The 89,954-nt window shown below is 63.9% G+C and carries 96 protein-coding genes and 2 tRNA genes; 56 read left to right on the top strand and 42 right to left on the bottom strand.

Going from position 1 to position 89,954, the window contains the following annotated elements; translation table 11 throughout:
• Nucleotides 1–33 precede the first annotated feature (33 nt).
• The 4 genes from A7A77_RS13735 to hemE all read right to left on the bottom strand — a co-directional run bounded on the left by A7A77_RS13735 (nucleotide 34) and on the right by hemE (nucleotide 3,440).
• Complete coding sequence (locus A7A77_RS13735; RefSeq protein ID WP_066559404.1) at nucleotides 34–426, bottom strand: BLUF domain-containing protein; 393 nt, start codon at nucleotides 424–426, stop codon at nucleotides 34–36.
• A gap of 16 nt (nucleotides 427–442) precedes the next feature.
• Nucleotides 443–1,696 carry a transcription termination factor Rho gene (rho, locus tag A7A77_RS13730; protein WP_066559401.1) on the bottom strand — a complete coding sequence of 418 codons (1,254 nt, stop codon included), beginning with the start codon at nucleotides 1,694–1,696 and terminating at the stop codon, nucleotides 443–445.
• Nucleotides 1,697–1,905: 209 nt separating this feature from the next.
• Nucleotides 1,906–2,358 (bottom strand): CopD family protein, encoded by a 453-nt coding sequence (locus A7A77_RS13725; protein WP_066559399.1) that lies wholly within the window; start codon nucleotides 2,356–2,358, stop codon nucleotides 1,906–1,908.
• A 56-nt stretch (nucleotides 2,359–2,414) separates the two neighbouring features.
• Nucleotides 2,415–3,440 carry a uroporphyrinogen decarboxylase gene (gene hemE, locus A7A77_RS13720; RefSeq protein WP_066559397.1) on the bottom strand — a complete coding sequence of 342 codons (1,026 nt, stop codon included), beginning with the start codon at nucleotides 3,438–3,440 and terminating at the stop codon, nucleotides 2,415–2,417.
• A 317-nt stretch (nucleotides 3,441–3,757) separates the two neighbouring features.
• Between hemE and A7A77_RS13715 the strand changes: the two genes are divergently transcribed.
• Genes A7A77_RS13715 through coaE form a run of 4 tightly spaced genes read left to right on the top strand, consistent with a single transcriptional unit; the run spans nucleotide 3,758 to nucleotide 6,637 of the window.
• Nucleotides 3,758–4,591 carry a pyruvate, water dikinase regulatory protein gene (locus A7A77_RS13715; RefSeq protein WP_066559394.1) on the top strand — a complete coding sequence of 278 codons (834 nt, stop codon included), beginning with the start codon at nucleotides 3,758–3,760 and terminating at the stop codon, nucleotides 4,589–4,591.
• The gene (locus A7A77_RS13710; protein ID WP_066559391.1) at nucleotides 4,588–5,172 is read left to right on the top strand and encodes a Maf family protein; all 585 of its coding nucleotides are present in this window, start codon (nucleotides 4,588–4,590) and stop codon (nucleotides 5,170–5,172) included. The genes A7A77_RS13715 and A7A77_RS13710 overlap by 4 nt, the downstream gene beginning before the upstream one ends.
• The gene (aroE, locus tag A7A77_RS13705) at nucleotides 5,169–6,029 is read left to right on the top strand and encodes a shikimate dehydrogenase (protein ID WP_066559382.1); all 861 of its coding nucleotides are present in this window, start codon (nucleotides 5,169–5,171) and stop codon (nucleotides 6,027–6,029) included. The genes A7A77_RS13710 and aroE overlap by 4 nt, the downstream gene beginning before the upstream one ends.
• Entirely contained in the window at nucleotides 6,026–6,637 is a 612-nt protein-coding gene (gene coaE / locus A7A77_RS13700; RefSeq protein ID WP_066559380.1) for a dephospho-CoA kinase, read from the top strand. Before aroE ends, coaE begins: the two co-directional genes overlap by 4 nt.
• 58 nt (nucleotides 6,638–6,695) lie before the next feature.
• Here the strand turns inward: coaE and clpA are convergent, their stop codons facing one another.
• Both clpA and A7A77_RS18335 read right to left on the bottom strand, forming a co-directional pair.
• Nucleotides 6,696–9,080: an ATP-dependent Clp protease ATP-binding subunit ClpA gene (gene clpA / locus A7A77_RS13695; protein ID WP_066559378.1), complete on the bottom strand. Its 2,385-nt coding sequence runs from the start codon at nucleotides 9,078–9,080 to the stop codon at nucleotides 6,696–6,698.
• Between the two features lie 186 nt (nucleotides 9,081–9,266).
• Nucleotides 9,267–9,482 (bottom strand): DUF1192 domain-containing protein, encoded by a 216-nt coding sequence (locus A7A77_RS18335; RefSeq protein WP_066559482.1) that lies wholly within the window; start codon nucleotides 9,480–9,482, stop codon nucleotides 9,267–9,269.
• Between the two features lie 132 nt (nucleotides 9,483–9,614).
• Here A7A77_RS18335 and A7A77_RS13685 point away from each other — a divergent pair, with 132 nt between their 5' ends.
• From A7A77_RS13685 to A7A77_RS13675, 3 genes are all read left to right on the top strand, one after another.
• Nucleotides 9,615–10,592, top strand: a complete 978-nt coding sequence (locus A7A77_RS13685; protein ID WP_066559374.1) for an NAD(P)H-quinone oxidoreductase — start codon at nucleotides 9,615–9,617, stop codon at nucleotides 10,590–10,592.
• Nucleotides 10,593–10,780: 188 nt separating this feature from the next.
• Complete coding sequence (locus tag A7A77_RS13680) at nucleotides 10,781–11,458, top strand: DUF1013 domain-containing protein (RefSeq protein WP_066559371.1); 678 nt, start codon at nucleotides 10,781–10,783, stop codon at nucleotides 11,456–11,458.
• A 145-nt stretch (nucleotides 11,459–11,603) separates the two neighbouring features.
• Nucleotides 11,604–13,313, top strand: a complete 1,710-nt coding sequence (locus A7A77_RS13675) for a long-chain-fatty-acid--CoA ligase (RefSeq protein ID WP_245638487.1) — start codon at nucleotides 11,604–11,606, stop codon at nucleotides 13,311–13,313.
• Between the two features lie 44 nt (nucleotides 13,314–13,357).
• On the opposite strand, the gene A7A77_RS13670 is transcribed toward A7A77_RS13675, so the two are convergent.
• A complete protein-coding gene (locus A7A77_RS13670) occupies nucleotides 13,358–13,726 on the bottom strand; it encodes a bactofilin family protein (protein ID WP_066559363.1) in 369 nt (122 codons plus the stop codon).
• Nucleotides 13,727–13,730: 4 nt separating this feature from the next.
• Nucleotides 13,731–14,912: a M23 family metallopeptidase gene (locus tag A7A77_RS13665; protein WP_245638486.1), complete on the bottom strand. Its 1,182-nt coding sequence runs from the start codon at nucleotides 14,910–14,912 to the stop codon at nucleotides 13,731–13,733.
• Nucleotides 14,913–15,262: 350 nt separating this feature from the next.
• Between A7A77_RS13665 and A7A77_RS13660 the strand changes: the two genes are divergently transcribed.
• The 9 genes from A7A77_RS13660 to A7A77_RS13620 all read left to right on the top strand — a co-directional run bounded on the left by A7A77_RS13660 (nucleotide 15,263) and on the right by A7A77_RS13620 (nucleotide 22,578).
• A complete protein-coding gene (locus A7A77_RS13660) occupies nucleotides 15,263–16,567 on the top strand; it encodes a glutamate-5-semialdehyde dehydrogenase (protein WP_082836139.1) in 1,305 nt (434 codons plus the stop codon).
• Nucleotides 16,568–16,588: 21 nt separating this feature from the next.
• On the top strand, nucleotides 16,589–17,239 hold the full coding sequence (locus A7A77_RS13655; RefSeq protein ID WP_066559359.1) for a nicotinate-nucleotide adenylyltransferase: 651 nt from the start codon (nucleotides 16,589–16,591) through the stop codon (nucleotides 17,237–17,239).
• Nucleotides 17,240–17,378: 139 nt separating this feature from the next.
• On the top strand, nucleotides 17,379–17,789 hold the full coding sequence (rsfS, locus tag A7A77_RS13650; RefSeq protein WP_066559356.1) for a ribosome silencing factor: 411 nt from the start codon (nucleotides 17,379–17,381) through the stop codon (nucleotides 17,787–17,789).
• Nucleotides 17,790–17,872: 83 nt separating this feature from the next.
• On the top strand, nucleotides 17,873–18,295 hold the full coding sequence (locus tag A7A77_RS13645; RefSeq protein WP_066559353.1) for a 23S rRNA (pseudouridine(1915)-N(3))-methyltransferase RlmH: 423 nt from the start codon (nucleotides 17,873–17,875) through the stop codon (nucleotides 18,293–18,295).
• 2 nt (nucleotides 18,296–18,297) lie between these two features.
• Nucleotides 18,298–19,428: a murein hydrolase activator EnvC family protein gene (locus A7A77_RS13640; protein WP_066559349.1), complete on the top strand. Its 1,131-nt coding sequence runs from the start codon at nucleotides 18,298–18,300 to the stop codon at nucleotides 19,426–19,428.
• 107 nt (nucleotides 19,429–19,535) lie between these two features.
• Complete coding sequence (locus A7A77_RS13635; protein ID WP_082836138.1) at nucleotides 19,536–20,879, top strand: S41 family peptidase; 1,344 nt, start codon at nucleotides 19,536–19,538, stop codon at nucleotides 20,877–20,879.
• A 25-nt stretch (nucleotides 20,880–20,904) separates the two neighbouring features.
• Nucleotides 20,905–21,393: a disulfide bond formation protein B gene (locus A7A77_RS13630; protein WP_066559346.1), complete on the top strand. Its 489-nt coding sequence runs from the start codon at nucleotides 20,905–20,907 to the stop codon at nucleotides 21,391–21,393.
• 3 nt (nucleotides 21,394–21,396) lie between these two features.
• Nucleotides 21,397–21,927, top strand: a complete 531-nt coding sequence (locus tag A7A77_RS13625; protein ID WP_066559343.1) for a demethoxyubiquinone hydroxylase family protein — start codon at nucleotides 21,397–21,399, stop codon at nucleotides 21,925–21,927.
• A gap of 90 nt (nucleotides 21,928–22,017) precedes the next feature.
• Nucleotides 22,018–22,578 (top strand): hypothetical protein, encoded by a 561-nt coding sequence (locus tag A7A77_RS13620; RefSeq protein WP_066559334.1) that lies wholly within the window; start codon nucleotides 22,018–22,020, stop codon nucleotides 22,576–22,578.
• A 70-nt stretch (nucleotides 22,579–22,648) separates the two neighbouring features.
• On the opposite strand, the gene fabI is transcribed toward A7A77_RS13620, so the two are convergent.
• Genes fabI through A7A77_RS13605 form a run of 3 tightly spaced genes read right to left on the bottom strand, consistent with a single transcriptional unit; the run spans nucleotide 22,649 to nucleotide 25,418 of the window.
• Complete coding sequence (fabI, locus tag A7A77_RS13615; RefSeq protein WP_066559330.1) at nucleotides 22,649–23,473, bottom strand: enoyl-ACP reductase FabI; 825 nt, start codon at nucleotides 23,471–23,473, stop codon at nucleotides 22,649–22,651.
• A gap of 9 nt (nucleotides 23,474–23,482) precedes the next feature.
• Nucleotides 23,483–24,415: a YihY/virulence factor BrkB family protein gene (locus A7A77_RS13610; protein WP_066559324.1), complete on the bottom strand. Its 933-nt coding sequence runs from the start codon at nucleotides 24,413–24,415 to the stop codon at nucleotides 23,483–23,485.
• A gap of 37 nt (nucleotides 24,416–24,452) precedes the next feature.
• Entirely contained in the window at nucleotides 24,453–25,418 is a 966-nt protein-coding gene (locus A7A77_RS13605; protein ID WP_066559321.1) for a DnaJ C-terminal domain-containing protein, read from the bottom strand.
• A gap of 128 nt (nucleotides 25,419–25,546) precedes the next feature.
• Here A7A77_RS13605 and pdxH point away from each other — a divergent pair, with 128 nt between their 5' ends.
• From pdxH to A7A77_RS13590, 3 genes are read left to right on the top strand one after another with little or no spacing between them, the layout of a single operon-like run.
• Nucleotides 25,547–26,173: a pyridoxamine 5'-phosphate oxidase gene (pdxH, locus tag A7A77_RS13600; protein WP_066559312.1), complete on the top strand. Its 627-nt coding sequence runs from the start codon at nucleotides 25,547–25,549 to the stop codon at nucleotides 26,171–26,173.
• Complete coding sequence (locus tag A7A77_RS13595) at nucleotides 26,170–27,183, top strand: cation diffusion facilitator family transporter (RefSeq protein WP_281180029.1); 1,014 nt, start codon at nucleotides 26,170–26,172, stop codon at nucleotides 27,181–27,183. Before pdxH ends, A7A77_RS13595 begins: the two co-directional genes overlap by 4 nt.
• Before the next feature lie 3 nt (nucleotides 27,184–27,186).
• Nucleotides 27,187–27,981, top strand: a complete 795-nt coding sequence (locus tag A7A77_RS13590) for a PhzF family phenazine biosynthesis protein (RefSeq protein ID WP_066559309.1) — start codon at nucleotides 27,187–27,189, stop codon at nucleotides 27,979–27,981.
• On the opposite strand, the gene A7A77_RS13585 is transcribed toward A7A77_RS13590, so the two are convergent.
• Complete coding sequence (locus A7A77_RS13585) at nucleotides 27,975–29,114, bottom strand: serine hydrolase domain-containing protein (protein ID WP_066559446.1); 1,140 nt, start codon at nucleotides 29,112–29,114, stop codon at nucleotides 27,975–27,977. The genes A7A77_RS13590 and A7A77_RS13585 overlap by 7 nt on opposite strands.
• A 52-nt stretch (nucleotides 29,115–29,166) precedes the next feature.
• On the opposite strand from A7A77_RS13585, the gene A7A77_RS13580 reads away from it, so the two are divergent.
• Nucleotides 29,167–29,532, top strand: a complete 366-nt coding sequence (locus tag A7A77_RS13580) for a hypothetical protein (RefSeq protein WP_082836136.1) — start codon at nucleotides 29,167–29,169, stop codon at nucleotides 29,530–29,532.
• Here A7A77_RS13580 and A7A77_RS13575 read toward each other — a convergent pair.
• Both A7A77_RS13575 and mnmA read right to left on the bottom strand, forming a co-directional pair.
• Nucleotides 29,520–30,605 (bottom strand): hypothetical protein, encoded by a 1,086-nt coding sequence (locus A7A77_RS13575; RefSeq protein WP_066559303.1) that lies wholly within the window; start codon nucleotides 30,603–30,605, stop codon nucleotides 29,520–29,522. The genes A7A77_RS13580 and A7A77_RS13575 overlap by 13 nt on opposite strands.
• Nucleotides 30,578–31,750, bottom strand: coding sequence for a tRNA 2-thiouridine(34) synthase MnmA (mnmA, locus tag A7A77_RS13570; RefSeq protein WP_066559301.1), 1,173 nt, complete (start codon nucleotides 31,748–31,750; stop codon nucleotides 30,578–30,580). The genes A7A77_RS13575 and mnmA overlap by 28 nt, the downstream gene beginning before the upstream one ends.
• A gap of 133 nt (nucleotides 31,751–31,883) precedes the next feature.
• Here mnmA and A7A77_RS13565 point away from each other — a divergent pair, with 133 nt between their 5' ends.
• The 9 genes from A7A77_RS13565 (at nucleotide 31,884) to A7A77_RS13515 (ending at nucleotide 43,594) form a co-directional block, all read left to right on the top strand.
• Nucleotides 31,884–32,327: a hypothetical protein gene (locus A7A77_RS13565; protein ID WP_156500575.1), complete on the top strand. Its 444-nt coding sequence runs from the start codon at nucleotides 31,884–31,886 to the stop codon at nucleotides 32,325–32,327.
• A 13-nt stretch (nucleotides 32,328–32,340) separates the two neighbouring features.
• Entirely contained in the window at nucleotides 32,341–32,640 is a 300-nt protein-coding gene (gene sciP / locus A7A77_RS13560) for a CtrA inhibitor SciP (protein ID WP_066559296.1), read from the top strand.
• A gap of 117 nt (nucleotides 32,641–32,757) precedes the next feature.
• Nucleotides 32,758–33,015, top strand: coding sequence for a GlsB/YeaQ/YmgE family stress response membrane protein (locus A7A77_RS13555; RefSeq protein ID WP_066559293.1), 258 nt, complete (start codon nucleotides 32,758–32,760; stop codon nucleotides 33,013–33,015).
• A 207-nt stretch (nucleotides 33,016–33,222) separates the two neighbouring features.
• Nucleotides 33,223–34,446 (top strand): efflux RND transporter periplasmic adaptor subunit, encoded by a 1,224-nt coding sequence (locus A7A77_RS13550; RefSeq protein ID WP_066559290.1) that lies wholly within the window; start codon nucleotides 33,223–33,225, stop codon nucleotides 34,444–34,446.
• Between the two features lie 13 nt (nucleotides 34,447–34,459).
• Nucleotides 34,460–37,900: an efflux RND transporter permease subunit gene (locus A7A77_RS13545; RefSeq protein WP_066559285.1), complete on the top strand. Its 3,441-nt coding sequence runs from the start codon at nucleotides 34,460–34,462 to the stop codon at nucleotides 37,898–37,900.
• A 92-nt stretch (nucleotides 37,901–37,992) separates the two neighbouring features.
• The gene (locus A7A77_RS13540) at nucleotides 37,993–39,204 is read left to right on the top strand and encodes a DUF445 domain-containing protein (RefSeq protein WP_066559444.1); all 1,212 of its coding nucleotides are present in this window, start codon (nucleotides 37,993–37,995) and stop codon (nucleotides 39,202–39,204) included.
• 112 nt (nucleotides 39,205–39,316) lie between these two features.
• Nucleotides 39,317–40,084, top strand: coding sequence for a sigma factor (locus A7A77_RS13535; RefSeq protein WP_066559283.1), 768 nt, complete (start codon nucleotides 39,317–39,319; stop codon nucleotides 40,082–40,084).
• A gap of 1,836 nt (nucleotides 40,085–41,920) precedes the next feature.
• A complete protein-coding gene (locus A7A77_RS13520) occupies nucleotides 41,921–42,472 on the top strand; it encodes a recombinase family protein (RefSeq protein ID WP_066559271.1) in 552 nt (183 codons plus the stop codon).
• A gap of 252 nt (nucleotides 42,473–42,724) precedes the next feature.
• The gene (locus A7A77_RS13515; protein WP_172799913.1) at nucleotides 42,725–43,594 is read left to right on the top strand and encodes a ParB/RepB/Spo0J family partition protein; all 870 of its coding nucleotides are present in this window, start codon (nucleotides 42,725–42,727) and stop codon (nucleotides 43,592–43,594) included.
• A 715-nt stretch (nucleotides 43,595–44,309) separates the two neighbouring features.
• On the opposite strand, the gene A7A77_RS13500 is transcribed toward A7A77_RS13515, so the two are convergent.
• Both A7A77_RS13500 and A7A77_RS13495 read right to left on the bottom strand, forming a co-directional pair.
• Nucleotides 44,310–46,148 carry a site-specific integrase gene (locus A7A77_RS13500; RefSeq protein ID WP_066559262.1) on the bottom strand — a complete coding sequence of 613 codons (1,839 nt, stop codon included), beginning with the start codon at nucleotides 46,146–46,148 and terminating at the stop codon, nucleotides 44,310–44,312.
• A 98-nt stretch (nucleotides 46,149–46,246) separates the two neighbouring features.
• A tRNA-Gln gene (locus A7A77_RS13495) sits at nucleotides 46,247–46,320 on the bottom strand.
• Nucleotides 46,321–46,512: 192 nt separating this feature from the next.
• Here A7A77_RS13495 and A7A77_RS13490 point away from each other — a divergent pair.
• Entirely contained in the window at nucleotides 46,513–47,751 is a 1,239-nt protein-coding gene (locus A7A77_RS13490; RefSeq protein ID WP_066559260.1) for a Ppx/GppA phosphatase family protein, read from the top strand.
• Between the two features lie 10 nt (nucleotides 47,752–47,761).
• Entirely contained in the window at nucleotides 47,762–48,436 is a 675-nt protein-coding gene (locus A7A77_RS13485; protein ID WP_066559258.1) for an RlmE family RNA methyltransferase, read from the top strand.
• Between the two features lie 10 nt (nucleotides 48,437–48,446).
• On the opposite strand, the gene A7A77_RS13480 is transcribed toward A7A77_RS13485, so the two are convergent.
• Nucleotides 48,447–48,926, bottom strand: a complete 480-nt coding sequence (locus tag A7A77_RS13480) for a hypothetical protein (RefSeq protein ID WP_066559432.1) — start codon at nucleotides 48,924–48,926, stop codon at nucleotides 48,447–48,449.
• Between the two features lie 113 nt (nucleotides 48,927–49,039).
• Between A7A77_RS13480 and A7A77_RS13475 the strand changes: the two genes are divergently transcribed.
• On the top strand, nucleotides 49,040–49,624 hold the full coding sequence (locus A7A77_RS13475) for a hypothetical protein (RefSeq protein ID WP_066559255.1): 585 nt from the start codon (nucleotides 49,040–49,042) through the stop codon (nucleotides 49,622–49,624).
• 86 nt (nucleotides 49,625–49,710) lie between these two features.
• Here the strand turns inward: A7A77_RS13475 and rpsI are convergent, their stop codons facing one another.
• The 4 genes from rpsI to A7A77_RS13455 all read right to left on the bottom strand — a co-directional run bounded on the left by rpsI (nucleotide 49,711) and on the right by A7A77_RS13455 (nucleotide 52,276).
• On the bottom strand, nucleotides 49,711–50,214 hold the full coding sequence (gene rpsI, locus A7A77_RS13470; RefSeq protein ID WP_066559247.1) for a 30S ribosomal protein S9: 504 nt from the start codon (nucleotides 50,212–50,214) through the stop codon (nucleotides 49,711–49,713).
• Nucleotides 50,214–50,693, bottom strand: coding sequence for a 50S ribosomal protein L13 (gene rplM, locus A7A77_RS13465; protein ID WP_066559243.1), 480 nt, complete (start codon nucleotides 50,691–50,693; stop codon nucleotides 50,214–50,216). The genes rpsI and rplM overlap by 1 nt, the downstream gene beginning before the upstream one ends.
• A 133-nt stretch (nucleotides 50,694–50,826) precedes the next feature.
• Nucleotides 50,827–51,159, bottom strand: coding sequence for a divalent-cation tolerance protein CutA (gene cutA / locus A7A77_RS13460; protein ID WP_066559241.1), 333 nt, complete (start codon nucleotides 51,157–51,159; stop codon nucleotides 50,827–50,829).
• A 10-nt stretch (nucleotides 51,160–51,169) separates the two neighbouring features.
• Nucleotides 51,170–52,276 (bottom strand): COX15/CtaA family protein, encoded by a 1,107-nt coding sequence (locus A7A77_RS13455; protein WP_082836134.1) that lies wholly within the window; start codon nucleotides 52,274–52,276, stop codon nucleotides 51,170–51,172.
• Between the two features lie 125 nt (nucleotides 52,277–52,401).
• Here A7A77_RS13455 and A7A77_RS13450 point away from each other — a divergent pair, with 125 nt between their 5' ends.
• The 7 genes from A7A77_RS13450 to A7A77_RS13420 all read left to right on the top strand — a co-directional run bounded on the left by A7A77_RS13450 (nucleotide 52,402) and on the right by A7A77_RS13420 (nucleotide 56,566).
• Nucleotides 52,402–52,758 (top strand): MerC domain-containing protein, encoded by a 357-nt coding sequence (locus A7A77_RS13450; protein WP_245638485.1) that lies wholly within the window; start codon nucleotides 52,402–52,404, stop codon nucleotides 52,756–52,758.
• 56 nt (nucleotides 52,759–52,814) lie between these two features.
• On the top strand, nucleotides 52,815–53,810 hold the full coding sequence (gene thiS / locus A7A77_RS13445; RefSeq protein WP_082836142.1) for a sulfur carrier protein ThiS: 996 nt from the start codon (nucleotides 52,815–52,817) through the stop codon (nucleotides 53,808–53,810).
• Nucleotides 53,811–53,814: 4 nt separating this feature from the next.
• On the top strand, nucleotides 53,815–54,486 hold the full coding sequence (locus A7A77_RS13440; RefSeq protein WP_066559236.1) for a hypothetical protein: 672 nt from the start codon (nucleotides 53,815–53,817) through the stop codon (nucleotides 54,484–54,486).
• Nucleotides 54,487–54,615: 129 nt separating this feature from the next.
• Nucleotides 54,616–55,152 carry a hypothetical protein gene (locus tag A7A77_RS13435; RefSeq protein ID WP_066559233.1) on the top strand — a complete coding sequence of 179 codons (537 nt, stop codon included), beginning with the start codon at nucleotides 54,616–54,618 and terminating at the stop codon, nucleotides 55,150–55,152.
• Entirely contained in the window at nucleotides 55,149–55,658 is a 510-nt protein-coding gene (locus A7A77_RS13430; protein WP_066559230.1) for a hypothetical protein, read from the top strand. The genes A7A77_RS13435 and A7A77_RS13430 overlap by 4 nt, the downstream gene beginning before the upstream one ends.
• 112 nt (nucleotides 55,659–55,770) lie before the next feature.
• Nucleotides 55,771–56,187, top strand: a complete 417-nt coding sequence (locus tag A7A77_RS13425) for a hypothetical protein (RefSeq protein WP_066559226.1) — start codon at nucleotides 55,771–55,773, stop codon at nucleotides 56,185–56,187.
• A 13-nt stretch (nucleotides 56,188–56,200) separates the two neighbouring features.
• Nucleotides 56,201–56,566 carry a hypothetical protein gene (locus A7A77_RS13420; protein WP_066559223.1) on the top strand — a complete coding sequence of 122 codons (366 nt, stop codon included), beginning with the start codon at nucleotides 56,201–56,203 and terminating at the stop codon, nucleotides 56,564–56,566.
• A gap of 266 nt (nucleotides 56,567–56,832) precedes the next feature.
• On the opposite strand, the gene A7A77_RS13415 is transcribed toward A7A77_RS13420, so the two are convergent.
• The 3 genes from A7A77_RS13415 to A7A77_RS13405 all read right to left on the bottom strand — a co-directional run bounded on the left by A7A77_RS13415 (nucleotide 56,833) and on the right by A7A77_RS13405 (nucleotide 61,579).
• Nucleotides 56,833–58,686: an AMP-dependent synthetase/ligase gene (locus tag A7A77_RS13415; RefSeq protein ID WP_082836133.1), complete on the bottom strand. Its 1,854-nt coding sequence runs from the start codon at nucleotides 58,684–58,686 to the stop codon at nucleotides 56,833–56,835.
• 84 nt (nucleotides 58,687–58,770) lie between these two features.
• Nucleotides 58,771–60,528, bottom strand: coding sequence for a gamma-glutamyltransferase family protein (locus A7A77_RS13410; RefSeq protein WP_066559417.1), 1,758 nt, complete (start codon nucleotides 60,526–60,528; stop codon nucleotides 58,771–58,773).
• A gap of 10 nt (nucleotides 60,529–60,538) precedes the next feature.
• On the bottom strand, nucleotides 60,539–61,579 hold the full coding sequence (locus A7A77_RS13405) for a quinone-dependent dihydroorotate dehydrogenase (RefSeq protein WP_066559219.1): 1,041 nt from the start codon (nucleotides 61,577–61,579) through the stop codon (nucleotides 60,539–60,541).
• A 185-nt stretch (nucleotides 61,580–61,764) separates the two neighbouring features.
• Between A7A77_RS13405 and A7A77_RS13400 the strand changes: the two genes are divergently transcribed.
• From A7A77_RS13400 to A7A77_RS13355, 10 genes are all read left to right on the top strand, one after another.
• Nucleotides 61,765–62,205, top strand: coding sequence for an SUF system Fe-S cluster assembly regulator (locus tag A7A77_RS13400; RefSeq protein ID WP_066559210.1), 441 nt, complete (start codon nucleotides 61,765–61,767; stop codon nucleotides 62,203–62,205).
• Nucleotides 62,202–63,716: a Fe-S cluster assembly protein SufB gene (gene sufB, locus A7A77_RS13395; protein ID WP_066559205.1), complete on the top strand. Its 1,515-nt coding sequence runs from the start codon at nucleotides 62,202–62,204 to the stop codon at nucleotides 63,714–63,716. Before A7A77_RS13400 ends, sufB begins: the two co-directional genes overlap by 4 nt.
• Before the next feature lie 136 nt (nucleotides 63,717–63,852).
• Nucleotides 63,853–64,113, top strand: a complete 261-nt coding sequence (locus A7A77_RS13390; RefSeq protein ID WP_066559199.1) for a hypothetical protein — start codon at nucleotides 63,853–63,855, stop codon at nucleotides 64,111–64,113.
• 1 nt (nucleotide 64,114) lies between these two features.
• On the top strand, nucleotides 64,115–64,645 hold the full coding sequence (locus tag A7A77_RS13385; RefSeq protein ID WP_066559196.1) for an endonuclease domain-containing protein: 531 nt from the start codon (nucleotides 64,115–64,117) through the stop codon (nucleotides 64,643–64,645).
• A 4-nt stretch (nucleotides 64,646–64,649) separates the two neighbouring features.
• Complete coding sequence (gene sufC / locus A7A77_RS13380; RefSeq protein ID WP_066559193.1) at nucleotides 64,650–65,390, top strand: Fe-S cluster assembly ATPase SufC; 741 nt, start codon at nucleotides 64,650–64,652, stop codon at nucleotides 65,388–65,390.
• A complete protein-coding gene (locus A7A77_RS13375) occupies nucleotides 65,387–66,133 on the top strand; it encodes a SufD family Fe-S cluster assembly protein (protein ID WP_066559190.1) in 747 nt (248 codons plus the stop codon). The genes sufC and A7A77_RS13375 overlap by 4 nt, the downstream gene beginning before the upstream one ends.
• Nucleotides 66,134–66,186: 53 nt before the next feature.
• Nucleotides 66,187–67,356, top strand: a complete 1,170-nt coding sequence (locus tag A7A77_RS13370; RefSeq protein WP_066559188.1) for a cysteine desulfurase — start codon at nucleotides 66,187–66,189, stop codon at nucleotides 67,354–67,356.
• Entirely contained in the window at nucleotides 67,353–67,838 is a 486-nt protein-coding gene (locus A7A77_RS13365) for an SUF system Fe-S cluster assembly protein (protein ID WP_066559185.1), read from the top strand. The genes A7A77_RS13370 and A7A77_RS13365 overlap by 4 nt, the downstream gene beginning before the upstream one ends.
• 20 nt (nucleotides 67,839–67,858) lie before the next feature.
• Nucleotides 67,859–68,347, top strand: a complete 489-nt coding sequence (locus A7A77_RS13360) for a GNAT family N-acetyltransferase (protein WP_066559183.1) — start codon at nucleotides 67,859–67,861, stop codon at nucleotides 68,345–68,347.
• Nucleotides 68,344–68,703, top strand: a complete 360-nt coding sequence (locus A7A77_RS13355) for a HesB/IscA family protein (RefSeq protein WP_066559179.1) — start codon at nucleotides 68,344–68,346, stop codon at nucleotides 68,701–68,703. The genes A7A77_RS13360 and A7A77_RS13355 overlap by 4 nt, the downstream gene beginning before the upstream one ends.
• Nucleotides 68,704–68,842: 139 nt before the next feature.
• On the opposite strand, the gene A7A77_RS13350 is transcribed toward A7A77_RS13355, so the two are convergent.
• The 3 genes from A7A77_RS13350 to A7A77_RS13340 form a co-directional block, all read right to left on the bottom strand.
• A complete protein-coding gene (locus A7A77_RS13350) occupies nucleotides 68,843–69,796 on the bottom strand; it encodes a hypothetical protein (RefSeq protein WP_066559176.1) in 954 nt (317 codons plus the stop codon).
• A gap of 74 nt (nucleotides 69,797–69,870) precedes the next feature.
• Nucleotides 69,871–70,281 (bottom strand): hypothetical protein, encoded by a 411-nt coding sequence (locus A7A77_RS13345; protein ID WP_066559173.1) that lies wholly within the window; start codon nucleotides 70,279–70,281, stop codon nucleotides 69,871–69,873.
• Nucleotides 70,274–71,002: an EI24 domain-containing protein gene (locus A7A77_RS13340; protein ID WP_082836131.1), complete on the bottom strand. Its 729-nt coding sequence runs from the start codon at nucleotides 71,000–71,002 to the stop codon at nucleotides 70,274–70,276. The genes A7A77_RS13345 and A7A77_RS13340 overlap by 8 nt, the downstream gene beginning before the upstream one ends.
• Before the next feature lie 98 nt (nucleotides 71,003–71,100).
• Between A7A77_RS13340 and A7A77_RS13335 the strand changes: the two genes are divergently transcribed.
• On the top strand, nucleotides 71,101–72,096 hold the full coding sequence (locus A7A77_RS13335) for an adenosine kinase (protein WP_066559171.1): 996 nt from the start codon (nucleotides 71,101–71,103) through the stop codon (nucleotides 72,094–72,096).
• Between the two features lie 551 nt (nucleotides 72,097–72,647).
• On the opposite strand, the gene purD is transcribed toward A7A77_RS13335, so the two are convergent.
• Nucleotides 72,648–73,949 carry a phosphoribosylamine--glycine ligase gene (gene purD, locus A7A77_RS13330; RefSeq protein WP_066559169.1) on the bottom strand — a complete coding sequence of 434 codons (1,302 nt, stop codon included), beginning with the start codon at nucleotides 73,947–73,949 and terminating at the stop codon, nucleotides 72,648–72,650.
• Here purD and xseA point away from each other — a divergent pair.
• Genes xseA through A7A77_RS13310 form a run of 4 tightly spaced genes read left to right on the top strand, consistent with a single transcriptional unit; the run spans nucleotide 73,949 to nucleotide 77,572 of the window.
• Nucleotides 73,949–75,409, top strand: coding sequence for an exodeoxyribonuclease VII large subunit (xseA, locus tag A7A77_RS13325; protein ID WP_066559168.1), 1,461 nt, complete (start codon nucleotides 73,949–73,951; stop codon nucleotides 75,407–75,409). The genes purD and xseA overlap by 1 nt on opposite strands.
• 26 nt (nucleotides 75,410–75,435) lie before the next feature.
• The gene (locus tag A7A77_RS13320) at nucleotides 75,436–75,636 is read left to right on the top strand and encodes a DUF2093 domain-containing protein (protein ID WP_066559166.1); all 201 of its coding nucleotides are present in this window, start codon (nucleotides 75,436–75,438) and stop codon (nucleotides 75,634–75,636) included.
• A complete protein-coding gene (locus tag A7A77_RS13315; protein WP_066559164.1) occupies nucleotides 75,633–76,568 on the top strand; it encodes a M23 family metallopeptidase in 936 nt (311 codons plus the stop codon). Before A7A77_RS13320 ends, A7A77_RS13315 begins: the two co-directional genes overlap by 4 nt.
• A complete protein-coding gene (locus A7A77_RS13310) occupies nucleotides 76,568–77,572 on the top strand; it encodes an esterase-like activity of phytase family protein (protein WP_066559163.1) in 1,005 nt (334 codons plus the stop codon). The genes A7A77_RS13315 and A7A77_RS13310 overlap by 1 nt, the downstream gene beginning before the upstream one ends.
• 40 nt (nucleotides 77,573–77,612) lie before the next feature.
• Here the strand turns inward: A7A77_RS13310 and rpmB are convergent, their stop codons facing one another.
• Nucleotides 77,613–77,900 (bottom strand): 50S ribosomal protein L28, encoded by a 288-nt coding sequence (rpmB, locus tag A7A77_RS13305; protein WP_066559151.1) that lies wholly within the window; start codon nucleotides 77,898–77,900, stop codon nucleotides 77,613–77,615.
• Between the two features lie 168 nt (nucleotides 77,901–78,068).
• Here rpmB and A7A77_RS13300 point away from each other — a divergent pair, with 168 nt between their 5' ends.
• The gene (locus A7A77_RS13300; protein WP_066559149.1) at nucleotides 78,069–78,536 is read left to right on the top strand and encodes a nucleoside deaminase; all 468 of its coding nucleotides are present in this window, start codon (nucleotides 78,069–78,071) and stop codon (nucleotides 78,534–78,536) included.
• A gap of 9 nt (nucleotides 78,537–78,545) precedes the next feature.
• Here the strand turns inward: A7A77_RS13300 and nadC are convergent, their stop codons facing one another.
• The 13 genes from nadC to A7A77_RS13235 form a co-directional block, all read right to left on the bottom strand.
• Nucleotides 78,546–79,403, bottom strand: a complete 858-nt coding sequence (gene nadC, locus A7A77_RS13295; RefSeq protein WP_066559147.1) for a carboxylating nicotinate-nucleotide diphosphorylase — start codon at nucleotides 79,401–79,403, stop codon at nucleotides 78,546–78,548.
• A gap of 133 nt (nucleotides 79,404–79,536) precedes the next feature.
• Complete coding sequence (locus A7A77_RS13290; RefSeq protein ID WP_066559140.1) at nucleotides 79,537–80,016, bottom strand: outer membrane protein; 480 nt, start codon at nucleotides 80,014–80,016, stop codon at nucleotides 79,537–79,539.
• A gap of 220 nt (nucleotides 80,017–80,236) precedes the next feature.
• Entirely contained in the window at nucleotides 80,237–81,034 is a 798-nt protein-coding gene (locus A7A77_RS13285) for a LytR/AlgR family response regulator transcription factor (protein ID WP_066559129.1), read from the bottom strand.
• A 26-nt stretch (nucleotides 81,035–81,060) separates the two neighbouring features.
• Nucleotides 81,061–82,305, bottom strand: a complete 1,245-nt coding sequence (locus A7A77_RS13280; RefSeq protein WP_082836130.1) for a sensor histidine kinase — start codon at nucleotides 82,303–82,305, stop codon at nucleotides 81,061–81,063.
• 95 nt (nucleotides 82,306–82,400) lie between these two features.
• On the bottom strand, nucleotides 82,401–83,390 hold the full coding sequence (locus tag A7A77_RS13275) for a hypothetical protein (protein WP_066559120.1): 990 nt from the start codon (nucleotides 83,388–83,390) through the stop codon (nucleotides 82,401–82,403).
• Entirely contained in the window at nucleotides 83,390–84,166 is a 777-nt protein-coding gene (locus A7A77_RS13270) for a DsbA family protein (protein ID WP_066559118.1), read from the bottom strand. Before A7A77_RS13270 ends, A7A77_RS13275 begins: the two co-directional genes overlap by 1 nt.
• A gap of 10 nt (nucleotides 84,167–84,176) precedes the next feature.
• Nucleotides 84,177–85,547 carry a M48 family metalloprotease gene (locus A7A77_RS13265; RefSeq protein ID WP_066559410.1) on the bottom strand — a complete coding sequence of 457 codons (1,371 nt, stop codon included), beginning with the start codon at nucleotides 85,545–85,547 and terminating at the stop codon, nucleotides 84,177–84,179.
• 96 nt (nucleotides 85,548–85,643) lie between these two features.
• Nucleotides 85,644–86,531 (bottom strand): PAS domain-containing protein, encoded by an 888-nt coding sequence (locus A7A77_RS13260; RefSeq protein WP_066559116.1) that lies wholly within the window; start codon nucleotides 86,529–86,531, stop codon nucleotides 85,644–85,646.
• A gap of 104 nt (nucleotides 86,532–86,635) precedes the next feature.
• Nucleotides 86,636–87,511: an HpcH/HpaI aldolase/citrate lyase family protein gene (locus A7A77_RS13255; RefSeq protein WP_281180027.1), complete on the bottom strand. Its 876-nt coding sequence runs from the start codon at nucleotides 87,509–87,511 to the stop codon at nucleotides 86,636–86,638.
• Between the two features lie 11 nt (nucleotides 87,512–87,522).
• Nucleotides 87,523–87,963 (bottom strand): DUF2141 domain-containing protein, encoded by a 441-nt coding sequence (locus A7A77_RS13250; RefSeq protein WP_066559407.1) that lies wholly within the window; start codon nucleotides 87,961–87,963, stop codon nucleotides 87,523–87,525.
• Nucleotides 87,960–88,712 carry a sterol desaturase family protein gene (locus A7A77_RS13245; protein WP_066559108.1) on the bottom strand — a complete coding sequence of 251 codons (753 nt, stop codon included), beginning with the start codon at nucleotides 88,710–88,712 and terminating at the stop codon, nucleotides 87,960–87,962. Before A7A77_RS13245 ends, A7A77_RS13250 begins: the two co-directional genes overlap by 4 nt.
• Before the next feature lie 62 nt (nucleotides 88,713–88,774).
• Nucleotides 88,775–89,293, bottom strand: coding sequence for an MmcB family DNA repair protein (locus A7A77_RS13240; RefSeq protein WP_066559105.1), 519 nt, complete (start codon nucleotides 89,291–89,293; stop codon nucleotides 88,775–88,777).
• Between the two features lie 73 nt (nucleotides 89,294–89,366).
• Nucleotides 89,367–89,744, bottom strand: a complete 378-nt coding sequence (locus tag A7A77_RS13235; RefSeq protein ID WP_066559103.1) for a hypothetical protein — start codon at nucleotides 89,742–89,744, stop codon at nucleotides 89,367–89,369.
• 120 nt (nucleotides 89,745–89,864) lie between these two features.
• On the opposite strand from A7A77_RS13235, the gene A7A77_RS13230 reads away from it, so the two are divergent.
• A tRNA-Arg gene (locus A7A77_RS13230) sits at nucleotides 89,865–89,941 on the top strand.
• Nucleotides 89,942–89,954: the final 13 nt, after the last annotated feature.

Below are 89,954 nucleotides of genomic sequence, written 5' to 3'. Positions count from 1 at the left end.
CCCCCCCCCCCCGCCGGTCAACCCGGCAGCAGGTCAACCAAGCGACGCGAAGCCATGCACTTCGCGTTGCACCTTGCTGTCGAGCGTGGTCGGGATAGTCCGGCCAATCGTTTCGCGCCGCGCTTCGACTCTATCTGCCAGATGGACCCAGCGCATCGACCAGATCGGGAAGGTCCGCCGTTCGACCATCACGTCATGGCGAACCACGATATCGCCGTGACGAGGGTCGCCGTATAGCCGGTGCATGAGAGCGGTGATCGCCGGCCCTGCCCCTTCGACGAACTGCAGGAATCGCTGTCCGTCGAAAAGCAGGATGCCGGTAATCTCTTCGATCGCGTTGCGGTACTGGGAGGCTCCGACGATCAGCCGCACATCACGCTCCGTGATGTCCGGTGTCGCCGTACTGGTATAAAGCAGCTGCCTCACACAGTCTCCCTGCCGATCACTGGTTCATGGTGGCGAAGAAGTCTTCGTTGGTCTTCGAATCCTTCATCTTGTCGAGCAGGAATTCCATCGCGTCGACCGTGCCCATCTGCATCAGGATGCGGCGCAGGACCCACATCTTCGACAGGTTGTCCTTGCCGACCAGCAGCTCTTCCTTGCGCGTGCCGGACTTGCCGACATCCAGCGCCGGGAAGATGCGCTTGTCCGCAACCTTGCGGTCGAGCACGATTTCCGAGTTACCGGTGCCTTTGAACTCTTCGAAGATAACCTCGTCCATGCGGCTGCCGGTATCGATCAGCGCGGTGGCGATGATGGAAAGCGAGCCGCCCTCCTCGATATTACGGGCCGCACCGAAAAAGCGCTTCGGACGCTGCAACGCGTTCGCATCGACACCGCCGGTCAGCACCTTGCCCGACGAGGGAACGACGGTGTTGTAGGCGCGGCCAAGACGGGTGATCGAATCGAGCAGGATGACGACATCCTTTTTGTGCTCGACCAGGCGCTTGGCCTTTTCGATAACCATTTCAGCAACCTGCACGTGGCGCTGCGCCGGTTCGTCGAAGGTGGAGGAGATCACCTCACCCTTCACCGAACGCTGCATATCGGTAACTTCTTCCGGACGTTCGTCCACCAGCAGGACCAGCAGGAACACTTCGGGATGATTGTCGGTGATCGCCTTGGCGATGTTCTGCAGCAGCACGGTCTTACCGGTGCGCGGCGGCGCGACGATCAGCGCGCGCTGGCCCTTGCCCTGCGGCGAGATGATGTCGATGACGCGGGCCGACTTGTCCTTCACCGTCGGATCGACGGCATCGAGCACCAGCTTCTCGTCCGGATAGAGCGGCGTCAGGTTGTCGAAGTTGACGCGGTGGCGCACGACGTCCGGATCGTCGAAATTGACCTTCAACAGCTTCGTGAGGGCGAAATAGCGCTCTCCGTCACGCGGGGCGCGGATTTCGCCTTCGACCGTGTCGCCGGTGCGCAGCTGGAACTTGCGGACCTGGTTTGGCGAAACGTAGATATCGTCCGGCCCGGCGAGGTAGTTCGCTTCGGGGCTGCGCAGGAAGCCGAAACCGTCGGGCAGCACTTCGATCGTGCCGATGCCGAGGATTTCCTCGTCTTCCGCAACTTCCTTCAGGATCCCGAACATCAGGTCCTGGCGGCGCATGGTCGACGCGCCTTCGACGCCAAGTTCCTCGGCCATCTCGACCAGCTCGGCGGGGGTTTTCTTTTTGAGTTCCTTGAGGTGCATTTTCGTTTCCGTGTGGAGTCTGGCAGGTCCCCCGCCTTGCTCGAACCGTCGGTTCGTAAAGGCTGTTGCGGGGCCTTGGTCTATGGGCTTGGTGAAAGCGGACCTGATCGCCGTTCCAGCGATCCACGGCAGGATGCCGTCCGTTTCCAGATATGCTCAGGGGTGCCCCGCGTCAATTGCCCACGCGCGGCAACGGGGCTGAATCGCGATCAGGCGAGGTAATATTTGCCCACGATCACCGTCGTGACGATCAGGATCGCGGCCATGCCCGGCACTTCGTTCAACAGGCGCAGCTGCTTGCCGGTAAGGTTCGGCTGCCCGCAGGCCAGCTTTTTCGCATAGCCGATCATCCAGCCATGATAGCCCGAAAGCACCAGCACGAAGAGCAGCTTGAGGTGAAACCACCCCGCGCTCCACGCATCGATGGTGAAGGCCAGTGCCAGCCCGAACGCCCAGACGAGCACGATCGACGGGTTGAGGATGATCTTCACCAACCGCTTCTCACGCTCCACCCAGCGTGCCGCCTCTTCCGACCCTGCCGGTGCTTCCTGATGATAAACGAAGAAGCGGGGAAGCATGAACAGCCCCGCCATCCAGAAGATCACGAAGACCAGATGGCCAACCTTCAGCCATGGATAGAGCAAGGACAGGATCTCCTGCATGAAACGTCAGATAGGACGGCCGGCGCCTCGCGCAAACCCCCGCAAACGGCAAAAAATCAGCGCGACCAGCTCCGCACGGTCGCCAGCAGTTCCTCGACATGGGCAATCGGGGTCTCTTTCCCGATGCCGTGGCCCAGATTGAACACGTGAGGCCGGTCGGCGAACACGTCGAGCACATGGCGCGCGCGCTGTGCCAGCCGGTCCCCGCCTGCCAGCAGCAGCAGCGGATCGAGATTGCCCTGAACCGGCATGTTTGCGGGCAATTCACGCGCGGCCCAGACCGGATCGACCGTTTCGTCGACGCCCACTGCATCGACGCCGGTTTCGCGCGCGTAAGCCGCCAGCTTCTCGCCCGCGCCCTTCGGAAAACCTATGACGGGAACGTCGGGACACTGCGCCTTGAACCGCGCCGTGATCGCCGCATTAGGCGCTATGACCCAGCGTTCGAATTCATCCGGTGCCAGACTTCCTGACCACGAATCAAACAGTTGCACCGCTTCGGCCCCAGCCCTCGCCTGCCCGACCAGGTATTCGACCGTCACGTCGGCAATCGCATCGATGATCGCGCCGAACGCCTGTGGATCGCGATAGGCCATGGCCCGCGTCTCGTGCTGGTCGCGGCTGCCTTCCCCGTTCACCATGTAGGTCGCCACCGTCCACGGCGAACCGGCAAAGCCCAGCATCGTCTTCGTATCGTCCAGCCGCTTTACGCACAGTTCCACCGTGCGATAGATCGGAGTCAGGCGTTCGGGCACCATTTCCAGCGCGGAAAGCGCGGCATCGGCAAGGCGCGGCGACAAGTGCGGCCCTTCGCCGGCAAGGAACTGCAGGTCCTGCCCCATCGCATAGGGGACGATCAGGATATCGGAGAACAGGATCGCGCCATCGAAGCCGAACCGGTCGATGGGTTGCAGGGTGACTTCGGCCGCCGCTTCACTGTCATAGACCAGCGCGAGAAAACCGCCCTTTTCCGCACGAAGCGCACGGTATTCGGGCAGGTATCGCCCTGCCTGGCGCATGAGCCAGAGCGGACGGCGGGACGCGTTTGTCCCTTTCAGGGTATCGAGCAAAAGACCGGGCATGCGTGCTTCCAGACAACAATAAATATGATTTTAAAAGGGCTGATGGAGTCTGTTGGCCCTGTGGATATCGGGGATTGGCGCGCCCTGCCCGATTTATCCGGCAAAGGCCACTGGCAATGCGGTCATCCGAATCCCGACTCTTGCGCGGTCAAACGAAACTTGTTCGCCTTCTCCACAGGCTGTGGGTGATAGTTGTTCCTGTCCAGAAATACCCCGTACGGAATCAGGGATAGCGGGGAGGGAATTGGCCCTTCATCTTGTCCGCATGCCTCTCCCGTGGTTTATCCCGCGGTCTGTCCACAAGCTGCCGGGTACCGATGACCAAGCTTCACCTTCATCTCCTGTCCGATTCGACCGGCGAAACGCTGGAGATGATCGCCAAGGCCGCATTATCGCAGTTCGAGGGCGTGGATGTGGAGCGTCATTTCTGGCCGATGGTGCGATCGCACCAGCATCTTGACCGGATCATGTCGGAAATCACGCAATATCCGGGCCTCGTCATCTTTACACTGGTGAACCAGGAAATCCGGACACAGCTTGAAGCGGCCTGCGCCGAGGCGGACCTTGCGACCGTATCGGCGCTCGATGCAGTGACCAACAGCCTGTCGCGGGTGCTGGGCCAGAAACAGTTGCATCGGCCCGGTCGCCAGCACCAGATGGACGATGCCTATTTCGCGCGGGTGGAGGCGATCCAGTACACGATCGCGCATGACGACGGCCTGTTGTGGGAGGAATGGGAAGAGGCCGACATCATCCTTGCCGGCGTTTCACGCACATCTAAAACGCCGACCGCGATCTATCTCGCCAATCGCGGGTTTCGCGTCGCCAATATCCCGATCGTGCCACAATCGCCGCCGCCTACTGCACTTTACCGGCTGAAACGCCCGATGGTCGTCGGCCTGACGACATCGCCCGACCGGCTGGTGCAGGTACGGCGCAACCGCCTGCTTTCATTGAATCAGGCGCCCGATACCGAATATGTCGACAAGGAGCGGGTGGACGACGAAGTCCGCTATGCCCGCCGCATGTTCGCCGACAACAACTGGCCGGTCATCGACGTGACCCGCCGCTCGATCGAGGAAACCGCTGCCGCCGTGATCAACCTGCACAACGAACGCCGGATCGAACGGGCGGGGCCGAAACCGGTATGATCGTGCTGGCATCGAAAAGCGCGTCGCGTCAGGCGATGTTGACGGCTGCCGGCGTCTCGTTCGAGGCGGTGCCCGCCGATCTGGACGAACGCGCGCTGGAGGCTTCACTCGAAGGCGCGTTGCCCGAGACTGTCGCAACCTCGCTTTCCGAAGCAAAGGCACTGGCCGTTTCCGCCGCAAGGCCGGGCTCGCTGGTGCTGGGCAGCGATTCCCTTGTTGTCGTGAATGGCCAGCGGTTCGACAAGCCGCAGGGGCGAGAGGATGCTGCGCGGCACTTGCGCTTCTTTTCGGGCAAGACGATGCGGCTTCACAGCGGCGCCGCACTGGCTCGCGACGGAGATGTCGTGTTCCGCACCGTCAATCTGGCCGAACTGAAGGTGCGCGAACTGACCGACGCCTTCATCGAACAGTATCTCGATGCCGAATGGCCCGAAGTCGGCTATTGCGTCGGCGTATTCCGGATCGAGGCGCTTGGCCCGCAACTGTTCGAGAATATTTCCGGCGACCAGTTCACGGTGCTCGGCATGCCGCTTCTCGAAGTGCTGGGTGCCCTGCGCGCGGAAGGCGAGCTGCCGACATGAGCCTCGCCTATGCCGAAGTGATCGGCGATCCCATCGCACAGTCCAAGTCGCCCGCGATCCATAACTTCTGGCTGGAAAAGGCCGGAATCGATGCCGAGTACCGGCTTTGCCATGTCAGGCCCGCCGAACTGGCGGATTATCTGGCAGAGCGCAGAAGCGATCCCGACTGGCGCGGTTGCAACGTGACCATGCCGCACAAGCAGGCGGTGATGCCGCTGCTCTATTCCATCGACGAAACTGCTCGCCGCATCGGTGCCGTCAACACGATCTATCCCGCCTTTGATCGCTTGCTGGCGGGCACCAATACGGACGCTGCCGGCTTCCTCGAACCGTTGCGGGACGATCTGGCTAAGGCACACTATTTCCGCATGGCGCGGATCATCGGCACCGGCGGGGCGGCGCGGGCGATCATCACCGCACTGGCCGATGCGGGACTCGTCCTCGTCGTCGCGGCCCGCGATCCCGACAAGGCGCGCGCCCTGCTGGACGAGCTCGATCCCGGCGGCGAACACCATGTCGCCCCGCTTGATCATTTTGCGCAACGCACCGATTTCGAATTCGACGACCGCGAGGGGTGCCTCGACCTTGTCGTCAACGCGACATCGCTCGGCATGGTGGGGCAGCCGGAACTTGCGCTGGAATTCAGCCACGTTCCGCCCGGTTCGATCTGTTACGACATCGTCACCGCGCCGCTGGCAACGCCGTTCCTGACCGAAGCGGCCAAGCGCGGCTTTCGCACGATCGACGGGCTGAACATGCTGATCGGGCAAGCCGCCGTTGCGTTCGAACGGTTCTTCGGCGTTCCCGCCCCGCGTGAGGCTGGCGATGTCGACCTTCGCCGGATCCTGACGGCATGACCCGCTCCGGCCCGCGCCCCTTCATCCTTGGCCTCACCGGATCGATCGGCATGGGCAAATCGACCGTGGCCGGAATGCTGCGCGATCTTGGCGTGCCGGTCTTCGACGCCGATGCCGAAGTGCACCGGATGCAGGGGTCGGGCGGAGAGCTTTTGCCCGCGATCGAGGCGGCCTTTCCCGGTTCGACCGGCCCCGATGGCGTGAAACGGGCAGAGCTTGGCGCAATCGTGTTCGGCGATCCCGATGCACTGGCCCGGTTGGAGGCTATCGTCCATCCGGTGGTGTCTGCCGAACGTGGCGAATTCATGGATGCGAACTGGCACGAGCCATTGGTCGTGTTCGATGTGCCGCTGCTGTTCGAACGCACGGGTACGGCGGGGCTCGATGCCGTGGCCGTCGTTTCCGCTCCGGCAGGGGAACAGCGCCGCCGCGTGCTGGCGCGCGACGGCATGACGGAAACGAAATTCGAGGACATCCTTGCCCGCCAGATGCCCGATGCCGAAAAGCGCCGGCGGGCCGATTACGTGATCGATACCGGCACCACGCTGGAAGCGACGCGCGAACAGGTGGCCGCGATGGTCGAGACCATCCGCAAGCGTTCGGCCTGAAAAGAGAAAGGCGGCCCCGCAGGACCGCCTTTCCGCTCATCGACTGTGTGGGGCAGGCTTATTCAGCCTTGTCGTCGCCCGACTTCGAAGTCTCGCCCGGCTTCTTGGCTGGCGTGACTTTCTTCGCTTTCGTCTTGCGACGCTTCACCACCTTGGGCGGTGCCGGCGTCAGTTCGAATGCCAGCACCGGTTTGCCGTCCTCGTCCTTGACCGAGACGTGGACTTCGCCGCCCTGCGCCAGTTTGCCGAACAGCAGTTCTTCCGCCAGCGGCTGCTTGACCTTTTCCTGTATGAGGCGGCCCATCGGGCGCGCGCCATACAGTTTGTCATAGCCGCGATCGGCCAGCCAGCTGCGGGCATCGGTGTCGAACTGGATGTGTACGTTCTGGTCCGCCAGCTGCAGTTCGAGCTGGAGGATGAACTTGTCGACCACGCGCGAAACGATCGCCTTGCCAAGGTAGGCGAAGGGCACGATCGCATCGAGACGGTTGCGGAATTCCGGCGTGAACAGCTTCTTCACCGCATCGTCGCCCGCATCCTCCTTGGATACGTCGCCGAAGCCGATCCCGCTCTTGGCCATGTCCGCCGCACCCGCATTGGTCGTCATGATGAGGACTACGTTGCGGAAATCGACGGTCTTGCCGTGGTGGTCGGTCAGCCGGCCATTGTCCATCACCTGCAGCAGGATGTTGAACAGGTCGGGGTGCGCCTTCTCGATCTCGTCCAGCAGCAACACGCAGTGCGGCTGCTGGTCGATGGCATCGGTGAGCAGGCCGCCCTGATCGAACCCGACATAGCCCGGAGGGGCACCGATCAGGCGCGAAACCGAGTGACGCTCCATGTATTCGGACATGTCGAAACGCTGCAGCGGGATGCCCATGATGGAGGCAAGCTGGCGCGCGACTTCGGTCTTGCCGACGCCGGTGGGGCCGGAAAACAGGAACGAGCCGATCGGCTTGTCCGGATCGCGCAGACCCGCACGGCTAAGCTTCATCGCGGTCGACAGAACCTCGATCGCCTTGTCCTGACCGTAGACGACCTGCTTCAGATCGCGCTCAAGGTGTTCGAGCGCCTTCTTGTCGTCCTTCGAAACCGACTTGGGCGGGATGCGCGCCATCGTCGCGATCACGGCCTCGATCTCGCGGGCGGTGATCGTCTTCCGGCGGCGGCTGGGCGGAACCAGCATCTGCATCGCGCCAACCTCGTCGATGACGTCGATCGCCTTGTCGGGCAGCTTGCGATCGTTGATGTAGCGGGCCGAAAGCTCCACCGCCGTCTTGATCGCGTCAGGCGTGTATTTCACCTGATGGTGATCCTCGAACGCGGAACGCAGACCCCTCAGGATCTTGATCGTATCCTCGACCGTGGGTTCGTTCACGTCGATCTTCTGGAACCGGCGCAGCAGGGCGCGGTCCTTTTCGAAGTGGTTGCGGAACTCCTTGTAGGTGGTCGACCCGATGCAGCGGATCGATCCGCCCGACAGGGCCGGCTTCAACAGGTTCGATGCATCCATCGCGCCGCCGCTGGTGGCGCCCGCACCGATAACGGTGTGGATCTCGTCGATGAACAGGATCGCTTCCGGCATCTTTTCCAGTTCGTTGACGACCTGCTTCAGCCGTTCCTCGAAATCGCCGCGATAACGGGTGCCCGCCAGCAGCGCGCCCATGTCAAGCGAGTAGATCACCGCGTCCATCAGGACTTCGGGCACTTCGCCTTCGACGATCTTGCGGGCCAGACCTTCGGCAATCGCCGTCTTGCCGACGCCGGGATCGCCGACATAGAGCGGGTTGTTCTTCGACCGGCGGCACAGGATCTGGATCGTGCGATCCACTTCCGGCCCGCGTCCGATCAGCGGATCGACCTTGCCGGCCAGCGCCTTTTCATTGAGATTGACCGTGAACTGGTCGAGGGCGGTTTCCTTCTTGCCCTTCGCGCTCTCGGTCTTTTCCTCCTGCTTCGCTTCTTCGTCGGCGCCCTTGGCCGGGCGCTGTTCGACCGCGCGGCCCGACTTGCCGATGCCGTGGCTGATGTAGCTTACGGCGTCGAGGCGGCTCATGTCCTGCTGCTGCAGGAAATAGACGGCATACGAATCACGTTCGGAGAACAGGGCGACAAGCACGTTCGCGCCGGTCACGGTGTCCTTGCCCGAAGACTGGACATGCAGGATCGCACGCTGGATCACGCGCTGGAAGCCTGCAGTGGGGGACGGGTCCGCCTTCTCCGCGGTTTTCAGCGACTGGTATTCCTGGTCCAGGTACTGTTTCACCACGTTGGTCAGTTCGGGCAGATCGACGCCGCATGCTTCCATGACCTGCGCCGCGTCGGGATCGTCGACGAGTGCCAGAAGAAGATGCTCCAGCGTGGCATACTCGTGGCTGCGTTCCGCAGCATTGGCGAGCGCCGTGTGAAGCGTCTTTTCGAGGCTTTGGGCAAATGATGGCATCGTGTCAGGCCCTTTCTGTGCCTAAGGAAGTGAGTCCGATTCCCTTGATTTCGTTATAACCCAAAGGGTCTGAACGAAGGGCAAACAAACTCCTTGTTGCAATGCAGCACAAATGCCGCACCTGCGTAAAGAAAAATGCGACGAATGCAGGCCAGCCCGCCAGATCAGGGCGAGGCCGCACGCGCGTCATGCCGGTGGTTCCGCCTTTTTCGGGGCGAAGAGTGCGTCGGCGGCCAATCTGTGCGCCACCGCCTTGTCCATGTGGGAACGGCAGCGGACGATTTCCGCCTCCAGCTGAGAAATGCGAATTTCCAGCTCGTCCTGCGAATAGCTGTCCAGGCTTTCGCTGGTGAGGCGGCTGGCATTGTCGCCGCGGGTCCGGGGGCGATCGTCGTCGTCCATACTGCTGATGACAATCTTGGGTCTCTGCAGCTTGCTGTCAACGGGCAGCGCGTTTACTCCACCGTGCAATTGTGGCGAAATCCACAATCGAGGCATGCAACTAGCCAGGGGGAAGCCGTGTTGCCTGATAGAATGACCGCGATCCTGTGCGACGGGGCAGGGGGCCCCGAAGTGCTCGTCGCGCAAGAAGTGCCCGTGCCTGCGCCGGGGGCTGGCGAGGTGCTGATCAAGGTTGCGCATGCCGGTGTGAACCGGCCGGACGTGATGCAACGCAAGGGCCTTTACCCGCCGCCGGCGGGCGCGCCCGATATTCCGGGGCTGGAGATTGCCGGCACCGTCGTTGCCGTGGGCGAGGGCGTTGACGCTGCGCTCGCCGGAACGAGGCAGTGCGCGCTGGTGATCGGCGGCGGTTATGCCGAATATTGCGTCGCGAACGCGGGCCATTGCCTGCCGGTGCCCGATGGCCTTTCGCTGGCAGAGGCGGCGGCGATGCCGGAAACGGTGTTTACCGTCTGGCACAATGTCTTTGAACGCGGGCTGGCGGCAGAGGGGGACTGGTTGCTGGTCCACGGCGGCACCAGCGGAATCGGCACGATGGCGATCATGCTGGCGCACTTGTTCGGCCTGCGCACGATCGTGACCTGTGGCAGCGAGGAAAAGTGTGAGGCTGCGCGCAAGATCGGCGCCAACCACGCCATCGACTACAAGACCCGGGATTTCGTGGAGGAAGTGACCCGCATCACCGGCGGACGCGGGGTTGATGTCGTGCTCGACATGATCTCCGGAGATTACGTTGCCCGCAACATCGCCTGTATGGCGGACGATGCGCGGCATGTGACCATCGCGGTCATGGGCGGAGTGAAGGCGCAGATTCCGATGCACAAGGTGATGACCAAGCGCCTGACGCTAACCGGTTCCACCCTGCGCCCGCGTTCGGCGGCTTTCAAAAGCGCCGTTGCCGACGAGATTCGCGGCACGGTCTGGCCCTTTGTCGCCAGTGGCCAGTTGCGGCCTGTCTTGGACAAAAGCTTCCCGCTGGCCGATGCGGCAAGTGCGCATGCCCGCATGGATGGCGGGGATCATATCGGCAAGATCGTGCTGGACATATGAGGGCCGAACAGGCGCATGACGAATGCGCCCTTGCCCAAATGCCGTACATCCCCTAAATGCCACGGTGCAAGCGGCCGCTCCGGAAGGGGCGGCCCTTATCGTTTTTCCGCCCGGAAGCTTTCCAAAACATAGCGCCGGGCCTTGTCCGGAAGGATGCCCACGTGAGCCAGAAACAAGCCACTCCGTTGATGCCGCACGCCACGGCGAGCTGGCTGGTCGACAATACCGGCCTGACGTTCGAACAGATCGCCGACTTCTGCGGCCTCCATATTCTGGAAGTGCAGGCAATGGCCGACGATCTGGCCGGTGCGAAGTACACGGGCCGCGATCCGGTGCGCGCGGGCGAACTGACCCATGAAGAGATCGAGAAGGGTCAGAACGATTCGAACTACAAGCTGAAGATCCACAAGGCGCCGGTGCAGATCCAGCGCACCAAGGGTCCGCGCTACACCCCCGTGTCGAAGCGTCAGGACAAGCCGGACGGCATTGCATGGATCCTGCGCAACCACCCCGAAATGTCGGACGCGCAGATCGGCAAGCTGATCGGCACGACCCGCAACACCATCGGCGCGATTCGCGAACGCTCGCATTGGAACATCCAGAACATCAACCCGAAGGACCCGGTGACGCTGGGCTTGTGTTCGCAGCGCGAGCTTGACGCCGCCGTTGCCAAGGCCGCGAAGAAGGCCGGTATCGAGGCTTCGGCCGTTCCCGATTCCAAGCTGGTCGACGACAAGCAGGCGCTGATCGACGAGCTAAAGAAAGAGCGTGAGGACGCTGCCCGCGCAGCCGTTGTCGCCGCACAGGAAGCGGAAGCCGAAGCATGGCTTGCCGCCCGCCGCGAGGAAGGCATTCCCGAGGAATAAGCCCGCCTTCGGCAGGTTACGTTACGGTATTCGAAAGGCCCGGCCCGCACCCATGCGGAGCCGGGCCTTTTGCTGCGCGTGCGAGGCGGCTACCTTGCCGCCGGACCGATAAAGGTCCACAATAACTGACATGAATGTAAATAACATGGAGAGGATGCTTCCCGGCGAATGGCCGCGGGAGGCAACGCCGGTAAACTATCGCCACCCGATCGCATGGGACAGCGAGTTCGAGCCACTGTCAGTGCCCGATCTTTTCGAACGCGGCGTCTGTCTGGCCGGTACGCGCAAGATTGCCGACTTTTACGGACGGCGCACCAGCTACGTCGATATGCGGGAAGAGGCGCGAAAGGTCGCCGCCGCGCTGCAACGTGCCGGCGTGGGGAAGGGGGACCGGGTCGGTCTCTACCTGCCCAACGTGCCCGTCTATCTCGCCGCCTATTACGGGACGATGATCGCCGGGGCGACGGTGGTGAACTTCTCGCCGCTCTACACGGTGGAGGAACTGGCCGCGCAGGTCGAGGATTCGGGCGTGAAGATCCTTTTCACCATCGATTCCGTCGCCCTGTTGCCGACCGCGCGCGAAGTGCTCGACTGCTCGGCCCTTGAAACGCTGGTGGTGAAGGGGCTGGCCGACATGCTGCCGCGGCTGAAGTCCGCGCTATTGCGGATTGTCGGGCGCAACCAGCTGGCCGAGATACCCTCGGGCGACAGCCGCGTTGTTCCGTATGACCGGTTCGTGGCCGGATGCGGCCAGCCCGATCCGGTGGACATCGACCCCGAAAACGACATTGCCCTGCTGATCTACACCGGCGGAACGACGGGCCGGCCCAAGGGCGCGATGCTCAGCCACCAGAACATGACCGTCAATGCGCGCCAGACCTTGCGGGTCGATGTGCATCGGGGGGAGCGGGACATCATGCTTGGCGTCCTGCCGCTGTTCCATGTCTTTGCCAACGTCGTCGTGCTGAACCGCACGGTGCTGGACGGCGGTATGATCGTGATGCTGCCGCGTTTCGATGCGCGCCAGACGCTGAAGGCGCTGGCCCGCGTGCGCGCCACGTCCTTTCCCGCGGTGCCGACCATGTTTCAGGCGCTGCTGGACCATCCCGATATCGCGAAGACGAATTTCGATTCGCTGCGCGTCTGCATTTCCGGCGGCGCGCCGTTGCCGCTGCCGCTGAAGCGCCGGTTCGAACAACGCACGGGCGCACACATCGTCGAAGGCTATGGCCTGACCGAAAGCGGAATCGTTTCGACAAACCCGTTCGATGGCTGGGATTCCGAAAAACCCGGCACCATCGGCCAGCCCCTGCCGGGGACGCGCGTGCGCCTGCTGGACAAGGAAGACCCGACGCGGCTTGCCCCTGCCGGAGAGCCGGGCGAACTGGCGGTGAAGGGCCCTCAGACGATGAAAGGCTACTGGAACAGGCCCGAAGGCGGCACGGTATTTCAGGATGGCTATCTGCGCACCGGCGATGTCGCCACGATCGACGCCGACGGGTTCGTCACCATCGTCGACCGGATCAAGGACATGATCAGCGTGGGCGGGTTCAAGGTGTTCCCCAGCCATATCGAGGAGATCATCCTTTCCCGCCCGACCATCCGCGAAGCACTCGTCATCGGCGTGCCGCACGATTACCTTGGCGAGATTCCGAAAGCCTACGTGACGCTGGCCGAAGGTGCGGAGGAAGACGAAGCGACATTGCGCGACTGGATCAACACGCACGTCGGCAAGCACGAACGTGTTCGCGCTGTGGAGATCCGCGACGAATTGCCCAAGACGATGATCGGCAAGCTGGATCGCAAGGCCCTGCGCGCCGAGCTGGCCGCAGAATCGGAAGAGCCGGTCGCCTGAGGTCTAACCCCCCGGCACCGGCTCCTCGTCGCTATCCAGAAAGTTCAGTTGGCCAGGCTTAGGACCGGCTCGTCTGCCTTCTTTGCGGAGCCATGCGGTCGCTGGGCGAACTTTCCCTCGACACACGCACCCTGTTCGATGGTCAGCGTGTCGTAGAATACGTCGCCGGTGATCTTCGCGCTTTTCAGCACGACAAGGGTCTTGGCCGTGATCGACCCTTCGACCGTGCCGGCAAGACGGGCCGAATCCGCGCTGATGGAGCCGGTGATCGCGCTCTGCTCACCCTGAACCAGCGTGCCGCAATCGATGTCCCCTTCGACGCTGCCGTCGATGTGGAGATCTTCCGATGCGGTGATGTCACCCTTGATCTTGAGGTCGGCACCCAGCACCGAAAACGTTGAATTGCTTGCCACGGGATTAGCCGTCCTTTGCGGGCGCGTCGGCTCCGCCGTCTTGTTTTTCTGCGAGAACACGCTTTGCTCCAAGAAGGCTTGCGCCCTTTTCCAGCATGGGACGCGGATTGACCGCGCGATTATTGATGCGAACCTCGAAATGGAGGTGCGGGCCGGTCGAACGGCCGGAAGAACCGATTCGGCCGACAATGTCACCGGCATTCACCGGATCGCCGACCTTCGCCTCGAACTTCGACATGTGAGCATAGCGGGTCATCAGCCCATTGCCATGGCGAATTTCGACGCAGCGCCCATATCCGCCCTTCCAGCCGACGAAACTGACCTTGCCCTTGGCCGCCGCGTGGATCGGCGTGCCGATGGGGCCGCGGAAATCGAGGCCGGCATGCATGGCGCCGTGGCCGTTGAACGGATCGCGGCGATAGCCGAAGCCAGAAGAGATCATGTCGATGCTGGCGGGCAGAACGTTCGGGATACCCTGAAGCCCGCGTTCGAGCGCACTCATCCGCGCAAGCGACACGCCGAGCTTTTCGAAGCGCGGGTCAAGCGACTTGCTGCCGGTGGTGAAAGCCTCGAACGGGCCACCCATCGCGGCGTTGGCGGTGTTGCGCACGATCGCTTTCGGATCGAGCCCGATGGTGCGGATCGCTGCTTCCGCCCGCGCGGCGCGCTTGTCGGCAAGGCGGGTGAGCGCTTCGACGAAGGCGAGCTGGCGCGCTTCCATCTGGGCAAGACCCGAAGCTTCGGGAACGGCGGCGCTGACCTTGTCCACGGTCTTGCGGGTTTCGGCGGTGCTGTCCTGCACGCCGGTCACGTCCTTCACCGTCGGCAGCGTGCCGAGGTGGCTTTCGACCATGTCGTCGATGAAATCCTGGCGGCGGGAAAGATCGGAAGCAACTTCGCCCAGATCGTCGCGATAAGCGGCGACGCGGCTTTCGGCGGTGGCGATCTTGGCTTCGCGAGTGGCGAGTTCGGCAGCGTTCTGGTGCTGCAGCCATTCGTTCACGAGAGCCGTGGCCATCGTGCCGGTCCACACCATCGCCAATGCGGCGATCGCGGCGGCTCCGCGCTTCTGGAACTTGGCGCTGATGCGGACGAACCGCACCTGCCCCTGCGAACGCATGATGAATTCGCGATCCGGAAACCAGTTCTGCAGGCGGGCCGATAGCCCGCTGGCGACCTGTGTCACGTCAAGACCCCGTGTCCCTTTCAACTCCGCTGGGGGTGCGAAGTTTTCCCGTCGGCACTTTGGCTAACAGGGCGAAGGTTAACGTCGAGTTCTCGAATCTGTCTTTCAGATGAACCGTTGGACCGATGCGGTGAATTGAGGCGGAATTGTGAAAAACTTCACTCTGTCCCGGGAACGGACAGTTTTCTAAGGAGTTGTGAGGCGCCTCCAGACAGGTCCCGGCACCTCTGGGCAAGATTCGAAAAATCGTGCGAAACATCGCATCGGCCGCACGAAGCAACATTGCCCGAACCCGCCCTGAAATACCCTGACAAAATACCGTCACGGTGGTAGGCGCTGCCGTCATGACAATGCAGCAGGACCTTACCGTGCGCGAAAGCGAATCAGGCCAGGCAGGCGCTCTCGTAGATATGGATGCGCTGATGGCCGAACTGACAGGCAAGGCGCGAAGCGCCCAGCGCGTGCTGGCCGCGATGCCGGATGCGCGCAAGGCAGAGGCACTGCGCCATGCGGCGCAGGCCCTGCGCGATGCCGCGCCAACCATTATTGCCGAAAACGCCAAGGACATCGCCGCAGGCGAAGCGCGCGGGCTGTCGTCTGCCATGCTCGACAGATTGCGGCTGGACGAGGCGCGGCTTGCCGGTATCGCCGACGCGGTGGAGCAAGTCGCGAACCTGCCCGATCCCGTGGGGCAGGTGATCGACCGGTCGGAGCGTCCCAACGGGTTGCAGCTCAGCCGTGTGCGCGTGCCCATCGGGGTGATCGGCATCATCTACGAAAGCCGCCCCAACGTGACGGCCGATGCGGCATCGCTGTGCGTGCGGGCGGGCAATGCCACGATCCTGCGCGGCGGTAGCGAGGCGGTTCATTCCAATCGCGCGATTCTGGCCGCATTCGGCAAGGGACTGGCCGAAGGCGGCATTCCCGCCGATGCGGTGCAACTGGTTCCCACGCAGGACAGGGCTGCTGTCGGCGCATTGCTCCGCGCATCGGAAGGCGTGGACATGATCGTACCGCGCGGCGGCAAGAGCCTTGTCGCGCGGGTTCAGGCCGAGGCGCGGGTACCGGTGCTCGCCCACCTCGACGGGATTTGCCACACCTATATCCATGCCGCTGCCGACAGGGACATGGCCGAGGACGTGGCTTTCAACGCCAAGATGCGGCGCACCGGCATTTGCGGCGCGATGGAAACGCTGCTCATCGATGCCGCCTATCCGCAGGCGGAACCGCTTGTCGCCAAGCTGATCGATGCCGGATGCGAATTGCGCGGGGATGGACGGGCGCAGGCGCTCAATCCCAAGATCCTGCCCGCCACGGCAGAGGACTGGGATACCGAGTATCTGGAGGCCGTGCTTTCGGTCGCAGTGGTCGACGGGCTGGACGAGGCGCTGGCGCATATCGCCGCGCATTCGTCGGGGCATACCGACGCCATCATCACCGCCGACGCGAACGTGGCAGAGCAGTTCCTGAACGCCGTCGACAGTGCGATCGTCATGGCCAACGCTTCCAGCCAGTTCGCCGATGGCGGCGAATTCGGGCTGGGTGCGGAAATCGGCATCGCGACCGGAAGGCTCCACGCGCGCGGCCCCGTCGCGCTGGAGGGGCTGACCACATACAAGTGGCAAGTACGCGGGACAGGCCAGACACGGCCATGATGTGCCGGCCCTGATGCCGCGGTGACAGCGCCGATCCATACCGGCCTGCTGGGTGGCAGTTTCAATCCGGCGCACGGCGGGCATCGCCGCATCACGCTTTTCGCGATGGCTGCGCTGGGCCTGGACGAGGCATGGTGGCTGGTTTCCCCCGGCAATCCGCTGAAGCCGAAGCGGGGCATGGCGCCGCTATCCGCGCGGATGGCCTCTGCCCGTAAACAGGCACGCCGCGCGCCGATCCGCGTCACCGCGATCGAGCGGGAGCTGGGCACGGTCTTTACCGTCGATACCTTGCTGGCGCTGGTGCGCCGCTATCCCAAGCGGCGGTTCGTGTGGCTGATGGGCAGCGACAACCTTGCCCAGTTCCATTTGTGGAAGGATTGGCGGAGGATAGCGAAAGCCATGCCGATTGCGGTAATCGCGCGTCCGGGGTATGATGCGCATGCCGTGACAAGCCCTGCCACGGCCTGGCTTCGGCCTTACCGGGTACCGGCAGCCAGATTGCGAAACCGGGTTAGTTGGAGCGCACCGGCACTGGTGTTCCTGGCATTCGATCCCGATCCGCGCTCGGCCACGGCCCGGCGCAAGGCAGAGCCCGACTGGGCTGAAGCCTTTCTTGCGGCAAATCCGCGCGATGCGCTGACCCGCAAGGTGATTTCGGGAGACCCGGCTTGAGGCCTGTCGCGAAAAGCGAACATGAATCAGCCAGATACCGGTTTCGTTTTGCCTGCACGGTGCAGGAAAGGTTCATGCGCGCGAACTGTTCGTCGCATGGCCCGTTGAACGGCAAGTACAAGGAGCCTACATCAACCCCATGAATACGGCCCATGCCATGCCGGAGAAGTCCGGCCTTCCCACATCCGCGAGCGGTATCGCCGACATCGATGCCGAGCCCGGATCTCTCCACGCCCTGGTGCTGCAGTCGCTTGACGACGACCAGGCGCAGGACATCGTCTCCATCCCCCTTGCCGGAAAGAGCTCCATCGCGGACCAGATGGTCATCGCGAGCGGTCGCTCCAGCCGTCAGGTCGGCGCAATGGCCCAGAAACTGGCCGAGCGCGTGAAGGAGAACGGCTTCGGTCCGGTCCGCATCGAAGGACTGCCCGCAGCCGATTGGGTGCTGATCGATGCCGGTGACGTCATCGTCCACCTGTTCCGCCCCGAAGTGCGCACGTTCTACAACCTGGAACGCATGTGGGGCTTCGGCGAAGGCGGAACAGCTTAACCACGCGCGCATCCGCCTTGCCGCGCAGGGATAACCTGCAGGCCGGGTGGACGTGAATTGAGCGAGCGGTGTAACAGGCCCTCATGCGCCTGCACGTCATCGCTCGCGGCAAGATCGGCCGTTCGGCAGAAGCCGAGCTTGTGGCGCGTTATGCCAAGCGGGTGACATGGCCGATGAAATGGACCGAACTGCCCGATACCGGCGGCTCGGTGCCCGCTCCGGTGACGCCTGTGAAAGAGGTCCTGCTGGACGAGCGGGGCAAGCAGATGTCGTCGGAAGATTTCGCGAAATTGCTGGAAGGCTGGCGCGACAACGGCGTGCGCGAAGCCCGCTTCCTGATCGGCGCGGCCGACGGGCATGGCGATGCGGCGCGCGAAAAGGCGGACGTGTTGCTCGGCTTCGGCCCGATGACGTGGCCGCACCTGATGGTCCGCGCGATGCTGGCCGAACAGCTTTGGCGCGCGACCAGCATTATCGCCGGCCATCCCTATCATCGGGCCGGATAGTAATGCGCTGGCAGCCCCTCGTCCTTCTGATAGCCCTGCTGCCCGCCGCTGCCGGTGCCGCCACCAATGCCGATCGCCTGCGCGAGGTGGAGGCAGCGCGCGCGCTGGCCGAGAAGCAGGCGGCGCAATTCGCCGATCAGGCCCGATTGATACAGGACTCTGCATTGAAGGCCGAAGCGCGGGCCAATCGCCTGACGGCAGAGATTGCCGAGGCGGAGAGCCGGCTGGAAGCCGCGCAGATCCGTGCCGAGACTGCCGGAACCCGGCTTGCCTTGCTGCGCGACGATCTGGCGATTAGCCGCAAGCCGCTGTCGCGCATGATGGCCGCGTTGCAGCGGCTGGCGCGCAGGCCAACGCTGCTGCTGGTCATGCGCCCGTCCTCGATCCGCGATTTCGTGCGGATGCGGGCGATGGTGGCGGGGCTGCAACCGCAGATCGCCACGCGCACCGCCGATCTGCGCAAGGACCTGTCGGAAGCGAGAACGCTGGCGGACGAGACGGAGACGGCCCGCGCCGATGGCGAACGAGCGCGGTCCGACCTTGCCGAACGGCGCGAGCGGCTGGCCGAACTCGGTGCGAAGAACCGGCTGACGGCCAGCGACCTTGTCCAACAGGCGAGCGCCGCGCGGCGCGAAGCCACCTTGCGCGGGGCGCAAGCCGCCTCGATCGGCAAGCTCGTGGCCGACGAACGGGCAGGCGAACGCACCTTGGCGGCGCTTGCCGCCTTGCCCGCGCCATCGCTGCTGGCGGGCACCGGCAAGGCGCAGACCGTTTCGGGCGATACGCCGAAAGTGCCGGTAAGGGGCCGACTGCTTGCCGGTTTCGGAGAGCGGGATGCAGCCGGAGGACGCAGCAAAGGCATGACCATCGTGCCCGCGCCCGGCGCTGCGATCACGGCGCCGCTGGCCGGTGAAGTCGCCTTTGCCGGGCCGTTTCGCGGCTATGGCACGCTTGTCATCCTGCGCCATGCCGGCGACCGCACCAGCCTGCTGGCCGGGCTTGCCGCCGCGACCGTGAAGGTGGGAAGCAAGGTTCGCCGCGGCGAAACGGTGGGCACGGCGCCCGATGCGAACCCGGCCATTCTTTACGAACTGCGGCAGGGGCAGCGCGCGGTTCACCCGCTGAAACCCTGAACCGGGACCGAATTGCTGCCATCTGGCGTTAAGCCCGCTTAGGTTATACATTCCCCCGCGACCGGATGGCGCCGATGCCCGTCCGAAATACAGGATACCGATTGCCCATGGCTCTGAAGATCGCGCCGTTCATGCGTTCAGCGGCTCTTGTCACCGCACTGGCGCTGCTGCCCGCGACGACGGCGGGGCTGGCCGCGGTGGATGGCCGCGGCGCGCCGGAATTCGGCAAGCTGATGGTCATCTATCAACGGATCCAAGCCAATTACGTCGATCAGGTGGATGATGAAAAGCTGATCCGCGGCGCGATCGACGGCATGCTCGCCAGTCTCGACCCGCATTCGGCCTATCTGGATGCCACCGCGTTCGACAGCCTTCGCACCCAGACGGAGGGCAACTACGGCGGCCTTGGCCTGTCGGTCACGATGGAAGACGGCGTGGTGAAGGTCATCGCGCCGACGCGCGGCACCCCTGCCGACAATGCCGGTATCAAGGCGGGCGACTATATCACGCACCTTGACGGGAAGCTGATCTACGGCGGCTCTCTGGACGAGGCGGTGGAACAGATGCGCGGGAAGCCGGGCACCAGCATCGCGCTTACCATCTATCGCCCGGGCCGCGACGAACCCTTCGACGTTAGTGTCGAACGCGCGATCATCGAATTGCGCCCGGTGGAATATTCCATCGACGGCCGGATCGGCGTGATCACCGTATCCTCGTTCAGTGCCAACGTCGGGCGCGAGGTGGAAAAGGCGATGGACGGCATCCGCAAGGATCTCGGCGGTACGCCCGACGGCATCGTGCTCGACATGCGGTCCAACCCCGGCGGATTGCTGGACGAAGCTGTGGCGATGAGCGACCTTTTCCTCGACAAGGGGCAGATCGTGTCCCAGCGCGGCCGTTTCGCCCGCGACAACGAAAGCTATGTCGCGCGCACCGGCGATATCGCGCGCGGCGTTCCGATCATCGTGCTGATCGATGCGGGCACTGCCTCCGCATCCGAAATCGTGGCAGGCGCGTTGCAGGATCATCACCGCGCCCTCGTCATGGGAGAACGCAGCTTCGGTAAGGGCAGCGTGCAGACGCTGGTTCCGCTAACCAACGATTCCGCATTGAAGCTGACGACTGCGCGTTACTACACGCCGTCTGGCCGTTCGGTGCAGGAAGGCGGGATCGAGCCGGATATCGCCGTGCCGCAGATGTCCGACCCCGATGCACGCCTGCGCGCCGAACGCGCGATCCGCGAATCCGATCTGCGCGGGCACCTGATCAACGAAATGGATCTCGACGATCGGGAGCTTGAGCGTGACAAGATCGACGACCCGCGCTTCCAGATTACGCCGGAAGAGTTGGAGAAGCAGGGGATCGAGGATTTCCAGCTGCATTACGCGATAGACACGCTTCGCAACACGCGCCTTGCGAAGCTGCCGGTCAAGGCGGTGGCGAAGAACTGATTAGCTTGCGGGGGCAAGACCAGCGATGACAGACAGCCTTTCCCGCGCGCGCCTGATCGCGCTGGCCGTTCCGGCGGCCTTGCTGGCGGGGGCCTATTCCTTCGAATATTTCGGCGGGCTCTACCCCTGCGAGATGTGCTGGTGGCAGCGTTATGCCCACTATGCGGCACTGGGATTTGCTGTTCTCGCCTTCATGGTCGGCACCGAAGCGGTGACGAAATGGCTGGTGCGGCTGGCGGGCGTGGCGATCCTCGTGTCCGGCCTGATCGGCGCCTTTCACGCCGGTGTGGAATACGGCTGGTGGGAAGGGTTCACGCAGTGCACCGCGCTTTCCGTCGGCGAAGGGCAGTCGGCGCTGGACGCGATCATGGGCGCACCGACGGTGCGTTGTGACGAGGTGCAGTGGAGCCTGTTCGGCATTTCGATGGCGGGCTGGAATTTCCTGATTTCCGCCACGGCTGGCATCGTCGTTCTGGTGCTTTCGGCACGGACCGGCAATTCGCGCGTTGGATAAAGCATGAGCAGAGAAACTCCCGGAACCGAGACGATCGAACAGATGATCCGCGTCGATCAGGCGGGGGAGTTCGGGGCGACGCGCATCTATGCCGGGCAACTGGCGGTGATGGGTGACCGCGCACCCGGCGCGGGCGATATTTCCGCGATGGCGCTGCAGGAAGCAGACCATCTCCACCGTTTCAACGTATTGATGAACGAACGCGGCGTGCGCCCCACGGCGCTGCAGCCCTTCTGGGACGTGGCGGGCTTTGCACTGGGCGCGGCAACGGCGCTGATCGGGCCGGAAGCGGCCATGGCCTGCACCGCCGCAGTCGAAGAAGAGATCGACCGGCACTATACGAAGCAGCTCGACACCCTTGGCGACAATGACAAGGAACTGGGCGACATGATCCGCGAATTCCGCGAGGACGAGCGGGAGCATCGCGAAACCGCGCTTGCCGCAGGGGCGGAACGGGCACCTGCCTATCCGCTGCTGTCGGGTGCGATCAGGCTGGGCTGCCGCGCGGCGATTGCTATTTCGAAACGAATCTGAAGGGCCAAGGGCGCGCTTCACCTGTCATTCAGTGCACGACAGCCCTATATTGGCCGAACACAACCCGCGCTTAAGGAGGCGCAAGACAGCATGACCCGTATGCTCACCACCGCACTGGCAGCCGTTGGCACCTTCGGCCCCGCGCTGCTTTTCGCAGCCCCCGCCGCCGCGCAGGAAGCGGATGTGCCGGTGAACCAGGTCATCGTCTATGGCGATCAGGAATGCCCGCCCTCCACCGCGGACCAGATCACCGTCTGCGTGCGGCAGGAAGATCCCTATCGCATTCCGCAGAACCTGCGGCAGAGCGAATCCAAGCAGAACGAGGCATGGGCCGAACGCGTTGCGGCCAACCGCAACGTCGGCGCGACCGGCGCGGGCAGTTGCAATACCGTCGGTGCCGAGGGGCAGACCGGTTGCTCGCTGGCCGAAATCGATCAGGCCTATGCCGAAAAGCGCAACAGTTCCGATGTGCAGATGGGCAAGCTGGTGGCAGAGGCGCGGGCCGAACGTCTTTCCGAAATCGACGAGACTGCGCGGCTGGATCAGCAGCGTGTCGAAGCGATCGAGGCCGAGTACGAGGCCCGTCGCAAGGCGCAGGAAGCAGCCGCCGGCGATGCGGATGCCACGCCATTGCCCGATCCGGCCCAGTAAGTTTGAAATCATGCAAAAAGGGGCGCGGATACGATCTCCGCGCCCCTTTTTCGTGTCGTGAAGCGCGCGTTTAACTCAGCGCGATATCGGGCGCGTCTTCCTGCTTCATGCCGATGACGTGGTAGCCGCAATCGACATGATGGGTTTCGCCCGTCACACCCGATGACAGGCTGGACAGGAAGTAGAGCGCCGATCCGCCCACATCCTCGATCGTGACGTTGCGGCGCATCGGGCTGTTCAGCTCGTTCCATTTCAGGATGTAGCGGAAATCGCCGATGCCGCTGGCTGCCAGCGTCTTGATCGGCCCAGCCGAGATCGCGTTGACGCGGATGTTCTGCGGGCCAAGATCGTTGGCAAGATACTGCACGCTGGTTTCCAGCGCAGCCTTCGCCACGCCCATGACGTTGTAGTGTGGCACGACCTTTTCCGCGCCGTAATACGTGAGCGTCACGATCGATCCGCCATCGGGCATCATCGCCGCCGCACGCTTGGTAACGGCGACAAGGCTGTAGGCCGAGATGTTCATCGTCATCAGGAAGTTTTCGAGGCTGGTGTCGACATATTTGCCGCGCAGCTCGTTCTTGTCCGAAAAGCCGATGGCATGGACCACGAAGTCGATCGTGGGCCAGCGCGCCGCCAGCGTTTCGAACGCGGTGTCGAGCGCGTCCATGTCTGACACGTCGCATTCCAGCAGGAAATCGCTGCCAAGGCTTTCGGCCAGCGGACGCACGCGCTTGGCCAAAGCCTCGCCCTGATAGGAAAACGCCAGTTCCGCGCCTTGCGCACGAAGCGCCTTGGCGATGCCCCAGGCGAGCGACTTGTCATTGGCCAGACCCATGATGAGCCCGCGCTTGCCCTGCATCAGCGTACCGGTGGGGATAGCCTGTTCGTCCATCTTATGCACTCATTCCTGACCTGCCGTGGCGGTTTCGCCATCGGATTCCCTGTTGTGTTCGTCGCCGACAGCAGGCTCGGTAGCCAGCGCCGCGTTCAGTTCTGCGCCCACGACGAGCCCTAGCCCGACAAGCCAGAAAAAGAAAAGGGCGATCATCACCCCGGCAAGGCTTCCGTATGTCAGGTCATAGGCGAACAGGGTGCGCAAAACGATTGGCAGGACCATCGTCACCAGCATCCACCAGCCGGTGACGAACAGCGCGCCCGGCCATTTCGGATAGCGCGAATCGCGATACTTGCGCGGCGTCAGCGTCAGGAACAGCAGCCAGAGCGAGAGCATGAGGCCGAACGCGGGCAGGATGCGCGACAGCGAGAGCGTCGTCGCCTTGTCGGCGGCATCGGGGAACCACGCGGCAATCGCCTCTTGCGCGGCGGTGATGTAGATCTGTGCCGAAAGCGACATCATGAGCAGGATGATCGACCCGATGATCACCGCGACCGACAGCATGCGATAGCGCAGGAAGCTGGAACTGGGTTTCGTGCCATAGGCGCGGTGCAGGATGTCGCGAATCGTTTCGATCAGGCTGCCCACGGTCCACAGCCCGAACAGCGCTCCGGCCCACAGCAGCCAGCCGGTGCGGGAGGAAACCACGTCCCTCGCCACCGGCTCCACCACTTCGGCCACGACGCGCGGCACGGCCAGCAGGATCGCGTTGATCGCGGCGGTACGGTCAGCGGCATCGCCCAGCAGGGAGAACACGCCGGCGGCAACGATGAAGAACGGAAACAGCGACAGGATCGCCATGTAGGCAAGGTTGCCAGCATGGATGAACCCGTCTTCCCATGCGCCCAGCGCCACGCGTTTCAGAATCGCGAATGTGCGGGTGCCGGGGCCGATTTCGGACCGGACCCGGTGAAAATGCAGCTTTATCCGTCGCTTCACGCCGCCCTGTCCGGCAGCTTCGGGGTTTGCGGAACGCTCACACGCCCAGCTTCGCGCGGACGGTTCTGCCGTCGCTCCAGCCGTCCAGCCGCTGCTTCAGGTCGGTATCGGATTCGGGAATGTCGATCTCCAGCGTGACGAGCTGGTCGCCGCGGCTGCCGTCCTTGCGCGTGAAACCCTTGCCTTTCAGGCGCAGGACCTTGCCCGAGGAGCTGCCGGGCGCAACAGTCAGCATGACCGCGCCGCTGGTGGTGGGCACTTTCACCTTGGCGCCGTTCACCGCCTCGTCCAGCGTGACGGGCAGTTCGAGGCGCACATCGTCGCCATCCCTACGGAAGAAGGCGTGCGGTTTTTCGACAATCGTGACGATGGCATCGCCCGCACCGCCGGGGCCTTGCTCCCCCTTGCCCGACAGGCGCATCTGGGTGCCGTCTTCCGCCCCGTTGGGCAGTTTCAGGTCGATCGTCTTGCCATCGGACAAGGTGATCCGCTGGGGCGAGAGGTTGGCGATGTCGGTCAGCGTCACGGCCAGCCGGTACTGCACGCTCGCGCCCTTTGGCGGGGGACGACGCGGGCCGCCGCCCATTCCGCCACCCATGCCGCCGAACGGTCCGCCCGCACCGGGGCCGCCGCGCTGGCCGCGGCCACCGCCGAAAATGCCTTCGAACAGGTCCGACAGGTCGACTTCCTCGCCCCCGCCGAAACCGCGCCCACCAGGACCAGCGCCGCCGGGCCGCCTGCCCCCGCCGAAACCGCCACCCATGCCGAAGGGCATCTGCGGATTGCCGTCGAGGTCGATTTCGCCGCGATCGAACTGCGCACGCTTGTCCTTGTCGGACAGGAGGTCGTACGCCTTCGTCACGTCGGAGAATTTCTCCGCCGCCTTGGGATTGTCCTTGTTGCGGTCGGGGTGCAGCTCCTTCGCCAGCTTGCGATAGGCGGACTTGATGTCCTTCTCGCTTGCGGTGCGCGTGACGCCAAGGATCGAATAGGGATCGGCCATGAGCGAATAGCTAGGTAGCGTTTGCGCTTTGCGCAACAACTGGGCAGTGCCTATGTTGATGGAACGGGGGGTTGTTTCGGCTCTCCGTCCAAATCGTCACGAACTTCAAATTACCGGACTGGCTGCACGTGGAACCCGAACTCCTGGCCGAAGATGCAATCCCCACCGGCGATCCCTTCCGTCTTTTCGACGAATGGTATGCCGAAGCGCGCGAAAGCGAACCGAACGATTCGAACGCAATGGCGCTTGCCACCGCAAGCACCAGCGGCGCACCATCCGTCCGCATGGTCCTGCTGAAGGGATATGGCGCCGATCTGGGTGAGGGGGGCGGTTTCGTCTTCTATACCAACCAGCTCAGCCGCAAGGGCAGCGAGATCGCCGCCAATCCGCAGGCCGCCTTGCTGTTCCACTGGAAAAGCCTGCGCCGCCAGATCCGGATCGAGGGGCCTCTGGAGCCGGTGAGTGACGCGATGGCCGACGCCTATTTCGCCAGCCGCGCTCGCGATTCGCAGCTTGGCGCGCAGGCATCGGACCAGTCGGCCCCGATGGCCGACCGGCGCGAATTCCTGTCCCGCTTCGAAGACGTGCGCCGCCGTTACGAGGGGAAGGACGTGCCGCGTCCCGCCCACTGGGGCGGTTATCGCCTTATCCCGCAAGCGATCGAATTCTGGCAGGATCGCCAGTTCCGCCTGCACGAACGCCGCCGTTTCACGCGTAGCGCGACCGGCTGGGCCAGCACGCTGCTCTACCCGTGACAGAGGGGCCGCCTACGCAGTCGGCGCATGAACGGGCCGCAGAGCGCGGCAACCTGACGCGCAGTGCCGCCATCGCCAGCATGTCGGTGGCGCTGTTGCTGTTGGCGCTGAAGATCTATGCCGCGATCCAGACCGGATCGACCGCAATGCTGGGCAGCCTTGCCGACACCGCGCTCGATCTCGTCGCCAGCCTCGTCACGCTCATCGGTGTGTGGGTCGCGGCAATCCCGGCGGACAACGACCACCGCTTCGGCCACGGCAAGGCGGAAGCGCTGGCCGCACTGGTGCAGGTGGTGCTGATCTCAATCTCCGCCGTCGGCCTTGCCGCGCGGGCGATCAGTGTGTGGCTGGGCGGCGGGCAGGTGGAAGAAGCGGGCATGGGCATTACCGTATCGCTGATCGCGATGGCGGCGACGGTCCTGCTGCTGGCGTGGCAACGCCACGTCATCCGCCGTACCGGCAGTATCGCGATCCAGACCGATCACGTGCATTACCAGTCGGATATCCTGCTGAACCTTGGCGTCATCGCGGCGCTGGCACTGGACCAGTATGCCGGGCTGACCGGTGCGGACCCGCTGTTCGCGCTGGGCATCGCGGGCTGGCTTGGCTGGAATGCGCTTGCCGCCAGCCAGCACGCGATCGACAACCTGATGGACAGGGAATGGCCACCGGAAAAGCGGCAGCGTCTGCTGGACACCATTCGCGACAATCCGGAACTGCACGGGCTGCACGATCTGCGCACCCGCACCGCCGGATCGCGCGATTTCGCGCAGTTTCACATTACCGTTGATGCGAACATGACCGTGGCGCGGGCGCACGACGTGATGGACGAGATCGAAGCGAAGCTGCTGGCCGAATTTCCCGATACCGAGTTCCTGATTCACACCGACCCGGAAGGGCATGTCGAACCCGACGTCGGAGTGCCGGTCGACCTGCTGACCGAAGGTGTGGGAGCGGACGTTAAGGACGATGGCACCCTGATCCGCCCGGAAGCTGCGCGGGAAGCCTGAGCCGTGCCTGCCGTTCCCTATTGGCACGTGGACGCCTTCGCGCCCGCGCCCTTTGCCGGCAATCAGGCGGCGGTGATGGTCTACGATGGCGGTTTTCCGGACGATGCGACTTTGCAGCGCATCGCGGAGGAGAACAATTTCGCGGAAACCGCCTTCCTCGTGCCGCATGACGGTGCGGATGCGGACTGGCAGTTGCGATGGTTCACACCTGCCTGCGAAATTCGCCTGTGCGGCCATGCGACGCTGGCGGCGGGGCACGTCCTGCTAACCCGCGACGGCGGAGAGGCAGTGCGTTTCCTGACGCGGCAGGCCGGTGTCCTGACCGTGCGGCGCAAGGACGGGGAGTACGAAGTTGCCCTGCCCGCGATTCCCACGGAGCCGGGCGAATACCCGCAGGCGGTTGCCGCGCTGGGTGTCGCGCCGATTGCCGTAAACCGTTCGCCCGATCGCTACGGCATCTTCCTGTTCGCGGATGAAGCGACCGTGCGCGCGCTTGCCCCGGACATGAAGGCACTGGGAGCGCTGGGCGACGACCAGTTCATCTGCACTTCACCCGGGCACGACACCGATGTCGTCAGCCGCGTATTCGTGCCCGGCGCGGGCGTGGACGAGGATAGCGTCACCGGATCGGCCCATGCGGCGCTGACGCCGTTCTGGGCAAAGCGGCTGGGGCGCGACGAATTTACCGCGTTTCAGGCTTCACGCCGCGGCGGCAGGCTGACCTGCCGGCTGGATGGCGGGACGGCGTGGCTTGGCGGGCAGTGCGTCACGATCCTTGAGGGGCTGTTCCGCTACTGAGCTTTCGGAAAGCGGGAGAGGAGCGTTGCCATCGCCTCCCGCAACCGGCTTTCCGCCTCTTCACCGCGCGTATCGCCAAGCCGGACGATCACCAGATCCTGTTCGGGTGAGATCACCACGTATTGCCCGCGAAAGCCCAGCATCGCGAAGACGCGGTCCGACGCCTTGCCCGGAAACAGCACCGGCTCGCGCCCTTCGGGGCGGGTGCGGTTCAGCCATAGATGTGCGCCATAGGCGGGATCTGCAGGGCTTGGCGTGATCATGAAGCGGACCCAGCTGCGCGGAATCACCCGCACGCGGTTCTCGGCAAGGCCGCTGTCGCGCAGCATCGCGCCGAATTTCGCCCAGTCGCGCGCCGTGGCGTGAAGCATCGATCCGCCGATGAACGTGCCGCGCGCATCGAATTCCGGCACCGCGCTGGTCATGCCCAGCGGGCCGAACAGCCGTTCGTGGAGGTATCCGGCCATGGCGGCCTGCCGTTCCGCCGGTTTTTCCGATGAAGTCAGCGCGCGTGTCGCGACATCGGACAGGATCACGCTCGTCGCGCTGGAATAGTTCCAGTCCTTTCCCGGATCGGCATCGAGTGGCTGGGTTTCGGCGTAGTGCGCCATGTCGTCCCGCCCGTCGAGGTAGAGCATGCGCGGCGTGTCGCCGGTGTAGTTCGGTTCGCCCACCTCTTCGTGCCTGAGGCCGGATCGCATCTGCAGCAGTTCGCGTACGGTGATCGTCGCGCGCGGATCGCCGCCGCGTTGCCAGCGGGGCAGCGGGGCGGGCTGGTCCAGCGCCAGCGAACCGTCTGCGATCAGCATGCCGATGACGACGCCGGTCACCGTCTTGGTGAGCGACCAGCCGACAAAGCGCGTGTCGTCTGCATATCCCTCGCCATAGCGTTCGGCCACGATTCTGGTGCCGTGCATGACGATCAATGCGCGGGTCTCGCCAGCCTCTTGCGCGAACACGCCGTCGATGGCGCGGGCAAGGTTTTCGCGCGATGCGCCGATGTCCCCTTTGGCCAGCGCAGCCATCGATTCGGCGGAAGGCGGGGGCGGCAGGCCCGCGCCGTCGGTCGCATCGCAGGCGCAAAGGACTGGCAGCAGAACGGCGGCAAGGATAGGGAGGACGCGGCGCGGCATGACCGGCGCCTGATCGACCACATTACCCACCCAAGGCAAGTCGCCCGCAAAGATGCCCCCAAGCAATTCGAAACCCGCCCGCACAACCCATTCGCGCCAGCCTGCCCGCACCCGCTCCAAGGTCGTGCTTGGCGGCGGCGCGCTTGTCGCCGTGATCGCCTTCTGGGGCTGGCAGCCGCTGACGTCGCAGGCAGAGGCGGGAACGGCCTTCGGCGCGCGCATGGCCTGTTCCTGCCGCTTCATCGGCGGGCGCGAACTGGGCGATTGCGAAAAGGATTTCGTCGACGGGATGGCGATGGTCTCGCTGAGCGAGGACACCACGGCAAAGTCCGTCACCGCCAGCGTACCGCTGGTGTCGAGCACGACGGCGACCTACCGCGAAGGCTGGGGCTGCGTGCTGGAACCTTACGAGGACTGATTTACGACCGGATCGGGCGTCCACTTGCCGGCAGGCACCTCGCTCTGCGGCAGGCACATTTCGCCCGGTGCGCGGCCCTTGTGCGGAATCCGGGCAAGGTCGATCGGCGGCGGGGGCATCGGCGGGATGGAGGCCTGACATTCGGCCTCGCTCCGCCCTTGGGCAAGGCAGGGTGCGATCTGTTCCTTGCGCATTCCGGCCATACGCGCGGTCACGGCGCGTTGATTGGCGTTCATCGCAGCGCGGTTTTCAGCTACTTGCGCCGGCGTCAGGTCGCAGACCGGCGTTCGGCGCAACGTATCGACCACCATCACATCCGCATTGCCGCCGCACTGTATGCGCAGCGCATTCACACCGGCTTCAACCGCAGGGCTGGCGGGCAGCGCGCTGGTTCCGATCAGTCCCGTTTCGCCGATGCGCAAACTGTCCATGCCGGACAGGCTGCCGACGGAGAGCCAGCCTGCGTCATCGATGAAAACCGAATTGGCGCGCGGCGACAGGACGACAAGCGGACCATCGCCGTTGCTCAGCCGCAAACACCCGCGCGACAGGACGAGGCGGTTTTCTTCCGGTCCCTGCATCGCCGTTTCGGCGGGTTCGGGCAGGTCGATCACGGCAATTCGCGCATCGGGTGACCACTGGCCATAGCCTTCCGAAATCACGGCCACGACCCGCACCGCGCTACCGACTTCGCCAATGAACGCCTGTGCCGGCAGGGACCATGCCTCGGTCAGGCTTTGCGGCCCGCCGGTTGCAAAGCTGGATCGCCACAACTGGTCTTCGGTGCCGTAGCGGACCGGCGCTTCGGCAACATTCCCGACCGCGAAACGCGCGCCATATCCGTCGCCCGAATACCAGACGCCTTCCGGATCGGCGAAACCGCGCTTGGGGGTTATCAGCGTGACGGCAGGTTCGCGGACCGGTTGTTCGTAGCGGTGCCTACCGATGTGGAACGGATCGAACCACGCCAATATTGCAATGAAGATCCACGAACCGATCAGCAGGCCCAGCCATGTCGTGCGGCTCTTGTGGTCCGGCTTCAGCCTCAGGCCTTTTCGGTATCCTCGATCCATCCGCCGCCGACGACCCTTTCCCCGGCGTAGAACACCGCGGCCTGTCCGGGTGCGACACCGTATTCCGGATTATCGAACACCACACGGACAGTCGCGTTCCCGCCGAGTTCGCCTTCTATCCGGCAAGGCACGGGTTTCGCAAGAGAGCGAACCTTTACAGATAGTTGACCGCCCGGAATCGGCCCGATGCGGTTCGTTTCCACCACTTCCATTGCGTCCACCGCCAATAACCGCTTCGGCCCCACCAGCACCGCCTGCCGCGCGGCATCGATACCGGTGACATAGAGCGGTTCGGCCTGCCCGCCGATCTCAAGCCCGCGCCGCTGGCCGACGGTGTAGTGGATGATGCCCTTGTGCGTCCCCAGCTCCTCGCCCGTTTCAGCGTGAAGGATGGGGCCGGTCTGGCCCGCAGCGGGGCGCAGCTTCTTTACCAGAGAGGCATAGTCGCCCTCCGGCACGAAGCAGATGTCCTGGCTGTCCGGCTTTGCCGCGACGCCAAGGCCGAGTTCGGCGGCGATGGCGCGCACTTGCGGCTTGGGCAAACCGCCCAGCGGGAAGCGCAGGAAATCGAGCTGTTCGTCCGTCGTGCCGTAAAGGAAATACGACTGGTCGCGTGCGGGATCGAGCGCGCGGTGCAGTTCGGGGCCGCTTTCACCCTCCACACGCTGCACGTAATGGCCGGTGGCAAGGCAGTCCGCGCCCAGTTCGCGTGCCATGCGGAACAGGTCGGTGAACTTCACGCCCATGTTGCAACGGATGCACGGGATCGGCGTGCGACCGGCCATATATTCGTCGGCAAAGCGGTCGATCACGTCTTCGCGGAACTGGCTTTCGTGATCGAACACGTAATGCGCGATGCCCAGCCGGTCTGCCACCTGGCGTGCATCGCGGATATCGTCGCCGGCGCAGCACGCGCCCTTGCGCTTCACCGCTTCGCCGTGATCGTAAAGCTGGAGCGTGACGCCGATGACTTCCGCGCCGCTTTTCGCGGCAAGCGCGGCCACGACCGAACTGTCGACCCCGCCCGACATCGCCACGACGATGCGCTTGCCGGCAAGCGGGGCTTCCAGCTGGAACAGGGCGGCAAGGTCCATCGTGTCGGCAGTGGCGATGGAATCCGCGATTTTCGTCGAAACCGGGGGCATGGGGCGCGCTCTACACGCTTGCGCCCTTTTGCAAAAGGGCGCCGTTTTTCGAGGCAACTCAGGGTTTATGCCTAATGAAGTATGAAGTGCCCGTTTACGGGTTCTTGACCAAACACAGGGCATGGTCGTGCCCATGTTCGCAAGATTCCCCCATCTGCCGGACGATGCCAGCCGCGAGGAGCAGCGGCGTCACCGTCTGGAATGGCACGCGCTGATCGCGCGGCTCGATGCGGAACGGGACTTGCGCAATTCCCTTGGCGGCGAAGACGATGCCTGCGGCATTGCCGCCCTGATGGCCGAAGGAAGCTTCGATCCACGCGCTGCGGAAATGATCTTTTCACTGGCGGCCAGCGTGCGCGTTTCGGGCGATCTGCCCGAGCGTCGTTTCTCGCCCGACGACCTTGCCCGGCTGTCGCAGGCGATAACGGACGGGGCGGCGCGTTTACGCAATCCTAAGCCTTATGATTGTAACAATCGTGCACAGACGGCGGACCCCGGCCTTCGGGCAAATACGGGCGATACGGCCACTCCGGTGGCAGGAACGCGGCCTGACGGGAACGTTTCGAGGACTAGATGATCGAGAAGCAGGGATGATCGAAAACCAGGACATAAAACCTGCCATGGTGATTGGCCCCTTGGGCGAACCGCTTACGCTTGACGATCTTCCCCCGCCGAGCACGAAGCGGTGGGTGGTGCGCCGCAAGGCGGAAGTGGTTGCGGCCGTGAACGGCGGGCTGCTGACCATCGACGATGCGTGCAAACGCTACGACCTCACGCTTGAGGAATTCGCATCCTGGCAACGGGCGGTCGAACGTTCCGGCATGAAGGGCCTGCGCGTCACACGCATCCAGCACTATCGCGATCTCTACGAACGCCAGATGAAGTACTGAGGTACGGTGGCTGCGCGCCGCCGAGGCCGCCAACATTCCGGCTGCGGACATTTCGCGCCGGAACCCGATGACCGCATGGTGCGTTTTCCTTCCTGAAAAGCAGGAAGGAGGGATGCCATGGACTGGATTTTCGCAATCGTCGTGGGTGGAATCGCCGGCTGGCTGGCCAGCATGGTGATGAACCGCGATGCATCGATGGGCATATTCTGGAACATCGTCGTCGGCGTGATTGGCGCCGTGATCGGCAAAGTCGTGCTCGGCATGTTCAGCATTGCCGGTGGCGCGACCTGGCTGATGTGGTTCGTTTCGGCCCTGATCGGTTCGATCATCCTGCTCGCCATCGTGAACCTGGTGCAAAGAGGCCGCGTTCGCTGACATTTTTGCAAATAGCGCCGACCGTCGATTGTCTTGCCGGCATTTGATTGATACCTCGCGGAAATACGGGGAGCCGTCTTCTTTGCTGCAGGGGGTGGCTAGTATATCTTGTAACCACATGGGCCGCTCTTGCCATAGGTGACTTATGTGGGTAATACAGCGCGTGTTCCTCGACGCTGCGCCGGGAGTGCCATCGGGCTCGAAGCTATGAACTATGACACGCCGCTGGACCAGCGACATGCGGACGATGCAAGTGCCGGCTATGTCGTTGACGAAACCGTGCTGACGGATGTGGATGACAGCGCGCACCAGCGCCGCCATCGCAAGCAGATCGTCATCGGTGCGATCATTGCCGCCATCGTGGTCCTGATCATTGCCATCGCTCTTTACATGAACAGCGCCGGCGGCGGCGATGCGGCATCGGAAGGTGGCGAACAGATCCCGGTCGTTTCCGTCATCGTTCCCGGCAAGGGAACGGTGATAAGCGATATCACCGCCAGCGGCACACTCGCCGCTCGTCGACCGCTGCCGGTCGGCTCTGTCGGAGAAGGCGGGCAGGTCGTCGACGTGCGCGTGGACGAAGGTGACTGGGTCCGCAAGGGACAGCTCCTTGCCGTGATCGACCGTTCGGTCCAATCGCAGCAGGCCGCCGCGCAGGCCGCACAAGTACAGGTTGCCCGCGCCGATGCCAGTCTTGCCCAGTCCAACCTCGATCGCGCGCTCGCACTTGTGGAGCGCGGGTTCATTTCGAAAGCCGATGTCGACAGGCTGACCGCGACCCGCGATGCCGCCGTGGCCCGCGTTCGCGTCGCCGAATCGCAACTGGGCGAGCTGCGCGCCCGTACGGCCCGTCTCAACATCGTGGCACCCGCAGGTGGCCTGGTTCTCGAACGCAATGTCGAACTGGGACAAGTGGTCAGTGCCGGTGCAGGTACATTGTTCCTGCTGGCGCAGGGTGGAGAAATGGAACTTGCCGCGCTGGTGGGCGAAGGCGACCTTTCGCGGCTGGCCGTGGGGGCCAGCGCCGAAGTATCGCCTGTCGGATCGGACCAGACCTTCACCGGCCAGATCTGGCAGCTTTCCCCCACGATCGATGAAAGCTCCCGGCAGGGAGAAGCACGCATTGCCCTGTCCTACGATCGTGCCCTGCGTCCCGGCGGCTTTGCCACGGCGCGGATCGGCACGGGCGGGGTCAGCGCACCGCTGCTGCCGGAATCGGCAATCCTGAACGACGAGGCGGGCACGTTCGTCTACATCGTCGACAAGGATAACAAGGTGCGCCGCCGCGCGGTTCGCACCGGTCTCGTCACCGATGCCGGGATCACGATTGCAGAGGGGCTGACCGGTAGCGAACGCATCGTGATGATGGCCGGCGGCTTCCTGTTCGAAGGTGACGAGGTCAAGCCGAGCATCGCCAAGTCTGGCGAGTGAGGGGCACCGGCGCATGAATTTCCGCAATCTCTCGGCATGGTCGATCCGTAATCCGATCGTACCGATCGTGATGTTCGCGGCATTGCTGCTGGCCGGAATCTTCGCGTTCGCGCGGATGGACGTGAACAACAATCCGGACATCGATTTCCCGGTCGTTGTCGTCACCGTCGCACAGCCGGGCGCCGCGCCCAGCGAAATCAACACGCAGATCACCCAGAAGGTCGAAGCGGCCATCCGCTCGATCAACGGTGTCGACGAAATCCAGTCCACCGCCAGCGAAGGTTCCAGCCAGACGATCGTGCAGTTCGAACTTGGCATCGACGCCAACGATGCCACGAACGAAGTGCGCAATATGATCGACCAGACGCGGAGCGATCTGCCCGACGGCATTCTGGAACCGCAGGTTTCCAAGGTTTCCGTTGGTGGAGACGGCCCGATCGCCTATTTCGCGGTTTCTGCCGACGACATGACGATGGAACAGCTCAGCTGGTTCGTCGACGACACGATCTCCAAACGTCTGCTCTCGATCGAGGGGATGGCTGCGGTTAGCCGTCGCGGCGGCGTCGATCGCGAAATTCGCGTGGTGCTCGATCCCCAGAAGATGCAGTCGCTGGGCGTTACCGCGGCGCAGATCAACTCGGTCCTGCGGCAGGTCAACGTCGATGCTGCCGGTGGTCGTGCGGAAATCGCCGGCGCTCGCCAGTCGGTCCGCGTTCTGGGCAATGCCCGCGATGCCTATGACCTGGGCGAGACGCGTATCAACCTTTCCGGCGGACGCATCATCCGGCTGAAGGACGTGGCCACCGTCACCGATGGCTATTCGGAACAGGTTCGTGTCGCCAAGCTAAAGGGACGGCAGGTCGTAACTTTCGGGATCGAACGTGCCAAGGGCGCGTCCGAGGTGACGGTGTATGACGCCGCGATGGAGGAGATCGACCAGATCATCGCCGACAATCCCGGCATCCACATCTTTCCCCAGTTCACGACGGTCAAATACACCAAGGAACAGTACAAGAGCTCGATCGAGGCACTGGTCGAAGGGGCCTTGCTGGCCATTGTCGTCGTGTTCTTCTTCCTGCGCGACTGGCGGGCGACGATCATCAGCGCCATCGCCATCCCGCTTTCGGCAATCCCGACGTTCTGGTTCATGGAACTCATGGGATTCTCGCTCAACACGCTGTCGCTGCTCGCGCTAAGCCTCGTGGCGGGCGTGCTGGTCGATGACGCAATCGTCGAAATCGAGAACATCGTGCGCCACATGCGCATGGGCAAGTCGGCCTATCAGGCATCGATCGATGCGGCCGATGAAATCGGGCTGGCGGTCGTGGCGACGACAATGTCGATCGTGGCCGTGTTCCTGCCAGTCGGCCTGATGCCGGGTCTGTCGGGTCAGTTCTTCAAGAATTTCGGCCTGACGGTCGTGGCCGCCGTTTTGATGAGCCTTGCCGTCGCGCGCATGATCACGCCGATGATCGCTGCCTATTTCCTTCGGGCGAAGGGGCATGCCGAACATGGCGGCGGCCCGATGATGGACCTTTACATGAAGGTGCTGCCCTTCATGCTGGACGAATCCAAGGCGGAACGCCGCAAGGCGATGGCATCGCGCGATATCGAGATGTTCGTGCCGGCAGCCATTCTGGCGTTGTTCGTCTTCGGTACAGCCGCACCCATTCTGCTGGCCACCGCAGACTATGGGGATACCACCGGGGCGGCACTTGCGGCTCTGTTTGGTGCGCTGGGCAAATCGTTGCTCATCGCCGGAATTGCCGGAGGGGCCCTGTTCCTCGTCAGTCTGCTGATCGCGACGCTTGCCGCGGCGTATCGCCGTACGGGTCAGGGGGCTTTTGCAAAGTTGACGGCGTTCGGGCACCGGGCCTACGCCCGCGTGTTCGATCATCGTTTCTGGGCGTTCACGGCAGGTATCGGCGCGCTCGTCCTGACGATCGTCCTGTTCCTGGCGCTGCCGCAGGAATTCCAGCCGAATACGGATTCGGACACGAGCCAGGTCCGGATCGAGATGGTGCCCGGCACGACGCTGGAGCAGACGACACGCGTAGCCGACGAGGTGTCCGAACTTCTTTACCAGCAACCGGAGGTAGAGCGGGCGCTGGAATCGGTAAACGAAGGCAATGCCCGCATCTTCATCAAGCTCAAGGACGATCGCGAAACGACCAGCATCGAATTCGAGCGGCGGCTCACACCCAAGATGCAGAACATTGCCGATGCCCGCATTTCCTTCGCATCGCAGGCCGGTGGCTTTGGATCGGGGCGGGCCATCACGATCATGCTCTCGGGCTCCGATCCCGATCTGTTGAAGAGCACGGCCAATAATGTGGTCGAAGAGATGCGCGGCGTGAACGACGTCGTTGCCCCCCGGATCGAGGCTGATCTGCAGCGGCCCGAGCTGATCATTTCGCCGCGCCCGGAGCTTGCCGCCCAGCTGGGCGTGACGACTGCGGCGCTCAGCCAGGCGATCCGCATCGCCACGATTGGCGAGATCGACCAGAACGCGGCCAAGTTCTCGCTGTCGGACCGGCAGATCCCGATCCGCGTGATCCTTGCCAAGCAATCGCGGCAGGACATCGCGACGATCGAGAACCTGCCCGTGCCGACTGCCAGTGGAGGATCGGTGCCGCTGGGCCGGGTGGCCGACATCAGCTTCGGCGCAGGCCCCACCCAAATCCAGCGCTTCAACCAGTCCCGGCGCATCCTGATCGGTGCCGATCTTGGCGAGGGCGCGGTAAAAGGGCCGGTGATGGAGGAGATTTACAAGCTCCCCACGCTGAGCGATCTGCCGACCGGAGTCAGCACCGCGCCAGTGGGCGAGGACGAGTGGCAGCAGGAAATGGTCACGAACTTCCTCATCGCGGTCGTCACCGGCATTTTCCTCGTCTTTGCGGTGCTGGTCCTCCTCTACAAGCGCGTCGTTTCCCCGCTGGTGAACATGACATCGCTACTGCTCGCCCCGCTTGGCGGATTGCTCGTGCTCGGCTTTCTCGGCTTTTTCAGCGATACGGCAGGCTCGATTTCCATGCCGGTCTATATTGGCATCCTGATGCTGCTTGGTATCGTTGCGAAGAACTCGATCCTCCTGATCGACTTCGCGATCGAGGAAATGGAAAGCGGCGTGCCGAAAAAGGAAGCAATCATCGATGCCGGGCACAAGCGCGCACAGCCGATCGTGATGACGACCGTTGCCATGGCCGCGGGCATGGTGCCGACGGCGCTGTCGCTTGGTGGTGACGGTGCGTGGCGCTCTCCGATGGGGACGGTCGTGATCGGCGGCTTGCTGCTTTCGACCCTGCTGACGCTTGTCATCGTGCCGGCCGGTTTCAGCCTGGCGGACGGGTTCGAGAAACGGATCGGACCCAAGCTGCGCACCCTGCTGCTAACCTATCGCCCCGGCGATGAGCAGCATGACGGTAAGCGCGACGACGCGCTACCGGCGGAATAGCCAGCGGGACCGAAAGAACCTTGGCCGGCCTGACACCGCGAGATTCCAGCTCCGCCCTCGCGTCGGCACCTGTGCAGGATCGCGCGCGCGCGATGCGCATGGTGGCAACGGGCTTGCTGATCCTGATGGCCGCGGTTTTTCTCGTCGCGCGCCAATATCTGGGCCTGCACCCTGCCGTGGGTTACGTGATGGCCTTTGCCGAAGCGGCGATGGTCGGCGCCTTGGCCGACTGGTTCGCCGTAACCGCCTTGTTCCGCCGCCCGCTCGGCCTGCCGATACCGCACACCGCGATCATTCCGACGAACAAGGACCGCATCGCCGAAACGATGGCCGGTTTCCTGCGCACCAATTTCCTCACCCCGCAAGTCGTGGCCCGCCGGATGAGCGGGATGAACATCGCCCGCGCGCTGGGCGATTACCTTGCCGATCCGGCCAAGCGCGGCAACAGCGGCATGCGCGCCGGCGCGGCCGAACTGTTCGCCGAAGTGCTCGAATCGCTCGATCCCGAACGGCTGGGCGAACAGGTTCGCGCCGGATTGAAGTCGCAAGCCGACCGGCTGGAAATCTCGCCGCTGCTGGGACAGGTGCTGGGCGCGGCCATTGCCGACCGCAAGCACTTGCCGTTGATCGATGCCGCGATCCGCTGGGCGGGAATCACGCTGGAAGCGAACGAGCCTATGGTTCGCGCGATGATCCACGAACGCGCCAATGCGCTGCTGCGCTGGACCGGTCTGGACGAAAGGCTCGCGAACTCGGTTCTCGACGGGCTCTACCGCCTGCTGGCTGAAATGCTGGTCGATCCCGACCATCCGGTGCGCGGCAAGGTGCAGGAAGGGCTGGAGAAGCTGGCGCACGATCTGTCGCACGATCCGGACATGCGCGCCAAGGTGGAAGGGATCAAGCACGAGATCCTGAACAGCCCCGCCGTCGGAACGTGGTGGCAAGGCGTGTGGGAGCGTTTGCGCCGCAACCTGATCGCAACCGCGCGCAGCCCCGACAATGCCCTTGCGGGGCAGCTTGGCGGCGCGCTGGCCGAACTGGGGCAGGCCCTGCGCGATGATGCGCGCCTGCAGGTGCAGATCAACCGCTTTGCCCGTCGCAGCGCCGTGGGCATCGCCAACCGCTATGGCGACCAGCTTGTCCGGCTGGTTTCCGAAACGGTGAAGCGCTGGGATGCGACGACGATCACGCAGAGGGTGGAGGGCGCGGTCGGCCGCGACCTGCAGTTTATCCGGATCAACGGAACGCTGGTGGGCGGGCTTGTCGGGCTTGCCATCCATGCACTCGACGCCGCGCTCGGCTGATCGAAAAACCTACGGGAAACTGCCTATCCGCCGCTGCGCGTGGTGTTGAGGCGCCGCCGTTAACCCTGTTTGCTCCGGCCAGTCGTGCCGGCAGCAGGGAGTTGACGCGCCGATGTCCGCCACGACCGATGCCCTCGAACGCGAAGTCGCCGCGATCCGGGCCTTGCCCGCCGACGCCGACATGCGGACAGAGGCCAGGCGGAACCGGCATTTCGATCGCATCCTGCAACTCATCGCACCGCGCATCCGGCATTTCACGCGGGCCTATGGCCTGACCGACATGGCAGACGATGCGCGGCAGGCCTGCGCGATCGGCGTGCACAGGGCTATATGCGACTACGATCCGGAACGCGCACGGTTCACCACGTTCGTGAACTGGCAGCTGCGCTGCGAACTGCAGGCGCTGCGCCACAGGGTGCGGCTGGATTCGCGTGACAGCGCGAAAAGAGTCGGGGCCCGCACGGTCTCGCTCGATGCCCTGCTTGCCGATGACGCCGAACGCACTCCGTTCGAGATCGAGGACGATCTGGCGCAATCGAGGGTAGAGGCCATGGTCGCCACCCGCATCGCGCGAGAGGCGTTCGACGCCATGCTGGAACGGTATGAAGACCGGATGCGCGAACGCGCCTGTCGAGAGATCGCGAAGGACACGCTGCGCAAGCGGGAAACAATGCCCGGAACGGTGCATCCGGACGAACTGGCGGCGGTGGAACGCGATCTTGCGCGGGAAAGGGCGATCGTCACCCGCTATGTCTTTGCCGAAAGCGACGATGCCAAGTTCGACGCCGACCTGCCGCTCGACAATGAAAAACAGCGCCAGATCTCGCGCCGCATCCTGCGTAATCTTCGCGCGCAAGTGGACGGCGCCGCGCTGAACTGACCGCTGCTACCCGAGATGCAAGGATTGGATGCCCCGCGAGGAGGAGATAGTCCCTGCTCCTAACGGCTGATTTCCTTGGCTTTTTGAGCACCGAGGTGACATCAATGTACTCGGTTTTGTACCACTTTCAAGGGCGGGAGGCCCGACGATATGAGCCGAATACAGGGGACTACAGCTTTGGCCGATGGCATCGCGCAGCATATGGGAGACGGCGTCATCGTCCTATGCCAGAAGGATACCGAGCGGGGCCCACAGAGCGTTGTGGTGACAGAAGCGGACCTGAGGCGCTTGTTGGCGGCGAGTGGCTAAGCGGCATGTCCGAAGGATTTGACCTTGAGGGCCACTGGGCCGAGATTGACCGCTGGCTCGAGAAGCTAGGAAGGGAGCGGAACAGGACGAACTTCCTGCGCCTCTTCTACCAGGACCTACCGGACGAATGGGACGACGAGGCCGAGGAGCAGTTGCCTCCCGACTTGCGGTTGGTTCCTGCGCCCTCGACCCCGTTGCCACACTGAGACGCCTTCGCCAGCTTCATAGCATTTCGAAAAAATCCCCCAGGAGGCCCTGAGGCTTCCTGGGGGTATCATTTAGTGCGACCGGTCTATGCGCTCCCACCTGAGATATGGGTGGGCTTCCTTCAGGTCGATCCACTCTCGATGCCTGCCGGAGCGTTTGGTCGGGTGAGGCGGAAGTAGACCGCTGGGCATGAGTGCGAGGAACGAGGCGGGATCGTCACGCCGGACGGTCGGCACCAGCTCCAGCATCTGCCTCTTCGTCCACGACGTGAGATGCTGCGCTCGGAGGGCATCCGTGGCTTCGGTCCAGAGCCATACTCCAATCGGAGACAGTAGGGTGACGGCCCCGTCGGGCTCTCCCTCAATCTCGGGGTCCTCGAGCTCGATGCCTGTGCTGCGACAGTAGCTTGGGATGGCTGGGGAGGTCTTGGCCGTCTCGAGGGTCCATGGTGCCCAACCCAAAGCATCGACAAGGTCGGGTGCGGCGAACCAAAGGGTCCCGTTGGCCACCACGATGCGAATGGGATTGCGGTGGAAGAGGATTTCCTCGCTGACCGCGTCGTCGGAGGCTTGAGTAAGTGGAACGGCAGGACTGACCAGAGGGGCAAGGCCGCTCCTCAGGTGTGAGGGGGCACGGCGTACAGGGACCGCTGGGGTGGCATAGGTTTGCATTTTGGGGGCTTTCGGCAGCCCAGGAGCGACCTGGGCAGGTTGTACAACTCGCACACCATCACCGCGACGTCGTTTTGGCGACGGTTTTGCGATGGTCGGCCCTATTGGTGGCTGAGGGCCTGACAGACCCCGCCCCGAGACGCCGCGTCGGTTGGTTGTGCATTATTCGGCACTAGTGCTGGCCTGAAGCTGGCTTGCGCCCTGGGAATGCACAGAAACGCAGGAAAAGAGGGAGGGGTCGGACCTGCAAAGTGGCCTGCAGCGAAGCCGCCAGTTTTGAATTGTGATTTCGGGATTTCCGCAGGTAACATCAGGGCGACTGGGAGGGACCCGTAGGGGACCCATGACATTCCCGTCATTCTCTCAACCCGACCTCGCACCGGATCGCCAGTCGCCGAGTTACCCCCCACCCTCGCTATCGCTCCGATCGTCGACCACTCGGCACATTGGGGGGCCTAAGGGTAATCGGCATTGGCCACCTCCCCCGCGACGACATTTGCCGCCACGGTGGCACTAGAGCGGCCAGCCGTCCGTTGGGGTATACTCGTAGGAGACGGTGGCGTGAGACATCCTTCTTGTCCCATTAGGGTTGACATAGAGGAATGAGACAGTGCAAAGGGTCGGGTCTAGACCCTAGAGAGACACAATCATGACCACGACGATCGGATACGCCAGAGCGAGCTCGGAAGACCAGGACTGCACTATCCAGGTAGACGCCCTCAAGGCTGCAGGGTGCGCCACCGTCCGCGCCGAGAAGCGGTCAGGCACAAGCCTGAAGGGCCGCGAGGAGCTGCAGACGGTCCTCGACTTCCTCCGTGAGGGCGACACCTTGATGGTGACCCGCATCGACCGGCTGGCCCGTTCCGTGAAGGACCTTGAGGACATCGTTGGGACCATCAGGTCCAAGGGTGCCCACCTGCAGGCGACCGAGCAGCCGATCGACACCTCCTCTGCGGCTGGCATCGCCTTCCTTCAGATGCTGGGGGTCTTCGCGCAGTTTGAGACCGCGCTGAGGAAGGAGCGACAGGCCGAAGGGATCGCGAAGGCCAAGGCAGCTGGTGTCTACAAGGGACGGAAGCCCACGGTGCCTGTGGAGGACGTAAGGCGGCTCAGGGCGGAGGGTGTTACACCCACCCAAATCTCGAAGCAGCTGCGCATCGCTCGTGCGTCTGTCTATCGGGCACTTGAGGATGCCTCCTAAGGCCGCGAGTGGCCGAAAATAATCGGGTGGCCGTAGTGGAGCAAAAGCGGTTTCAGGGCGGATGCCCAGACGGCCACCGAGGGACCTACAGGAGCCCCCAGAGCCCCAACAGGCAACCCAGAGAAACCCCACACCCGTAGTAGCCGCGCCCCGCCCCATGGCATCTACAGGCCCGTGTGGGCCCAGTGGATGCCCTACGGTACCTTAGGGCTTGCCTCTGCACCATGCATAGGCCAAATGCGCAGAAGTTTGATGCCGGAAACCCAGATGCACACCCTTGCCATACCGACGCGTGACGCGCGATCCCAAGAGATACAGGCCCTGGCCGAAGCAGCTGCCGAAGCCTCGCTAACAGGATCGCCAGCCTACCTGCATCTCGACAGCATCCGCGAAAACAGTGCCGTCTTTCAACCCCGCTTCGATAGCATCGCTTATGCCCCTGGTAGGAGCGAACGGCACATTGCTGAGCTCGCCAGGATCGCGAAGGCAGGGACCGATCTGGACCCCGTCACCATCGCAGCGTTCGGTGACAGCTGGTATCTGCTCGACGGCCACCACAGGCTCGAGGCATACCGACAGGCGGGAAGGACAGAACCCGTACCCGTGCAAGCTCTCCAGTCGGAACTGACGGGTGCCGGTCGGGTCCATTGGGCCATCCAAGAGAGTGTACGCGACAATAAGAAGAACCGGCTCTCCATGTCACCTACGGACAAGATGGATGCCGCGTGGGCCGCAGTTGCCCGTGGAGACGATGTTTCCATTGCAAAGACAGCGGCACTCTACGGCATCGGCCCCCGCGCAGTCTCCAATATGCGGTCTGCACGGAAAACACTCGTGGCGGCTGAGGTCGACCCTACGCAGCACCCAGTTCTCTCATGGTCCGCAGCTAGGCGGGAGACCGAACGGCTCGAGAAGGGTGGCAGAGAGACACCGGACTGGGATCAGGATGCCCGTGAGGCTCAGCTGAAACGCAAAGCAGCCAAGAGCCTCCGACCGGTGATGGATATGGAATTGCCCCCCCGTCTCCTCGCCGAGGTGCTCGAGGAGTATGCACCTGGTCTCGTCGAGGCGATGGGCCGCTTTGTGGGTCATGCGGACGACGGATGGGATGACCTGATCTAACGATCCGGCCTACGCGGATAGGGACGGGGACCACCCCCTTAGCGACCCCACGAATGCCCATTCTCCCCGCAGTTTCGCTCGATCGAGGTCAGGGCTTCGTCGGCGGTGTAACTTTCGGCATGCCACCCCTCAAGGTTCGCCTGGATGATGGCGCGGCAATTCTTCGGCAGGCCCGTGTCACCATAAGTGGGCGATGCATTCGGATCGCAACCGGCGACTGCAACGAGCGCGACGGGAAGGAGGTACAACCGCGTCAGCGTGGCCTCCGCCGTAGCCTGGCCGATCGGAACGAAGCGCCCAACGCGCCTTATGCCTCGGACCGTGCTGAGGTGGCCCCCAGCGCCTTCTTAATGCGACGGCGATTACCTAGCCAGCCGCCGAACAGCATCGCACCACCACACAAGCCAGCGCCGTACCCGAATGCGTACACAAGGTTGCCCATGCTCAGGACACTGGATGGGTCCAAACCTGCAGCCGCCGTACGCTTAGAATAAGCGTCCACCGCAGCCACTGCGTAAACACAACCGAACAGCAGCAGCCCGATCGCATGCTTCGCGCCGAAGCGGCGACCGTTGCCACCAACTCGCCACCCGAGAATGAAGAACACAACGGCGGGAATTATTAGCATGCGGCCCCCTATTTCTTTGCAGCTTGTCGTATCCCAACATTCCTTAAGAAGACGCCAGTGTCCACCTCCATCTCTACGGTCTGCTGTTCAATTCGCGACTGGCGCCTCAGGGGGCTTCCACGGCTCCACCAGCTCCAATACGTCGATCAGCGGGCGATACTCATCGATCCATACGGCGTGGGGGTTGAGCTTGCCGTATTTCGCCGTCATGCGGGGTTGGCCATCGCCTGTTCCCGTGTGCCCAATGATGTACCCGATGGAAGGTTCAGGGATGCGGCTTACCCTTGCACCGGTAACGAAAGTATCCCGAAACTCCCGCATGGGCTTCCGTCCGCTGCGGCGCTTCAGGATGCCAGCATCGTAAAGCGCATTGCACCAAGGTTCGCCGAATGACGGGTAGAGCCGGTTGAACTTGTTGCGGACCCGCAACTTCGGGAACAGGGCCTCTTCGCCGTGGTCCTGCAGCCACTCCACATAGTCCATGAAGCCGAGCGCGATCAGGTCGGCGGGAATGGGAAACACGCGAGGACCTGTCCCCTTCTCCTGCGTCTTAAGGCGCTGCTGCCCCTTCTCAGGGTGTGCGCTCGTGCCAGCGAAGTCGAAGACAGGCCGTTCGGTCTCGTGGTCCCCATAGATGTTCCCGACTACCAACTGGGCGACCTCCTCAGGCCGCGCACCCGTGTAGAGGGCCAATAGTGGCAGCCAGTATGCGGCTTCGCCTTTCCCCCAGCGGGGCGGGGGCCCACCACCAAAGAATGGCAGGCTGAAGATGTCTTTGAGCTCCCCTTCGGTGAACCCGTCGACCTCCTTGGGTCCACGCGACTTTGTCCCAAACGATCGCCCCTCGAACGGATTGGGTATCGACGCCGGAATGGGTCCTTCCTTCACCGCGTGGTTCCACCGTTTCGAAAGGACACGACAGTGCTTCTCCAGTGTCCCCTGGCTGGCACGCTGAACGTCCTGCCCCTCGTATTTGGCCACGAGGTCTCCCAAGGGCATCACCCGCTCTGCAGCCGTCACGAAAGCGGGGCGCTGGGAGATGACATCCAGCCACCGGCCCACCTCGGTCTTCGTGAGCTGCTCGGGCGAGGGATCGCCAAGAACGTCCCCGAGGTATCTGAGAGCGGTGCCGACTTGGGCTCTGGTAGGACCCCCAATCTCGAAGCGTGGGTTAGCGAGCATGTCCTCCACGATCGTACGGAACGAGCGTAGTGGCGCGGGCGGCGGAGTGCTGGTCATCGGAAGTGTAGGCATGGGCGGGGTGTCGATGATCTTCCCCTCCATGCGGCCCAGCTCGGCTTCGTGGACAGCGATCGCCGTTTCGTTGAGCCGCAGGCAAAGGGTCTGGAACGACGGGTTCGAACGGTCCAGCACCAAACCGGCCACCTCTGCCAGCTCCTCGGCCTTGTCGCCCCAAGCCCATACGATACCGTCTATGTCGCCATCGGCGCTGAGACCTCGGTACACCTCAAGGACGGTTTCGATCGTGACACGTATGCCCTGGGACCACTTTGCCGTGGGCCTCACCACAGGGAGCTCAAATCCCGCCAGCTTCGCTGCTTCGGTAACCTGCTCACCACGGGCCTTGGCAGCAGGGTCCAGCCTCCGTTCGGCATCTTCGGATAGCTGTTGTGACCTGAAGGCATCCATGAGGATGTTGATCGTCGACGGGGCGAGCGTGTCGTATCGCCCTGAAGCCAACTTCTCCGCACGAGCCACGATCGAGGCATATCTCTGGGCAGCCCGTTCGAACCGCTCGGCAGCGCCAGGTTCCGTTATCTCCCTGGCCTCCAGGGTGACCTTGAGTTGGACAGGTCGGCACCCAGGCTCGCTGATGAATGGCCGCAGCCGCACAGGGTAGACCCTGCGGTAGCGGAGTATGCCGGTCTTTTTATCGCGTTCGAGGTAAGGCACGATGACTTCCACGCCGAAGGGTCCTTTGTACCACCGATTGTACTACCGGAAGCACAGGGAAAGCTGGAAAATCAGGTAAATACCAACAGAGCAAGCACTTTTCGCTTGACTGGATGCCCCGCGAGGATTCGAACCTCGATAGACGGAATCAGAATCCGTAGTCTTACCATTAGACGACGGGGCAACGGCAGCGCGCCTGTTGGCGTACTGCGGAGGGTGCCTCTATGCGCCAAACGGGCTGAGGTCAAGGCGCTCTGTACGCCCATTGCGTCGTCAGGTTGCCACATCCGCCACCCGTCGTTAGCATGGGCGTCAGGTTCGCCGTGTCGGGCATTTGCCACGGGCGCGGTTCACAGACGTATTTGGAAGTTGAAGCATGGCGGATTTCGAGCCGCCGGCAACGCAGGACGGGGATCGGCAGGCAGGGCATTCTGCGATCGATCCGGGACCGGAAGGGGCAAGTGGCCCCGTTTCCGCCCAGAGCGCGCCGGAACAGAAGGCGAAGGACAAGCGCAACGATGGGCGCCGCCATAATGGCGGGTCCGGCCGGCAACCTGCGAAGGGTGCACCGGTCGCAAACGCCGCGCGCGGGGTGCCGCAGCGTCAGGCCTATGCCGCGATCGACCTTGGCACTAACAACTGCCGGTTGCTGATAGCACGGCCTTCGGGCGAGAATTTCGTCGTCATCGATGCGTTCAGCCGCGTCGTCCGGCTGGGCGAGGGGCTGGCGCAGACCGGGCGGCTGTCCGACGGCGCGATGGAGCGTGCGCTTTCCGCCCTGCACGTCTGTGCCGACAAGCTGCGCCGCCGCAATGTCCATCTTGCCCGCTCCGTCGCGACAGAGGCTTGCCGCCGCGCAAGCAATGGCGAGGCCTTTATCGAGAAGGTTCGCGAAGAGACCGGTATCGCGCTGGACGTGATCAGCGCACAGGAAGAAGCGCGCCTTGCCGTGCTGGGCTGCCACGTCCTGCTGGAACAGGGCGAAGGGCCGGCGATGATCTTCGACATCGGCGGCGGATCGACCGAGCTGGTCCTGATCGAGACGGGCGAGGCGGTGCCGCGCATCATGGACTGGCAATCGGTGCCGTGGGGCGTTGTTTCGCTGACCGAGAGCTTTCCCGCCAGTGAACCCGAAACCGATGCCGACCGGCTGGCGCGATATCGCCGTATGCGCCGTGCGGTCAGCGATTCGTTCCGCGATTTCTCCGCGCGGCTGGAGCCGTTCCGCAAGCAGCCGGTCCACACCAGCCCGCGCCTGCTTGGTACCAGCGGCACGGTGACAACGCTTGCCAGCCTGCACCTCGGCCTGCCGCAATATGACCGGCGGGCCGTCGACGGGCTGATCGTGAAGGCGAGTGCGATGCGCGACATTGCGAAGGATCTGTCCACGCTTTCGCCCGTCGAACGACAGGCGCTGCCCTGCATCGGGCGGGATCGGGCGGAACTGGTCGTGGCTGGCTGCGCGATCCTTGAAACGATCCTCGACCTCTGGCCCGCGGCGCGGCTTGGCGTTGCCGATCGCGGCATCCGTGAAGGCATCTTGCGCAGCCTGATGGCGGGCGCGCGCCTTGGCGACCATAACCGGGAGATGGTGCGGCGCGAGCGGGCGTTGTAGGGGGCGTTGCATGAGCAGATCCGGAAGCGACCGCCAGAAGCTGAAGAGCAACAAGAAACGCACCGCATCGTCGGCGCGCTGGCTCGCGCGGCAGCTGAACGACCCTTACGTCGTGAAGGCAAAGGCCGACGGCTATCGCAGCCGCGCCGCCTACAAGCTGAAGGAACTGGACGAGAAGTTCGGCCTGCTGAAGGGCGCGAACGCGGTCGTCGATCTCGGCATCGCGCCGGGCGGGTGGAGTCAGGTGGTGGCTGAACTCCGCCCCCATGCCAAAATCGTCGGCATCGACCTGCTCGACGTCGATCCCTTGCCCGGGGTGACGATCTTCAAGATGGATTTCATGGACGATGCCGCGCCCGACGCGCTGTTGGAGGCGCTGGGACAGGCGCCCGACCTCGTCCTGTCCGACATGGCGGCCAATACCGTGGGCCACAAGCAGACCGACCACTTGCGCACGATGGGGCTGGTGGAAACGGCGGTGGACTTCGCGGTGCAGACATTGGCACCGGGCGGCGATTTCATCGCCAAGGTGTTTGCCGGCGGCACGGACAAGGCCCTGCTCGACATCCTGAAAAAGAACTTCCGCACCGTGAAACACGCCAAGCCGCCCGCCAGCCGCAAGGATAGCAGCGAATGGTACGTCATCGCGCAGGGTTTCAAGGGGCGCGACGCGGACGCGCCTTGAAGGCCGTATCCTACGCCGGCGCTCCAGCCACGAAGTGCGTCCAGCCCGCAACCGTCATGCTGGCCAGATATTCCGCCTGCATCGGTTCGGTCAGCACCTCGATCATCCGTTCACTCTCGATCCACATTTCGATCACACCGAAGATGTCGCCGCGCTTTCGGTAGTGCGCGGCCCAGCCCTCGCGTTCGGCGATCGCCAGAACCTCCTCCATCGTCAGCCGCGTGCCCATGGCGAAATGGGTGGCCGAGCCGCGCACTTGCGCGGCCTCTCCGTGGAAGTTGCCCTGGGCGTCATCATCGCTCTTCGCCTCGAGGATCGTCCCGCGGGGATAGACCTCGACCATGGTGTTGCGATCGTCACCGGCCATGGCGAGCCAGCTGCCGACCGCGACGGGCGGGAAAGGCGTGACAGTTCCGCCACCGAACAACTCGGCCAGGATGCGGGCGACGTGCTCGGGATCGTGGGCATCGATGGAAAGGTGGAACAACATGGCGAATCCTTTCAGCGAGGCAGCGATCACCTCTCCCGTTCGTCCTGCACCTTGGCACAGAATGTGTCAACGACTATTTGACACATTCTGTGCCACATGGCATCGCGAGCCTTATGGATACTCAAGCTGCAACTGCCGACCGACGCGTACTTACCAACAACGACGCGCGAATCGATGCCGCCCTGCTCAACCTTGCTGCCGACGGGGTTCCGTTGACGCACGATGCGGTTGCGGCCGTTTCGGGCATATCGCGCCGGACGGTGTATCGTCGCTTCGCCGACCAGCCGGCATTGCGGGCCCGCCTGTGGGATCTGCTATCGCCGCCGGGGGGGATGCCGCGCGATCTTTCGGCATTGCTCGAACGGGAGTTGCGCGAAACCTTCGAGAAATTCGACACCAACCGTGCGGCCATGGCCGTCGCTACCGCCAGCGCGGAGGGGCGGCAGATGCGGATGGAGCGCAAGGATGAACGCGTTGCCGCCTACAGCCGCGCGTTCGCAGGCCACACCGGCTCACTGCCGGACAAGGCCCGAAGACAGGCCAACGGCGTCCTGCAACTGCTCTGCTCCGGCCTCGCATGGCGCGAAATGCGCGACCAGTGGGATCTCGACGGAACGGAAACTGCAGAGGCTTCGGTCTGGGCGCTGCGCATCCTGCTCGCCCACCTGGCGCGTGGGGATGCTCCGGGCGTCGATTAGCCGGAGCGACAGGCACAAACAAAAAGGGCGGCCCCGTGGGAGCCGCCCTTTCCGTGTTCGGGTGAACCAGAACTTGTCGTTGCGAATTAACGCTTCGAGAACTGGAAGCTACGACGTGCCTTGGCGCGGCCGTACTTCTTACGCTCAACCACGCGGCTGTCGCGGGTGAGGAAGCCGGCGGCCTTAACCGTGCCGCGCAGAGCGGGCTCGAACTTCGAAAGCGCCTGCGAGATGCCGTGCTTTACCGCACCGGCCTGACCCGAAAGGCCACCGCCCTTGACGGTTGCGACGACATCGTACTGGCCCTGGCGATCGGTGATCGCGAAAGGCTGGTCGATGACGAGACGCAGCGTCGGACGTGCGAAGTACACTTCCTGGTCGCGGCCGTTGACGGTGACCTTGCCCGAACCGGGCTTGATCCACACGCGGGCAACGGCGTCCTTGCGGCGGCCGGTTGCGTAAGCGCGGCCGAACTTGTCCAGCTGCTGTTCGCGAAGCGGCGTGGTGGGAACCTGCGCTTCGGTGCTTGCGATCTCGGTGCCTTCGGTAAGTTCAGCGAGATCGGCGAGGGTGTTCGTTTCGTCGGCCATCATGCACCAACCTTGTTCTTGCGATTGCGGGCGGCAACGTCGAGCACTGCGGGCTGCTGACCGTCGTGCGGGTGTTCGGTGCCGGCGTAGAGGTGCAGCGCCTTCATCTGCTGGCGGCCAAGCGGACCGCGCGGAACCATGCGTTCCACAGCCTTTTCAAGGACGCGTTCGGGGAAACGACCGCCCAGCACCTTGGCCGGGCTGGTTTCCTTGATGCCGCCGGCATAGCCGGTGTGCTTGTAATAACGCTTGTCCTGCGTCTTGTTGCCGGTGAACTTCACCTTGTCCGCGTTGATGACGACGACGTGGTCGCCGCAATCGACGTGCGGGGTGTAGCTCGGCTTGTGCTTGCCGCGCAGGTGGTTGGCGATGATCACCGCGAGACGACCGACGACGAGGCCGTCGGCATCGATCAGGTGCCATTTCTTTTCGACCTCGGCCGGCTTGATCGACCGGGTCTGGGTGCTGAGCGCCTTCATGGCTTTCTCATTCCTTCGTCTAGATGCGAGAATCGCCCCGGATGACCCAAGGCGAAGTGGCGCGCTTTTGTCTGCGCGAAGGCTTCAAGTCAAGCAAATCCGCGCGTTTCCGACGCGGTAAAATAATACCGTGTCAGGTGGCGTGAGGGCCGGTTGCGCCGATGACGGCAAGCCATGCCAGCGTTTCTCCGCCCGCAGCTTCGCATGTCCAGCCGGTGATTGCGGGGGTGTCGTAGGGGTGCAGTTCCTCCAGCCGCGCCACCGCGCGTTGCAGCATGTCGGCCCGCGTCTTGAACAGCGCGCCGCATTCCTCACCCTCGCCCCGCTCGCCCTTCCAGACGTAGCGCGACTTTACCGGAATCAGGTTGCAGCAGGCGACCAGCCCCTCATCCAGCAGCATGTCGGCGACCTGTCCGGCGCTGGCCTCGTCCGCGAAGGGGGCCCAGATGAGCGCCGCCCCACTCATGCCCGAACGTTCATTTCATCACGCTGCCCGGCATCCGGTCCCGAAAGCCCAGCGCATGGGCGCCCCATACGGCGCAGGCCAGGACCAGCGCGCCGACGATCTGGTGCGCCACCGCGACCCAGAGCACCATGCCGGTCCAGATCGTCGCGATGCCGAGCAGGATCTGCGTGCCAAACGCGATGTGGATCGCGACGGAGATATGCCGGAACCGCGCCCGCAACCGCCGCGCCATCACGACAAGGGCGGCCACGGCAACCCATGCCCACCAGCGGTGGATGAAATGGACGAGGAACGGGTCGGCAGTGAAGGCATGGATCGCGCCTAGCGACCAGTCGATCCCGTCGGGAAACAACGCGCCCTGCATCAGCGGCCACGAATCGAACCAGCCGCCCCCCGCGACATAGCCCGCGTTAAGGCCCGCCATCCACGCGCCGTAAAGCAGTTGCACGGCAACGATCAGGAGCACGCCCGTCTGGAACCGGCCCAGCCCCGCGTGGGGATCGCCCTTGGCCCAGTTGCGCAAGTCGAGCGCGGTCCAGACCAGCCCGCCCAGCGTGAACAGGGCCGTCATCAGGTGGATCGAGAGCCAGTAGTGCGAAACGTCGGTCCTCATGTCAGGCATGGCATCGGGGCCGGTGCCCGAACGCACCATCAGCCATCCGAACACGCCCTGCAGCCCGCCAAGGGCGAGCAGCGCCAGCAGCCGCGGCTTGTATCCGGCGGGAATCGCCTTCCGGACCCAGAACCACGCGAGCGGCAGCGCGAATGCCACCCCGATCACGCGGCCCAGCAACCGGTGAAACCATTCCCAGAAATAGATGAACTTGTAATCCGCCAGCGTCATGCCGGCGGGTCCGTTCACCTCTATGTACTCGGGGATCTGCTTGTAGGCGTCGAACTCTGCCTGCCACTGCGCCTCGCTCATCGGGGGCAGGGCGCCGGTCACCGGCTTCCATTCGGTGATCGACAGGCCCGATTCCGTCAGCCGGGTAATGCCGCCCACCGCCACCATCAGGACGACGAGCGTGGCCATCATCAGCAGCCAGCGAGACAGGGCAATCGGGCGTTCCGAACCGTAACGCACCGGGTTGAGCGAAGAGATCGTTGCAGTGTTCATGTCCGGCCCCGCGTGTGCTGCGCTTTGTCGCAAAGCGCAAGGGGGAGCGAGGGATTCACCGATTCAGCACTTGCATGATGATATAATGTTACATATCTGCGGGGGGCATGGAACGCCCCTCCTACATGACCCGACTCAAGCTGGACCGGCTCGGCATTGCCCTGTCGGGGCTGTGCGCGGTGCATTGTGTCGCCTCGATCCTGCTGGTGGCCCTGCTCGGGCTGGGCGGGGAGTGGCTGCTGGATCCGGCGATCCACGAGGTCGGGCTGGCGCTGGCCATCGTGATCGGTGCCTTGACCATCGGGGCGGGCGTGTGGCGCCATGGCCGGATCGGCCCGCTCGTGCTTGGCGGTGTCGGCCTGTCGCTGATGGGTGCAGCCCTTTGGGGTCCCCACGGCGCGGGTGAGGCTGCGCTGACTATCGCGGGGGTTGCCTGCGTGGCCACCGCGCACATCCTGAACCTGCGCTTCCACTCTTTCTGACCGCCACGCCGTCGGCTGCGCTTGAACCGGCGCGCGAAGCGGCTATGTCCGCCCGCATGACTGAAGCGATTTCCATCATCGTCAACGGCGAAACCCGCCGCATTCCCTACGGCAGCTCGATCGCGGATCTGGCGCGCCTGCTGGAACTCGATCCGGCAAAGGTGGCTGTTGAGCGCAATGGCGACATCGTGCCGCGCTCCACGCTGGAAGGCGTGGGGCTGGCGCAGGGCGACAAACTGGAAATCGTGCATTTTGTAGGAGGCGGCGACGTGGCCAATATTGATAACGATAGCTGGACCGTTGCCGGGCAGACGTTCCGTTCGCGCCTGATCGTGGGCACGGGCAAGTACAAGGATTTCGCCCAGAACGCCGCCGCTCTCGAAGCGAGCGGGGCCGAAATCGTCACCGTCGCGGTGCGCAGGGTGAACATTTCCGATCCCAAGGCGCCGATGTTGACCGACTATATCGACCCGAAGAAGATCACCTACCTGCCCAACACTGCCGGATGTTTCACGGCAGAGGACGCGATCCGCACCCTGCGCCTTGCGCGCGAAGCGGGCGGCTGGGACCTCGTGAAGCTGGAAGTGCTGGGAGAGGCGAAGACGCTGTACCCCGACATGCGCGAAACGCTGCGCGCGACAGAGGTGCTGGCGAACGAAGGCTTCAAGCCAATGGTTTACTGCGTCGACGATCCGATCGCGGCCAAGCAGCTGGAGGAAGCGGGCGCAGTCGCGATCATGCCGCTGGGCGCGCCGATCGGCTCCGGCCTTGGCATCCAGAACCGTGTTACGATCCGCCTGATTGTCGAAGGCGCGAACGTGCCGGTACTGGTCGATGCGGGTGTGGGCACGGCCAGCGATGCCGCCGTGGCCATGGAACTGGGCTGCGACGGCGTGCTGATGAACACCGCCATCGCAGAGGCGAAAGACCCGATCCTGATGGCGCGCGCCATGAAGCTGTCGGTAGAGGCGGGCCGCGCCGCATACCGCGCAGGCCGCATGGCAACGCGCAAGTACGCCGACCCGTCCAGCCCGCTTGCCGGTTTGATCTGAACCGATGGAGACCCCGCGCGAAGCTGTTGAAGATACGCTCGCGCAACTGGCTGCGGCTTTGCCGGACCTCGGTTTCGAGGCGAAATCGGGCCTGAAACTCGTGCGCAGGCATGGCGACCTGACGCAGGAAATCCATGCCCAGCCTGACCGCGCCAACCGTGCTGGCGAGGTCGTGCGGATGCGCTTTTCCGCGATGCTCCAATCCGCGCTCGCCAAACGATGGGCCAAGGCGCAAACCGACCCGGAGCTGCATGCAGAAGGCCCATGGGCAGGCGTGATCGACACGCGGCAGATGCATTTCGAGGAAGGGTTGAACGGGCGCGACTTCGATGTCGTCAATCCCGACGACCGCCCCTTCGTTGCCGACACGGTAGCGGCGAAAGTTCGGGAAGATATCATGCCGTGGTTCGACACGATGGGAGATCCCGTCGCCGCACTCGCCACATTGGGCACAGGTGTCGCCAACGAGAAATGGGTCCTGCGCCACGCGCTCGCCCACGGCTACGATGCAGAGGCCCGCGACGCCTTGGCGCAACGCTGCCTGCGCTGGCCCGAATTCGGCCAGTTATTCGCGCAATACGCGATCCAGATCCGCGCCAACGGCTATCCGCAGGGCTACAGCGACGCGACGGAGGAGCTGGCCGCCTTCGCCGTGGCGGCACAAATCGCGCCTTGAGCGCTCGCCTCCGGCCACACAAAAATCACCCCGCCTTTAACCCGATGCTAACCCTGACTCGCGCATTCTGATGCCACGTACCGCCCCCGCGCGGGCGTGGCGGAAAGGGTCGCAGGAGGACGACGGGATATGGCTCAGCTCGACACGGCATCGATGGCTATCGCGGAACTGCGCGAGTTTGCCGAGTTCGATCCGGCAGAGCAGCGCTATATCCGGCGCAGCCTCGACATCGGCCTTGCCCGCGCGGATGCGATCGAGCGCTGGGCACGCGACACGGACGAGGCATCGTCGATCCGCCGCCAGACCCGCGCCTACCAACAGCTGCGTTCGCTGCGCGCCGCGCTTCCCGCGATGCGTTCGGGCGACCGGATGGACGAATTCCTTGGCCGCCTCATCAAGCTGACGGTGTTCGACCTGGCGCAGGGCTGCATCCACGGATTCGCGGCATACCGCTTCCTTTACGAACGCCTGCTCGGCCCCGAAGCGCGCCCTTGGCTTCCCGCGGCGTTCTGCGCGGCCTCTGCCCTGCCGCAGATTGTGCCAGAACGGCGCAAGGTGCTGCTCCACTCGATCAGCGAGGCTGCCGCATGCGCTCCGGGCTGGTCAAAGCGCCGTCCGGGATTCTATCCTGACTGGATCGAAGACCAGTCGGCGGAGATTCATTGAGCGCAATCACGGGAACGCCGGTGCCCGAAACCGGCGGCAACGGACCGCATTGGGACGAAATCTGCAGCTGGCGTGGCCGCTGCATGAACCTTTACGCCCGTAGCGACGAAATCGTCTGCGAAACGCTGATGGTGGCAGAGGCTGCCGGCCATGCGGTAGACCTGACCCTGCCGCCGCACGAACAGCTGGGCACCCTGCGCGATCTGGCAGAGGCGGAGACGGGCGGTAACGGCAAGCGATCGAACGTGGTCCGCGCCATCGACGCCTGGACGAAACTGGGTGCGCGCCGGCCCTTCGTGGTCAACGGTGTCGTCACCGCGCTGATGCAGAACCGCGAACGCTGGCACGCCCGCTTCGATTCGATGGTCGGAGAGGGCGAAAGCGTGAAGATCGACCAGTGGATCGCCGACAAGATCGAGGCCGAGGCGTTCGAGGAAGTGCTGGATGCGGCTTACACGCTGCTGAGCGTGGAGCTGGAGCAGTTCCAGACGCACTTCGGGTTGTGAGGTGGGCGACAGCGGAAGCGGACTGGTGGCTGGCGACCCCATTGCGGACGATGAAGCGGCAACGTAGAAATTTCGCCATCGTAACGCGGCATCCGATGTTGGAGGCACGTTTATGATCCCGCAATCGCTCACCATGGCCTGCGAGCGAAACAACTTCGTTTGGCATCGGGAAACACCAGAAGATGTCGATCGCGCGTTCGATGAACTGATGCTCGAGAAGCAGGGAGAGTTCTGGCAGTTCAGTCGACTATATTGCCTTCAATTCGTCTCTGAAACTCTTCCGTTCGAATTGGTGGATTTCCTCGAAGACGATGGTCAAATTTCTGATCTTCTGGAATACGCGCATCGGGAGCTGGAAATACCGAACGATCTGATCCCGATCTCAACCTATGAAGCCGAGTCGCTTTATTGTGTCCGTCCTGGCAACAGCCAGGTGGTTCTGTTGACACCGAGTAACGTTGGCGAGGGTTGGGACGAAGCGGAAATCAGCGGTAGCTTCTTCACGTTCATGCTTGAGCACCTTCGATGATCGACCAGCCGAAATGACCGATGAACCTGACGAAATTCGTGCGATTATAGAAGATGTGCTGGGCGACAGCCGCCGTTGCGACGAAGTTGCGGCGGTCGTTGGAAAACGTATGCGCGAAGCCGGCATACCAGTCGATCGGGTGTTCATCAGCACCCGCTTTCAAGATGGTATCTACAGCGACATCTTTCTTGGCGATGCGGCCGATATCGCGAGATTTGAAGTAGAAGCGCGAACGCTTGGTTCCGCGTTGGTTTTCGAGGAAATGATCAAGGAATTCAAGGAAAGGGGGCGGAAGCCTGTCACCGTCGAGCTAAAAGATTTCAAAGATATCGCAGTAAGATATGGCGGGAGTTATGATCGGTACCTCACGTCGAACTGATCGCAATCAAACGTCCGCAATCCACCCCATGCCAGTCATTGGCCACCACCGCCGAATATCCTGATAGCGGACATCGCGCGGCCACTCGCAAAATCCGTTTTCCTACACGCCCGCGCCGCGCCACAATGTGCTCCGCTCTTTCACACTGTCCGGTCTTTCCTGCAATGTGTCACCCGACGCGCCACCGCCGGAACCCGCGCAATTGCGTGGGTTCTACGCTGTTGGACGTGGGTGACACGGTGTCACCTTTGTCACCCTGACGGGTCTCACCCGCCCTTGTACATTGCCGCCAGCCGGTCGGCGTAACGTTCGCGGATCTTGTGGCGCCGGATCTTCAGCGACGGCGTCATTTCGTGGTTCTCGATGCCGAAAGGCTCGTCCGCGAATTCGAAGCGGCGGACTTTCTCGATAACCGACAGGTCCGTGTTCACCCTGTCGATCGCGGCGCGCACGGCGGCGCGGAAATCGGCGTTGCCGCCCAGCGTGGCCCAGTCGCTTTCCACGCCGTTGTCGCGCGCCCATTCCTTCGACCATTCGGCATCGGGCACGATCAGGCCGACGATGTAGGGCTTGCGGTCGCCGCTCACCATCGCCTGCGCGATCTCCGGTTGCAGCGTCAGCATCCCTTCCACCCGCTGCGGGGCGATGTTGTCACCCTTGTCGTTGACGATCATGTCCTTCTTGCGGTCGGTGATCATGATCCGCCCGCGATCGTCGAAATGGCCGATGTCGCCGGTGTGCAGCCAGCCGTCGACCAGCGCCTTCGCGGTTTCCTTCGCATTCTGCCAATAGCCGTGCATCACCATTTCACCCCGCGCGAGAATTTCGCCATCGTCGGCGATGCGAACCTCTGCGCCGTGGATCGGCGGGCCGACAGTGTCCATCTTCAGCCCCGATTGCGGCCTGCTGACAGAGATGATCGGGCCGCTTTCCGTCTGTCCGTACCCTTGCAGCAGCGGCAGGCCGAGGCCGGTGAAGAAATAGCCGATTTCGGGATTGAGCGGCGCGCCGCCCGATACCAGCGCCTTGACCCGCCCGCCAAACCTTGCCCGCACCTTGGGGCGCAGCACACGGTCCAGCACCGCGCTTTCCAGCCGGTCGATCAGCGGCCTGCCCCTGCCCATCGACTGCCGTTCGGCCAGCGCGATGGCGCGCGCGGCCAGCATTTCCGCCGCCTTGCCCTGCTTCGCCAGCTGCTTGATGATCCGCGCCCGCAGCACTTCGAAAAGGCGGGGCACGACGATCATCACGCTGGGGCGCACTTCCTCGATATTGCCCGCCAGCTTGTCCAGCCCCTCAGCATAGTGGATGGTGGAGCCAAGGCAGATCGGCAGGAACTGCCCGCCGGTATGTTCATAGGAATGCGAGAGAGGGAGGAAAGAGAGGAAACGCTCGTTCTCCCAGCCGAAATCTTCCGCGATCACGCGGGCCGCGCCCGAACAGTTCATCAGGATCGCGCCGTGATGCTGGCGCACGCCGCGCGGCGCGCCGCCGGTGCCACTGGTGTAGATGATGCAGGCCAGATCCTCGCGCTGCACCGTACCCATGCGCAGGTCCACCGCAGCGCGGGCCGCATCCTCGTCCCCCGCCAACAGGTTCGACAGCGCGTGGAACCGCGCCGTGCCGACCTGTTCCTGCTTCAGCGGTTCGAAGGCGATGACATGCTCGACCAGCGGGCTGTTCAGCACCGCAGGCAACAGAGGCTTCGCCAGTTTCGGCCCCGATACGACAACCGCCCGCGCGCCGCAGTTTTCCAGCACGTGCAGGTGATCGGGCGTGGTATTCGTGGTGTAGGCCGGCACGGTGACCAGACCGGCGGCCATGATCGCCAGATCGGCGATGCACCATTCGGGCCGGTTTTCGCTGACCAGCACGACCCGGTCGCCGCGTTCCAGCCCCAAAGAGCGCAGACCTTCGGAAAGCAGCACGACCTGCCGCGCCACTTCGCGCCAGCTTACCGCATGCCATGCACCGTCCCGCTTGGCGTGAAGAAACGGATCGTCACCACGCGCATCGGCGCGGGCAAGAAACAGCGTGACAAGGTTCGCGGCCGCGTCGATCTGTTCGATCGATGCACCGGCAGGACCTTGATGCGTACCGCCCAAAGCGGTCTTCGCCATAGGGCGACCTTTCTGAAGCTTTCCCCTCGGGACATTGTTGTCCCTGCAAACGGATTACTAGGGCGCGCGTTCCGTTGCGGCAAGTTACTCGGAAACGGCCATGCCCTCGCTGCGGCTGTCAGCGGCGCCGACGTACTGTCCATCGACGAGTTCGACCGCGTTGGCCTTGAAGCTGGGCGCGCGGGCGCGAACATCGCCGTGGCCCAGCGCGACAAGCGCCGGAATCATTGGCTCCAGCGTCGTGCCCTGTTCCACCCACACGGTATCGCCCGGTGCGAATATCACCGGCAGATCGATGGCCTCTTGCGCGGTGAGGTTCCAGTCGATGACGCCGATTAGCGCCTTGGCCACTTGTGCAATGATCGTCGCGCCCCCTGCCGCACCGATGGCGAGGCGGAACTTCCCGTCGGGGCCATAGACGATGGTGGGCGACATCGAGGAGCGCGGGCGTTTCCCGCCCGCCACGCTGTTGGCGGTGCCCGTTTCGAAGTTGAAATCGGTCAGTTCGTTGTTGAGATAGTAGCCGTTCACCATCAGGCCCGACCCGAAGGCGCTTTCGACCGTGGAGGTATAGGAGGCGATGCCCCCTTGCCCATCGACGGCAACGAAGTGCGAGGTGCCGTTTTCGGGATAGCCGGCCGTCGGGGCCATGATCGGGCGCGCGCCGGGCGGCAGGCCGGGTTGCGCCTCGGCGATGGTTCGGTCGGCATGGATCTGCTGGCCGCGACGGACGAGATAACTTTCATCCATTAATCCGGGCAGCGGCACGGAAACGAAATCGCTGTCGCCCAGCCACTTACCGCGATCGGCATAGGCAAGCCGCATCGATTCGGCGATCAGGTGCCATGCCACGGGATCGTCCGGCCCGTGCGCCGCCATGTCCTGCGATTCGAGCTGTTTCAGGATCGCGAAAACGGTCGTTGCACCAGAAGACGGCGGACCCATGCCGCAAACCAGATAGGCACGGTACTTGCCGCACAGGCTGGGCCGGTCCTTGGCTTGATACCCCGCGATGTCATCAAGGGTCATGACCCCCTCGGGAAGCTTCAGCGCGGGGACGGGTGAGCCGTCGCTCAGTACGCCATATCCGGCTCGCTTCGTATCGATGGGCATTGCCGCATTCACCGCACCGGCAATCATCGTAGCGTTTTGGCCACTGTAGAACGCGTGCGGTCCCGCCTGCGCCACTTGTTCGAGGAAAGCCGCCAGCGCCGGATTGCGGACATGGGTGCCGACTGGCACCGGCTCACCATCCGTGCCGTAGAACAAGGCGCGCGCTTCTGGCGTCATCGCGCCGACGGATCGCCACTGGTCGAGCGACGAGCGGAGGCGCGGGGTAACATCGAACCCGTCGCGGGCCAGCGCGATGGCCGGTTCGAACAGCTTGGCCCAAGGCAGGGCACCGTGTTTGCCATGCGCCTTTGCGGCCAGTGCAATGCTGCCCGGCACCCCAACGCTCAGCCCGCTTTCCACCGCCGTGCGGAAAGGCAGCGGTTTGCCGTCATTGTCGAGGAACCATTGCGCCGTCGCCGCCGCAGGCGCTGTTTCGCGTCCGTCGTAGCTGACCGGATCGCCGTCACCTTCGGGATCGAGGACAAGGAAACCGCCGCCGCCGATGCCGCTGGACTGCGGCTCCACCACGGTCAGTGCGATCATTGTTGCCAGCGCCGCATCGGTGGCGTTGCCGCCCGCGCGCAGCATCTCCACCCCGGCTTTGGCTGCACGTGGATCGGCGGCGCTGACCATGCCCTTTTCAGGAAGGGTATGGAGAGTTTCGGCGGGTAGTGTTGCGCAACCGGCCAGGAGGGCGGGCAGGGCGGCAAGGATCAGACGTTTCAGCATGATGGACACGCTATTCGCTGCCAACCGCCTCTGCAATCGAGGAAAAGCCGTCTCGCGCCATCAGTTCGGGCAGTCCGCGCAGGATTTTTGCCGCGATGCCCGGACCTTCGTAAACCATGGCGGAATAGAGCTGGATCAGGCTCGCGCCGGCGCGGATGCGTTCCCACGCGTCCTCTGCCGTGGTGATGCCGCCGATCCCGATCAGGGGAATTGCACCGCCCGTTGCATCGCGGAATTCGCGCAGGCGACGCAGGGACATTGCCTTGATCGGCGCGCCGGAAAGGCCGCCGCTTTCGTCCCGGTGTTTCGATGCCAGCGGCGGACGGGTGATCGTGGTGTTCGTCACCATCAGCGCGCCCAGTTTCTTGTCGATGGCGATGCGCGAGATGGCATCGACGTCGGCCGGTTCCAGATCGGGCGCGACCTTCAGGAAGACCGGCGGGCCGTCCTTTCCCCGCGCGTCGATCACCGCATCGAGCAGGCCGGCCAGCGCCGCTTCGTCCTGCAAAGCGCGCAGGCCGGGCGTATTGGGGCTGGATACGTTGACCGCGAGGTAGCTGGCATAGGGCGCCATGATACGCGTCATCGTGATATAGTCGGCAACGCGGTCTTCGCTCGTCTTGTTCGCGCCGAAGTTCACGCCGACCACGCCCGTGCGATGGGCGCGCGCCTTCATCCGCCTTTCCACCGCCTCTGCCCCTTCGTTGTTGAAGCCAAGGCGGTTGATGACGGCGCGGTCTTCGGCAAGGCGGAAGATGCGCGGGCGCGGGTTGCCCTGCTGCGGCAGGGGGGTGACGCTGCCCACTTCGGCATAGCCGAAACCGCAGCGTAGGATCGCGTCGGGCACTTCGCCGTTCTTGTCGAACCCTGCCGCCAATCCGACGGGATTGGGGAAGTCGATTCCCGCAACCGTCATCGCCAGCGCCGGATCGGGGCGCGGCGGGCTGGCCAGCAGCGAACTGGGGGTCGTCTTCAGCGCGTCGAGCGCGAGGCCATGCGCGTTCTCGGCGTCCATGCGGAAGATAAGCGGGCGGATCAGGGAGTAGACCATCAAGGCGTGCGCCTATGCCATGCGCGCGCGGCTGTCGAGCTGGCGTTCCTGCAAACGACTCGCAACAGTCGGGTTTTCGTTGAATTGGGCCATTGCCGCCACTAGGTGAAACCGGACCGGATTGCTCCGATTAGCGGAAATCCGGCCGGGACACCTTGACCCCACACCTTGGAGCGTAAGGACGAATGCGGCTTTCGAGCATGGCCGACTACGCCGTCGTGGCGATGCGTGCCGCTGCCCTTCACTGCGGCGGCGATCGCACCAATGCGTCCGAAATCTCGGAGGAAACCGGCCTGCCCCTGCCCACGGTGCAGAAGCTGGTGAGCAAATTGTCCTCCGCCGGCCTGCTGCGTTCCGTGCGCGGCGCGGGCGGCGGTTTCCGCCTTGCGCGCCCTGCCGCCGCGATCACCGTGGCCGACATTGTCGAGGCGATCGAAGGCCCCATCGCGCTGACCCAGTGCTGTGACGAGGATGGCGACTGCGCCATCGAACTGCATTGCGGCACCCGCGCACACTGGCCGCAGGTGAACCGCGCCATCCGCTCCGCGCTATCCGGCATTTCGCTGGTCGATCTCGCCCACGAAAAAGCCCCGCAAGACATACCCGATCTGGAAGTACCCGCATGAACGACCCACAGGCAGAAGTGCTGAAAGCAGCCCAGGACGAGGCGATCGAGAAGGACCGCGCCGCGAAGGAAGCGGCCAAGGCTCTCGAAATCTATGAATACGGCTTCTCCTCCGACATCGAGCAGGAGTTTGCCGAGAAGGGTCTGTCGGAAGAGACCGTCCGCTTCATCTCGGCCAAGAAGGAAGAGCCGGAATGGATGCTGGAATGGCGCCTGAAGGCATATCGCCACTGGCTGACCATGCCGCAGCCGGATTGGGCCAAGGTCAACTTCCCGCCGATCGATTACCAGGACGCGTATTACTACGCCGCGCCCAAGAAGAAGCCGAAGCTGGAATCGCTCGACGAACTCGATCCCGAGATCAAGGCCGTCTACGACAAGCTGGGCATCCCGATTGCAGAGCAGGAAGTGCTGGCGGGTGTCGAGGGCGCGCGCAAGGTTGCCGTGGACGCGGTGTTCGATTCCGTTTCGGTCGCCACGACCTTCCGCAAGGAACTGGAAGAAGCGGGCGTCATCTTCCGCTCCATCAGTGAGGCGATCAAGGAATACCCTGATCTGGTCAAGAAGTGGCTCGGCAAGGTCGTGCCGATGCACGACAACTTCTTTGCGACGCTCAACTGCGCGGTCTTTTCCGACGGCACGTTCGTCTACATCCCCAAAGGCGTGCGCTGCCCGATGGAGCTGTCGACCTATTTCCGCATCAATGCCGAGAACACGGGCCAGTTCGAGCGCACGCTGATCGTGGCCGACGAGGGCAGCTATGTCTCGTATCTCGAAGGCTGCACCGCGCCGATGCGCGATGAAAACCAGCTCCACGCCGCCGTGGTCGAACTGGTCGCGCTCGACGATGCGGAGATCAAGTATTCGACCGTCCAGAACTGGTATCCCGGCGATGCCGAGGGCAAGGGCGGCATCTACAACTTCGTGACCAAGCGCGCTCTTTGTCAGGGCAGGAACAGCAAGGTTTCGTGGACGCAGGTGGAAACCGGCTCTGCCGTTACGTGGAAGTATCCTTCTTGCGTGCTCAACGGCGAAAACTCGGTGGGCGAGTTCTACTCGGTAGCGGTCACCAACAACCACCAGCAGGCCGATACCGGCACGAAGATGATCCACAACGGGAAGAACACCCGTTCGACGATCATTTCCAAGGGGATCAGCGCGGGCAAGTCCGATAACACCTATCGCGGCCTCGTCCGCGTGGGGCCGAACGCGGACAACGTGCGCAATTTCACGCAGTGCGACAGCCTGCTTCTGGGCAGCGAATGCGGCGCGCATACCGTGCCCTATATCGAGGTGAAGAACCCCACTGCCCAGATCGAGCACGAGGCGACGACCAGCAAGATCAGCGACGACCAGTTGTTCTACGCGATGCAACGCGGGCTGGACGAGGAACAGGCCGTGGCGCTGATCGTCAACGGCTTTGCCAAGGAAGTGCTGAAGGAACTCCCGATGGAATTCGCGGTCGAGGCGCAGAAGCTGCTCGCGATCAGTCTGGAAGGATCGGTCGGATGAGCGCGGACCTCACCACCCGTCATGCCGGACTTGATCCGGCATCCAGTGCGGTTCGCGCGACCGTGGTGGCTCCGCGCTGGACCCCGGATCAAGTCCGAGGTGACGAAGTGGCGATCTCGTTTGAGGGGAGCGTGGGTTGACGATTCGTTATTATCTCCTGCCCGCAGCGATCGGTCTGGCGCTTGTTTTTGTAGCGCTCGATTTGGGAATTCGCATTGGAGACGAGCGCGGAATCGCTTTGTTTGCTGCATCTTTTGCCTGTGTCCCGCTTGCCGTCGGCTTGTTTGAGTACCAGCGCATTCCGACCGGTCGATGGTGGATTGCCCCGCTCGTTGCAGCCGGATTGTCGGCAGTGCTTTTCGTAGTTTTCACCTTTTGGGCGATTTCGCAGATTTAACATGACCGAACGAAAACCCCTCACCCTGCGCCCCGCATCGGACGACGCCGAACCCGCGATCAAGAAAAAGGGTCGCGGCTGGGAAATTTCCGAATCGCGGCTCGACGCGCTGCATGATCGTGCGCGCGAAATGCGGCGCCATTCGACCCCTGCGCACAAGGCGCTCGCCGAGAAGTTCGCAGATGCCGACATGGGCCGCTACACCTTCAAGCGCCACGCCGTCGTCGGCAGCGCCATCGTCGACTTCAACTGCCACAGCCTCGGCATGGCGATCGACATCGATGAGGAAGGCGAGGACGAGACGCTGGCAAAGCGCCGTGACAAGAGCCTCGAGGCCGTGGGCATCCGCGTCATGCGGATCAAGGCCGACGACATCCTCAACAACATGGACGAGGTGCTCGCCCGCATCACCGCCGGAATGCGGATGCGTATCGCCGACCGGCAGGAAGCGCGGCGCAAGCACTTCGACGAAAAGAAAAACAGCGGTCAGGGCTACAAGCCCCGCACCGTTCGCGGCCCCAAAAGAGACTGATACGATGCTGAAAATCGAAAACCTCCACGCCGAAGTCGACGGCAAGAAGATCCTCAACGGCCTGACGCTCGAAGTCGGTGCGGGCGAGGTCCACGCGATCATGGGTCCCAACGGCGCGGGCAAGTCGACGCTGGCCTACACGCTGGGCGGCCGTCCGGGTTACGAGATCACCGAAGGATCGGTGACGTTCGACGGGCAGGACCTGCTGGACATGGAACCGCACGAACGCGCTGCGGCCGGCCTGTTCCTCGGCTTCCAGTATCCGGTCGAAATTCCCGGCGTTTCCAACGTCCAGTTCCTGCGCGAGGCGGCCAATGCCCAGCGCAAGCACCGCGGCGAACCCGAGCTGACCGGCGGCGAATTCCTGAAGCTGGCCAAGGAAAAGGCCGCGCTGCTGCGCATGGACATGGACATGCTCAAGCGCCCCGTGAACGTCGGTTTCTCGGGCGGCGAAAAGAAGCGGAACGAGATGGTGCAGATGGGCATCCTCGACCCCAAGTTCGCCATTCTGGACGAGACGGACTCGGGCCTCGACATCGATGCGCTGCGCATCGTGGGCGACGGCATCAATTCGATCATGCGCGATGCGGGCAAGGGCGTGCTGCTCATCACCCACTACCAGCGCCTGCTCGACTACGTGAAGCCGGACAAGGTCCACATTCTCGCCAAGGGCCGCATCGTGAAGACCGGCGGGCCGGAACTGGCGCTGGAGCTTGAGCGCGAGGGTTACGAGGAAGTCGTGTGACCGATCTGGCTACCCTTCCCACCACCCGTGACGAGGACTGGCGCTATGCCGACGCGGCGGCGCTGGAGTCTTCGGACGCAGACGCGCTGACCGGATGGACCGAGATCACGGTCCCCGCTGGCGAGAGCATGGCCGAAAGCCGCGACGTCACGGGTGTCGAGCGCATTCGTGTCCGCATCGGCAAGGGCGGGCGCTTTGAACTGTCCGCCGTGAACGCGGCCCCCGGCTATGCGCGGCTGGAATGCGAAGTGACGCTGGAGGACGGCGCACACTTCGAATTCGGCGGCGTCACCATCGGCGGCGGCAGCGAGACGCGCGAATTCGTGACCCGCTGCATCCACGCAGAGCCGAACGCGACCTCGAACCAGGTGGTTCGCGCGGTTCACTGGGGCAAGGCGGTCGGAAATTTCCTCGGCCGGATCGAAGTCGTGCGCGATGCGCAGAAGACCGACGCCGCGCAGAATTTCCGCGCGATCCTGCTGGAAAAGGGCGCGAGCGCGAACACCAAGCCCGAACTCGAAATCTTTGCAGACGACGTGAAGTGCGCCCACGGCGCGGCGATCGGCGCGCTGGACCGGATGGCGGGCTTCTACATGGCCGCTCGCGGTATTCCGCCCGAGATTGCCCGCAAGCTGCAGGTGCAGGCTTTCATCGCCGACGCTTTCGAGAACATTGAGGACGAGGCACTGGGCGAACGCCTGCTCGAACGTGCGCTGTCCGTGCTGGAAGGTGCGCAGCTGTGAGCACGCAGACGATCTCCCGCCCGGTGAAAGATATTCGATCGGACTTCCCCGGCATGGTCAATGCCGACGGTAGCCCGTGGCATTACCTTGACACCGCCGCCACCGCTCAGAAGCCGCAAGTGGTTGTCGACGCGATGACCCGCGCGCTGGGCCGCGATTACGCGACTGTGCACCGCGGCGTCTATTCACGCTCTGCCGAGATGACGCTGGGCTACGAAGCCGCGCGCCGCAAGGTGGCGGGTCTGGTCGGCGGTGTGGAAGACGAGCTGGTTTTCACGCGCGGCGCGACCGAGGCGATCAATCTCGTTGCTGCAACATGGGGCGCAGCAAACCTGAAGGCCGGCGACCGCGTTCTCCTGTCGATTCTGGAGCATCATTCGAACATCGTGCCGTGGCAATTGCTGCGCGAACTCACCGGAATAGAGATCGACGTCTGCCCGCTGACCGAGGATGGCCGCATCGACCTCGATGCTGCGCGGCAAGTTGTTGACGAACGGACGAAACTGATCGCTTTGGCGCACGTGTCGAACGTGCTTGGATCGCGGCTCGATACGGCAAAAGCGGCGGATCTGGCCCGCTCGGTCGGTGCGAAATTGCTGCTCGATGGCTGTCAGGCCGTTCCCCGCACAAAAGTCGACGTGAAATCGCTCGATTGCGACTTCTACGTCTTCTCCGCGCACAAGATCTACGGCCCTACCGGCATCGGCGCGCTCTGGGTGAAGAAGGAAATCCTGGACGCAATGCCTCCCTATCAGGGCGGCGGTTCGATGATCGACCGCGTGACGTTCGAGAAGACCACCTGGGCCGATACGCCGCAGCGGTTCGAGGCAGGCACGCCAGCGATTACCGAGGCGATCGCCTTTGCCGCCGCTGTTGATTACATAGAGGGTATCGGCATCGACCAGATCGCCGCGCACGAGGATGACCTGACCCGCAAGGCGCGGGCCGAACTGGCCAAGATCAACTCGCTCCGCCTGTTCGGGCCGGACGACAGTGCAGGCATCGTCAGCTTCCAGCTGGGCGACATCCACCCCCATGATCTCGGCACTATTCTCGACGAGGAAAACGTCGCGATCCGCGCCGGCCACCACTGCGCCCAGCCGCTGATGGACCACCTTGGCGTTCCCGCCACGGCCCGGGCCAGCTTCGGGCTCTATTCCGACGAAGACGATATCGCCGCGCTGATCCGCGGCATCGAACGCACCATGAGGATCTTCGGATGACCGACGATACGAATACTCCCCCGACCAGCGAAGAGGTGTCCAGCGTGGATACCCCGCGACGCGCCCGCGTCGAGGACGTTGTCGAAGAAACGGCGGCTGAAAAGCTGGAGCGCAAGAAGGACTACCTCGACGGTTTCCTGAAGGAAAAGCCTGCAGACATCGCCGGGAACGAGCCGGGCGGCGACCTGTACGAGAGCGTCATCGCCGCGCTGAAGGAAATCTTCGATCCGGAAATCCCGGTAAACATCTACGATCTGGGCCTGATCTACGGCGTCGAGATCGATGACAACAGCCGCGCGGTCGTCACCATGACGCTGACCACGCCGCACTGTCCGGTTGCTGAGTCGATGCCGGGCGAGGTTGAACTGCGCGTCGGTGCGGTTCCGGGCGTGGGCGATGCCGAAGTGAACCTCGTCTGGGATCCGCCATGGGACCCCCAGAAGATGAGCGACGAAGCCAAGCTCGAACTCGGAATGTTGTGAGCACGGCAGACGCCTCGACTATGGCCATCACGCCTGTGATCTCTTTGGCCAACTACAGCGATCCGGCGGACGCGGCTGCGCTGGTCGCGCTGCTCGATGGCTATGCCCGCGATCCAATGGGCGGCGGTGAACCGCTTTCGGATAAAGCGCGCGTCGGCCTGCCCGATGCGTTGGCGGAACATTCCGGCGCGTTCAGCCTGATTGCCCGTCAGGATGGCGAACCGGTGGGCCTTGCCAACTGTTTCACCGGCTTTTCGACGTTCGCTTGCGCGCCGCTGGTCAATATCCACGACATCGCCGTGCTGCCATCGGCGCGCGGTAAAGGCATTGGCCGCGCCCTGATGCGCGCGATCGCCGAAGAGGCGAAAAAGCGCGGGGCATGCAAGATCACGCTCGAAGTCCTGTCGGGCAACGAAGGGGCAAAGGCGCTCTACGCCAGCGAAGGTTATGCGGCCTATGCCCTTGATCCGGCGATGGGCAGTGCCCAGTTCTGGGAAAGAAAACTATGACCGACACCAAAACCCGCCCAGCCCCGAAGGCTGCAGTCACGCTTACCGCCAGCGCGGAGCAGCGGATTGCCGATCTTATGGCCAAAGCGCCCGAAGGCGCGATCGGCGTGAAGCTGTCGACCCCGCGTCGCGGCTGTTCGGGCCTTGCCTACTCGGTCGACTACGTGAAAGAGGCGAACAGCTTCGACGAGCGGATCGAGACGCCCGGTGGCCTGTTCTTCATTGACGGCGCTAGTGTGCTTTACCTGATCGGCAGCACGATGGATTGGGTCGAGGACGACTTTCAGGCGGGCTTCGTGTTCAACAATCCGAATGCGACCGGCAGCTGCGGCTGCGGCGAGAGTTTCACCGTATAGTTTTTTGACGAGGCATGCCGGAATTCGGTTCAGGTGGAGCCGAGAATGGTGCTGACGCGTGAACCGGAGCGCAGCGTACGTCCGTACGTGAGCACCGGAAGCGCGCGGAAGTGCCGTTCGCAGGCCCGCATGGGCCGGATTACGGCGTGGCTCGCGGTGCGTCGCCGCCGTCTAGGAAGTCCAGCAGCGCGGCGTCGTAATCGTCGACCTGGCCGTTGCCGGAAATCTGGGCGTCCAGCCACTTCTTCTCGCTGGCGGTAACCGCGTGGTCGGCGGCGACGAGCTGTTCGCGCGTCGGTTCGTTCGTGCCCTTCTTGCCGAAGACCTTGCCGAAACGGTTCGGGCTGGTCTTCGCCATGCGACCGAGGAAGCGACCCACGTTGGAGCTGGCATCACCCATGAAGCGTTCCAGTTCGGCCGCGCGCTCGATGCTGATCTGCGCATTCGCCGAGGAGAACCCCTGCAGGTGGTTGCCAACGCCCTGCACGAACAGGCGCTTCCATTCGGGCGCATTGTCCGCGCCGAGGCATGCGTCCTTGATGCGGTACAGCATCTCCGCTTCCCGCCGGCTGACCGCGCCGGGGCGGTCCGAACCGGGGGCGAAGATCGCGCGGCGCAGGATTCTGCACTCTGCATCAGAGACATGGGTGTCCGACAGTTCGCCGCCGCAGCGGGTGGGGCCGGTGCCTGACAGCACTTCGTGCTCCATCACGCCCAGCACATAGACCTTCATCTTTTCCGGTACGTTGGACGCGCGTTCGACAAGGCGGACGACCAGCTCCAGCTCGGCCATCGATTCGACCTTGCCGCTGGCGTTCAGCCGGTCGATCAGCCAGCTGCCCTGTTCCTCGGTGACGTAGCCCTTGGGTTCCAGCGTGTTGAGCACGTATTCGCCGATCGCCTCGACGAAGAAGTCGACCCATGCGTCGCTACGCTCGTCCAGCGAATCGTTGAGCGTGAAGATCGCCTCCGCCTCTTCGGGCGTGATGCGGCCGTTGCTCCACCCTGCGCGGCGCAGTTCGAGAATCTCTTCGGCGGAGATCTGCCGGTCTGCCGCCGCCTGGACGGCGATATCGCTGAAATGCATCGTCATGAGTGCGCAAAGCCCCTTGTCATTCGCACAAGGGCTTAGCGAAACAAGCTTAAGACGGAGTTACCCTTGGCCCTTCAGCGGCGCAGGGCCGCGATACAGGATGCGCGGTCCACGTCGCGCCCGTCGGTCTGGCGGCGGGCTTCCACCCATGTTGCCGTTTCCGTCCGGCCCGGTGCGGGCGGATAGAGGAAGACGTCGAGCACGCAGGCGCGGCCCGTGAACTGCAGCTTGCGGGCGTCATCCTCCCACACGTCGAGGCGGGGGGTGCCGAACTGGCGGACGAGGCCGTTCGCATCCGATCCGATCACGCCGTCGAGGCCCGGCATGTTCATCACCCGCGCCGGTCGGAATGCGCTGCTGGGCTGCGCTTCGGGTTGTTGCGGCGGGACGCTGGCCGTGGCGGGGCGCGTGGGCGGCACGATTGGGCCGGTAGAGGCGCAGGCGGCGGCCAGCGGGATCAGGGACAGGGCAAGGAGCTTACGCATGACTGGCCCCCTGCCTTAACGCGGCGCGATGAACCAGATGTGTCGCAGCCGCTGCCCCCAGGAACGGGGCGAGCAGGTTCAGGATCGGGACGGCCAGCAGCCCCGCGACCGACAGGCCGAGGAGGAAACGGCTGGCAAAGCCCAGCGGAGCGGCGGCTCCGTCCCTTTGGTGGCGGACCCAGACCATGTCCTGCAACTCGCGCCCCAGCAGGATGCCGTTGACCACGGCGAAGACGAGTGCCGGGCCGATCGCGGTGAACAGCAGGGCGAGCGCGAAGGGCAGGGCGATCAGGTTGGCGACAAGCGCGCGGATCGCACCGCGCACCGCGATTCGCGCCTGTTCCGCCATTGGCAGGTCGCGCGGGGCCAGCGACGGGTAATGCGCCGCCTCTACCAGCGAAACGACGTCGTCGGCGTAGAATTGCAGCACCGCGATGGCGACGATGCGCCATGCCAGCCACGCCGCGATGATGCCGACGAAGCCCAGAACCACGATCATCGCGGCGCCGGCGCCGGGTACCTGCTGGTCGTAATCCAGCCCGAACACCGCGCCGATCCCCCAGCCGAGCGAGAGGACGAGTGCCGCCCCCAGCAAGACCGCGAGCACAATGCTGATCAGGATCGATTTCACCAGCAGGGCCAGAACCTTGCGGTCCCCCAGTTGGGCAAAGGCGAGGGCAAAGGCCTGCGGGATCGAGAGGGCGGATCTGGCGTCTTTCATGGGCGTGCAGGATAGATGGCAGCACGCGCTTGCTGTCAACGCGCCTGTCGCCTAACCCCCAGCGAGTTTTCCCAATCCCGACAGGACGCTGCCCGCCCATGACAGAAGCCCGCTTCGACGTTCTCGCCATCGGAAATGCCATCGTGGACGTGCTTGCCCCTTGCGACGATGCCTTTCTGGCAGAGGAGCGGGTGGACAAGGGCGCGATGACGCTGATCGATACCGCGCGGGCGACGGAACTCTACGCCCGGATGGGCCCGGCGCGGGAGATTTCCGGCGGCAGCGCGGCGAACACTTGTGCGGGGCTTGCGGCGCTGGGCAGCAAGGCGGCTTTCATCGGGCAAGTCGCGAACGACCAGTTGGGCGAGGTTTTTGCCCACGACATCCGCGCCGCCGGCATCCATTTCGATGTTGCCCCGCGTGAAGGCGATCCGCCGACGGCTCGGTGCCTGATCCTCGTTACGCCGGACGGGCAGCGCACGATGAACACGTTCCTCGGCGCGTCGCAGCACTTGCCGGCCAGCGCCATCGACGCGAACCTTATTGCCAGCGCGAAGGTGCTCTACCTCGAAGGGTATCTCTGGGATCCGGACGATCCGCGCGCCGCTATGAAGGGCGCGATCAAGGCAGCGCGCGATGCCGGGCGCGAGGTCGCATTCACCCTGTCCGACGCGTTCCTGCTGGACCGCCACGGCGACGATTTCCGCGCCCTGATCGATGGCGGGCAGATCGACATACTGTTCGCCAACGAAGTCGAACTGCTGGGTCTGACCGGCGCGGCCAGTTTCGATGAAGGCGTGGCCATGCTTGCGCCCAAGCTGCCGGTGCTGGTGGCAACGCGCAGCGAAAAGGGCGCAGTGGCGATTTCTGGCGGGCAAACCGCCAGCGTTCCGGCAGAACCGGTGGCGAAAGTCGTCGACACGACAGGCGCGGGCGACAGTTTTGCGGCCGGCTTCCTGCACGGCCACGTCAATGGCGCCAGCCTTGCCGAATGCCTGACGATGGGCGCGATCGCGGCCGCAGAAGTGATCAGCCACTATGGCGCAAGGCCGGAGGCAGACCTGAAGGAACTCGTGGCTGTGCGGTTCGGTTGAACGATTCGCGGAACTTTGGCGCTATTTCGACGGGCAGGATGTGGACAACCGGCATCTTTCCCCAGAAAGTTGCTGTAGGTTGAATCTGAATAAAGATCAGCGAATCCGGCGAGTCGCTCTGATCAACAACTAATCCTGCAAAATGCAACTTGCGCGTTTGCCCAGTTAACACCCCTCTGTGGGTTGCGCGGGTAGACGACCGGACTAATCTGAGGGTGGATAACGAAAGGGCCGATTCCCTAGGGAACCGACCCAATCGTTTGCCGGGACCGTGAGGCCGTCCGGCACGATGCTCCTCCAAGAGCAAAGACACCATGTGTCCTTGCAAGCATGCGGTCAAGGCCTCTTCGTTAGAAGGAAGCCAATCCATGGCCAAACGTGCGGCGTGGCATTCAATCAAGTCGAATGTCCATCACAATGACACCAATTGTAATACCGGCAACAACATTGAGCGTGAAAATATTCGCAGCGGAACGGGTGGGAAGCCGCTTTGCGCTGAGTGTCGCTCTCTGGGGTAACTGATGCGATCGGTCCGGCGAGAGTCGGACCGGTCAATTCGTTTTTTCGCGTTCCACTTCGCGCCAGCCGATGTCGCGGCGGCAGAATCCGGTCGGGAAATCGATGGCATCGACCATCGCATATGCCGCGGCCTGCGCCTCGCTCACGCTTTCGCCCGTGGCCGTCACGTTCAGCACACGCCCCCCGTTGGCGACAAGCTGGCCATCGTTCATCGCGGTGCCGGCGTGGAAGACTTTCCCGCCTTCAGCCTCGGCAGCGTCCAGTGCGTTGATCGCACCGCCCTTTTCCGGCGTGCCCGGATAGCCGTTGGCCGCCATCACCACGGTAAGGGCGGTCTGGTCCGCGAAACGCGCGGCGCGCAGCTTGGCCAGCGAATTGGTTGCGCAGGCATAGAGGATCTCGCCAAGGTCATCCTCCAGCCGCATCATCAGCACCTGGCATTCCGGATCACCGAAGCGGCAGTTGTATTCGATGAGCTTCGGGCCTTCGTCCGTCAGCATCAGGCCGGCATAGAGCACGCCGCGATAGGGCATGCCGTCTTCGGCCATCTGGCGCACGGTCGGCGCGATGATGCGTTCCAGAACCTGTCCGCGCAGCATCGGGGTCAGCACCGGTGCGGGGCTGTATGCGCCCATGCCGCCGGTGTTGGGGCCGGTATCGCCCTCTCCCACGCGCTTGTGATCCTGAGCCGATCCGAAGGGCATGATCGTCGCCCCGTCGGTGATGGCGAAGTAGCTGGCTTCCTCGCCCGTCATGAATTCCTCGATCACAACGCTGGCGCCAGCCGCGCCGAACATGCCGCCGAATATGTCGCGGATCGCCTCCTGCGCCTGTTCCAGCGTTTCGGCGATGATCACGCCCTTGCCCGCGGCAAGACCATCGGCCTTCACCACGACGGGGATCGGGAAATCAGCCAGCGCCGCCATTGCCGATGCCTCGTCATCGCACCGGGCATAGGCCGCGGTGGGGATGCCCGCGCGGGTGCACATGTCCTTGGTGAAACCCTTTGAACCTTCGAGCTGCGCAGCTTCCTTGCTCGGCCCGAACACGGCAATTCCCGCCCCGCGCAGCGAATCGGCCAGTCCGTCGACCAGCGGCGCTTCGGGTCCGACGACGACGAGGCCGATGTTATGATCGTTGCAGAACGCGATCACCGCGTCATGGTCCGTCACGTCCAGTTTGACGCATTCGGCCAGTTCGGCAATGCCGGGATTGCCGGGTGCGGCATAGAGTTTTCCAGCCTCGCGACCCTCCGGATGGAGCAGGCGGGATTGCGCCAGCTTCCATGCCAGAGCATGTTCGCGTCCGCCCGAGCCGATCAAAAGGAAATTCATTGGCCAACAGCCCCACAGGATTCGAAGGTGAAGAGAATGCGCGGCTCCTAGCGCCTGAGAGGCAGGGGGACAACGCCGCTCCCCTCTCGGTGTCGGAAATCTCGCAATTGTTGAAGCGCACGGTGGAAGATCGCTTCGGCCACGTGCGCCTGCGCGGCGAGCTTTCGGGCGTGAAGCGCGCGGCATCTGGCCACCTCTATTGCGCGCTGAAGGACGAAAATGCCGTGATCGACGGCGTGATGTGGCGTGGCAATGCCGGTCGGCTGGCGTTCCGGCCCGAAGATGGCGTGGAGGTTATCGCCACCGGCAAGCTGACGACATATCCGGGGCGTTCGAAATACCAGATCGTCATCGATTCGATGGAGATCGCAGGCGAAGGCGCCTTGCTGGCCCTGCTCGCGAAGCTGAAGGCGAAACTGGAGGGGGAAGGGCTGTTCGCCCCCGAACGCAAACGCCGCCTGCCGTTCCTGCCGCGCACGATCGGCGTCGTCACCAGCCCGACCGGTGCGGTCATCCGCGACATCCTGCACCGGTTGAACGACCGATTCCCCAGCCATGTCGTCGTCTGGCCGGTGATGGTGCAGGGGCAGGGCAGCGCGGAACAGGTCGCGCGGGCGGTGGACGGGTTCTCCGGCCTCGCTCCAGACGGGCCGGTGCCGCGCCCCGACCTGGTGATCGTGGCACGCGGAGGCGGTTCGATAGAGGACCTGTGGTCCTTCAACGAGGAGATCGTCGTTCGCGCGATCGCCAATTGCAGCATTCCGGTCATTTCCGCCGTCGGGCACGAAACCGATACGACGCTGGCAGATTTTGCCGCCGATCTTCGCGCGCCGACCCCGACTGCGGCTGCCGAACTCGCCGTGCCGGTGCGGCAGGAACTGCGCGCGATGCTGGACGAATATGCCGCGCGGCAGCGGCGCGGGGTGATTCGCCCCGTGATGCTGGCCCGCGAACGGCTGACGGGCTGGAGCGAGCGCCTGCCCGATCCTGCCGCGCTGGTGGAGGCGCAGGGCCAGCGGCTGGATGACCTGACGGACAGGTTGCGCCGCGGCCTTGCGGGCAGGGCCGAACGGGCGCGGGCGCAACTGGCGCAGAGCGGCGGGGGCCTGCGCCCGGCGCTGCTGCTGCGCAATGTCGAAAGCCACCGCCGCGATCTTTCGCGCGTGCCGGACATGCGCAACCTGATGCGCCAGCGCCACCGCGATGCGGCGCAGGCACTGGGCGCGCTGTCGCGTGTCCTGCCGCAGCTCAATCCCGAAGCGCCGCTTTCGCGCGGCTATGCCATCGTCACCGATGCGCAGGGCCATGCCGTCACCACGCGCGCCGCCGCTGCCGCGCAGCCCGCGCTGACCCTGAAATTTGCCGACGGTTCGCTGGATGTTGCAACCGGTGCCCCGCCGCGCCCCGCGCGCAAGTCGTCGCCAAAGGGCGGGGAGTCCGGTCAGCAGTCATTGTTTTGACAGGTTGTTCGGACTATCTTGAAAACATGTTGATGAGTTCAAAAGGCCCCGCACGGCTGATCTACGGCCCTAACGGTTTCCGCCAGTTGAGCGCTGGCGACCATGTCCTGTGCGCCGTATCCGGCGTGCGGATCGAGCTTGATATGCTCCGTTACTGGAGTGTCGAGCGGCAGGAACCCTACGCCACCTGCGAGATTGCAACCGAACGCCTATCCCCTTCGGAATGAGGGTGAGGCAAGCGACGCTGGTCGCCATCGTGTCGTGTGCGGTTATGGGCATCGCGGCGTGTACCGTCGTGCCGCCCGCGCCGGATGCTTCGGCACGTACACCGGCACCTGCGCCCGCCAGCGCGGCCGCAGCGACGGTTTCCACGTCAGAGCCGGCACCAGCGGCATTCCCGCAGGGTGCGTTCACCCTGTCGGGCGAAATGACACAGGGCGGCTGGCTGCGCGGCACCGCGCCGGTTGGAACGACGGCGCTGACGCTGAATGGCGAACCGGTTCCGCTGGCCCCGGACGGCCAGTTCCTCGCGGCATTCGATCGCGATTCCGGCCCTGTGGCGACTCTTATGGCCGAGCGTAGCGACGGATCGCGCATTACCAAGCCGCTGGCGATTAGCCCGCGCGACTGGCGGATCGAACGGATCAATGCCGCGCGCCGCAGCGGCGGGCCGAGCGAGACCTTCATGAAACGCCGCATGCCGGAGCTTGAGGCGATCAATGCCTCCCGCGCGAAGGTGACCGATGCGCAAGGCTGGCGGCAGGATTTCATCTGGCCGGTGAAGGCGCGCATTTCCGGCCTGTTCGGTTCACAACGAATCTATCGCGGAGAGCCGGGCAGCTACCATTCCGGCATCGACATCGCGCCGGGTGCGGGCGCGGCCTACGTCGCCCCTGCCGATGGTGTCGTGGTGCTGGCGGTCGACGACTTCTCGTTGGAGGGCAAGCTGCTGATCATCGATCACGGCATGGGCCTAAACAGCGCGTTCCTCCATTCGCAGCAGCTTTTCGTGAAGGAAGGCGATCATGTGAAGCAGGGGCAGCGCATCGGCCTTGTCGGCTCGAGCGGGCGGGCTACCGGTCCGCATTTGCACTGGAGCCTGAAGTGGCATGAGGCGCGGCTCGATCCGCTGCTGTTCACGGGGCCGATGGCGGACTGATGAACCGGCTTTGGCGGGCCGGGGGGCTGCTGGTCCTGCTTCTGCTGACAGGCGCGATTCTCTATCTGCCCCCGCGGACGCAGCCCATCGGCAGCCGCACGGATTTTCCCGTCAGGATTACCTTTGCGCCGATCGACGGTGCCGAACTTTCGGAAGATGGTCCGTTCCGGCTGGCGGGTGCCTGGGACCTGACGGGCGATGCTCCGGAATTCCATTCGCTGTCGGGACTGGCCATCGCGCCTTCTGGCAGCTTCCTGGCCGTGAGCGACAGGGGCGTAATGGTGGCAATGCCTCGACCCGATGTCGGCAAAGGCGTCGGCATGGAAGGCCGAGGTGAGATCAACGCACTGCAGCCCGATGGCAGAGGCGGTTTCGTCCTGCTCGATGCCGAAGCGGTGGTCCTTGACCACAATGGCACGGTGCGCATCGTGATCGAAAACAGGAACGAGATCCGGAGACTGGCCAATGCCGCGCGCCAAGAGGCGCGCTCAAGGCCGGAAGCGATGGCGGGATGGACGGCTACACGCGGCCCCGAATCGCTTGCCAGGCTTGCCGATGGAACCTTCATCGTTTTGGGTGAGGGGCGGGAAAAGGGACGCGACGGAACGTTTCCTGCGCTGGTGTTCGAAGGCGATCCTGCTGCGGGCACGGAGCCTTGGCTGTTCCATCTGGCACTGCCCGGCGGAATGCGCCCTGTCGACGCGGTTGGCTTGTCCGACGGACGCATGCTGGTCCTTGGCCGCTCGTTCGGTCCGCTCTTCCAGTTCGGCAGCGCGATCTATGTCGTGGATATGGACCGCGCCGGACCAGCCACGAAGGTAGTGGCAAAGCTCTTGGGCAGAATCGGCGGGCCGGACATTTCCGACAATTTTGAAGGGATGGCCGTGGAAGAAGCGCCGGACGGGCGGGTCACCATCTGGCTGGTGTCGGACAACAACGACGCGCAGGTTATCCAGCGCACGATCCTGTTGAAGCTGGAGACGCGAAAAAGCGCCCTGCGATAGCTCGCGGGCGCTTCTTCACCTTACCCTTGCGGGAAACCGTTCAGGCGGCGGCAGCAGCCTTCTTCAGCTCGCGCTTCACCTTGAGAGCGCGGGGAGAGAGCTTGGTGTCGCTGGTCTTCAGCAGCCAGTTGTCGAGACCGCCGTTATGTTCGACCGAACGCAGGCCCTGCGTCGAAACGCGGAACTTGTAGCTACGCTCCAGCTTTTCGCTGAGCAGCGTGACGTTCTGCAGGTTCGGCAGGAAGACACGCTTGGTCTTGTTGTTGGCGTGGCTCACGTTGTGGCCGATCTGACGACCCTTGCCGGTCAGTTCGCAGATGCGCGACATGGCTTTAAACTCGCTTGTAAAACAGTGAATCCGAGTGTCGGAAAGCGGCGCGCATAGCGGCGAGTGGCCCCCCCGTCAAGCAAACGGGCGATGAACCGAGCCGATAGGCCGTTTCCGGTGCGCGGCCCCATTGCCGCATTCTCCCGATTCGGGCAAGCGGGGCCGGTCATGAGCATTTCCGCCAAACGATGGCCCCTGCCCGCCCCGATGCAGGCCGCGCTGGACGAGGCACGCGCCGCCGCCGATGCGGGCGAGGTGCCGGTGGGTGCCGTTGTGGTGAAGGACGGGCAGATCGTGGCCCGCGCGCACAATGCGCCGCGCGCGTTGAAAGATCCGACCGCCCACGCCGAAATGCTGGCGATTCGCCGCGCAGCGGAAGTACTGGGCGACGAACGGCTGACCGGCTGCGACCTTTACGTGACGCTGGAACCGTGCCCGATGTGTGCCGGCGCCATTGCCCACGCCCGCATCGCGCGCGTCTATTACGGGGCAAGCGATCCCAAGGGCGGGGCGGTGGAACATGGTTGCCGCACGTTCGAGCAGCCGACCTGCCTGCACCGGCCGGAGATCTATTCCGGCATCGGCGAATCGGAAGCGGCTGACCTACTACGCGGGTTTTTTGCCGAAAGGCGCTGAGGCGTTCGCCTAGATCGGCTGGAAATCCAGCCCGATATCGGCGGCAGGCGCGCTTTGCGTCAGCCGCCCGACCGAAACGTAGTCGACCCCCGTTGCCGCGATTGCGCCGATCGTGTCGAGATTGACCCCGCCCGAAGCCTCGCACGGAACGCGGCCCGCCACCAGTGCCACGGCCTGCACCAGCGTTTCCGGCCCCATGTTGTCGAGCAGCAGGTGCGTTGCGCCCGCTTCCAGTGCCGGTTCGATCTGGTCGATGCGGTCGACTTCGCAAATGATATTGGCGACGCCTGCACGTACCGCGCGCGCCACCGCTTCGCCGACAGATCCGGCGACGGCGACGTGGTTGTCCTTGATCATGGCCGCATCCCACAGGCCCATGCGGTGATTCTGCGCGCCGCCCATGCGGGTCGCGTATTTTTCGAGGTGGCGCAGCCCCGGAATCGTCTTGCGCGTGTCGAGCAGCGTGGCGTGCCCGTGCATGGCGGCGACGTAGGTCGCGGTCATCGTGGCTATGCCCGACAGGTGTTGCACGGTGTTGAGCGCGCTGCGTTCCGCCGTCAGCAGGGCGCGGGCGTTGCCGTTGATTCGCATCAGGTCGGTGCCAGCGGCAACCGCTTCGCCATCGGCGACAAGCACTTCGATCGAACACGTGGGATCGAGCGTGCGAAAGAACGCGGCGGCAATCGGCAGTCCGGCGACGGTGATGGCGTCCCGGCTGTCCATTACGCCCGAAAACCGCGCGTCTGCGGGAATGACGCTTTCGCTGGTGACATCGTGGCCGCCGCCGGGCAGCCCTTCGCCAAGATCCTCCGCAAGCGTTTCGCGGACAAAGCGGGCAAGGTCGAAGCCGGTCAGTTCGAAGGTCATCTCAGCCAAGTGCGGGCTTCGGACCGATTGTGCAAGAGGGGGCGTGGTGCATGCCTCTCCATCGGGGCCGTGCAGCAACGAAAAGGGCGGCCCGTTGCCGGACCGCCCCTTTTTTTCGCACTGATGCGAACGATCAGAACTTCACGCCGGCAGCGATGACGGTCTGGTACGTTTCCACACCCAGTTCGTAATCGGCATAGCGGGTTTCGACAGCGCCGTAGAAGCCGCCGAAGTCATGCTCGAGACCGAGGCCGTACTTCACGCCGTCGATGCTGGAGGCGCCGTCGGCGTCGAGGTTGGTGTACGCGATCGTGCCGTAGAACAGCGAGGCTGCGCCGACCTTCGCGCCAATGCGCCCACCGACCGTCACGTCACGGATGTCACCGTCGTTTTCGAAGGTGGCGGTGTAGCTTGCGACCGGACCGGCGACGAGGTTGCCGAGGTCGAAATCGTAACCGGCAGTGACGCCGTAAGTCGCGTCTTCGGTGCCGAGGAAGTCATCGTCGACAACGCCGAGTTCGAGGCCGACGCGAGCGCCGCCCTGCGCAAGAGCAGGAGTCGCGGCAAGGCCCGCAGTCGCCATGGCGGCCGCGATAACAACATTCTTGATCATTTTGGTATTACCTCATTGTATTTTACTTGGCCGTGACTTTGAGGTCCGGCGCGCGGCATTTGGGGTCATGCCGTCAACGGGTCAATCCGTCAGCAACGCAAGATTACAAATCTTTCGCAGTTTTGTCAGATAGTTGCCATAATGCCACAGCTTGGCCAGCGGTACGGGAAGCAGATGGCCGCTCCCCGGTTCGCCCATGTCCGCTGCCGAAGCCGCCGGATCAGTGCACGAAGCGCGCGACCACGTCGCGGTAGCTGCGGCTGACCTTCACCTCGGCGCCCGAACCCAACACGAGGAAGCATTCCCCGTTGGTGTGCGGCTTCACCTGGCGGACCTGATTGAGGTTCACGATGGTGGAGCGGTGGACGCGCTGGAACGCGCGCGGGTCGAGGCGGCGTTCGAGATCCTTCATCGTCTCGCGCAGGACGAGCGAGTTCTCTCCGGTCGAGATCACCATATAGTCGCCCGCGGCCTCGATATGCTCGATCGTGTCGACGTCGACACGGAAGATCTGGCCGCGGTCCTTCACGTTGAGCATCTTTTCGTACCGCGAATCTGCGGCCATTTCCTCGTCCGGCATCTGGTCCATCGCGTCGGGCGCGACTTCGGCCAGCACGTTCTTCAGCTTCTCGACCTCTTCCAGCCCCTTGCGCTCCGTCAGGCGGGTGCGGGCCCGTTCGATGGCGTCGGCAAGGCGGTCTTCCTCCACCGGCTTCATCAGGTAGTCGACGGCATTGGCCTCGAACGCTTTCAACGCATGTTCGGAGTAGGCAGTGACGAAGATGAACAGTGGCGGATCGACGTCCATAACGCCTTTCACCACGGAAAACCCGTCGAAACCGGGCATTTGGATGTCGAGGAAGACGAGGTCGGGCTTTTCCGTCTTGATCGCGCGGATCGCTTCGCGCCCGTTGGCGCACGTGGCGATGATCTCGATGTCCGAAAACGGCTCCAGACGGAGCTGCAGCCCCTGGACTGCCAGCTTTTCGTCGTCGACGAGGATGGTTCGGATGGTCATGTCTTGGGGAATCCTGTCAGGGTGTTTCAGGTGGAACGGGCGGCGGGCGACAAGGTTTCATCGGTTGCCGGACGGGCCGGCATAACGGTTTCAGCCAGCCGCCGCACGGTTCGGGACGCCCCCTCGCCCACGCGCCGCACGATCGGCTCTTCTTCGTCTTCGCCAAGTTCGGTTTCGAACGGAATTTCGATGATCACCGCGAACCCTTCCTGCGGGCGGGATCGGATTTCGAAGTGCTGGTTTTCGCCATAGGCCTGGGCCAGGCGTTCGCGGATATTGGCAAGGCCTACGCCGGTGGAGCGTGCGCCGTCGCCGTGCACCCTGCCGACCACTTCGTCCGGTTGGTGCCCGCGCGGGATGCCGGGCCCGGTATCGGTAACCGATACGCGCAGGCGGTCGCCGATGCGTTCGGAACGCACGGTGATCTCGGCGCCCGCTTCCTGCGGGCTGACCGCATATTTGATCGCGTTTTCGACCAGCGGTTGCAACAGCAGCGACGGCAACAAGGCGCGGGCCGATTCCGGCGCGATGTCGAAACGGGTGCGCAACCGTTCCTCGAACCGCATCCGCTCGATATCGAGGTACAGCTTCAGGGTGTCGATTTCCTGCGCGATCGTCACACGCCCGGTTGGCGGATTAATCAGGGTGTAACGCAGGAAACTGGACAGTCGCGACAGCATCGCGTTCGCCGGCTCGGTCTGTTTCAGTAGCACCAGAGTGCTGATCGAATTCAGTGTGTTGAACAGGAAGTGCGGGTTGAGCTGATAACGCAGCATCGCAAGCTGCGCGCTCGTCGCCTGGTTTTCCAGCAGCAGCAGCCGGTCGTTCGCTTCTTCCACCTGCAGGTAGAAGTTGATCGCGTAATAAAGCGCTGACCATGCGCCCAGCAGCGTCATGTCGAGGTACAGCACGCCAAGGAACAACTGCGCAAAGCCGGGGTCTGCGGTCGGGCGGTAAAGCGTGATGACCCAGCTGTCGATGAAGGCATAGACGCCGACGGCCGCGGCCAGCACCAGCCCCGTTACGCCCCATGTCACGATGGCGCGCCGGTTCATCAACTGGCGATAGACGACCGACAGGATCAGGCTGAGCGAAAAGCCGGTGACTGTCGCGATGAAGACCAGTACGAGAAATGACAGCGGCTGCGCATTGGCAAGGCTGCTCATCGCGCGCAGGATCATCGCGCCGCCCCAGCCAGCCGCCTGCAACCGCCAGAACGCGCGGTTCTTGTCGGCAAAGAACGGAACGGGTGCAACGGGCAGCACAGACATACCCGTGTGATAGCGCAATCGCTTCGCCGGCGACAGCGCTCCTGCAGGCCCCCGTTTCGACCCCGATTTCGAAAATGGCTTGCGCCCTGCGCGGATCATCGCCCCGACTTGGCGTCTCTCCGGCTCAGCGGGAAGCGGCGGGACCAGTCATATCCGCCGGAATGCGCCGGGCTTGCGGCGACCAGAGCGATTTCGGTCTCCACGCCGCCCAGCCGCTCGTCCCAGGCGTCGTGCGTCGGATCCAGAAAGCCGACATCGCGTTCCCGCGCCCAGCCACGCATGAAGCGCACCGCGCCTTGCGTGTCGTATCCGGCGTTGGCCATCAGCCACACCGCCAGCCGATCGGCCTCCCGCTCCGTATGGCGTACCCGCCCCCAGCCACGGCCCTTTTCGGCCAGCATCGGAATATGGCCGAGGACATTGTGCGCCAGTTCGTGCGCGACGACGAAGGCAAACGCGTCCTCGTCCCCCAGTTCCAGCGCCATGTCTGCACTGACCAGCACGCGCGTACCGTCCGCCTTGGCGCGGCTGCCCTGCGTGACGAGTTCGAAACGGCTGGCGCACACCGGCTGGCCATGGATGCGCAAGAGTTCCCGCCCCGCATCGGTGTCGATTCCGATCGCGATCCAGCCATTGCGCTGCAGTCCTTCGTCCATCAGGTCGAGCAATGCGGTCTGCCGCTGGTACGTGCCGGGTTCTGCGGGCGGCAGGTCGATTTCCAGCACGGTGTCGGTGATGGAGCGCAGCGGTTGGCCGGTGTGCAATCCGGCTTCGGCAGCAGGCGATCCGTCCGCCACTGCGCCGACCACGACTTGGGTGGTGGCACTAGCCCCAAAGGCCGCGCGCGCCTCTTCCGGATCTTCCCAGCTTTGCAGGTCCTGTACCAGCAGGCCAACGGCGGGCACCACATTGGAACAGAAGGAAGCGTTGGCGCTGGCAAGGCGCCAGCCGACAGTTTGCGCACGCGCATCCAGTTCGGCAACGACATGATACGGATCGCCATCCTGCGCCGCAGCGTTTGCCGGAAGGCAAGCCGAGAGGAGCAGACCGGCCGCAAGCCGCCAGCAGCCTGCGAAACGGTGCATCAACCGCCCTTGGCGGAGAGCGCCTCGCTCAGGGCTTCCTTGCCGACTGCGCCTTGCAGTGTCTGGGTTGCCGTCACCCATGCGGGGGTGCCGCTGAATTCGAGCTGCGAGGCAAAGGCGCGGTTCGCCTCGATCTCGGCAGCGATGGCAGGGCTGGCGGCAGCCTGGCGCGCCTTGGCAAGATCGAGGCCCGCAGCTTTCGCCGCCTTCTCGATATTCGCCTCCGTCGGGCGGCCGGTTTCGTACATCGCCTTGTGAAATTCCTCGTACTTGCCCTGATGCGCGGCGGCGAGGGCCATCTTGGCCGCAGCGACGCTGTCTTCGGACAGAATCGGGAATTCGCGGACGACGACCTTCAGGTCGGGATCTTCCGCGATCAGGGCGTCGACAGCCTCTACCGAATGGCGGCAATAACCGCAGGCGTAGTCGCTGAATTCGACCAGCACCTTCGACCCGCGCGGATTGCCCAGAACTGCGCCCGGATAGGGCGAGAACAGTTCGTCGCGAATCCCTTCCATCGCAGCCAGAGACTGCTTTTCACGCAGCTTCTGCACGATTTCGGGCAGGATCTCGGGATGTTCCAGCAGATAGTCGCGCACCAGCGCTTCGATCGCGGCGCGTTCGCTGGCGTCGAAGCCTGCTTCGCGCACGGCGATATCGGCCTCGCTTTCCGGATCGGCGCCGCGTGCTGACACGATCCAGAAGGCGCCCACGGCAAGGGCGATGATGACTACCACGGCAGTGGCAATACGGAACGGTCTTGCAGCGAGCGTCATGATCCCCAGTCTACTTCCGCTTCTCGCGTTGTTCAATCAATGCGCGCGCTTCCATCCGGATATCCTGCGCGCGCAGCCAGTCGGCACTCTCGGCGGGCAGGGCGGCTTCGGCGGCGGCGGCATTCTGCAGGGCGGCTTGCGCCTGCCCCGTCATCATCAGTTGTTCCGCACTGGCCAGCCGTGCCCGCGGCGTGTCGCCACGGTCGGCATAGATGCGGCCCAGCAGGTACCATGCGGTCGGGTTCTGCCTGTCGCGGGCCACGGCGTTGCGCAGTACCTGTTCCGCTTCCTCGTGGTAGCTCTTGTCCTCTGTCGCCAACAGGGCATGGCCGAACATCGTGGCGATCAGAGGTTCGTTGCCCGACAGGTCGACCGCGCGGCGCAGCGGCGAAATCGCCTCTGCCGGTTTGCCCGATTCGAGCAGGACCTGACCCTTCAGTTCAAGGAAATAGGGGTTTTCCGGCTCTGCCAGCAGCAGCGCGTCGATCTCTGTGACCGACTGGCCGATCAGCGATTCCTTGTTCCGCGCATAGGCGCGGGCGTAGTGCGCGGGAATCGACTGGTCTGTCGTGGGATAGGCGTTCAAGGTATCCTTCGGATCGGCCTGATAGCCATAGAGCTTGGCCTTGATCCTGCGAAACCGATCCTCGATCACTGGGTCGGACGGGCGGTTCCACGCCGGGTCTTTCTCGTAAACGGCGGTAAGCGTCTCCACACGGTCACGCGAAAGCGGGTGGGTGCGATAGAACGTGTCCTCGTCCTTCGCATAGTATCCGGCGCGGTGTTCCAGGGACTGCAGCTTCTTGAAGAATTCGACAGAACCGCGCCCCGAAAGCCCCGCGCCTGAAAGATATTGCGCGCCGGCAAGGTCGGCCGCCGATTCCTGCCCGCGGGTGAAGGCGAGGAACTTGCCCATCGCCGCCTGTTGCCCGGCAGCCAACACGCCGATTGCCGCTTCGCCACCGCCCGCAGCCGCTGCCGCCGCGCCAAGCAAAAGTGAGAGAATCGAGATGTTTGTGGCCGCTTTCGCGCCTTCGCCAAAGCCGATGATGTGGCCGCCGGTGATATGGCCCAGTTCGTGCGCGATCACGCCCTGCACCTGCAGCGCGCTATCCGCCTCGTTGATAAGGCCGGAATGGATGTAGACCGCCTGACCGCCCGCCACGAAGGCGTTCACCGACGGATCGTTGAGGAGGATGATGTCGACATTGCCCGGCTCCAGCCCCGCGGCCTTGATGATCGGGGCGGACATGTCCTTGAGTAGCGCCTCTGTCTCCGCATCGCGAAGGATCGACTGCGCAAGCACGGGCCGCGCGCCAAGCAGCAGCAAAGCGAGGAGAAGGGCGCCATGCGCCAGCGGGCGGAGAAGGGCTTTGCGCATCGTCGTTTGCGGCACGGATTGCGTTCCGGGCACTGAACAGGGGCTTAAGCGCTTGGCATTTTGACTGCAACCGTTGCCGTTGCGGGCCAGTGCGGTTCAGCGATCTTCCAGCTTGTCCGCCGCGCGTTTCATCAACAGGGGATCGAACGGCACTTCGCCCAGCAGGACGACATTGCCCGAAGCCAGGCGCCGCGCCATCAGCAGGGTAAATTCCGGGCCGTCGTCCGACAACTGGTCGAACCCCGTCGGCGTCATCGCGCGAAGACGGCGTGACAGCGGCGCGGGCAGGGGGTCGACTTTCTGGTCGGCCTCAGCGAATTCCCCGCCAAGAACTCCCGACAGATCGGCGGCCAGCTTGGCGCAAAGCGGCGTGTCGGCCACTTCCTTCCAGTTCAGCACACCGTAGATGTGATCGATGTTGCGATCGTCGCTGGAAAAGGGAAGCAGGATGCCGCGATAGACGATCAGCTTGCCGTGCCGGTTCACGAATTCGGCTTCGAACCCGATCGGCGACTGGCGCGCAAGGATCTGGACGTAGTGATCGGTGATGCGCGAAATCAGAGATCCAGCGGGCACGTCGGACAGTTGGCCGGTGAAGTCGCTGCCCCCGGCAACGCCGCATTCGCCCGCAAGCCTTGCGCCCAGATGCAGCACCATCGGATCGTCGATCCCGGTCGAGAAATCGAGCAGGACGGCATATTCGCCGAAGTCCGCATTGTCCCTGGGATCGAACTTGCCGATGTCGGGAAAACTGCGATCGGCCAGCAGTTCGGCCCACAGGTTGTAGGCGCGCACTTGCATGCGCCTCTCGTCCTGCCCGATGGCGGGCGGGGGCGGCGACTGGGTGTCGGAATCGGTGTCGCGGTCGCGCGCGGGGTCCAGCACGGCGGTGTCGTGACTGTCATCGGACAGGTCCATCTCGCCGTAGCCGTGCCAGCGCCAGCTTTCAGCCAGTGCGCGAAAGCCGCCTCTTGGTTGATCCATACCCGTCCCCACGATCGAGTCCCGGGACAATCCCGGCTTGAACTGCCGATTATGGAGCGGAAGGGTAAACGGGGTGTTAAAATTAACCCTGTTTCGCGCGGGGATCAGTCTCGGTTCGAGATCGCCTCGGCCCGAGCGATGCAGCGCTCCGCCTGAACTAGGTGCAGCCGCTCGGCCATCTTGCCATTGACCCGCAGGGCGCCCACCCCGGCATTGGCCGGATCGGCAAAGGCGGCAACGATGGCTTGCGCTTCGGCAATTTCCGCATCGGACGGGGCGAATACGCGGTTTGCCGGGGCGACCTGACTGGGATGGATCAGCGTCTTGCCGTCGAAACCGCCGCTCTGCGCCTGTTCGCATTCGGCTGCGAAACGCGCCTCGTCGTCAATCGCGTTGCACACGCCGTCCAGCACGATCAGGCCGTTGGCGCGCGCCGCGATCACGCTCATCGTCAGAACCGGCTGGAACGCGGCGCGGCCCGGCAGTTGCGCGATGCCGGTATCCTTGGCCAGATCGTTGAGGCCCAGCACGAAACCGGCGAGCGGCGTGGTGGCCGCGCTAGCGGCGATTTCCGAAAGGTTCAGGATAGAAGCGGGCGTTTCGATCATTACCCACAGCGCGACATCCGGCCCGATTCCCGCTGCTGCCATCCGCTCGGCAAGGACGGCAATGTCGGCGGCACTGTCCACCTTGGGTGCAAGGATCGCGTCCAGCGGCACGCCCGCCAGCGCCGCAAGGTCGTCGTCGCCCCAGCCGGTGGACAGGGCATTGATCCGCACGACGCGGTAGCGCGTGCCGAAGCCGCCTGCGTGAAGTTCGGCCGCGATCGTCTTGCGTGCCTCTGCCTTGGCCTCCGGCGCGACCGCGTCTTCAAGGTCCATCACGACCGCGTCTGCCGGCAGGGTGCGGGCCTTGTTGATGGCCCGACCGTTAGAACCGGGCATGTAGAGGACGGAACGCAGGAGGAGCGGCTGTTGCAAACGGATTTCCCTTAAAGGATGTAGCGCATCTTGATCGGCTGGCTCTGGTCTTCGTCCGCGACTTCGAAGGCGGCGGCGGAAAACGGCGGCGGGCCCATCATGATCTTTGCATCGCGTGAAAAGCCGAAGCCTTCCTTCGGGATCATCAGGGCCTTGTCGATCTTGCCGTTTCCGTTCTCGTCATGCAGCAGGGCGATGGCATAGCGCCCCGGCGCGACATTGCGGAAAGAGAATTCGCGCGCCTGTCCGGCCGGCAGCGTCAGGTTCATGGCGCCGCCATCGTCGCAATCGGGAAATTCAGACTTGCCGGCCGCCAGACAGGCCGAAACCAGCCCGTCGACAGAGCGCATGTGGCTGACCGTAACCGTGATATCGACCCCGTGACGCGGCGTCGCCCCCAGCAGCGGCAGGGCAGCCAGCGGGAGCAGAAGGGCGCGCCTGCGCGCCGTCATCGCCCGTCCCATCCCGGCTGCGCCACCCCTGCGTCGGTTCCGCACAGCCGGTCCCAGAAGCGGAAGTAGAGGCCGTAGTTGCATCGATATTTCTCGTGATGAAGCTGGTGATGGCTCGCGGTTATCAGACCGCCCCCTAAGCGCGAATGAACAAGCGCGCGAGGAAATATCTCCCACCCCATGTGGTTGGTGACGCCCATCACCGTCATGATCGTCAGCACCAGGCCCAGCATCACGACGTGGATCGGCACGATGAAGAGAAGGGCAGGTATCACCACCGCGCCGGTCACCGCCTCGATCGGATGAAACGCCATCGCGGCCCACGCCGTGGGCGGGCGGCTGGCATGGTGCACGGCGTGGGCGATGCGGAACGGGCGGGGCGCATGCATCCACCGGTGGGTCCAGTAAAACCACGTGTCGTGCGCGAAGAGGTAGACGAGCAGCGAAACCGGCATCCACCACAGCGGGAAGGCGGCTGCGTCTGTGTAGATGCGGGTCCAGCCATGTTCCTGCCAGCCCCATGCGACGACGCCCGCCGGCACGCCGTAGATCAGCGCGGAAAGCAGCGACCAGCGGATCTCCGACCCGATCTGCGGGCCAAGCCGTTCGTAAAGGCCGGGCCTTACCGCCCGCGTGGCGAGAGCGAATCCGCCGCTGGACAGCAGGTATCGCACGGCGACGATCGCGCTCATCGCAAGGGCAGATGCGATCGCGGCAAGGATTGCAGTCTGGGAAAACCCGTCAGCCATGGCACAGGGCCTTACCTGCTATGCACGGCGGCGAAAAGGCGGCGGGCGCGGATGTGCCGCTGCTATCCTGCGTATTCGCCGCCCCATGTCGCGCAATGCGGGTCGAAATCGACGTGCCGGCGGCGAAGGGCGCAACGGGCGAGCCGCTCCACCTCGACCTTGCGGCGCGCGGCGGCCAGCTTGAGCAGAGGGGCAGGGCGCAGGATTTCCGCGTCATAGCTGTCAGCCACGATCACGCCGCAACGGTCCGGATGGAAATCGGCGGTTTCGAGGCACTGCCTGTCCAGATCGGGCGACAGACCCCAGTAGAAACGGTCACAATGGTCAAGGTAATCGGTCCACTTCCCATCGCCCATCAGGTCCGCGCGGGAAACCTTGATCTCCACGATGATGACGTGGCCACGCGAATCGATGCCCATCAGGTCCGCCCTGCGCCCGCCGGCGAGCGGCATTTCCGGGATCGTCCAGATATCGTTGCGGGCCAGCAGCCTGCCGATGCCCCGCGCAACCGCGGCCGCACCGGCCAGTGCGACAGGTTCGTTGGCAGCATCGAGCGGGAGGGCATGAGCAGAATCGGCCATGCACCGAACAATACGGAACGAAATGTGAACATGGCAAGCCCATATCGGCTCGCCACAGGTTCACGGCAGCGAATCAGGCGGCGAGGTCTTCGGGATTTTCCTCGTCGGCGAGAAGCGCGCGGCGGCGCGTTTCGAAGCGGTTGAGCAGTGCCTTGGCAGCGACTTTGGCTTCCGCGCCGTTTTCCCGTGCGCGCAGGATCGCGAACACGCCCTGCTGCATCATCGTGCACAGGTCATCCGTCGCTTCCGCGATTTCGGCGGATTGCCTGTCGGCCAAGGCGACGGGATAGAGGCTGATCGCACGTTCCGCACCCGCGATGTCCTTGCCGATCATCTTGGCGATGGCATCGGCAGCCTGGTGCATCGCAGCCCAGCGGGCGGACAGGACATCTTCCTCGCAACCCGTCGGGCTGCCGGAATCGTCCATCGGAAAGTCGGGCATCGCGCTCATGAAGGTTAACGTGGCATCACGTGATTGAAAAAACCCTAACGCGAAGCTCCGTGCGGTAAAAACACTGGCAAGCGCCAGATCCGCCTGCTAAGCGCCTGCCCCGTTCCACGTTGGAACGAAGCACCCGTAGCTCAGCTGGATAGAGCGCTGCCCTCCGAAGGCAGAGGCCACAGGTTCGAATCCTGTCGGGTGCGCCAATTCTCAAAAACC

It is taken from the genome of Croceicoccus bisphenolivorans (assembly GCF_001634625.1).
In the GTDB taxonomy this organism is placed as follows: Bacteria; Pseudomonadota; Alphaproteobacteria; order Sphingomonadales; family Sphingomonadaceae; genus Croceicoccus; species Croceicoccus bisphenolivorans.
Note: the sequence above shows the minus strand (reverse complement) of the source record. Positions and strands in the feature narration are given on the sequence as shown.

Excerpts from the sequence above, each read along its gene's own strand:
- sufC (WP_066559193.1), top strand. The coding sequence starts at position 64,650 with ATGCTGAAAATCGAAAACCTCCACGCCGAAGTCGACGGCAAGAAGATC.
- rsfS (WP_066559356.1), top strand. The coding sequence starts at position 17,379 with ATGAATACGGCCCATGCCATGCCGGAGAAGTCCGGCCTTCCCACATCC.
- A7A77_RS13280 (WP_082836130.1), bottom strand. The coding sequence starts at position 82,305 with ATGTCTGTGCTGCCCGTTGCACCCGTTCCGTTCTTTGCCGACAAGAAC.
- A7A77_RS13485 (WP_066559258.1), top strand. The coding sequence starts at position 47,762 with ATGAGCAGATCCGGAAGCGACCGCCAGAAGCTGAAGAGCAACAAGAAA.
- A7A77_RS13515 (WP_172799913.1), top strand. The coding sequence starts at position 42,725 with ATGCCGGAAACCCAGATGCACACCCTTGCCATACCGACGCGTGACGCG.
- A7A77_RS13580 (WP_082836136.1), top strand. The coding sequence starts at position 29,167 with ATGCCCCCAAGCAATTCGAAACCCGCCCGCACAACCCATTCGCGCCAG.
- A7A77_RS13400 (WP_066559210.1), top strand. The coding sequence starts at position 61,765 with ATGCGGCTTTCGAGCATGGCCGACTACGCCGTCGTGGCGATGCGTGCC.
- A7A77_RS13535 (WP_066559283.1), top strand. The coding sequence starts at position 39,317 with ATGTCCGCCACGACCGATGCCCTCGAACGCGAAGTCGCCGCGATCCGG.
- sciP (WP_066559296.1), top strand. The coding sequence starts at position 32,341 with ATGATCGAAAACCAGGACATAAAACCTGCCATGGTGATTGGCCCCTTG.
- A7A77_RS13630 (WP_066559346.1), top strand. The coding sequence starts at position 20,905 with ATGACAGACAGCCTTTCCCGCGCGCGCCTGATCGCGCTGGCCGTTCCG.
- mnmA (WP_066559301.1), bottom strand. The coding sequence starts at position 31,750 with ATGCCCCCGGTTTCGACGAAAATCGCGGATTCCATCGCCACTGCCGAC.
- A7A77_RS13350 (WP_066559176.1), bottom strand. The coding sequence starts at position 69,796 with ATGACGATGCATTTCAGCGATATCGCCGTCCAGGCGGCGGCAGACCGG.
- cutA (WP_066559241.1), bottom strand. The coding sequence starts at position 51,159 with ATGAGTGGGGCGGCGCTCATCTGGGCCCCCTTCGCGGACGAGGCCAGC.
- coaE (WP_066559380.1), top strand. The coding sequence starts at position 6,026 with ATGACCCGCTCCGGCCCGCGCCCCTTCATCCTTGGCCTCACCGGATCG.
- A7A77_RS13420 (WP_066559223.1), top strand. The coding sequence starts at position 56,201 with ATGACCGATGAACCTGACGAAATTCGTGCGATTATAGAAGATGTGCTG.
- A7A77_RS13410 (WP_066559417.1), bottom strand. The coding sequence starts at position 60,528 with ATGCTGAAACGTCTGATCCTTGCCGCCCTGCCCGCCCTCCTGGCCGGT.
- rho (WP_066559401.1), bottom strand. The coding sequence starts at position 1,696 with ATGCACCTCAAGGAACTCAAAAAGAAAACCCCCGCCGAGCTGGTCGAG.
- A7A77_RS13520 (WP_066559271.1), top strand. The coding sequence starts at position 41,921 with ATGACCACGACGATCGGATACGCCAGAGCGAGCTCGGAAGACCAGGAC.
- A7A77_RS13585 (WP_066559446.1), bottom strand. The coding sequence starts at position 29,114 with ATGCCGCGCCGCGTCCTCCCTATCCTTGCCGCCGTTCTGCTGCCAGTC.
- A7A77_RS13435 (WP_066559233.1), top strand. The coding sequence starts at position 54,616 with ATGGCTCAGCTCGACACGGCATCGATGGCTATCGCGGAACTGCGCGAG.
- A7A77_RS13370 (WP_066559188.1), top strand. The coding sequence starts at position 66,187 with ATGGTCAATGCCGACGGTAGCCCGTGGCATTACCTTGACACCGCCGCC.
- A7A77_RS13260 (WP_066559116.1), bottom strand. The coding sequence starts at position 86,531 with ATGGATCAACCAAGAGGCGGCTTTCGCGCACTGGCTGAAAGCTGGCGC.
- A7A77_RS13300 (WP_066559149.1), top strand. The coding sequence starts at position 78,069 with ATGAGCATTTCCGCCAAACGATGGCCCCTGCCCGCCCCGATGCAGGCC.
- A7A77_RS13605 (WP_066559321.1), bottom strand. The coding sequence starts at position 25,418 with ATGGCCGATCCCTATTCGATCCTTGGCGTCACGCGCACCGCAAGCGAG.
- A7A77_RS13675 (WP_245638487.1), top strand. The coding sequence starts at position 11,604 with ATGGAGAGGATGCTTCCCGGCGAATGGCCGCGGGAGGCAACGCCGGTA.
- A7A77_RS18335 (WP_066559482.1), bottom strand. The coding sequence starts at position 9,482 with ATGGACGACGACGATCGCCCCCGGACCCGCGGCGACAATGCCAGCCGC.
- A7A77_RS13315 (WP_066559164.1), top strand. The coding sequence starts at position 75,633 with ATGAGGGTGAGGCAAGCGACGCTGGTCGCCATCGTGTCGTGTGCGGTT.
- A7A77_RS13725 (WP_066559399.1), bottom strand. The coding sequence starts at position 2,358 with ATGCAGGAGATCCTGTCCTTGCTCTATCCATGGCTGAAGGTTGGCCAT.
- aroE (WP_066559382.1), top strand. The coding sequence starts at position 5,169 with ATGAGCCTCGCCTATGCCGAAGTGATCGGCGATCCCATCGCACAGTCC.
- A7A77_RS13425 (WP_066559226.1), top strand. The coding sequence starts at position 55,771 with ATGATCCCGCAATCGCTCACCATGGCCTGCGAGCGAAACAACTTCGTT.
- A7A77_RS13635 (WP_082836138.1), top strand. The coding sequence starts at position 19,536 with ATGGCTCTGAAGATCGCGCCGTTCATGCGTTCAGCGGCTCTTGTCACC.
- A7A77_RS13415 (WP_082836133.1), bottom strand. The coding sequence starts at position 58,686 with ATGGCGAAGACCGCTTTGGGCGGTACGCATCAAGGTCCTGCCGGTGCA.
- A7A77_RS13345 (WP_066559173.1), bottom strand. The coding sequence starts at position 70,281 with ATGCGTAAGCTCCTTGCCCTGTCCCTGATCCCGCTGGCCGCCGCCTGC.
- A7A77_RS13575 (WP_066559303.1), bottom strand. The coding sequence starts at position 30,605 with ATGGATCGAGGATACCGAAAAGGCCTGAGGCTGAAGCCGGACCACAAG.
- A7A77_RS13550 (WP_066559290.1), top strand. The coding sequence starts at position 33,223 with ATGAACTATGACACGCCGCTGGACCAGCGACATGCGGACGATGCAAGT.
- A7A77_RS13455 (WP_082836134.1), bottom strand. The coding sequence starts at position 52,276 with ATGAACACTGCAACGATCTCTTCGCTCAACCCGGTGCGTTACGGTTCG.
- A7A77_RS13310 (WP_066559163.1), top strand. The coding sequence starts at position 76,568 with ATGAACCGGCTTTGGCGGGCCGGGGGGCTGCTGGTCCTGCTTCTGCTG.
- A7A77_RS13680 (WP_066559371.1), top strand. The coding sequence starts at position 10,781 with ATGCCGCACGCCACGGCGAGCTGGCTGGTCGACAATACCGGCCTGACG.
- fabI (WP_066559330.1), bottom strand. The coding sequence starts at position 23,473 with ATGGACGAACAGGCTATCCCCACCGGTACGCTGATGCAGGGCAAGCGC.
- A7A77_RS13565 (WP_156500575.1), top strand. The coding sequence starts at position 31,884 with ATGTTCGCAAGATTCCCCCATCTGCCGGACGATGCCAGCCGCGAGGAG.
- A7A77_RS13335 (WP_066559171.1), top strand. The coding sequence starts at position 71,101 with ATGACAGAAGCCCGCTTCGACGTTCTCGCCATCGGAAATGCCATCGTG.
- A7A77_RS13645 (WP_066559353.1), top strand. The coding sequence starts at position 17,873 with ATGCGCCTGCACGTCATCGCTCGCGGCAAGATCGGCCGTTCGGCAGAA.
- purD (WP_066559169.1), bottom strand. The coding sequence starts at position 73,949 with ATGAATTTCCTTTTGATCGGCTCGGGCGGACGCGAACATGCTCTGGCA.
- A7A77_RS13245 (WP_066559108.1), bottom strand. The coding sequence starts at position 88,712 with ATGGCTGACGGGTTTTCCCAGACTGCAATCCTTGCCGCGATCGCATCT.
- A7A77_RS13240 (WP_066559105.1), bottom strand. The coding sequence starts at position 89,293 with ATGGCCGATTCTGCTCATGCCCTCCCGCTCGATGCTGCCAACGAACCT.
- A7A77_RS13620 (WP_066559334.1), top strand. The coding sequence starts at position 22,018 with ATGACCCGTATGCTCACCACCGCACTGGCAGCCGTTGGCACCTTCGGC.
- clpA (WP_066559378.1), bottom strand. The coding sequence starts at position 9,080 with ATGCCATCATTTGCCCAAAGCCTCGAAAAGACGCTTCACACGGCGCTC.
- A7A77_RS13715 (WP_066559394.1), top strand. The coding sequence starts at position 3,758 with ATGACCAAGCTTCACCTTCATCTCCTGTCCGATTCGACCGGCGAAACG.
- A7A77_RS13475 (WP_066559255.1), top strand. The coding sequence starts at position 49,040 with ATGGATACTCAAGCTGCAACTGCCGACCGACGCGTACTTACCAACAAC.
- rpsI (WP_066559247.1), bottom strand. The coding sequence starts at position 50,214 with ATGGCCGACGAAACGAACACCCTCGCCGATCTCGCTGAACTTACCGAA.
- A7A77_RS13710 (WP_066559391.1), top strand. The coding sequence starts at position 4,588 with ATGATCGTGCTGGCATCGAAAAGCGCGTCGCGTCAGGCGATGTTGACG.
- A7A77_RS13545 (WP_066559285.1), top strand. The coding sequence starts at position 34,460 with ATGAATTTCCGCAATCTCTCGGCATGGTCGATCCGTAATCCGATCGTA.
- A7A77_RS13440 (WP_066559236.1), top strand. The coding sequence starts at position 53,815 with ATGGAGACCCCGCGCGAAGCTGTTGAAGATACGCTCGCGCAACTGGCT.
- A7A77_RS13235 (WP_066559103.1), bottom strand. The coding sequence starts at position 89,744 with ATGAGCGCGATGCCCGACTTTCCGATGGACGATTCCGGCAGCCCGACG.
- A7A77_RS13405 (WP_066559219.1), bottom strand. The coding sequence starts at position 61,579 with ATGGTCTACTCCCTGATCCGCCCGCTTATCTTCCGCATGGACGCCGAG.
- nadC (WP_066559147.1), bottom strand. The coding sequence starts at position 79,403 with ATGACCTTCGAACTGACCGGCTTCGACCTTGCCCGCTTTGTCCGCGAA.
- rpmB (WP_066559151.1), bottom strand. The coding sequence starts at position 77,900 with ATGTCGCGCATCTGCGAACTGACCGGCAAGGGTCGTCAGATCGGCCAC.
- A7A77_RS13555 (WP_066559293.1), top strand. The coding sequence starts at position 32,758 with ATGGACTGGATTTTCGCAATCGTCGTGGGTGGAATCGCCGGCTGGCTG.
- A7A77_RS13490 (WP_066559260.1), top strand. The coding sequence starts at position 46,513 with ATGGCGGATTTCGAGCCGCCGGCAACGCAGGACGGGGATCGGCAGGCA.
- A7A77_RS13540 (WP_066559444.1), top strand. The coding sequence starts at position 37,993 with ATGCGCATGGTGGCAACGGGCTTGCTGATCCTGATGGCCGCGGTTTTT.
- A7A77_RS13290 (WP_066559140.1), bottom strand. The coding sequence starts at position 80,016 with ATGATCAAGAATGTTGTTATCGCGGCCGCCATGGCGACTGCGGGCCTT.
- A7A77_RS13360 (WP_066559183.1), top strand. The coding sequence starts at position 67,859 with ATGGCCATCACGCCTGTGATCTCTTTGGCCAACTACAGCGATCCGGCG.
- A7A77_RS13685 (WP_066559374.1), top strand. The coding sequence starts at position 9,615 with ATGACCGCGATCCTGTGCGACGGGGCAGGGGGCCCCGAAGTGCTCGTC.
- A7A77_RS13640 (WP_066559349.1), top strand. The coding sequence starts at position 18,298 with ATGCGCTGGCAGCCCCTCGTCCTTCTGATAGCCCTGCTGCCCGCCGCT.
- A7A77_RS13660 (WP_082836139.1), top strand. The coding sequence starts at position 15,263 with ATGCAGCAGGACCTTACCGTGCGCGAAAGCGAATCAGGCCAGGCAGGC.
- A7A77_RS13355 (WP_066559179.1), top strand. The coding sequence starts at position 68,344 with ATGACCGACACCAAAACCCGCCCAGCCCCGAAGGCTGCAGTCACGCTT.
- A7A77_RS13480 (WP_066559432.1), bottom strand. The coding sequence starts at position 48,926 with ATGTTGTTCCACCTTTCCATCGATGCCCACGATCCCGAGCACGTCGCC.
- A7A77_RS13275 (WP_066559120.1), bottom strand. The coding sequence starts at position 83,390 with ATGCACCGTTTCGCAGGCTGCTGGCGGCTTGCGGCCGGTCTGCTCCTC.
- A7A77_RS13450 (WP_245638485.1), top strand. The coding sequence starts at position 52,402 with ATGACCCGACTCAAGCTGGACCGGCTCGGCATTGCCCTGTCGGGGCTG.
- A7A77_RS13340 (WP_082836131.1), bottom strand. The coding sequence starts at position 71,002 with ATGAAAGACGCCAGATCCGCCCTCTCGATCCCGCAGGCCTTTGCCCTC.
- sufB (WP_066559205.1), top strand. The coding sequence starts at position 62,202 with ATGAACGACCCACAGGCAGAAGTGCTGAAAGCAGCCCAGGACGAGGCG.
- A7A77_RS13265 (WP_066559410.1), bottom strand. The coding sequence starts at position 85,547 with ATGCGCAAAGCCCTTCTCCGCCCGCTGGCGCATGGCGCCCTTCTCCTC.
- A7A77_RS13385 (WP_066559196.1), top strand. The coding sequence starts at position 64,115 with ATGACCGAACGAAAACCCCTCACCCTGCGCCCCGCATCGGACGACGCC.
- A7A77_RS13365 (WP_066559185.1), top strand. The coding sequence starts at position 67,353 with ATGACCGACGATACGAATACTCCCCCGACCAGCGAAGAGGTGTCCAGC.
- A7A77_RS13320 (WP_066559166.1), top strand. The coding sequence starts at position 75,436 with ATGTTGATGAGTTCAAAAGGCCCCGCACGGCTGATCTACGGCCCTAAC.
- hemE (WP_066559397.1), bottom strand. The coding sequence starts at position 3,440 with ATGCCCGGTCTTTTGCTCGATACCCTGAAAGGGACAAACGCGTCCCGC.
- A7A77_RS13285 (WP_066559129.1), bottom strand. The coding sequence starts at position 81,034 with ATGACCATCCGAACCATCCTCGTCGACGACGAAAAGCTGGCAGTCCAG.
- A7A77_RS13250 (WP_066559407.1), bottom strand. The coding sequence starts at position 87,963 with ATGACGGCGCGCAGGCGCGCCCTTCTGCTCCCGCTGGCTGCCCTGCCG.
- rplM (WP_066559243.1), bottom strand. The coding sequence starts at position 50,693 with ATGAAGGCGCTCAGCACCCAGACCCGGTCGATCAAGCCGGCCGAGGTC.
- A7A77_RS13625 (WP_066559343.1), top strand. The coding sequence starts at position 21,397 with ATGAGCAGAGAAACTCCCGGAACCGAGACGATCGAACAGATGATCCGC.
- A7A77_RS13270 (WP_066559118.1), bottom strand. The coding sequence starts at position 84,166 with ATGACGCTCGCTGCAAGACCGTTCCGTATTGCCACTGCCGTGGTAGTC.
- thiS (WP_082836142.1), top strand. The coding sequence starts at position 52,815 with ATGACTGAAGCGATTTCCATCATCGTCAACGGCGAAACCCGCCGCATT.